General features: G+C 35.5%; 102 protein-coding genes and 2 tRNA genes (1 of these 104 running past the window's edge). 40 read left to right on the top strand and 64 right to left on the bottom strand.

The genetic code is table 11. From position 1 onward, the window contains the following. The 6 genes from ES676_RS08300 to ES676_RS08275 form a co-directional block, all read right to left on the bottom strand. On the bottom strand, window positions 1-190 hold the start of the coding sequence (locus ES676_RS08300) for a class I SAM-dependent methyltransferase (RefSeq protein ID WP_246130331.1). The gene continues 674 nt to the left of window position 1, outside the view; 190 of the gene's 864 nt are visible here — the first part of the coding sequence; its start codon is at window positions 188-190; its stop codon lies beyond the left edge, outside the window. A gap of 68 nt (window positions 191-258) precedes the next feature. Beyond that, window positions 259-2,130, bottom strand: a complete 1,872-nt coding sequence (gene mnmG / locus ES676_RS08295; protein WP_148369857.1) for a tRNA uridine-5-carboxymethylaminomethyl(34) synthesis enzyme MnmG — start codon at window positions 2,128-2,130, stop codon at window positions 259-261. Window positions 2,131-2,220: 90 nt separating this feature from the next. Beyond that, window positions 2,221-2,631: an rRNA maturation RNase YbeY gene (gene ybeY, locus ES676_RS08290; RefSeq protein WP_148369856.1), complete on the bottom strand. Its 411-nt coding sequence runs from the start codon at window positions 2,629-2,631 to the stop codon at window positions 2,221-2,223. Between the two features lie 113 nt (window positions 2,632-2,744). Further along, window positions 2,745-3,074: a hypothetical protein gene (locus tag ES676_RS08285; RefSeq protein WP_148369855.1), complete on the bottom strand. Its 330-nt coding sequence runs from the start codon at window positions 3,072-3,074 to the stop codon at window positions 2,745-2,747. Window positions 3,075-3,529: 455 nt separating this feature from the next. Next, the gene (locus ES676_RS08280; RefSeq protein WP_148369854.1) at window positions 3,530-4,036 is read right to left on the bottom strand and encodes a hypothetical protein; all 507 of its coding nucleotides are present in this window, start codon (window positions 4,034-4,036) and stop codon (window positions 3,530-3,532) included. A gap of 15 nt (window positions 4,037-4,051) precedes the next feature. Continuing rightward, window positions 4,052-7,513, bottom strand: a complete 3,462-nt coding sequence (locus tag ES676_RS08275) for a DUF4175 family protein (protein ID WP_148369853.1) — start codon at window positions 7,511-7,513, stop codon at window positions 4,052-4,054. A gap of 104 nt (window positions 7,514-7,617) precedes the next feature. Between ES676_RS08275 and gltX the strand changes: the two genes are divergently transcribed. Then, window positions 7,618-9,126, top strand: a complete 1,509-nt coding sequence (gltX, locus tag ES676_RS08270; RefSeq protein WP_148369852.1) for a glutamate--tRNA ligase — start codon at window positions 7,618-7,620, stop codon at window positions 9,124-9,126. 395 nt (window positions 9,127-9,521) lie between these two features. After that, entirely contained in the window at window positions 9,522-10,451 is a 930-nt protein-coding gene (locus ES676_RS08265; protein ID WP_148369851.1) for an SPFH domain-containing protein, read from the top strand. A gap of 86 nt (window positions 10,452-10,537) precedes the next feature. Here the strand turns inward: ES676_RS08265 and ES676_RS08260 are convergent, their stop codons facing one another. Continuing rightward, the gene (locus ES676_RS08260; RefSeq protein WP_148369850.1) at window positions 10,538-10,750 is read right to left on the bottom strand and encodes a hypothetical protein; all 213 of its coding nucleotides are present in this window, start codon (window positions 10,748-10,750) and stop codon (window positions 10,538-10,540) included. Window positions 10,751-11,012: 262 nt separating this feature from the next. Continuing rightward, complete coding sequence (locus ES676_RS08255) at window positions 11,013-12,995, bottom strand: glutamine--tRNA ligase/YqeY domain fusion protein (protein WP_148369849.1); 1,983 nt, start codon at window positions 12,993-12,995, stop codon at window positions 11,013-11,015. A gap of 268 nt (window positions 12,996-13,263) precedes the next feature. Between ES676_RS08255 and folB the strand changes: the two genes are divergently transcribed. After that, window positions 13,264-13,626 (top strand): dihydroneopterin aldolase, encoded by a 363-nt coding sequence (folB, locus tag ES676_RS08250; protein WP_148369848.1) that lies wholly within the window; start codon window positions 13,264-13,266, stop codon window positions 13,624-13,626. Between the two features lie 48 nt (window positions 13,627-13,674). Continuing rightward, window positions 13,675-13,745, top strand: a tRNA-Cys gene (locus ES676_RS08245). Between the two features lie 727 nt (window positions 13,746-14,472). Here the strand turns inward: ES676_RS08245 and ES676_RS08240 are convergent. The 4 genes from ES676_RS08240 to rnr form a co-directional block, all read right to left on the bottom strand. Continuing rightward, window positions 14,473-15,150: a LysE family translocator gene (locus ES676_RS08240; RefSeq protein ID WP_148369847.1), complete on the bottom strand. Its 678-nt coding sequence runs from the start codon at window positions 15,148-15,150 to the stop codon at window positions 14,473-14,475. Window positions 15,151-15,287: 137 nt separating this feature from the next. Next, the gene (locus ES676_RS08235; protein ID WP_148369846.1) at window positions 15,288-15,980 is read right to left on the bottom strand and encodes a head GIN domain-containing protein; all 693 of its coding nucleotides are present in this window, start codon (window positions 15,978-15,980) and stop codon (window positions 15,288-15,290) included. A gap of 67 nt (window positions 15,981-16,047) precedes the next feature. Further along, the gene (locus ES676_RS08230; RefSeq protein WP_148369845.1) at window positions 16,048-16,347 is read right to left on the bottom strand and encodes a YbjQ family protein; all 300 of its coding nucleotides are present in this window, start codon (window positions 16,345-16,347) and stop codon (window positions 16,048-16,050) included. Between the two features lie 122 nt (window positions 16,348-16,469). Next, entirely contained in the window at window positions 16,470-18,668 is a 2,199-nt protein-coding gene (gene rnr / locus ES676_RS08225) for a ribonuclease R (RefSeq protein ID WP_148369844.1), read from the bottom strand. A 756-nt stretch (window positions 18,669-19,424) separates the two neighbouring features. Between rnr and rpiB the strand changes: the two genes are divergently transcribed. From rpiB to ES676_RS08210, 3 genes are read left to right on the top strand one after another with little or no spacing between them, the layout of a single operon-like run. After that, window positions 19,425-19,862 (top strand): ribose 5-phosphate isomerase B, encoded by a 438-nt coding sequence (gene rpiB, locus ES676_RS08220; protein ID WP_148369843.1) that lies wholly within the window; start codon window positions 19,425-19,427, stop codon window positions 19,860-19,862. A 1-nt stretch (window position 19,863) separates the two neighbouring features. Continuing rightward, window positions 19,864-20,769, top strand: a complete 906-nt coding sequence (locus ES676_RS08215) for a cation diffusion facilitator family transporter (protein ID WP_148369842.1) — start codon at window positions 19,864-19,866, stop codon at window positions 20,767-20,769. 5 nt (window positions 20,770-20,774) lie between these two features. Further along, window positions 20,775-21,221 carry a GNAT family N-acetyltransferase gene (locus ES676_RS08210; RefSeq protein ID WP_148369841.1) on the top strand — a complete coding sequence of 149 codons (447 nt, stop codon included), beginning with the start codon at window positions 20,775-20,777 and terminating at the stop codon, window positions 21,219-21,221. Here ES676_RS08210 and ES676_RS08205 read toward each other — a convergent pair whose 3' ends face one another. The 7 genes from ES676_RS08205 to ES676_RS08175 all read right to left on the bottom strand — a co-directional run bounded on the left by ES676_RS08205 (window position 21,222) and on the right by ES676_RS08175 (window position 29,486). Continuing rightward, window positions 21,222-22,094 (bottom strand): OmpA family protein, encoded by an 873-nt coding sequence (locus ES676_RS08205; RefSeq protein ID WP_148369840.1) that lies wholly within the window; start codon window positions 22,092-22,094, stop codon window positions 21,222-21,224. A gap of 28 nt (window positions 22,095-22,122) precedes the next feature. Further along, a complete protein-coding gene (locus ES676_RS08200; RefSeq protein WP_148369839.1) occupies window positions 22,123-23,766 on the bottom strand; it encodes a S41 family peptidase in 1,644 nt (547 codons plus the stop codon). After that, window positions 23,763-24,590, bottom strand: a complete 828-nt coding sequence (locus tag ES676_RS08195; RefSeq protein ID WP_148369838.1) for a DUF4349 domain-containing protein — start codon at window positions 24,588-24,590, stop codon at window positions 23,763-23,765. The genes ES676_RS08200 and ES676_RS08195 overlap by 4 nt, the downstream gene beginning before the upstream one ends. Window positions 24,591-24,600: 10 nt before the next feature. After that, the gene (gene rnpA / locus ES676_RS08190) at window positions 24,601-24,963 is read right to left on the bottom strand and encodes a ribonuclease P protein component (RefSeq protein WP_148369837.1); all 363 of its coding nucleotides are present in this window, start codon (window positions 24,961-24,963) and stop codon (window positions 24,601-24,603) included. Between the two features lie 85 nt (window positions 24,964-25,048). Further along, entirely contained in the window at window positions 25,049-26,923 is a 1,875-nt protein-coding gene (locus ES676_RS08185) for a M1 family metallopeptidase (protein ID WP_148369836.1), read from the bottom strand. A 68-nt stretch (window positions 26,924-26,991) separates the two neighbouring features. Next, window positions 26,992-28,602, bottom strand: a complete 1,611-nt coding sequence (locus ES676_RS08180; RefSeq protein WP_148369835.1) for a S8 family peptidase — start codon at window positions 28,600-28,602, stop codon at window positions 26,992-26,994. 23 nt (window positions 28,603-28,625) lie between these two features. After that, a complete protein-coding gene (locus ES676_RS08175) occupies window positions 28,626-29,486 on the bottom strand; it encodes an MBL fold metallo-hydrolase (RefSeq protein ID WP_148369834.1) in 861 nt (286 codons plus the stop codon). Between the two features lie 263 nt (window positions 29,487-29,749). On the opposite strand from ES676_RS08175, the gene ES676_RS08170 reads away from it, so the two are divergent. Continuing rightward, a complete protein-coding gene (locus ES676_RS08170; protein ID WP_148369833.1) occupies window positions 29,750-31,597 on the top strand; it encodes a cation:proton antiporter in 1,848 nt (615 codons plus the stop codon). Between the two features lie 70 nt (window positions 31,598-31,667). On the opposite strand, the gene lepA is transcribed toward ES676_RS08170, so the two are convergent. Beyond that, window positions 31,668-33,464 carry a translation elongation factor 4 gene (gene lepA, locus ES676_RS08165; protein WP_148369832.1) on the bottom strand — a complete coding sequence of 599 codons (1,797 nt, stop codon included), beginning with the start codon at window positions 33,462-33,464 and terminating at the stop codon, window positions 31,668-31,670. 163 nt (window positions 33,465-33,627) lie between these two features. Between lepA and ES676_RS08160 the strand changes: the two genes are divergently transcribed. Both ES676_RS08160 and dusB read left to right on the top strand, forming a co-directional pair. Then, window positions 33,628-36,051: a TonB-dependent receptor domain-containing protein gene (locus ES676_RS08160; protein WP_148369831.1), complete on the top strand. Its 2,424-nt coding sequence runs from the start codon at window positions 33,628-33,630 to the stop codon at window positions 36,049-36,051. A 275-nt stretch (window positions 36,052-36,326) separates the two neighbouring features. Further along, window positions 36,327-37,322 (top strand): tRNA dihydrouridine synthase DusB, encoded by a 996-nt coding sequence (dusB, locus tag ES676_RS08155; RefSeq protein ID WP_148369830.1) that lies wholly within the window; start codon window positions 36,327-36,329, stop codon window positions 37,320-37,322. A gap of 234 nt (window positions 37,323-37,556) precedes the next feature. Here dusB and ES676_RS08150 read toward each other — a convergent pair whose 3' ends face one another. Together ES676_RS08150 and rbfA are read right to left on the bottom strand one after the other, a co-directional pair. Continuing rightward, entirely contained in the window at window positions 37,557-38,762 is a 1,206-nt protein-coding gene (locus tag ES676_RS08150) for an ABC transporter permease (RefSeq protein ID WP_148369829.1), read from the bottom strand. 55 nt (window positions 38,763-38,817) lie between these two features. After that, a complete protein-coding gene (rbfA, locus tag ES676_RS08145) occupies window positions 38,818-39,213 on the bottom strand; it encodes a 30S ribosome-binding factor RbfA (protein ID WP_148369828.1) in 396 nt (131 codons plus the stop codon). Window positions 39,214-39,454: 241 nt separating this feature from the next. On the opposite strand from rbfA, the gene mce reads away from it, so the two are divergent. Continuing rightward, window positions 39,455-39,859 carry a methylmalonyl-CoA epimerase gene (gene mce, locus ES676_RS08140; RefSeq protein WP_148369827.1) on the top strand — a complete coding sequence of 135 codons (405 nt, stop codon included), beginning with the start codon at window positions 39,455-39,457 and terminating at the stop codon, window positions 39,857-39,859. A gap of 61 nt (window positions 39,860-39,920) precedes the next feature. Continuing rightward, a tRNA-Ile gene (locus tag ES676_RS08135) sits at window positions 39,921-39,994 on the top strand. Between the two features lie 241 nt (window positions 39,995-40,235). Here ES676_RS08135 and ES676_RS08130 read toward each other — a convergent pair. Further along, complete coding sequence (locus ES676_RS08130; RefSeq protein WP_148369826.1) at window positions 40,236-40,550, bottom strand: DUF6150 family protein; 315 nt, start codon at window positions 40,548-40,550, stop codon at window positions 40,236-40,238. Between the two features lie 425 nt (window positions 40,551-40,975). Between ES676_RS08130 and ES676_RS08125 the strand changes: the two genes are divergently transcribed. Both ES676_RS08125 and ES676_RS08120 read left to right on the top strand, forming a co-directional pair. Next, complete coding sequence (locus tag ES676_RS08125) at window positions 40,976-41,221, top strand: hypothetical protein (RefSeq protein WP_148369825.1); 246 nt, start codon at window positions 40,976-40,978, stop codon at window positions 41,219-41,221. A 290-nt stretch (window positions 41,222-41,511) separates the two neighbouring features. Continuing rightward, window positions 41,512-41,727 (top strand): PID-CTERM protein-sorting domain-containing protein, encoded by a 216-nt coding sequence (locus ES676_RS08120; protein WP_148369824.1) that lies wholly within the window; start codon window positions 41,512-41,514, stop codon window positions 41,725-41,727. Here the strand turns inward: ES676_RS08120 and ES676_RS08115 are convergent. Beyond that, on the bottom strand, window positions 41,724-42,314 hold the full coding sequence (locus ES676_RS08115) for a riboflavin synthase (protein ID WP_148369823.1): 591 nt from the start codon (window positions 42,312-42,314) through the stop codon (window positions 41,724-41,726). The two genes, ES676_RS08120 and ES676_RS08115, sit on opposite strands and share 4 nt — an antisense overlap. Window positions 42,315-42,380: 66 nt before the next feature. Between ES676_RS08115 and pdxA the strand changes: the two genes are divergently transcribed. The 6 genes from pdxA to accC all read left to right on the top strand — a co-directional run bounded on the left by pdxA (window position 42,381) and on the right by accC (window position 47,473). Beyond that, window positions 42,381-43,442 (top strand): 4-hydroxythreonine-4-phosphate dehydrogenase PdxA, encoded by a 1,062-nt coding sequence (pdxA, locus tag ES676_RS08110; RefSeq protein ID WP_148369822.1) that lies wholly within the window; start codon window positions 42,381-42,383, stop codon window positions 43,440-43,442. A 123-nt stretch (window positions 43,443-43,565) separates the two neighbouring features. Further along, complete coding sequence (locus ES676_RS08105; protein WP_148369821.1) at window positions 43,566-44,105, top strand: YceD family protein; 540 nt, start codon at window positions 43,566-43,568, stop codon at window positions 44,103-44,105. Between the two features lie 8 nt (window positions 44,106-44,113). Further along, window positions 44,114-44,317, top strand: a complete 204-nt coding sequence (gene rpmF / locus ES676_RS08100; RefSeq protein ID WP_092131952.1) for a 50S ribosomal protein L32 — start codon at window positions 44,114-44,116, stop codon at window positions 44,315-44,317. Between the two features lie 180 nt (window positions 44,318-44,497). Beyond that, on the top strand, window positions 44,498-45,493 hold the full coding sequence (locus ES676_RS08095; protein ID WP_148369820.1) for a beta-ketoacyl-ACP synthase III: 996 nt from the start codon (window positions 44,498-44,500) through the stop codon (window positions 45,491-45,493). 36 nt (window positions 45,494-45,529) lie between these two features. Then, window positions 45,530-46,009 (top strand): acetyl-CoA carboxylase biotin carboxyl carrier protein, encoded by a 480-nt coding sequence (gene accB / locus ES676_RS08090; protein WP_148369819.1) that lies wholly within the window; start codon window positions 45,530-45,532, stop codon window positions 46,007-46,009. Window positions 46,010-46,114: 105 nt separating this feature from the next. Next, complete coding sequence (gene accC / locus ES676_RS08085) at window positions 46,115-47,473, top strand: acetyl-CoA carboxylase biotin carboxylase subunit (RefSeq protein WP_148369818.1); 1,359 nt, start codon at window positions 46,115-46,117, stop codon at window positions 47,471-47,473. 59 nt (window positions 47,474-47,532) lie between these two features. Here the strand turns inward: accC and ES676_RS08080 are convergent, their stop codons facing one another. After that, window positions 47,533-47,844, bottom strand: a complete 312-nt coding sequence (locus ES676_RS08080) for a hypothetical protein (RefSeq protein WP_148369817.1) — start codon at window positions 47,842-47,844, stop codon at window positions 47,533-47,535. Between the two features lie 263 nt (window positions 47,845-48,107). Here ES676_RS08080 and ES676_RS08075 point away from each other — a divergent pair, with 263 nt between their 5' ends. The 4 genes from ES676_RS08075 to ES676_RS08060 all read left to right on the top strand — a co-directional run bounded on the left by ES676_RS08075 (window position 48,108) and on the right by ES676_RS08060 (window position 53,133). Beyond that, window positions 48,108-50,777 carry a zinc-dependent metalloprotease gene (locus ES676_RS08075; protein ID WP_148369816.1) on the top strand — a complete coding sequence of 890 codons (2,670 nt, stop codon included), beginning with the start codon at window positions 48,108-48,110 and terminating at the stop codon, window positions 50,775-50,777. 94 nt (window positions 50,778-50,871) lie between these two features. After that, a complete protein-coding gene (locus tag ES676_RS08070; RefSeq protein ID WP_148369815.1) occupies window positions 50,872-51,990 on the top strand; it encodes an NAD(P)/FAD-dependent oxidoreductase in 1,119 nt (372 codons plus the stop codon). Continuing rightward, window positions 51,990-52,685 carry a monofunctional biosynthetic peptidoglycan transglycosylase gene (mtgA, locus tag ES676_RS08065; protein ID WP_148369814.1) on the top strand — a complete coding sequence of 232 codons (696 nt, stop codon included), beginning with the start codon at window positions 51,990-51,992 and terminating at the stop codon, window positions 52,683-52,685. Before ES676_RS08070 ends, mtgA begins: the two co-directional genes overlap by 1 nt. Beyond that, window positions 52,672-53,133: a 3-oxoacyl-ACP synthase gene (locus ES676_RS08060; RefSeq protein WP_148369813.1), complete on the top strand. Its 462-nt coding sequence runs from the start codon at window positions 52,672-52,674 to the stop codon at window positions 53,131-53,133. The genes mtgA and ES676_RS08060 overlap by 14 nt, the downstream gene beginning before the upstream one ends. Here ES676_RS08060 and ES676_RS08055 read toward each other — a convergent pair. From ES676_RS08055 to ES676_RS08030, 6 genes are all read right to left on the bottom strand, one after another. After that, entirely contained in the window at window positions 53,117-54,034 is a 918-nt protein-coding gene (locus ES676_RS08055; RefSeq protein WP_148369812.1) for an ABC transporter ATP-binding protein, read from the bottom strand. The genes ES676_RS08060 and ES676_RS08055 overlap by 17 nt on opposite strands. A gap of 79 nt (window positions 54,035-54,113) precedes the next feature. Beyond that, entirely contained in the window at window positions 54,114-56,270 is a 2,157-nt protein-coding gene (locus tag ES676_RS08050) for a prolyl oligopeptidase family serine peptidase (RefSeq protein WP_148369811.1), read from the bottom strand. A gap of 141 nt (window positions 56,271-56,411) precedes the next feature. Beyond that, window positions 56,412-57,401: an aspartate-semialdehyde dehydrogenase gene (locus ES676_RS08045; protein WP_148369810.1), complete on the bottom strand. Its 990-nt coding sequence runs from the start codon at window positions 57,399-57,401 to the stop codon at window positions 56,412-56,414. Window positions 57,402-57,532: 131 nt separating this feature from the next. Then, window positions 57,533-57,934, bottom strand: coding sequence for a large conductance mechanosensitive channel protein MscL (gene mscL, locus ES676_RS08040; RefSeq protein ID WP_148369809.1), 402 nt, complete (start codon window positions 57,932-57,934; stop codon window positions 57,533-57,535). 92 nt (window positions 57,935-58,026) lie between these two features. Further along, the gene (gene alr, locus ES676_RS08035; RefSeq protein WP_148369808.1) at window positions 58,027-59,133 is read right to left on the bottom strand and encodes an alanine racemase; all 1,107 of its coding nucleotides are present in this window, start codon (window positions 59,131-59,133) and stop codon (window positions 58,027-58,029) included. Next, a complete protein-coding gene (locus ES676_RS08030) occupies window positions 59,126-59,767 on the bottom strand; it encodes a thymidine kinase (RefSeq protein ID WP_148369807.1) in 642 nt (213 codons plus the stop codon). The genes alr and ES676_RS08030 overlap by 8 nt, the downstream gene beginning before the upstream one ends. 117 nt (window positions 59,768-59,884) lie before the next feature. On the opposite strand from ES676_RS08030, the gene ES676_RS08025 reads away from it, so the two are divergent. After that, a complete protein-coding gene (locus ES676_RS08025; RefSeq protein WP_148369806.1) occupies window positions 59,885-60,622 on the top strand; it encodes a hypothetical protein in 738 nt (245 codons plus the stop codon). A 19-nt stretch (window positions 60,623-60,641) separates the two neighbouring features. Here ES676_RS08025 and ES676_RS08020 read toward each other — a convergent pair whose 3' ends face one another. Continuing rightward, complete coding sequence (locus ES676_RS08020; RefSeq protein ID WP_148369805.1) at window positions 60,642-64,040, bottom strand: DUF7933 domain-containing protein; 3,399 nt, start codon at window positions 64,038-64,040, stop codon at window positions 60,642-60,644. Between the two features lie 105 nt (window positions 64,041-64,145). Between ES676_RS08020 and rsmI the strand changes: the two genes are divergently transcribed. The 6 genes from rsmI to ES676_RS07990 all read left to right on the top strand — a co-directional run bounded on the left by rsmI (window position 64,146) and on the right by ES676_RS07990 (window position 69,842). Beyond that, window positions 64,146-64,820, top strand: coding sequence for a 16S rRNA (cytidine(1402)-2'-O)-methyltransferase (gene rsmI, locus ES676_RS08015; RefSeq protein WP_148369804.1), 675 nt, complete (start codon window positions 64,146-64,148; stop codon window positions 64,818-64,820). An 8-nt stretch (window positions 64,821-64,828) separates the two neighbouring features. Further along, a complete protein-coding gene (locus tag ES676_RS08010; RefSeq protein WP_148369803.1) occupies window positions 64,829-65,404 on the top strand; it encodes a uracil-DNA glycosylase family protein in 576 nt (191 codons plus the stop codon). Between the two features lie 300 nt (window positions 65,405-65,704). After that, a complete protein-coding gene (locus ES676_RS08005) occupies window positions 65,705-67,060 on the top strand; it encodes a dihydrolipoyl dehydrogenase family protein (protein ID WP_148369802.1) in 1,356 nt (451 codons plus the stop codon). A 174-nt stretch (window positions 67,061-67,234) separates the two neighbouring features. Continuing rightward, window positions 67,235-67,663, top strand: a complete 429-nt coding sequence (locus ES676_RS08000; RefSeq protein WP_148369801.1) for an OsmC family protein — start codon at window positions 67,235-67,237, stop codon at window positions 67,661-67,663. A gap of 61 nt (window positions 67,664-67,724) precedes the next feature. Beyond that, window positions 67,725-69,416, top strand: coding sequence for a single-stranded-DNA-specific exonuclease RecJ (gene recJ / locus ES676_RS07995; RefSeq protein WP_148369800.1), 1,692 nt, complete (start codon window positions 67,725-67,727; stop codon window positions 69,414-69,416). Between the two features lie 72 nt (window positions 69,417-69,488). After that, a complete protein-coding gene (locus ES676_RS07990; RefSeq protein WP_148369799.1) occupies window positions 69,489-69,842 on the top strand; it encodes a DUF1622 domain-containing protein in 354 nt (117 codons plus the stop codon). 55 nt (window positions 69,843-69,897) lie between these two features. Here the strand turns inward: ES676_RS07990 and ES676_RS07985 are convergent, their stop codons facing one another. The 3 genes from ES676_RS07985 to ES676_RS07975 form a co-directional block, all read right to left on the bottom strand. Beyond that, window positions 69,898-70,650, bottom strand: coding sequence for a UDP-2,3-diacylglucosamine diphosphatase (locus ES676_RS07985; RefSeq protein ID WP_148369798.1), 753 nt, complete (start codon window positions 70,648-70,650; stop codon window positions 69,898-69,900). Window positions 70,651-70,763: 113 nt separating this feature from the next. Continuing rightward, window positions 70,764-71,213 carry a 6-pyruvoyl trahydropterin synthase family protein gene (locus tag ES676_RS07980; protein ID WP_148369797.1) on the bottom strand — a complete coding sequence of 150 codons (450 nt, stop codon included), beginning with the start codon at window positions 71,211-71,213 and terminating at the stop codon, window positions 70,764-70,766. Window positions 71,214-71,442: 229 nt separating this feature from the next. Then, window positions 71,443-72,765 (bottom strand): MATE family efflux transporter, encoded by a 1,323-nt coding sequence (locus tag ES676_RS07975; protein ID WP_148369796.1) that lies wholly within the window; start codon window positions 72,763-72,765, stop codon window positions 71,443-71,445. An 89-nt stretch (window positions 72,766-72,854) separates the two neighbouring features. Between ES676_RS07975 and ES676_RS07970 the strand changes: the two genes are divergently transcribed. Next, complete coding sequence (locus ES676_RS07970) at window positions 72,855-73,652, top strand: universal stress protein (protein ID WP_148369795.1); 798 nt, start codon at window positions 72,855-72,857, stop codon at window positions 73,650-73,652. 2 nt (window positions 73,653-73,654) lie between these two features. Here ES676_RS07970 and ES676_RS07965 read toward each other — a convergent pair whose 3' ends face one another. The 19 genes from ES676_RS07965 to ES676_RS07875 are packed head-to-tail and all read right to left on the bottom strand — an operon-like array spanning window position 73,655 to window position 92,310. Beyond that, on the bottom strand, window positions 73,655-74,944 hold the full coding sequence (locus ES676_RS07965; RefSeq protein WP_148369794.1) for a phenylacetate--CoA ligase family protein: 1,290 nt from the start codon (window positions 74,942-74,944) through the stop codon (window positions 73,655-73,657). Then, window positions 74,941-76,623: a C45 family autoproteolytic acyltransferase/hydolase gene (locus ES676_RS07960; RefSeq protein ID WP_148369793.1), complete on the bottom strand. Its 1,683-nt coding sequence runs from the start codon at window positions 76,621-76,623 to the stop codon at window positions 74,941-74,943. The genes ES676_RS07965 and ES676_RS07960 overlap by 4 nt, the downstream gene beginning before the upstream one ends. Continuing rightward, window positions 76,616-77,500: a cupin-like domain-containing protein gene (locus ES676_RS07955; RefSeq protein ID WP_148369792.1), complete on the bottom strand. Its 885-nt coding sequence runs from the start codon at window positions 77,498-77,500 to the stop codon at window positions 76,616-76,618. Before ES676_RS07955 ends, ES676_RS07960 begins: the two co-directional genes overlap by 8 nt. A gap of 5 nt (window positions 77,501-77,505) precedes the next feature. Continuing rightward, entirely contained in the window at window positions 77,506-79,944 is a 2,439-nt protein-coding gene (locus tag ES676_RS07950; protein WP_170234439.1) for an MMPL family transporter, read from the bottom strand. Continuing rightward, window positions 79,937-81,136, bottom strand: a complete 1,200-nt coding sequence (locus tag ES676_RS07945) for a DUF2062 domain-containing protein (protein WP_148369790.1) — start codon at window positions 81,134-81,136, stop codon at window positions 79,937-79,939. The genes ES676_RS07950 and ES676_RS07945 overlap by 8 nt, the downstream gene beginning before the upstream one ends. A gap of 35 nt (window positions 81,137-81,171) precedes the next feature. Then, a complete protein-coding gene (locus ES676_RS07940; protein ID WP_148369789.1) occupies window positions 81,172-81,543 on the bottom strand; it encodes a hotdog family protein in 372 nt (123 codons plus the stop codon). Window positions 81,544-81,551: 8 nt separating this feature from the next. Further along, the gene (locus ES676_RS07935) at window positions 81,552-82,181 is read right to left on the bottom strand and encodes a LolA family protein (RefSeq protein ID WP_148369788.1); all 630 of its coding nucleotides are present in this window, start codon (window positions 82,179-82,181) and stop codon (window positions 81,552-81,554) included. Further along, complete coding sequence (locus tag ES676_RS07930) at window positions 82,171-82,935, bottom strand: polysaccharide deacetylase family protein (RefSeq protein ID WP_148369787.1); 765 nt, start codon at window positions 82,933-82,935, stop codon at window positions 82,171-82,173. The genes ES676_RS07935 and ES676_RS07930 overlap by 11 nt, the downstream gene beginning before the upstream one ends. Next, window positions 82,932-83,951 carry a beta-ketoacyl synthase chain length factor gene (locus ES676_RS07925; protein ID WP_148369786.1) on the bottom strand — a complete coding sequence of 340 codons (1,020 nt, stop codon included), beginning with the start codon at window positions 83,949-83,951 and terminating at the stop codon, window positions 82,932-82,934. Before ES676_RS07925 ends, ES676_RS07930 begins: the two co-directional genes overlap by 4 nt. Then, a complete protein-coding gene (locus ES676_RS07920) occupies window positions 83,951-85,144 on the bottom strand; it encodes a beta-ketoacyl-[acyl-carrier-protein] synthase family protein (protein WP_148369933.1) in 1,194 nt (397 codons plus the stop codon). The genes ES676_RS07925 and ES676_RS07920 overlap by 1 nt, the downstream gene beginning before the upstream one ends. Window positions 85,145-85,148: 4 nt before the next feature. After that, window positions 85,149-85,406 (bottom strand): phosphopantetheine-binding protein, encoded by a 258-nt coding sequence (locus tag ES676_RS07915; RefSeq protein ID WP_148369785.1) that lies wholly within the window; start codon window positions 85,404-85,406, stop codon window positions 85,149-85,151. After that, window positions 85,403-86,023 (bottom strand): 3-oxoacyl-ACP synthase, encoded by a 621-nt coding sequence (locus ES676_RS07910; protein WP_148369784.1) that lies wholly within the window; start codon window positions 86,021-86,023, stop codon window positions 85,403-85,405. Before ES676_RS07910 ends, ES676_RS07915 begins: the two co-directional genes overlap by 4 nt. Before the next feature lie 3 nt (window positions 86,024-86,026). After that, window positions 86,027-87,088 carry a methyltransferase gene (locus ES676_RS07905; protein WP_148369783.1) on the bottom strand — a complete coding sequence of 354 codons (1,062 nt, stop codon included), beginning with the start codon at window positions 87,086-87,088 and terminating at the stop codon, window positions 86,027-86,029. Beyond that, window positions 87,081-88,244, bottom strand: a complete 1,164-nt coding sequence (locus tag ES676_RS07900) for a beta-ketoacyl-[acyl-carrier-protein] synthase family protein (RefSeq protein WP_148369782.1) — start codon at window positions 88,242-88,244, stop codon at window positions 87,081-87,083. The genes ES676_RS07905 and ES676_RS07900 overlap by 8 nt, the downstream gene beginning before the upstream one ends. Further along, the gene (locus ES676_RS07895) at window positions 88,237-88,683 is read right to left on the bottom strand and encodes an acyl-CoA thioesterase (RefSeq protein WP_148369781.1); all 447 of its coding nucleotides are present in this window, start codon (window positions 88,681-88,683) and stop codon (window positions 88,237-88,239) included. Before ES676_RS07895 ends, ES676_RS07900 begins: the two co-directional genes overlap by 8 nt. Window positions 88,684-88,691: 8 nt before the next feature. After that, window positions 88,692-89,135 (bottom strand): hypothetical protein, encoded by a 444-nt coding sequence (locus ES676_RS07890; RefSeq protein ID WP_148369780.1) that lies wholly within the window; start codon window positions 89,133-89,135, stop codon window positions 88,692-88,694. Between the two features lies 1 nt (window position 89,136). Further along, window positions 89,137-90,018 carry an LpxL/LpxP family acyltransferase gene (locus tag ES676_RS07885; protein WP_148369779.1) on the bottom strand — a complete coding sequence of 294 codons (882 nt, stop codon included), beginning with the start codon at window positions 90,016-90,018 and terminating at the stop codon, window positions 89,137-89,139. Between the two features lie 24 nt (window positions 90,019-90,042). After that, the gene (gene fabG / locus ES676_RS07880) at window positions 90,043-90,771 is read right to left on the bottom strand and encodes a 3-oxoacyl-ACP reductase FabG (protein ID WP_148369778.1); all 729 of its coding nucleotides are present in this window, start codon (window positions 90,769-90,771) and stop codon (window positions 90,043-90,045) included. A gap of 15 nt (window positions 90,772-90,786) precedes the next feature. After that, a complete protein-coding gene (locus tag ES676_RS07875; RefSeq protein WP_148369777.1) occupies window positions 90,787-92,310 on the bottom strand; it encodes an HAL/PAL/TAL family ammonia-lyase in 1,524 nt (507 codons plus the stop codon). 101 nt (window positions 92,311-92,411) lie between these two features. On the opposite strand from ES676_RS07875, the gene ES676_RS07870 reads away from it, so the two are divergent. Beyond that, complete coding sequence (locus ES676_RS07870) at window positions 92,412-93,665, top strand: NAD(P)/FAD-dependent oxidoreductase (RefSeq protein WP_148369776.1); 1,254 nt, start codon at window positions 92,412-92,414, stop codon at window positions 93,663-93,665. A gap of 3 nt (window positions 93,666-93,668) precedes the next feature. Here the strand turns inward: ES676_RS07870 and ES676_RS07865 are convergent, their stop codons facing one another. The 5 genes from ES676_RS07865 to ES676_RS07845 form a co-directional block, all read right to left on the bottom strand. Continuing rightward, window positions 93,669-94,511: an alpha/beta hydrolase family protein gene (locus ES676_RS07865; protein ID WP_148369775.1), complete on the bottom strand. Its 843-nt coding sequence runs from the start codon at window positions 94,509-94,511 to the stop codon at window positions 93,669-93,671. A gap of 2 nt (window positions 94,512-94,513) precedes the next feature. Further along, a complete protein-coding gene (locus ES676_RS07860; RefSeq protein ID WP_148369774.1) occupies window positions 94,514-97,264 on the bottom strand; it encodes a PD-(D/E)XK nuclease family protein in 2,751 nt (916 codons plus the stop codon). 72 nt (window positions 97,265-97,336) lie between these two features. After that, window positions 97,337-98,770, bottom strand: coding sequence for an OmpA family protein (locus ES676_RS07855; RefSeq protein WP_148369773.1), 1,434 nt, complete (start codon window positions 98,768-98,770; stop codon window positions 97,337-97,339). A 126-nt stretch (window positions 98,771-98,896) separates the two neighbouring features. After that, window positions 98,897-100,090 (bottom strand): glycine C-acetyltransferase, encoded by a 1,194-nt coding sequence (kbl, locus tag ES676_RS07850; RefSeq protein WP_148369772.1) that lies wholly within the window; start codon window positions 100,088-100,090, stop codon window positions 98,897-98,899. Window positions 100,091-100,261: 171 nt separating this feature from the next. Then, window positions 100,262-103,414, bottom strand: coding sequence for a UvrD-helicase domain-containing protein (locus ES676_RS07845; RefSeq protein ID WP_148369771.1), 3,153 nt, complete (start codon window positions 103,412-103,414; stop codon window positions 100,262-100,264). Between the two features lie 200 nt (window positions 103,415-103,614). Here ES676_RS07845 and ES676_RS07840 point away from each other — a divergent pair, with 200 nt between their 5' ends. Then, window positions 103,615-104,223, top strand: coding sequence for a superoxide dismutase (locus ES676_RS07840; RefSeq protein WP_148369770.1), 609 nt, complete (start codon window positions 103,615-103,617; stop codon window positions 104,221-104,223). A 281-nt stretch (window positions 104,224-104,504) separates the two neighbouring features. Here ES676_RS07840 and ES676_RS07835 read toward each other — a convergent pair whose 3' ends face one another. The 4 genes from ES676_RS07835 to purN form a co-directional block, all read right to left on the bottom strand. Then, the gene (locus tag ES676_RS07835) at window positions 104,505-106,403 is read right to left on the bottom strand and encodes an amidophosphoribosyltransferase (RefSeq protein WP_148369769.1); all 1,899 of its coding nucleotides are present in this window, start codon (window positions 106,401-106,403) and stop codon (window positions 104,505-104,507) included. Between the two features lie 89 nt (window positions 106,404-106,492). Further along, window positions 106,493-107,419, bottom strand: coding sequence for a PfkB family carbohydrate kinase (locus tag ES676_RS07830; RefSeq protein ID WP_148369768.1), 927 nt, complete (start codon window positions 107,417-107,419; stop codon window positions 106,493-106,495). An 84-nt stretch (window positions 107,420-107,503) separates the two neighbouring features. Then, on the bottom strand, window positions 107,504-108,145 hold the full coding sequence (locus tag ES676_RS07825) for a ribonuclease H1 domain-containing protein (protein WP_148369767.1): 642 nt from the start codon (window positions 108,143-108,145) through the stop codon (window positions 107,504-107,506). Between the two features lie 119 nt (window positions 108,146-108,264). Then, window positions 108,265-108,837, bottom strand: a complete 573-nt coding sequence (gene purN / locus ES676_RS07820; protein ID WP_148369766.1) for a phosphoribosylglycinamide formyltransferase — start codon at window positions 108,835-108,837, stop codon at window positions 108,265-108,267. A gap of 182 nt (window positions 108,838-109,019) precedes the next feature. Here purN and ES676_RS07815 point away from each other — a divergent pair, with 182 nt between their 5' ends. The 5 genes from ES676_RS07815 (at window position 109,020) to pyk (ending at window position 113,322) form a co-directional block, all read left to right on the top strand. Continuing rightward, window positions 109,020-109,253, top strand: coding sequence for an acyl carrier protein (locus ES676_RS07815; protein ID WP_013869581.1), 234 nt, complete (start codon window positions 109,020-109,022; stop codon window positions 109,251-109,253). Between the two features lie 13 nt (window positions 109,254-109,266). Next, window positions 109,267-110,517 (top strand): beta-ketoacyl-ACP synthase II, encoded by a 1,251-nt coding sequence (fabF, locus tag ES676_RS07810; RefSeq protein WP_148369765.1) that lies wholly within the window; start codon window positions 109,267-109,269, stop codon window positions 110,515-110,517. Window positions 110,518-110,524: 7 nt separating this feature from the next. Further along, window positions 110,525-111,271 carry a ribonuclease III gene (gene rnc / locus ES676_RS07805; RefSeq protein ID WP_148369764.1) on the top strand — a complete coding sequence of 249 codons (747 nt, stop codon included), beginning with the start codon at window positions 110,525-110,527 and terminating at the stop codon, window positions 111,269-111,271. Window positions 111,272-111,409: 138 nt separating this feature from the next. Continuing rightward, a complete protein-coding gene (locus tag ES676_RS07800) occupies window positions 111,410-111,895 on the top strand; it encodes an IPExxxVDY family protein (RefSeq protein WP_148369763.1) in 486 nt (161 codons plus the stop codon). Beyond that, entirely contained in the window at window positions 111,895-113,322 is a 1,428-nt protein-coding gene (gene pyk / locus ES676_RS07795) for a pyruvate kinase (protein ID WP_148369762.1), read from the top strand. The genes ES676_RS07800 and pyk overlap by 1 nt, the downstream gene beginning before the upstream one ends. 107 nt (window positions 113,323-113,429) lie before the next feature. Here pyk and dinB read toward each other — a convergent pair whose 3' ends face one another. Continuing rightward, entirely contained in the window at window positions 113,430-114,530 is a 1,101-nt protein-coding gene (dinB, locus tag ES676_RS07790; protein ID WP_148369761.1) for a DNA polymerase IV, read from the bottom strand. 106 nt (window positions 114,531-114,636) lie between these two features. On the opposite strand from dinB, the gene ES676_RS07785 reads away from it, so the two are divergent. After that, window positions 114,637-115,104, top strand: coding sequence for a CYTH domain-containing protein (locus tag ES676_RS07785; RefSeq protein WP_148369760.1), 468 nt, complete (start codon window positions 114,637-114,639; stop codon window positions 115,102-115,104). Window positions 115,105-115,343: the final 239 nt, after the last annotated feature.

Genomic DNA, 115,343 nt, shown 5'->3' with positions numbered 1-115,343 from the left:
GATTTCTTTGCGTATTGGTATGTGAAATATAATCTTCACTTTTATAGTAATCGGGTAATTTGCTTGCCGAAGGTTGCGGATTAGTTTGCAAATAATCCCATTGAGAATTATGAAGTAATTGAAACGTTTCGCCCGAAACTGTAAAATCTTTTACCGTTTCATATAAAGAAGTTGCTGTACTCTTTTCCACCAAAAATAATTTATAATTAAAACAAAGGATATGTTCCACGTGAAACATATCCTATATTTTCTATTCTTTTAACGTCCCATAAAAACTAAAAGCACCGAAATATCACTCGGAGACACCCCACTAATTCGTGACGCTTGAGAGACAGTTACCGGTTGAATTTTATTTAATTTCTCCCGTGCTTCCAAACTCATTGATTGTAATTTCGAGTAATCAAAGTCAGCCGGAATTTTTAAATTTTCTAATCTGTTTAACTTATCTGCATTATTCTTTTCTTTATCAATATAGCCAGAATATTTTACCTGAATTTCTGCCTGTTCAATAACTTCATTATCTAAATTATTGGACGTAATGTATTCTTCGACCGCCTCAAATTGTCGCACATCGTCAATCGTAATATTTGGCCTAGCGAATATCTTAAACATTTTTCCCTGTTGCGTAACAGGCGCAGAATTTTTGGCTTCCAAAACAGGATTTGCTTCTGCTGCCGTTACACTTGTGTTTCTAAAAAACTGTACCAGTTTTTCAGACTCATCTTGTTTCTGCTCCATACGTCTTAAACGTTTTTCGCTAGCCAAACCTAAATCATACCCCTTTGGGGTTAATCTAAAATCAGCATTATCTTGACGTAATAACGTTCTGTATTCTGCACGCGACGTAAACATTCTATACGGTTCTTCAGTTCCCTTTGTAATTAAATCATCGACTAAAACACCAATATACGCCTCATTACGCTGCAGGATAAAAGGATCGCGTTCTTGTACTTTTAACGCTGCATTTATACCCGCCATTAATCCTTGAGACGCAGCTTCCTCATACCCCGTAGTTCCGTTAATTTGACCTGCAAAATACAGTCCGCTAACTAACTTTGTTTCTAACGTGTGCTTTAATTGTGTTGGTGGAAAATAATCGTATTCAATCGCATACCCCGGTCTAAAGAATTTTACGTTTTCGAAACCCACTATTGATCGCATTGCTTTAAACTGAATATCCTCTGGTAAGGACGTTGAAAATCCATTCACGTAATATTCTACCGTATTCCATCCTTCCGGTTCAACAAACAATTGATGACGATCTTTATCAGCAAAGCGATTAATTTTATCTTCTATCGACGGACAATAACGGGGTCCTAAACTTTTAATCCTACCGTTGAACATAGGCGAACGATCGAAACCTTCTCGCAACACATCGTGTACAATTTCACTTGTATGCGTCATATGGCAAGACCGCTGATGCGTTAATGGTTTTGTCGTGTCTAAATAAGAGAATTTCTCTGGAGACACATCTCCAGGCTGCTCAACCATTTTAGAAAAATCCAAAGAACGCCCATCCACTCTTGGCGGCGTTCCGGTTTTCATTCTACCGGATTCAAAACCTAATTGCACCAATTGCTCAGTAATCCCTGTCGCCGCTCTTTCTCCTGCTCTACCGCCACCGAAGTTTTTATTACCTATATGAATCAATCCATTTAAAAATGTTCCATTGGTTAAAACAACCGTTTTAGATTTAATTTTTAATCCTAAAGACGTTGTTACGCCACATACTTTTCCGCCTTCTACTAGCAACCCAGAAACCATTTCTTGATAGAAATCTAAGTTCTTCGTTTGCTCTAAAAGCAACCTCCAATCTTCTGCGAAACGCATACGGTCGCTTTGAACTCTTGGACTCCACATTGCAGGTCCTTTAGACTTATTCAACATTTTAAATTGAATAGCAGAGGTGTCACTAACAATACCACTATAACCCCCAAGGGCATCAATTTCTCTAACGATTTGCCCTTTTGCAATTCCTCCCATTGCTGGATTACAAGACATTTGCGCAATGTTTTGCAAATTCATTGTAATTAACAACGTTTTACTTCCCATATTGGCCGCGGAGGCAGCAGCTTCACTTCCTGCGTGTCCAGCACCAACAACTATTACATCATACTCTTCATTAAACATTATTTGGCAATTTTATTTTTAAATGTTCCACGTGAAACATTGTAATATACTTTTTAAACTTTTTGCAAAGATAGGGCGAATTAGCGACTTCTACGACAACCGAGTTAAGTGCTCATTTTCCTTAGTTGTCATTACCATTGCATCACTTTCGGTTTTGTCTTTGTAACCACAAAAATGAAGAATACCGTGAACGATTACGCGCTGCAATTCGGCTTCAAAAGGGAGCAATAAGTCCTTAGCATTATCGGCCACACGCTCTGTAGAAATGTAAATATCTCCCTGTAAGTTTTTTCCGATGGAGTAATCAAAACCGATAACATCCGTTAGCGTATCATGTTCTAAAAACTCTACATTTAATTTATGTAAATAGTCATCATCACAGAAGATATAGTTAATCTCTGTTATTTCACATTTTTCTATCGCCACCACCCGAGCAATCCAATCGGATAATTGTTGCTCGTTATCTAATGTAAAATCATTCTCGTAGTTAAAATTAATCATTTATTTCTTTATAAATTACTGTGTGTTTTTTTGATTTGTTATGGTACCCAAAGTATCTCAATTCATCATTAATAAACACCGCTGATGCGTATTTTACTTTGGTATTTTTCATCTCACTCTTTACTGTATTTATTTTTATCAATAGACGTATACATGGTCTCTGATTCTGGTGCGTCTATAACAACGTTAGTACTATTTAAAACAATCTCAAAATAGTGCTTTTCCGTCTTGAGAACATAAGGTACCGCCTCATATTGACGTGGTCCAAATCCACTATTATTTCTCATACTTTGTTCTACACTCATTTGTTGCATCATCATCATCTGCTGTTGCATTGCCCAATGGTGATGCCACCACCAATTGTAACGGTAACTGTATTCCTTTTTATCCACATAGTCTAACCATACTGTTATATTACCATCTTTAGTAGGGTTTACAGTCACCGTTGGTTCGTTTTTAAAACGTGTTGCTTGCTTTAAAATTCAGTGATGGATTCGAAACCTTTAGACTTTTTAAAAATTTTTAACGTGGTTAAATTCAAGTTCGTTTCAGAATCATTTTGCAAATTAAAAATAGATAAAGCACCGTTGCTTTTCGCTAAAGTCATTTGAAATAATTGCCCGTTGAGAACCTACGACGTCGCTTTTTTACCTTCCTCATTAATTTTACTTCTATAAACACTACTTTCTATAGGGAAGCTAGCCTCTCCATCCAGGGGTATCCTGACTACGGCAGTCTCTTTTTCTTTAGTATCCCCCTTCGTAATAAATCAAGTATTCCTTTCCAAGTATGCTCTGAACTCGGCTATAGCTCCGTTAGCAACATACGTATCGGTATTAACGGCCGACAAACTATTTTTATTTAAATCTTTTAATAAATCCTCTGTACTCTGAGTAGATTACCCTGTAACATTATTTCTGTTTTTTGAATCCTTTACATCAATCAGGTTAACACTACTTTTATTTGAAAACACTAATAAATTTGAATTCTTTTTTATGATTACCGCTTTAAAATATTTACCAGAAATAGAATCCGATTTATAACTTTCCCCTGTTGTTAAATCAATATCTACCACTGTAGAATCGTCCTCTTTATTTCCTTCCGTAGACACTATTAAAGTAAGAACTCCTTCATTATAATGATACGATGAGACACTCGGCATTTTATCAAAAGAAACGGATTTGAACTGACTTAATTCTCCATTTGTGTTAGTAATGGGTATAATTTCGCACTGTTTCGTTTTACTGTTTTTTGCTATAATTAAATAAAAACTTTCATCACTACTAGTGTCGCCAGAAAACGTGTTTTCGACTTTATAATTACGACTTAAAGTAATCGCTCCCTTTTTGGGTAACGTTGTAAAACTTGTGAGTATAAATATCACAGATAACAATAAATACTTCATTATATAGTGGTTTGGTTAGTTTGTTTTCTGCTTAAAATAATCTTGTACCTTTTCTCTAAACACCGGTTGCAAAGGTAGCGTTTGCTTGTTTAAAATTTCGATGCTATTAAAATATTGTTTCGCTTTAGGCATCTGATTTTTAGTGGTATTATTAAAGTTCTTTGTGTTTGTAACCGCTTTACGCTTAGTATCTTGCCCTTGTTGAAACGTTGCATTATCCAATTTTAATAATTGGTGCTGCAGATTCATCATTTTAGATAACGTTTGGTTTGTAAACCCCTCATTTATAAGGTCTAACTCTACCCCTTCCATATCTTTTAATAATTGTCTAGCCTCTCCATTACCACGTATTCCCTCTTTTTCTAACCGTAGTTCTAGCGCCTGACGTATCATCTGTTGCTCCTGATATATCCTATACAATTCACCATTTAAATCTTCATTAAATCCATCAAAACCTTGTGTTCCAGAACCGTTTCCTTCGCCATTACCGTTGCCCTCTCCATCTTTTCCTTCTTTACCATCCTTACCACTTTTACCATTTTCACCGGACTTCCCGTCCTCTCCTTCTTCGCCTTTTTCACCCGCTTTACCCTTCGGACCTTGCTCTCCTGGTTTTTGTCCGTCGCCCTCTTTAGGCGCTCCCTTTTCCCCTTTTTTCATACCCTGTTTCATTTGTTCATTCAATGCTTCCTGACTGATAATAATATCTGGTAATGGCATTCCTCCTTGACCTTGACCAGAAGACGGCATCATTTGCATTTGCAAAGCATCGGACATATCACTTAAAAGGTTAGCCAAATTATTCGCCGACGTCACTGCATATTGCTGTGCAGAAACACCTTGATATAAATTGTTTTCGGCTAATTGATCTAAGGCTTTATCCACATTAAAATAGACCTCATAAATTTCTTTATTTATCTGCTCGCTAATTTTAGGTTGGCGCAAAGACAACGCAAATAAACTATCGTCTACATGCTCGAAATGGGTACGTAGTTCTTTCTGTTTTTTTAGGTAGTTGGCGTATTCGTTATGATTAGTTTGTATGCTTTTAAACTGATTCATTACCGCTTCTTCATCAAAGGAGAACACCACTAGATTATCTAATATTTGACGAAGCATCGCCATATCTTCCTCTAAAGCTTCTTGGCCAGACTGTCCCATTTGCTGTTCCATTTGCTGACCCATTTCCTTCATTTTTTGGGACGCATTTTTTTGCTTCTTTTGGGCTTTTTTATGTTCTTCTTTTTGAGATTCAGAATTGTCTGCTGCTTTCTTTTTTTCTAAAGCTTCAGTAGCTTGTTGTTGTTCTCGGACAATAGCCTTCTCTTCCTTTTGTTGGCGCGGTAGTTTAAGCGGTTGTTTTAATTCAGAATTATCTTTTTGTAATTCGTCTAACTGCTCCTGTAATTTTATAAACTCATTATTTAAATTTTCCTGTTTTTCTTTGGTGTTTTTCTCTTGTTCCTCTTCGGATAACTCCTCTTGCTTTTCACCGAGTTGTTGCAATTCTTCCGCTATTTTTTCCATTTTTTTGGTCACGTAGTAGCGCTTTGTTAATTCTAGCATTTGCTCCAAACTCCGTTTTTGGTTTTTGTTTTGCTTCGCGAGTTTATCAATTTTATCAGACAGTTCTTCTTTAGAAATTTTATCTTTTATTTTTTCAAGTTCTTCCAAAAGTTTTTCATCGCGTTTTAATTGCGCTTCATTTTCTTGTAAACGCTCTTTTAAATCCTCCTTAAAAGGATCTTCTTTTTGGTCTTCTTTTTGAAAATCTTCTAAATTATCTTTCATTTTTTTATTAAACTCCTGCATCATATTTTCTTGCTGCTTTTGGCGTTTAATAAAATTTTCGAATTTCTTCTTATCATTAAAATTAAGCTCCGATTTTTCCTTTTGGGTTTTCGACAATTGCTCTAATTCCTTTTGTTGCTTGTCGAAATTATCTAAAACTTTATCTAAGGCTTTAATGGTTTCATTTTGCTCTTTTAACTGTTTTTCTTCTTCTTCAATTTGTGTCCGTTTTCTATACGTGAAAACGGTACTTTTTGTACTTTTAGACGCATTAGCGCCGTCATTATCGAACACTTCAAAATACAGTTCGTAAGCCACTCCGTCTTCAATGTCTAAATCGTTTGGAAAAGCGCTTATAAATTCGGCATAATTTGAGCGCGCCATCGGTATAACTTTTATTTCCTTTTTACTATTTTTTTCTGCTTTGTAATACACCAATCGCAATTTTGATAATCCGTAATCATCACTGGCTTGTCCATAGAAATAAAGCGTTTGCAGGTCTAAAGAATCGACTTTAGTTTCTAAATTTAATTCTGGATATTCGTCGTTTATAACAGCAATAGTAAAGGCAAGATTTTCGTAGTCTTTTAAGTTAGTATTGCTGGTCGTTATACTGTAATCCATTGCCGTAAAAAGCCGTTTACTCGCTTGAAAACCGTCCGTTTTAAACGGTTTAAAGGTCAACGTGTCGGCACTATACAAAGTAACAGTTTCGGTGGCTTTGGTCGTTAGTGTCCACGTAACTTTCGTGCCTTGAGGTACCACGGCATTTCCAGTGCTTTGTAAAACGTCATCTCGTTTATTCGTATATGCCGGATAATCTAAGACCATTTCAAAATTTAATAAAGTCGGTACTTCCACCACTTGCAACGTATAGGGTTTAGAATAAATACCATTGGCGGTTAAGCGAAAAGTTATATCCGTTTTCGGTTGCTCGAATACAAATTCGAAAGCCCCACTGCCCTGTTGTTTCAAATAATAAATCTCGTTATTAAATTCTATTTGAGCCGACTCAGGAATGACGTTACCACCGGTTTTTACGATAAGAGTAAACGATTGATTCTCTGTAGCTTTTAGGGGCGTATTCAACACATAAAACTGAAACGGTGCCGGCGCTTCGTACGCTGTTTTATAATTTACCACCCGATTGTAGCTATCACTAAACCAATTTAATTTTCCGAAAATGGTGACACAAAAAATAATAGCCAATGGAATAACGGCATATTTTAAATACTGAAGATTATGCTTAAAGTTAATCGCTAATTTGAAGGGAATAGGCGATAATTCTTTGGCCTTTTGGTCGATACTTGCTAAAAGGAGTTCAGATTGTGTTTTTTCAGAATGCAATTGAAGCACATTAAGTAATTTATCACTAACTTCTGGAAAATGATTTCCTATTAACTTAGAAGCATCAGTCGTATTAATGCCGTGTTGTAGTTTAAACAATTGTGCTAAAGGCATCGCGATAAATCGGTAAAATAAGGCACATTCTACGACTATAAAAACCCAAAACAAAATAGCACGCGCCGTCGTATTTAACCATAACACCGACTCAATAGATAAGGTGATTAGAAAATAAAGTAAGCCGATACTAAAAAATAAAATTACTCCTTTTATAAGTGCGTTAACATAATATTTTTTAATAAATTGCTCTAGTTTGTCCTGTATAATTTTAAAAGTACTCAAATAGCCGTTGTTTACTGGGTTTAACTTATAAAATTACAATTTTATTTTTTAGCAAATAAATAATTGCGTGTTAATTGTATCTTCGCAGTCTTAAACACAGAAAAATGTCTAAAAACGTTCGTGTGCGCTTTGCACCAAGTCCAACAGGACCTTTACATATTGGTGGTGTTCGTACTGCCTTATTTAACTATTTATTTGCGAAAAAATTCAACGGAACTTTCGTCTTGAGAATTGAGGATACCGACCAAAATCGCTTTGTTGCCGGAGCCGAAAATTACATTACCGATGCCTTGAACTGGTGCAATATTCCTTACGATGAGGGCCCGGGAAAAGAAGGGAAATGCGGACCCTACAAACAAAGTGAACGTAAACATTTGTACAAAAAATATGCAGATGATTTAATTATAAGCGGTCATGCCTACTATGCTTTCGATAGCGCCGATGCGTTAGATGTTCATAGAAAAGACCACGAAACTAACGGAAAAACATTTATTTATAACTGGCATAATAGAGAGAAACTGAGTAACTCTTTATCACTTTCTACCGAAGACGTTAACGCCAAATTAAACGCTGGCGAGGAGTATGTTATTCGTTTTAAATCGCCACAAGACCAAACCCTAAATTTAAAGGATATTATTCGTGGAAATATAAAAATCGATACTAATATTTTAGACGATAAAGTTTTATTTAAAAGCGACGGGATGCCAACGTATCACTTAGCTAATATTGTCGATGACCATTTAATGGACATTTCGCACGTAATTAGAGGAGAAGAATGGCTACCAAGTCTAGCCTTACACAGTCAATTATATACTGCTTTTGGTTGGGAAGCTCCAGAATTTGCACATTTACCGCTCATTTTAAAACCGACAGGTAAAGGAAAATTAAGTAAGCGTGATGGCGATAAATTAGGATTTCCAGTATTTCCTTTAGAATATACTTCGCCAGAGGGCGCTGTTTCTAAAGGGTATAAAGAAGAAGGCTATTTCGCAGAAGCGGTCATCAACTTTTTAGCATTATTAGGATGGAATCCAGGTACAGAACAAGAATTATTTAACTTAGATGGTTTAGTAGAAGCGTTCGAATTAGAGCGTGTTAACAAGGCCGGAGCCCGTTTTGATCCCGATAAAATTAAATGGTTTAACCACCAGTATATGCAACAACAGGATAACGATGCTATTGCTGAAGAGTTTCAAACACAACATACAGCATTAGCTTCTATAGACGTTAATTACATTGGTTTAGTGGTTGGTTTAGTAAAAGAACGCGCCACGTTTATTTCTGATTTATGGGCGTTGAGCAGCTATTTCTTTGTTGCACCAGAAAGTTATGATGAAAAAGCCTCTAAAAAAGCCTTTAAAGATGGCACTAAAGACTTAATGCTTCAGTTGGTAGACGTTATATCCAATACTTCAGAATTTGAAGTAGAGACCCTTCAAACGGAAATAAAAGGATGGATAACTAGTAACGACATTAGTTTTGGAAAAATTATGATGCCGTTGCGTTTAGCATTAGTTGGTGCTTTGCAAGGCCCAGATGTTTTCGACATTATGTATATGATAGGAAAAAAAGAAACTTTACAACGCATAGACAAAGTGATAGCTACTTTATAAATCTACGCTTATATAGAACAAGAAAAGCGAGCCGCATTAGAGCTCGCTTTTTTTATACATTACATTCTCGCACTTAAAATAGATGATAATATAGTCGAACCACTAGAAATCCCTAGCGCTTGCTATCCTTTAAATGTCCTGTTTTATTAAGCATCTTTAAAGTATTGTAAACCCATTAATGGCTAGTGATTTCATTGCATAATATTTAAAAACCGCCACGTTTTTATTAGACCATTGTATCTCAATTTGATTTTTCACTTGAGAATGTTGTAACGAAACCTTTAGTTCGTGCTACTAATACAATAGACTGAGTGTTTTTCAGTATAAATTACGGTATTAGTGCATAATATAACTTAATTTAGTAGTTGTAATTTTAACCATTTAAAAAATTATCTATGAATCTATTACTTCCCATTGTTATTGTATTAGGAATTATTATTTTAATCTCTTCCGTCTTTACAGTAAAACAACAAACCGCAGCTATTGTAGAGCGTTTTGGTAAATTTCAGAGCATCCGGCACTCTGGACTACATTTAAAAATTCCTATTATCGATCGTATTGCTGGCCGATTGAGTTTAAAAATTCAACAACTAGATGTTATTATAGAAACCAAAACGCTAGATGATGTCTTTGTAAAACTAAAAGTTTCGGTACAATATAAAGTCGTTACAGATAAAGTATATGATGCTTTTTATAAGCTCGATTATCCGCATGAACAAATTACAAGTTATGTATTTGATGTGGTTCGTGCTGAAGTGCCAAAAATGAAATTAGATGATGTCTTTGTTAAGAAAGATGATATTGCATTGGCCGTAAAAGCAGAATTAAATGATGCGATGATGGATTATGGTTTTGATATTATTAGGACTTTAGTTACTGATATAGACCCAGATGCGCAAGTAAAAATTGCGATGAACCGTATTAATGCTGCCGATAGAGAAAAAACTGCTGCACAATATGAGGGGGACGCGCAACGTATTTTAATTGTTGAAAAAGCAAAAGCCGAAGCAGAAAGTAAACGTTTACAAGGTCAGGGTATTGCCGACCAACGACGTGAAATTGCTCGTGGTTTGGAAGAATCTGTAGATGTATTAAACCGTGTTGGTATTAACTCTCAAGAAGCTTCTGCGCTAATTGTAGTTACACAACATTACGACACGTTACAAGCTATTGGAAGTGAAACGAACAGTAATTTAATTCTACTACCAAATTCACCGCAAGCCGGTAGCACAATGCTTAACGATATGGTCGCTAGTTTTACAGCTAGTAACCAAATTGGGGAAGCTATGAAAGCGAATAAAAACAAGAAAAAGTTAGAAGAATAATAAATTTAACTACAATTACTACCAAAAAAAGGGCTGTTACTCACATAACAGCCCTTTTATAATTTTAAACGAACACGTCTTTATCTCTAATGTTCTTTTTCATATTTCTTGATCATCTCTTCTAACCCATTGCGGTAATTTTCAAGTGAAGTAACGTCCATCTCAGCATTATGCAAATCGCCTTGTGGTAATGTCGCTCGTGTTTCGTCTAAATACTTTATAATTTCTGGGTATTTATTTTCTATTTCGTTTGTTAAACGTGTTATTTCAGTAAGTATATTTTTGGCTTTAGTATCCATATTTTTATTGTTATTTTAGTAATTACACTTCAAAAGTGCTGTTAACACCTCTAAAATTAATCATTTTTTAAGCACTCTTCACAATTATACTATTAATTGTTTGCTAAAATAATTTAGTAACCACAATACCAATTTACCATTATACGTTTTAAAAGAGATACGTCGCACCATAAATTAGTACATTTCAGTCTGTAAATTTATCATCTATTACTTTCTTCCATTATATAAAAAATCCACAAGTTTTAAGGCTTATGGATTGTATTTATAAAGCGCTAGCTTCTTCAACTAGCAGTTTGTTTTTATCTTCTAACGCTTTCGCGATAAACGCATTAATGGCTTCATTTTTTACTACCCCATTAGCGAGCAACACCCCCAAACTTATCATTGTAATAATACGTGTACCCGATTTTTTAACCGAGGTATTAAACAACGGTTCTAAATCGTCGTAAGCAATATGTTTGGCCAATTCTTGAATATCTTTCTTTGCTTCTTCGCGCTTATCGTCTGGTAAACGGTCGTACTTTTTACCGTATTGTTTTATAAGCTCGATTGGTAGACGCTTTTGCTGCGGCTTCTGTTGGTTGGTTTCCGTTTTTGGCTTTTGTTTGGCCCAAGAATCCTTTAAACCTACTGTTTTATTAAACACTAATACGCCAGATTTAGACGCTTTATCCACATTAAAATACCCTAAACGTTGAAACTGGAATTGCTGACCGATTTCGGCATCTGCTAAACTAGGCTCTACAAAAGCTTCAATAATTTTAAGAGATTCCGGGTTTATAAATTCCATAAAATCTTTGTCTTGATGGCTATCTGGCGCCTCATCATTAAACAAACGATCGTATTCTCTCACTTCGGCTGTAACCGAATGTTGTATAGACACCCAATGCAACGTTCCTTTTACTTTTTTAGTCGTGTCTTCTGTGTACGTACAGTGTACTTCAGTAATCTCACCATTGGCATCTTTAACTACAGATTCCGCTTTAATAATATAGGCATTTTTAAGGCGCACTTCACCACCTAGTTTTAATCTGAAGAAATTATCGGAAGCTTCCTCTTTAAAATCTTCTTTTTCAATATATATTTCGTTAGAAAATGGTACTTTTCTAAAACCCGCACTCTCATCTTCCTGATTATTTTCGGCCTCTAACCACTCCTCTTTATCGGCATCGTAATTGGTAATCACCAATTTTAACGGATTTAAAACAGCCATAACACGCGGTGCACTTTTGTTTAAATCTTCGCGAATACAGAATTCTAAAAGAGATACATCGATACTATTCTCACGCTTCGCTACACCTACCGTTTCTACAAACTTTTTAATAGAAGTTGGTGTGTACCCACGGCGACGCAAACCAGAAATAGTAGGCATACGCGGGTCGTCCCATCCAGAAACCACGCCTTCTTCTACTAATTTTAGAAGTTTACGCTTACTCATTATGGTATAACTCAAGTTTAAACGGGCAAATTCACGTTGTTTAGGGCGTAATTTATCGGTATCGACTACTTGGTCTAAAAACCAATCATATAACTCTCTATGAGGCTTAAATTCGAGCGAACATAAGGAGTGCGATATGTGTTCTATATAATCACTTTCACCATGCGTCCAGTCGTACATAGGGTAAATACACCAATCGTTTCCGGTGCGGTGGTGGTGTTTTTTAAGAATTCGATAAATTAACGGATCGCGCATTAACATATTAGGATGCTGCATGTCTATTTTTGCACGTAAAATATGCGCACCTTCGTTAAACTCACCATTTTTCATTCTTTCGAATAACTCTAAGTTTTCTTCAACGCTTCTACTGCGATGTGGTCCATTTACACCCGGTTGCGTAGGCGTCCCTTTTTGTTCTGCCATAGCTTCGCTAGATTGCGAATCGACATACGCTTTACCATCTTTAATAAGTACTATCGCCCAATCGTACAATTGCTGAAAATAGTCTGACGAATAGCGTTCTTCCGCCCATTTATAACCCAACCAAGAGATATCCTCTTTAATCGCATCAACATATTCCTGCTCTTCTTTTGCAGGATTTGTATCGTCAAAACGCAAATTTACTGGCGCCTTATATTTTTCTCCTAAACCAAAACTAATACCAATAGCTTTGGTATGCCCAATGTGTAAATAACCATTAGGTTCTGGCGGAAAACGGAACCTTAAATCGTTGGCATCTAATCCGTCTTTTAAATCTTCTTCAATAATATGCTCAATAAAATTAAGCGGTTTTTTTTCTTCAGACATATATCTCGTTTGAAAATGAAAGCTTTAGTAAGTACTTTAAAATCATTCTTAAAGTAGTACAAAATTAAGGAAATTCGTGTTATATCTATTCATTAACTTTTTAATATATGACAGCACATAAAAAATTAAAATTCTATCGTAAAAATGAAAAGCCGTTAACCAACGCAATAGGGTAATAATTATCTCATTTCGCTACGTATGAAGCCTTAGACTATAAAATATAGATTAAACTGCTTTGATTTCACTATTTTCGCAAAAAATATATATTTTGGGAATAATTAAAGTTGAAAATATTCGTGTGTATGCCAACCACGGATGCCTTAAAGAGGAAACAAAAATTGGTAGTGATTACCGTGTCGATTTAAAAGTAAAAGCCGATTTACAAAAAAGTGCGCAAAGCGATGCTTTAGTAGATACTGTAGATTACGTGCTTTTAAACAAAATTGTCGTTGAAGAAATGGCGATATCTAGTGCCCTTTTAGAAAGCGTTGCAAAGCGTATAATAGATCGTATTTTCGCTGAAAATAAATTAGTTACCGTAGCAACTGTTGCGCTTAGTAAAATGAATCCTCCAATTGGTGGTGATGTAGAAATGGTGACTATTGAAATTTCTGAAAAAAGAAAAGCGTAAAGTAAATAGTAAAGCATAGTATTTTTTTTTACATTTGCGGTCACAAAAGGTGTCGTGGCCGAGTGGCTAGGCAGTGGTCTGCAACACCATCTACAGCGGTTCGAATCCGCTCGACACCTCAAAAAGAGTTACTTATATTCTAAGTAGCTCTTTTTTTATGCGCTTGTTTTGCTACTTCACGTAATTAAATAAACGCCTCTTTTACTTTATACTAGAAACAGATTTAGTGTTTTTTTCACACAATTGAATATTTTTTAAGGTAATCACATTAACATTCTAAAATTTAACATTTTTTATTTTTTATATGCCTCACCAGCAATTAGCGAAAGATCTTGATACATAAAATTTAAATATTTAATGTTGTTTCCTTCCCTGTTTTGACTGTTCTTTATTTTCTATTTTGAATCGAAACGTTTTGCTTAATTATTATCTGTAATCAATTTTAGAATATGAGTTCTATAGCACTTTATTTTAGACGTAAACTCAATTCCTTTTCTATTGTATTCTCTCCCGTAAAAAAGTAATAATTTACGTATTCTTATTTCGAAAATTATTCGTCGTAACTGGTAGACTTCTTAAATTTATAGAATTGATTAGTAAAGTGTAAATTTTATTTAAAGACTTTAAATAGTCACTTGTTAAACCATCGTGTGCTATTATAGAGATACTATTTGTCAGTTTGTCGTTTGTGACATTTTAAATAATTTGACCTTTAAGCATTTCAATAGACTCAATACACTACAGATTTATTAATACGGATAGTGGTGCTGCACACAAGAACTTACAGTAATTAATAATAGTAGAATAATTATTTTGTTTGTAAATGTGTTACTACTTTACTGCCACCTACCTCCTATGCTCAATGCCTTCAATGATATCTTTAGGATCGAATTGATCTTTTGGTAGAAACCCCTTTGTTATTAAAATAATACCGCAAACCAATAAGATAAGTCCTAGAAGCTTCTTAATTTTCACGATTATTTTAGGCGTTAGTTTACTTTTCAATTGTTTCGCTAATAAAATTTTAAAGACATCAGTTACAAAATAAGCCCCGACCATTGTGCCAAAAAAGGTTAAAAACCGATTAACATCGTTATCCAAGTTCGGACTAACAACAATAATAACGCCCAGCCAAAACACGAGAACGCCAATATTTATGAAGTTTAAAAAGAAGCCTTTTAAAAATAATTTAAAATAATTGGTGCGTTTTATAACAATTTCTTTCTTAGTTTCTAGTTCTTTTTTTGACTTCTTAAAGAAAATAATAAGTCCGTAAACCCCTAAAATAGTACCACCAAAAACATATAAACCGGGTTGATTACTTAAGTTCTCAAGCAACTGAAAACTAGAAAAATACGCTAAAGCAATAAATAAAATATCGGCAATAATTACACCCAAATCGAAAGCAATGGCGGCTCTAAACCCTTTTATCACACTAGTTTCTAAGAGTACAAAAAAAACAGGACCAATCATAAAGCTTAAAAAAAAGCCTAATGGAATTGCTGCCTGGATATCTTCAATCATAGTGTTTAAACGGGTTTAATACAAAGTAAAGAAATTATTAATAGAAACTTTCTTATCACAAGAAAAAAGCTTCAGTTAAATTAAAACTGAAGCCTTTTACCGCTGTACTAAAATACGATAATAAATTAATAACCGCGTTAATCTGTGTTTACATCTCCTTTTCTAACGGTAATATCGCCACCAAAGGTTGTTTTTTTATTGACTTGTAAAGGATTTCCGTAGATATAAACATCACCACCAGCTGTTACCTTAGCGTCTACAGATTCTGAGGCATTAACATCGGCTTCTCCTCCAGCACGAACGGTTACCGTTGTATTTTTGGTAGGAAACCCTTCACCTTCGTAAATGCCACCCGTATTTAAAGATACCGTTTGCGTATCTGCTTTTCCATTAGTCTTAATTCTACCACCAGAAACGGCTCTAATTGATACTTCCTTTACATCTAGACCTATTTTTAATTTAGCGCCCTCTTGAGCTCTCAATTCAATCTTATCCTGAACAATAAGCGTGTTGCCAACAATATAAGCACCCTCATTACCATCTATGCTTTTTAATTGCGTGTAATGCACGGCAACAAATGTATTGCTACCATTAAAAATTTTATCGAAAGCCATTTTAATTTTTAAGGTACCGCCGGTATTAACAATGTTTACATCTTGAATATCGTCACCAGAAATTATGACTTTATTTTCTGTCGATTTTATTAAACTAATATGAATTAAATCGTAAACTTTTACGGTTGAAAATTCTCCAACATTCAATTCTTTTGGCTCTTGTGCAAACGTTATTGTGCACATAAAAATAAGTGCTAAAGACGTTATTAATTTCATAATATATAATTTTTTGTTCTTCTTAAAGAGTTGCTAAATACAAAACTGTTACAGTTTTAAATTTATTTTAAATAATAGTAACAGCAGTTCCAGTAACCGATAGTAAAATATATCCTGTATTGGTGTCTGTTTTCATGTCTATTGTTACGCCGACTATAGCATTCGCGTTAATAGCCTGTGTTTTAACTTGTAATTTTTCGAGGGCATCTTGTTTTGCTTCGTCTATGTTATCCTCCATAGACTCTAAGAATTTTTCTACACGATACATAAACGAAGTCACCTTAGAATGCACTGTACTAGCCGAAACTAATCCTTTATATTCTATAATTTTATAACCTTCAACTGAGGCGGTGGTTGTCACTATCATTCTTTATTCCTACTTTTTTTTATGTATAATTCTTGTTTATTCGAAAGCAGTCGAAATCTAAATTGAATAATCAACTCGTTCTCGACTGCTCTTTTAAAACTTTTAAATACTACTATATTTTTTTATTCTGAGACTTTGCCTATTAATTCAAAATCTAAGTGACGTTTTTCTAAATTGGCTTGTTTTACTTTTACCACTACTTCATCACCCAGTTGATACATTATTTTTGTTTCACGGCCTATTAATGCAAACTGCTCTTGATCGAATTCGTAATAGTCTCCTTTTATATCGCGGGTTCTTACCATTCCTTCACATTTATTAGAAACAATTTCTATATAAATTCCCCAGTCGGTTGCCCCTGAAATAACCCCCACAAATTCTTCATTTTCATGATCTTGCATAAACCGAATTTGCATATATTTAATGGAATCTCTTTCAGCTTTTGTTGCCAGATATTCCATATTACTTGCGTGTTTACATTTTTCCTCAACAATTTCGGCATTCGCTGTTTTTTCGCCATCTAAATAGCGTTGTAACAAACGGTGTGCAATAACATCTGGATAACGACGAATTGGCGATGTAAAGTGACTGTAATAATCGAATGCTAAACCGTAATGACCAATATTATCTGTAGTGTATTCGGCTTTACTCATAGTACGAATCGTTAATGTATCGACCAAATTTTGTTCTTTTTTACCTTTAACGTCAGACAATAAATTATTTAAAGAAGATGCTATACTTTTACGATCTTTAAAATTTAGTTTATGTCCAAATCTAGCAACAACACCTTGCAGCGCCATCAATTTACTTTCGTCTGGTTCGTCGTGAACACGGTAAATAAAGGTTTTTTCAGGTTTTTGTTTTCCTATAAATTCTGATACCTTACGATTCGCTAAAAGCATAAATTCTTCAATTAGCTTATTCGCATCTTTACTCGTTTTAAAGAATACTCCAATAGGATTTGCTTCTTCATCTAATTCGAATTTAACTTCTAATTTATCGAAAGACAACGCTCCAGAAGCCATACGTTTACTACGCATTATTTTGGCTATATCGTCCATTTTTAAAACGGCATCGGCAATCGTTTGATCGGTATTATAAGCTTCACCGGTTAACGAAACATCAGCAGGAATTAGCGTGGTTTTACTTTCTATAATCGCTTGCGCTTCTTCGTAAGAGAATCGTGCATCACTGTACGTTACTGTTCTACCAAACCATTCATCTTTAATTTCGCCTTTGTTATTTAATGTAAAAACGGCCGAAAAAGTTAATTTCTCTTCATTAGGACGTAATGAACACGCATTATTCGATAAAATTTCTGGTAACATTGGTACCACTCGGTCTACTAAATACACAGACGTTGCCCGCTCGTAGGCTTCATCATCTAAAATGGTGCCTTCTTGCACGTAATGCGACACATCGGCAATATGAATTCCTATTTCAAATAAATTATTATCTAACACTTTAAACGACAAGGCATCATCAAAATCTTTAGCATCTCTTGGGTCGATTGTAAACGTAAGGTCGTTACGCATATCGCGACGTTCGGCGATATCTTCTGGATTGATAGACGTGTCGATAGTGTTTGCGAATTCTTCAACATCATGAGGGAACTCGTATGGCAATCCATATTCGGCTAAAATGGAATGAATTTCTGTATTATGTTCTCCAGGTCGTCCTAAAACCTTAAGCACTCTTCCGTTTGGAGAATCGGCTTTTTGTGGCCATTCTTCTAATTCTACTACCACTTTATCACCATCTTCGGCTTTATTAATTTTGTTAATAGGCACGAAAATATCGGTATACATTTTATTAGAATCGGGTACTACAAAGGCAAAATTCTTTTTCTGGTGAATTTGAATTACGCCAACATACTCCGTTCTAGCACGCTTTATCACCTTAGTGATTTCTCCCTCTAACTTACCACGTTTTCTACGTTTATACACATACAACTCCACTTCATCACCGTGTAATGCTTTATTAACATTATTTGAAGCAATATAGATATCATTTTCAAAATCTTCGCAAATAACATAACCACTACCCTTTGCAGTCGCATCGAATTTACCAGTGTGATATTCGTTATTAATTACAATTTTAAATTTGCCACGTTCTACCTCTTCAATTTCTTCTTTGGCTTTAAGCTTGGCAAGTGTTTTTATAATTTGGTTACGACTACTAGCGTCGTTAAGTTCTAATTTAGAAGCTATTTGTTTATAATTAAATGATTTGGTTCTATCATCTTTTAAAATACTTATAATTGTGTTTGTAAGGTCGGAGATCTTGTTATGTGAAGGTTTCCTTTTTTTATTTTTTGTCATTTATTTAATTCGTTAATTCTTTTTAAAGGTATTGATTAATTGTATTCTAGCAAATACTAAATTCAGAAGAAGACCTTTTGTACCATTTGTAGAAAAGATGAATTTATTCTAGCATCACTCCTTTAAGATTACTGCAAAGCTACGTTTTAATAATTAAATCAATTTTAAGTTTAAGTTAATTAAAAAAATAGGTTGTAAACATTTATTATAGATATCAGTTATTTCTTTTAAAATTTTAAAAAAAAAATGATGGTTATTATAGTGTGTTAATAGCGGTATAACTTTTAGTTTAATTAGTTTGATTTGTTATTTAATAGACATTATTAACAAGTTATTATTGTGTTAAGTTCTTTATTTCTAAAGGTTTTAAATTCGTTGTTAACAACTGTTCATAACTACAATTCCCTTGTTTGTTTTAATAAGTATTAATTTTTTTGATGTTTGTATGTGTACTTTTTTAATGGATAATTATTCTAAAAAAAGTAGCTAACTTTTTTGGTACTCTCATGTCGATTTTGGTTTGTAAAATTTTTGGTAGAAACCTAATTAAAGTTATCACAAACCATCGCAAGATATTAACAAGTAATGAATACTAAAAGCAGGAGAAGTTAACAATGGTTTATTTTTGTTAATAACCCCACTGTTACACCGTAATTTGTAACCGTATTAAAAGTTAGCCCTTTTAAACAGCACTTTTAATAATCTATATAGTAACTTTATAGGCTTAAAAAACAATAACCCTTAACATTTAATATAATGACTATTTCAATTGGAAATGACCACGCCGGTACAGACTATAAATTTGCGGTTATTAAGCATTTAGAAGCGAAAGGTTACACAGTTACTAATTATGGTACAGATGCTAACGATAGTGTCGATTATCCAGATTTTGTACATCCCGTCGCTCTAGATGTTAATAATAAGACAGTAGATTACGGTATTTTAATTTGTGGTAGTGCCAATGGGGTTGCTATTACTGCCAACAAATACCAACACGTTCGCGCTGGCATTTGCTGGATTAACGAGATTACAGCATTAACGCGTCAGCATAACGATGCTAATGTTATGTGTATTCCTGCGCGTTATACTGCTATACAACAAGTATTAACGATGGTAGATACGTTCTTAGATACTAAATTTGAAGGGGGTAGACACCAAAACAGAGTAGATAAAATACCTGCTTCTTCTTGTTAATATGAATGATTTGCACAAACAGAAGCTTCAGCCCTTAAAAGGAAACAATCTTTTAATTTCTATAGTTTTAAATATCGTAATTACTGCCGCCCAGGTTGTTGGTGGTTTGGTGTCTGGAAGTTTAAGCTTATTAAGCGATGCTTTACATAATTTTAGCGATGTTTTATCGCTAATAATAAGTTATGTCGCAACAAAATTATCACGACAAAAAGCCTCGATAAATAAAACTTTTGGGTACAAAAGAGCCGAAATAGTCGCTGCGTTTATTAATGCGTTTACCTTAATAATAGTCGCTATCTTGTTAATAATAGAAGCCATAAAACGTTTTAAGGTTCCCGAGCTTATTGGTACAGATTTAGTGATTTGGTTATCTATTTTAGGCATTTTAGCTAACGGATTAAGTGTTTTGCTTTTAAAAAAAGATGCTAAACATAATATTAATATGCGTAGTGCCTATTTTCACTTATTAACAGATATGTTAGCAAGTGTAGCGGTTTTAATTGGCGGCCTTTTAATGAAGTATTTCCAGTTGTATTGGATAGATAGCGCGCTCACTTTTTTAATTGCTTTATATCTTATTTGGGTAGGTTTTGGTTTACTAAAAACCTCTACAAAAATGTTGATGTTATTTACGCCAGACGATATTAATATAAAGGACGTTGTTAACGCTGTTAATAGCTTACCAAAAGCAAAGAAACTTCACCACATTCATATTTGGCATTTAAGTGATAGTGAATTACATTTGGAAGCGCATTTAGATTTAGAAGAAGATATTTCAACGTCGGAATTTAATGATTTATTGAGTCTGATTGAAATACTTTTATTCGACCAATTTAATATCAATCACATTACGATTCAACCAGAATATAATAAGGAAGATCCTAAAGAAATTATTGTTCAAGATTAATTATTATGATTAAAATTCAAGTACAACCTTTTAGTGCATTAACAACTACCCAGCTCTACTCTATTTTACAATTGCGAAGTGAAGTTTTTGTTGTAGAGCAAGATTGCGTCTACCAAGATATTGATGGAAAAGATGATAAGGCGCTACATATTATTGGTTATAAAGACGATAAAATTGTAGCTTACACGCGTGTTTTTGCGCCGGGCGATTATTTCGAATTAGCCAGTATTGGTCGTGTTGTAGTTGTAAAATCGGAAAGAAAACATAGCTATGGTTACGATATTATGACGGCTTCTATTACCGCTTTACACAGTCATTTCAAAACGTCTCATATTCATATTTCGGCACAATGTTACCTCAAAAAATTCTATAATACTCTAGGATTTAAAGCAACGGGAAAAGAGTATTTAGAAGATGGTATCCCGCATATGGAAATGATTTATAAGCAATAATTAGCTTTTATTTTTAGCCACATAAGTGATTAGAATCTCTACACGACGGTCGAATTTTGGAGCGCCACCCAATGGAAATTTCCGTCGTAAGCCAACGTATTTCATACGTCTTTTATCCACTCCTTTTCTAGCTAAATAGTCGTAAATATAATGTGCTCTAGCGACTGATAAATTGCGTTTCTTCGTTTTTTTATCGATAGCATCTCTACTCATTTGTGTACAGCAGACGTGTCCTTGAATGGTAAAGTAAACGGTATCGTGCTTTACTAAAATTTCAGCTATATTCTCTAAGGTTTTACGAGATTCAGTGGTGATATAACTATAATTAGTTTTAAAATAAATTTTGTCCAAACGTATTTTATCGCCTTTTTTAAGCGTTCCATTCGTTAAATCTTCAATTGTTTTTTCAAGTGTTTTTCCCGGCTTTTCTTCCGCTTCAGTAGTTTTATTTTTGCGCTCTTTTTTTTCTGGTAGTTTAGGAGATACTATAATTTCTACTTTTCGGTTTAAACCTCTAATTTTGTTAATTTCATTCTCATTTAGCACCTTTAAAAGTATAATCCCCTTGCCATCAACATTTGTTATTAAATCGGGGTTTATGCCATAGCCAGCAAACATTTCTTTAATAGCATCGGCGCGATTCTGAGAGAGATCTAAATTGTAAGCGCGCGTACCTCTATCGTCTGTAAAACCGTAAATAGAAACTTTGCCAATGTCTACCGAATCTAATTCTGATATAAATAGTAAGAGTCTATTTTCTTCGGTTAAAGGCACATTGTATTTATCGGTATCGAAGTAGACATCGTGTGTAATTTCATTTTGAGAATACACGCTAATCGTTACTAAAAATAGTATAAATAAGACCTTATTCATAATTCGTTTTTACCGTTATACGTATTTTTTATTTTAAATAGTTATTGTATTTAGAAGTGTTATTTAAAATTTCAGTAGCTTTTTTAATTTGGTCATTATGCACTTTATAGTACTCGTATAAACCTTCTCTATATACATAACGCTTAACGATTTCGTCTGTTAATAAGTTTAATAATTGTGGTTTATTTTCGTCTAAAGCATCTTGTTTATATTGGTTTAAATTGGCAATAAGTGTGTTGTAATCTTTCTTAATATTATCTGTTAGATTTTCTGTTTTTGAAATCTCAAAGGCTTTTGCAAACGATTTTTCAGTTTCAGTTTCAAAAGAGAAATTAGTATCTTTTAGGTAGTTTTTAAAGTTTTTGAAGTCGGCATCCGTCAATTTAAAATCTGATATCTCTTTGACAGGATGGCTGTAGTAATATAAGGTCGCAAAATCGAAAATACTCTGTGTATTTAAAATAGCATTAGTAATAGCAGAATTTTTAGAATGTTCTAAAATTTCATCAGGAAATACACCACCACCATCGTACACTTTTCTACCATTTTTAGTTTTAAAAGCATTATAATCTTTTTGTTTAACACGTACAGCGTTACCATTATCGTCTTTATTCCAGTAATCTAAAGCCTGTATACAACGTCCGGACGGCGTGTAATAGCGAGAAATAGTAAGTTTAATCTGTGTGCCGTAAGTAAGTTTTTTTGGACGTTGTACTAAGCCTTTTCCAAAACTTCTAGACCCTACAATAACTGCGCGATCTAAATCTTGAAGCGTTCCTGCAACAATCTCACTCGCCGAGGCACTTTTACCGTTAATTAAAACAACTAAAGGGATTTCGGTGTCTATAGGTTCGCTTTTGGTATAGTACGTTCGGTTATATTTTTTAACTTTAGATTTTGTACTCACTACGAGCTGCTCTTTGGGCACAAACAAGTTAACGACCGAAACAGCTTCTCGCAGTAAACCACCAGGATTACTGCGTAAATCTAGAATAATAGTTTCCGCCCCTTGCGCTTTTAAATCCTTTAGTGCATAGCTGGTTTGTGAGGCCGCTTTAGTATTAAACTTTTTTAAGACGATATAGCCTGTTTTCTCATCGATCATAGAAAAATGCGGTACGGCATCAATCTCAATCTCAGAGCGTTTTATAGCCGTTGTTTTGCTTTTTCCTTGGCGTACATAGGTAATTTGTAAACTCGAATTAGGAGCGCCTTTAAGAAGGTTTGATGCGTCGTCGTCGTAATCTTTAACAGCAACCCCTTCTACAATAGTAATTTCGTCTCCAGCTTTTAAGCCTGCAAGATCTGCTGGGTAGCCTTTATACGGTTCAATGACCAATAATTTATCTTTAAATGTTTTTATACTCGCGCCAACACCCGTGTAATCGCCAGTTTGTTTTATCCGCGCCGCTTCAACATCTTGTTCGTTATAAAATATGGTATACGGATCGAGTTCTGTTAGCATACTTTTAATGGCATTATCCATTAAATCGGCCGGATTGGTTTTATCTACATAATTCATATTCAGTTCTTTAAAAAGCGTCGTAAATATTTCTATTTGTTTTGCGATTTCAAAGAAATCTCCTTGATACGTTTTAAAGGCAGTTGTTCCTAAAAATAAGCCAAGCGCAACGATTGGGATAATAATTTTTCGTTTTAAATGTGTTTTCATTTTTTACTTTTTTTATGTAACCATCGTTTAAAAAAGAAGCTAGAAATACCAATAACTATTATAAAAGGCCAGAGTTTTAATACACCTAACATAAATAAAGATAAGCTATTAAAACCAGATTTTATGGCCAGCCACATTTTAGAACCATACGATTCGGTCACCTTACTTTCTACGATGGTTTTGTAAAATACAATGCGAATTGTGCTTAAGGATACTTTGTGACTTAAATATTTTAAACGACCTTGAGTCGCTTCAATGTCTTCTCTAATGTTTGATAATTCTTTTTCAATTTCAAGCATTTCGATCACTGTATTTGCTTTTGAAAGCAATTCTAAATAACGAACTTCTAATGCTTTTTTAGCTTTTAAACGCGCTTCAATATCTATAAATTCTTCGGTGACATCTTTTGAAGACATACGTTTTGTATCGAAATAGTTTACCGATTGGCTTATAGAGTTTATTGTGGTCTGAAAATGTGTATTGGGCACTCTAATAATAAGGCTACGCGTAATTCTATTGTAATTCTTTGAAGCGGTATCATCTTGAATGTAGCCTTTATTTTCTGTTATAAAACGCGTGATTTGTGCGTAAGTTTGGTCTAAATCTTTAGTTTCGAATTCTAAATAAGATTCTTTAATTAATTTTTGATCTGTGTTATAATCAGTGTCTTTCGTCGTATTATTTTGGAATGTACGGAACTCAGATTCTTCAGCTATTTCTTGAATTTCATAACTCTCGTTGTAAGATTCTGTGTCGCTTATAGATTTATTTTGCGAACAGGCTAAGGGTAGAACAAGGACAAATAAATAAATAAGCATTTTCATAATACAGAAGTTATTGCGTTAAAAACTTAGTAAATAGTGCTTTCATTTTAGTCTCTAGAAACCTAAAATCGGGCATATCTTTACTAGTATATAAAATCATAAACGAATAGTTCTCGACGTTGTTGTTAAGCAGCATATTTTTATTGAGACGGTAGGCCTCTCGCAGTAAACGTTTTATTCGAATACGATCTACGGCGCGTTTAATATTTCGTTTACTAACAGAAACACCAGCTTTTAAGTTCGTATCTGTTTTTAAATACACCAATCGCAAAGGGTATGCCGAAACCGATTTACCTTCTGTAAATAATTGCTCTATAGCTTTTTGGCTCTTTAATTTTTCGGCCTTATTGTACGTGTATCTTTCTTTTTCCATGGGAGACCAAAGGTAATAATGCTGAGCTAATAAAAAAACCCCATCGTACAGATGAGGTTTTTTAATTTAAATAGGTTATTACGTCTTATTTTGTATTATTACTTCTGTTAACATCGGCCATTAATCCTTTAGGATCTATAACGACAGCTTTTACTGCTTTTTTAGTGGTAAACGTATAGTTTGGGTGTGCCCAAGACCAGTCGTTAATAATAGTTGCAGTCGTTGGTTTTTCACCTCTCATCATTTGTAAGGGGATATAAAAGGCTTCTGTGGTGCCATCAGTATACGTTACATTAAGGTCTAAAGGCATCGGCATTAACCCAATACGCTCTAAGCTTACGGTATTGTTGTTAATGGTTTTAACGCCATAGTCTATAGAATTTGTTGTTTTGGTCCAATCGGTTAAATACCATCCTAAATGTAAACCAGAAACTTTTTCGGCAACACGAATAAAATCGTTTGGAGTGGGGTGTTTAAAAGCCCAATCTATATAATACTGTTTTAACGTGGTTTTTAAGTGTTCTTCACCAATAACATATCCTAATTGCGATAAGAATACGGCCCCTTTATTATAAGCAGCTATACCGTAAGCAAGGTTGGTCTCAAAACGATCTGAATGTGTTGATTGTGGTTTTTCTTTCCCAGATTTTGCTAAGTAATTATACCCTTGGTATGCGCTTTCTATGGGGTTTTCGCGAGGTGTATTATTTATCGCGTCTACAGCAAATTCACTAATATAGCTTGTAAAACCTTCGTCCATCCACTCGTGTTTACTTTCGTTGGTTGCTAATAAAAACTGAAACCAAGTATGTGCCAATTCGTGTGCTGTTACGCCTACTAAGCTACCAAATTTGCGCTCTCCTGTAATTAAAGTCGACATAGCGTACTCCATACCACCATCGCCTCCTTGTATTACAGAATATTGCTTATAAGGATACTTACCTATAGTTTCGCTGTAATAAGTCATTAAACTAGCTGTTTTTGGCTGAAGTTTTTTCCAGTTCTCTTTAATCTCTGGGTTGTTTTTATATAAGAAGTGTAATAATGGACCGTTCTCTACTTGTAGGGTATCGTGACTATATTCAGGATCGGCAGCCCACGTGAAATCGTGTACATTTGGTGCCACAAAATGCCACGTTAATTTATCTGTATTTGGTCTGTTCACCGTACCATTTTCGTAACCATAACCAATTTGATTTGGATTTTGAAGGTATCCTGTTCCACCAACAATGTAGTTTCTATCGATTGTTAATTTAAGATCGAAATCTCCCCATACCCCGTGAAACTCTCTTCCAATGTAAGGATCTGCGTGCCACCCTTCAAAATCGTATTCTGCTAATTTAGGATACCATTGTGTCATAGATAGCGCGACACCTTCTGCACTATTACGGCCAGAACGGCGTATTTGTACCGGTACTTGCGCATTAAAAACCATATCTAATGTAGTGCTGTCTCCCGGTTGAATAGGTTGCGCTAAAGTAACCTCAAGGACAGTTCCAGCGACGTCATACTGTATTGCTTTTCCGTCTTGTTTTAGGTCGGTAACTTTAATAAAACCAATTTCGTTAGGTTTTAATTTACTAATTCTACTTTCGTAAATAGGGTTGTCTTTCGTTCCTAAGTTATTGGTCATTCTACCATCTGGATCGTCAATACTTTGTAAACGTGCATCCATATCACTACCCGGTTGAAAGGCGTTAAAAAACAAATGATAGTACACTTTTTTTAACACTTCTGGAGAATTGTTAGTGTACACTAAGTTTTGTTTTCCTTTGTATTGATAGTTGTTAACATCCATATCAATTTCCATTTTATAATCGACGTGTTGTTGCCAATACGTTGATGTTGCAGGTTGAGATGGTAGAGGTGAAACGTTTGCTGAAGCGCTAACCTCTTGTGACGATTTACAAGACATTAAAGCTAATGACAAAGCGATACCGAATAAAAAATAGTTTTTCATTGTGTAAAGTTTAGGTATAAAAAAGCCTCAATATAATGATATTGAGGCTCTTTATATAGAATTAATAATTATTTAGATAATTGTGATGCCATGATTAAAGCATTATAAGTATTTACCATTTTCTTAGATTTTGACACTTCAGAAAAAGGTCTGATATCTTTTGCATCTCCACCAACAATTACTTTTGAAGGCACAGCTAAACCAGAATCCATAATGATTTGTTTTACCTGAGCAGCAGTTAATTTTGGATATTGAGACCACACTAATGCAGCAACACCAGCAACAGCAGGAGCAGCCATAGACGTTCCTCCTTTAGTATCGTATTCATTTTCTGGAGTTGTAGAGTAAATTTTTGCGCCTGGAGCAAAAACATCTACATTTTGTTTACCGTAGTTAGAGAAACCAGCAAGAATGTTAGTTCCATATTCTGGAGCTAAAGCACCTACTCTAATGTATGTATTACTAATTTCTACGAAATCTACATTATCGTCTGGGAAGTTAGGTTCTGTATCTACATCTTTACCATCGTTACCAGCAGCGTGAACAAAAATCACGTCGTTATCGCTAGCATATTTAATAGCATCTCTTACCCATTGTGCATGCGGAGAGAAACTTTTACCAAAACTACCGTTAATAACTTTTGCACCGTTATCTACGGCGTAACGAATAGCTTTAGCAATATCTTTATCGTACTCATCTCCATTAGGAACCGCACGAACACTCATAAGTTCTACATTGTTAGCAACACCATTGGCTCCTAAACCGTTGTTGCGTTCTGCAGCAATAATACCTGCAACGTGCGTACCGTGGCTTTCAGATTTTTTAACTGGTATAACGTTTCCGTTTCCATAACCTGGCTTGTCGTTAAAATCGTTAGGATTATCTCCTGTTACTCTTCCGTTGAAGTCTTTATTAAGGTTAAAGTTTACTTGGTCTGTAAAGTATTCTACACCTCCTTTAATTTGTTTTTTACTCTCTGCTAAAGATGTCATTCCATTAGCATAGAAAAACTTTGCCGATTTTACTGCTTCAGCTAATTCGGTATTATCCGTTTCGATTGCATTTACTTGTTCCGGTGTGTACTCTTCAGAGTTAAAGTGTTTTGTTAATGCGTCATGTGCTTCAGACACTTTTTGGTAAATTTGGTCGTAACGCTCTTTTCCACTTAAAGCAGATTTATAATCTTCTTCATATTTAGCTAAAGCTTCTTGGTATCTTGGTGCGCTAGTGTTACCACTTCCCACTAAACGAATATATTCTAATTGCTCATCGTAACCATCACCTAAGAAGTTCCATCCGTGGATATCATCGACATAACCATTCTTATCATCATCGATTCCGTTTCCTGGAATTTCTTTTTTATTAGTCCATAGTACACCGTTTAAATCTTCGTGGTTAATATCGATACCAGAATCGATAACAGCAACGATTATAGTTTTTCCTTTTTTACCCTTAATTATTTCAGAATAGGCCTTATCAACACTCATTCCAGGAATAGTATCGGTAACTAAATCTAAGTGACCCCAATTTTGTTTTTCAGCAAGTGTAAGTTCTGTTTCTTTTATTGGTGTATTATCTATGTTTGCGATAGGTGTTGATAAAATCGCAGACCCACCACAACTTGATAATAATACTGCGGCAAATGCAGATAAAATAAGTGTTTTGTTAATCAATTTCATAAGAGTATTCGTTTTGTTTTAAGTTAATTTAATAGTGAATCGCAAGTAAAGGTTTCGTTTAACCGTACTCCTTTTTCGGTATGTTTTACTGTAATAATTTCGTTATGTGCATCGTGCTCCAAAAATAAGTAATAATTATTATCTGCTGCCAGATTCAAGAATTTTTCTTTTTCATCTAACGTAAGCAAAGGTCTTGTATCGTAACCCATTACAAAAGGGAGAGGTAGGTGGCCTACAGTAGGTAACAAATCGGCCATAAAACAGATTTTTTTCCCTTTGTAGTTTATAATAGGAATCATTTGCTTATCAGTGTGTCCATTGGCAAAAAAGATATCGAAACCTAAGTCTGATTGTTCTAAGAAATCCGTTTCTGGAAGTGCTGTAAATTTAAGTTGACCACTGTCTTGCATTGGTAAAATATTTTCCTTTAAAAAAGAAGCCACTTCTCGCCTATTGGGTTTTGTTGCCCAGTCCCAATGTTCATTATTACTCCAAAAGTGAGCATTTTTAAAAGCAGGTTCTAAAAGCGTTCTGTCGGCATTCCATTTTACACAGCCACCACAATGGTCGAAGTGTAAATGCGTCATAAAAACATCCGTAATATCATCGCGATGGAAACCATATTTGGCTAAAGATTTATCGATACTATCATCTCCCCAAAGGTTATAATGGCTAAAAAACTTATCGCTTTGCTTGTTACCCATTCCTGTATCAATGAGAATTAAGCGTTTGCCATCTTCAATTAATAAACAGCGTGCGGCAATATCTATCATATTATTAGCATCTGCCGGATTAGTTCTTGACCACAGTGATTTTGGTACAACGCCAAACATTGCGCCACCATCTAACTTAAATTTTCCTGCTTGTATTGGATATAATTTCATATAACATGCAAAATAACAAATATGTCTTACATGCTAACAGACGTTAAGATTTTATTAAGAAACTTGTTTAATTGCCCTGCGAAGGGATATACCGTTGTACAAAACGCCTGTATTTTTATTTATAATAACAGATAAAAATAAGTGTATAAAGCAACTATTTAAACGTTTAGACAGGGTTTATGGCTTCTGTATTGCATGTATTTACCAAAAAATTAATGCTACCTTAAAAATTAAATTATTAATTTCACCCCAAAATATTAAAGATGGTAGAATTAGGAGGGATAATTATTTTAGGAATATTGGCACAATGGGTGGCATGGAAATTTAAAATACCAGCAATTTTACCTTTAATCCTTATAGGATTATTAGTGGGGCCAATAGCTGCAGAATTTTTATCTTCTGATGGCACAAAGTGGATAGAACCTATTTGGACAGGTGACAAAGGGCTTTTCCCGGGAGAGAGTTTATTCTATTTTGTTTCGTTAGCCATTAGTATTATTCTTTTTGAAGGAGGATTAACCCTAAGAATGGGAGAAATTAAAAACGTAGGCCCCGTGATTACCAAACTTATTTCTATTGGATCGTTGGTTACCTTTTTTGGTGCTGCGGTTTCGGCTTTCTTCATCTTTAATTTATCGTGGGAGATTTCCTTTTTATTCGCCGGACTTATTATTGTAACGGGCCCAACGGTAATTACTCCTATTTTAAGGAATATACCTTTAAAGAAAGACGTTTCGGCGGTGTTAAAATGGGAAGGTATTTTAATTGACCCCATTGGAGCCTTAGTAGCCGTATTGGTATTTGAATTTATTTCAGTCGATGGTGGTGGTGAATTTACCAAAACCGCTTTCGTGGAGTTTGGTAAAATCGTTCTTTTTGGTTCTACTTTTGGTTACACCTTTGCTCATGCACTTAATTTTATTATAAATAGACAATGGGTGCCACATTATTTATTAAATGTGTTCGCTTTAGCTTCCGTTTTAGCTGTTTTTATTTTATCGGATGTTTTTGCACACGAATCGGGGCTGTTAGCCGTAGTTATTATGGGAATGGTGCTAGGTAATTCGAAATCTCCCTACTTAAAAGAACTGTTATACTTTAAAGAATCGCTAAGTGTTTTATTAATTTCAATCTTATTTATTCTATTGGCTGCCAATATAAATATGGAAGACTTATACCTTATTTACAGATGGGAAACCTTAGCATTATTTAGCATTATAGTTTTTGTTATTAGACCAGTAGGTGTGTTTTTAAGTACCTATGGCTCATCGTTAAAACTTAACGAAAAACTTTTTATAAGTTGGGTTGGGCCACGTGGTATTGTTGCGGCAGGAATTGCCTCTTTATTTGGTTTAAAATTAGCAAAAGATGGTGTGGCTTATGCCGAATATATTACGCCATTAGTCTTTGTAATTGTATTAGGAACCGTACTCTTAAACGCGACAACAGCGCGACTATTTGCTAAAATGGTTGGTGTGTTTTTAAATGATTCTCGTGGTATTTTAATTATAGGTGCTTCAAAAGTGTCGCGATTATTAGGGCATTATTTAGAAACTAACGGAAGGCACGTTGTGTTAATTGATAGTAATCCGTCAAATATTGCAAAAGCTAAGGAATTAGGTTTAGAAGCCATTACCACTAATATCTACTCTGATAATTTGGGTGACAATATTGAATTAAATGATATTGGTTATATAATGGCCTTAACAGGAAGTGCTGAAATTAATAAATATGCCATTAGTAAATTCTCTAGACAGTTTGGAGAAAACGGTGCGTTTAGATTATTAACCATCGATGAGCTGAAAGACGACGGCAATAACCCCAAAGAAGGTTTGTTTTCTCATTCGGACGATTATAACACCTTAACAAACGTAACCCGTAAATACCCAAGTATTCAAGAGATTGAATTGAAAGATCAGGCACATTACGAAAGCTTAATTGAGATTACCAATACAAATAAAGATATTATTCCTTTGTTTATAAAAGACGGCAAAGGCGAATTGCAGATTATCTGTTCAGACAATAAAAAGATGGCAATTGAAAGCCCAGATTGGTATTTAGTATACCTAGGGAAACCTTTTGATGTCGAAAATACAGAGACAGTGCAATAAAATGAAGTCATAAAAAAAGGCTCTATTTTTACAAATAGAGCCTTTTTTTTATAACTAAACCAGGTATTAATTAATCATTTAATTTTAGTACCGCCATAAATGCTTCCTGAGGGATTTCTACGTTACCCACTTGGCGCATACGTTTCTTTCCTTTTTTCTGCTTTTCTAATAACTTACGTTTACGAGAAATATCTCCACCATAACATTTTGCCGTTACATCTTTCCGTAGGGCTTTAATAGTTTCTCGAGAGATAATTTTAGCACCAATAGCAGCCTGAATAGGAATATCAAACTGTTGTCTCGGAATTAATTCTTTTAGCTTTTCACACATTTTCTTACCAATATGCTGTGCATTATCGGCGTGAATTAGTGCTGAAAGTGCATCTACAGATTGTGCGTTTAGTAAGATATCTACACGAACTAATTTAGAAATACGCATACCAATTGGAGAATAATCGAAAGAGGCATACCCTTTAGACACTGTTTTTAAACGGTCGTAAAAATCAAATACAATTTCGGCAAGTGGCATATCGAACGATAATTCGACACGCTCGGTAGTTAAATACGTTTGATGAGTAATAACACCACGTTTTTCAATACATAACGACATTACGTTACCAACAAAGTCGGCTTTAGTAATAATGGATGCTTTAATATACGGTTCTTCAACACGATCTAATCCAGAAGGATCTGGTAAATCTGTGGGGTTGTTTACTATAATTGCAATGTCTGGATCTTTTCTAGTAAAGGCGTTGTAACTTACGTTAGGTACGGTTGTAATTACCGTCATATTAAACTCACGCTCTAAACGTTCTTGGATAATTTCCATATGCAACATTCCTAAGAATCCACAACGGAAACCAAAGCCTAAGGCGGCAGAACTTTCAGGAGTAAATACTAACGAGGCATCGTTAAGTTGTAGTTTCTCCATCGAGTTTCTTAACTCTTCATAATCTTCAGTATCTACAGGGAAAATACCAGCAAATACCATCGGTTTAACGTCTTCAAATCCTGCAATAGGATTTGTCGTTGGTGTTTTTGCATCGGTAATTGTATCACCAACTTTAACCTCTTTAGCGTCTTTAATTCCAGTAATAACATACCCTACATCGCCTGCTTTAATTTCTTTTCGAGGAAATTGTTTTAATTTTAGCGTGCCTACTTCATCTGCAAAATAATTTTTACCAGTAGCAATAAACTTAATGTTTTGACCCTTTTTAATGGATCCGTTAATCACTCTAAAATACGTTTCTACCCCTCTAAAAGGATTATACACAGAGTCGAAAATTAATGCCTGTAAAGGTTCGTCTGGATTTCCTTTTGGTGCTGGAATACGCGCGATAACTGCTTTTAAGATCGCCGCGATACCTAAGCCTGTTTTGGCACTCGCAGGAATGACATCGGAAGGGTCGCAACCTAATAAATCCACGATATCGTCTGTAACCTCTTCTGGATTGGCACTAGGTAAATCTATTTTATTTAAAACGGGAATTATTTCTAAATCGTTTTCTAAAGCTAAGTATAAATTCGAAATCGTTTGTGCTTGTATACTTTGGGCCGCATCGACAATTAATAAAGCCCCTTCGCAGGCCGCAATAGATCGCGATACTTCGTAAGAGAAATCAACATGGCCAGGTGTGTCAATAAGGTTTAAAATGTAATCTTCACCTTCATACGTGTATTCCATTTGTATCGCGTGCGATTTAATAGTAATACCACGTTCTCGCTCTAGATCCATACTATCTAAAAGCTGATCTTGTTTTTCACGATCGGTAACCGTTCCAGTAAAATCAAGTAATCGATCGGCAAGGGTACTTTTACCGTGATCAATATGAGCTATAATACAAAAATTTCTAATGTTCTTCATAATCTAAAATGTTCACTTTAACAGCGATTGTTGCAAATATAAAGTATTTATTGTGCTTTTCTTTACTTTCTTTATTCTATTGCATACTACTAATAATTACCGCGTTTCGGGTTATATAAGTTCTAAAACATTGGTATATTGCGGTTCAATAAAACAATAATTTTTGAAGCAATTAATAAAAATCGCTATTTTGTTTGCCTCGGTAAATGTCTTAGCCCAAGCAGATTTTAGTATCTCAGGAAAAATCGTAGATGCGCTTAACCAGCCAATAGCTTACGCCAATGTTATAGTAATGACAGCGGACTCCACACTCATTGCGGGAGTCAGTTCGACCGATAAAGGGGCGTTTAAACTCGTTAAATTGAAACAAGATACGTACGTCTTAAAAGTTTCGTTTTTAGGATTTAAAACCTATAAACAAGTGGTGGTCGTGTCGCAATCGCAAATTTTAGATACCGTTGTTTTAGAAGTAGATTCTGAAGCGCTTTCGGAAGTCGTGATTAACAATCGGAAACCCACACTAAAGAAAGAAGTGGATCGGTTGGTTTTTAATATTGAAAACACGTCTTTAAGCGAGGGTACGGTGTTAAGTGCTTTAAAAAGCACACCGGGTGTTTTAATTTTAGACAATTCTATTTCAGTAAAAAATGGTACGCCATCGGTGTATATTAATAATAAAAAAGTCCACTTATCCTCTACCGAAGTGGTTCAATTGTTAGAAAGCTCCACAGCCAATACTATTCAGAAAATTGAAGTCATAACAAATCCACCTGCAAAATACGATGCAGAAAGTGGTGCCGTTATAAACATTATAATGACTAAAAATTTGGTAACAGGCTATCGTGGTAAGGTGTTTACTAACTATACTCAAGGCGTTTACCCGCGTTATAATACAGGAATAAGTCAGTTTTACAAAAAGGATAATTTGGGTTTTAATGTGAACTATAGTTATACCGATTCTAAAAAAGACCGCTATAATCATGAAACCATAAATTATTATGACGATGGCGCTATAGATCAGGTTTGGAATACCCAATTAGATAGAGATGAATGGTCTAAAACACATAATATTAACTTTAATATAGATTATGCGATAGATGATAATAATGAATTAAACGTATCTTCCATCGTCTTATTAAATCCGGTGTACGATAATAGAGTGTTTAGTAACGCTGTAATTACAGATACTAATAACGACCCTCTTTACAATTATAATTCAGGCATTATATCAGACGGGGAAAAGGAAAACATCTCTTTAGATTTAGATTTTTTACATAAGTTTGATAACACAGCAACACTTAAGTTTAATGCGCATTATACCGATTACGATTATAACAGATCTCAAAACGTTCGGAGCAATTATTTTGATACTAACAATGTTTTTGGCCCTGGTTTACCCTACAATTTTCAGACGGCTTTTAATACAGATAATAGCCAAAAGACCAATATTTTTATCTCAAAATTAGATTTTAATTTACCAGTTTCTGAAACATCGACGTTTTCTTCTGGGGTGAAAATATCGAGTACTAAAACAGAGAGTAACGTGCATCAAATAAGCCTTAATCCAGAGGATAATACAGCGTTGCCGTCAAGCGCTTATTCCGATTTTTATAATTATGACGAGTCTATCGGTTCTGGTTATATCAATTTTGAGACTAGTTGGGATAACTGGAGTTTTTCAGGAGGATTGCGTGCCGAGCATACTATAAGCGAAGGCCATTCTATAACGTCTAACGCTATGGTGACTCAAGAGTATTTTGAGCTTTTTCCAACAGCTAATTTAAGTGTTGAAGCTTCAGAAAATCTAAGTTTATATTCTAATTTTAAACGCAGTTTAGAGCGCCCAAGCTACGAAACCTTAAATCCGTTTAATTTCTTTTTAAATGATAACACAATTGTCACCGGAAACCCAACGTTGCAACCCGCATTTACCAATCACTTTGTTGTAGGAACAACTGTTTCCGGAATATATACCTTTGAAGCGTATTACAAAAAAACAAAAGATAGTTTCTACGAGCTCCCTATTCAAAATAACACCGATAATATTATTGTTTACACACCAGTTAACATTGAGAATACCACGGAATATGGTTTCGATTTTGTAACCTATTTTAATGCGACTGAGCGCTGGTTTCTATATTTTGTAGCGTCAGTGTATAATATAAAGAACGAATCGGCCATTCAAAATAATGAAGTAAAGTTGGATCATTGGTCTACTTATGGCGCGTTAAACAACGATATTACTTTTTTAAAAGATAGAAGTTTAAATGCCAATCTTTCCTTTATTTTTGTTGGACGTAACTTACAGGGTTTTAGAATTTCGGAGAACATTTTAACGTCCGATTTATCCATTAAAAAAACCATTCTTAATAAAAAAGGAACCGTGTCTTTAGCGGTATCTGATATTTTTAATTTAAACGATTATGATGCGACCTTCAGGTTTAACAATCAAAACAATAGAAGCATTATAGAAGTGGATAATAGGTCTATTAAATTAGGTTTTAGTTATACTTTTGGTAATACCACACTAAACACAAATACGCGTATAAGAGAGCATAAAGAAAATGAGAGGTTAGAAAAGCAATAACTAAAGAACAGCGGGGTAGAAGTATCGCCTATTAATATACCGTACCACACTTCAGTTAAAATAACTACGATAAGCAACCGTTAGAATACTTTTATTCTAGCGGTTTTTTGTACCCCGCATAACAGACGACTTTAAAATGAAAACGACTTAACGACTGTAAATACTTAAAGGAAAGCGATTAATAGAAGTGATTTATAGCTTTAAGAAGACAATAATTGTACTGTGAATGATGCGTTTACATAAAAAGATGTAATTTTGCATAAAAAACAAACGACTTGGTAAAAATAGGTAACATAGAACTTCCTAACTTTCCATTGCTTTTAGCGCCGATGGAAGACGTTAGCGATCCGCCATTTAGAGCATTATGTAAAGAACAAGGCGCCGATGTGGTGTATACCGAATTTATTTCGAGTGAAGGGTTAATTCGTGATGCCGCAAAAAGTGTAATGAAATTAGATATCTATGAAAAAGAACGCCCGGTAGGGATTCAAATTTTTGGAGCTAATTTAGAAAGTATGCTTAAAACCATAGATATTGTAGAAAAATCGCAACCCGATATTATCGACATTAACTTTGGGTGTCCCGTAAAAAAAGTCGTGTCTAAAGGGGCAGGAGCAGGTATCTTAAAAGATGTCTGTTTAATGGAGCAACTCACAGCCGAAATGGTAAAGCGTACCAATATACCGATCACCGTAAAAACACGTTTGGGCTGGGATAACGATTCCATTCGCATCCTTGAGGTGGCCGAGCGTTTGCAAGATGTTGGCTGTAAAGCTATTTCTATTCACGGTAGAACGCGAGCACAAATGTATAAAGGCGAGGCCAATTGGGCACCCATTGCTGAGGTTAAAAACAACCCTAGAATGCATATTCCTGTTTTTGGAAATGGAGATGTTACCACACCAGAACTCGCCATGAAAATGCGGGACGAATACGGTTTAGATGGTTGTATGATTGGACGTGCAAGTATTGGAAATCCTTGGTTTTTTAATCAGGTAAAGCACTATTTTAATACCGGTGAGCACTTAGCACCAATTACCATAGCCGAACGTGTAGAGGCGGCAAAACGTCACTTACAGATGGCAATAGATTGGAAAGGTGAAACGCTGGGCGTACTAGAAACTAGAAGACATTATACCAATTATTTTAAAGGTATTCCACATTTTAAAGAATACCGTACTAAAATGGTGACTAGCGACGGTGCTAAAGACGTTTTTAATGCTTTAGATGACGTTTTAAGGGATTTTTCAGAGTACCAGTTTACAGTATAACATTTTTATATGATAAATCAGCTAAAACGGATATGGGCGGTTATTGGACCTCTTTTATTTATAGGTTTGGGTCTCTATATATTAGACACATCCCAGACTCTTGCAGGTAAAATTATTGGCTGGACTAGTATTATTTTCTGGTCCGCTTTATTTTACTTTTTAGTGTATAAACTAATAAGTGCTTCTAGAAACACTACGGTTGATAACTAAAACCTGAAGAGTTGCAGTTAAAAATCAGCTGGTACGTACTAGTTTTTTAGAAATACGAACCGATGCTATTTTTGAAGCCATAATACCTAAAACAGTAATCGTTACAAAAACAATAACGACGTTTTCTAACCGAATATCCACAGGGTAGGGAAGAATAGGTGTTAGCATAACTAAAGAGAAGTTGCTTTGTAATACAATTACTAAAAGACCAATACCTAAGCCAATAATACCACCAACCAACGTCATGAGTGTGCCTTGTAAAAAGAATATACGACGGATATCGCGCACCGTAGCGCCTAAATTAAATAAGGTGTTTAAGGTGGCTTTTTTATCTAAAATCATCATAATTATAGAGCCAATAACATTAAACAGTGCGATAATTAGCACTAGCGTAAAAATTAAATACACCACCAGATTTTCTGTGTTTAGCATTTTGTAAAGGGCATCGTTAAGTTGCGCTCTATTTTTAACACTAATTTTATCTCCTAAAATGTTTTGAATTTCAGCCTTTACAGTCTCCTCATCGGCATCGGGTTGTAGTTTGAATTCGAGACTGGAAATCTGATTTTTAGAATACCCTAATAATTCCCGAGCCAAATCAATTGAAGAAAAAATATAGCTATCGTTTAGTTTTTCATTGATAAAGAAAATACCCACGTTAACCGTTTGCACTTGCTTAAAAGCGTCTTTAGTAGACGTTATTTGTCCTTTTCCAGGTTTAGGTACAAAGAGCGACACCCGTTTGCCGTAATCTAAAACACCTAACGATAAATTATTAGCAATACCACTTCCCACCACAATTTGACTCGTTTTCTGAGTCACCCAACTGCCTTGAATTATATTAGAATCCACGTTATTTACACGGTTAAATTGCTCATCGACGCCTTTTAAATACGCAGGATAAGGTTTGCCGTCAAACGATGAAAATACGCGCTCTTCAATAACTCTAGAGTACGAAGCAATGCCTGTAATGGCTTGCAATTTCGTTTCTATAGTTTCGTTAAATATAAAAGATTTACCAATGGTAGTTTCAGCCTTTAGATCGGGATCAATAAGGCTCGTATATTCTAATGTAAAATTCTTTAACCCCGCAAAGCCGGACAATACAATAAATAATGATGCGGCACCTAAAACAATACCAACTAATGCTAATAGGGTAATAAAATTGATTGCATTATTACTGCTTTTAGAGCGTAAATACCGTTTGGCTATGTATAAAGAAAAATTCATAAATTATACGCGCATATCAAGACATTGAAGAGTTAAAACCATACGTTAAAATCGTTTACGATTTTTTTCTAGATCCTAAAGAATCGGGGTCATTTATGGGGTTGTCGGTTCTTTTTAAAGATTGCTCAATTTTATCAATATGCTCTAAAGAATCGTCGATATAAAACTCTAAATGTGGCACACGGCGCAATTGGTTTTTGGTGCGTTTCGCTAATTCGTGTTTTATAAACGGTTGGTTCGAGCGGATGCCCGTTACCAATTCTTTAGCTTTATCATTCGGGAATATGCTTAAATATACCTTAGCCGATAATAAATCTGCCGTTACTTTAACTTTAGAAACCGATATAATAACCCCACGCATACCACCTTGGGTTGCAGCGCCCTGAAGGATCTCTACTAAATCTTTTTGGATCACAGATCCTATTTTTTTTTGTCTTTGACTTTCTTCCATAGTGCAAAAATAGTTGATATTTAAAGATTATCTTACTTTTGAAAGTAAAATTCGTAACCTAAGCCAATTTAACCACAAAATGTTGTATTCTTATATTTGAGTTATTTTTTTTTCAGATAAAATATAATAATAAAGCATAGCTTTAGTTACGGTTTATAGTATAGTGAAATTTGGGCGAAAAAGACTAAAATATAGGCGCAATTTTGTGTTTAAATAGGGAGTTATATAAATATTGTAAAGAATGAAGAAAATTGAACATATCGGTATTGCCGTTAAGAATCTTAAGGAGTCTAACGCTTTATTCGGAAAACTATTCGGAGAACCGCATTATAAAGTTGAAACTGTTGAAAGTGAAGGTGTTAACACGTCTTTTTTTCAAGTCGGTGATAATAAAATTGAATTATTGGAAGCGTCAAAAGACGATAGCCCAATAGCCAAATTTATAGCACGTAAAGGCGAGGGGATTCATCATATTGCATTTGATGTGGCCGATATTGAAGCTGAAATAATACGACTAAAAGATGAGGGTTTTATTGTGTTAAACGACAGGCCGAAACGCGGAGCAGATAATAAATGGGTTGCTTTTTTACACCCAAAATCGTCTAACGGAGTGTTGATTGAATTGTGCCAAGAGATAAAAGAATAAAATAAAGGCCTACTATTTCTTGCTAGAAAAGAAAAGAAGTAGTAATATTGCACCCGATTTCGGTCCCATAGCTCAGTTGGTTAGAGCACCTGACTCATAATCAGGTGGTCCTTGGTTCGAGCCCAAGTGGGACCACTTTCTAGAATAAAAAAGACTTTAGTATTGTACTAAGGTCTTTTTTTATACCTTAATTTTAAAGGGCGAGAAGTCCATATAGAGTGCAGTCAAGAGGTTCTGAAGTAGTGTCACAGTAGCTGCAAATCTTATAGAGAAATCTGTTTTTGTTGCTTTTTTTCCGACGGTTTTCCGATTATTATGTTTGGCTCGAGGTTAATAATTTTTAAACAGAGTTTTAGAACAGCTCTTCACTCTCGTTCTAATCCTCTTTCCATTCAAATATAATAGCCGTACTCCATTGGGTATAAAAAACAATTTTATCAGCTTTAAATTTATCTGCAGTAATACAAAGAACTAAATCGGCATCATTTTGCCAATCCGTAAAAAACCATTTCCCTTCCATTGCTTGATGTTTCCAATCTGTTTTTAGTATTACCCAATCGGCATCAGAAGTATCTTCAGTAATGTAAATTACGAAATCCGCTTGCGATGCTTCATCTGTAATAAATACCTCCTGACTGTATACGGTTGGAACTAGAATCAACAAAAGAATCAAAAACAAATAATGACGCATAAGTTTAGTTTTATTAAATGTAGTAAAAACCCCAATCTTTATTCACTATCCCCAAACACTTTATAAACAATGAACGATAATTGATAACTTACGAATACTAAAACCACAACGATTACACTGTAGTGTCCTTTTACATCTGGCGTATAAAATAATAATAACATTCAAATAATTGAACGGTATGAGTAGTCTAGCCGTACTTATTTTAATGGCTACAAACGAATTTTCTTAAATAAGTTAAATATATTTCGGCATCTAAAGCTATGAGATATGCATTAGCTGGTACTGTAACATTCCGCGATTTTACAGCAACGCAATGCCACAAGTGGTGTGTCACGGTAATTTAAAAGAACACACTAAAGGACAACTGAGTATTTCATTAGATACTAAAAGGGGGTTTTTATACGGTCAAATTAAAGGCAATGGTTTTGGAGGTTTTCGTTGCAACAGCAAAAAACAAAAAGGGTTATGTATTGAGTGCTATAGCGGTAATTAATGAACATATTGCACCTCTATCTAAAACGGGAGTAATTACTATTGAAGAATTAAGATACTTCGCTACTTTACTAAAACGGTACGCTGTCTTAAGCATTTATAATAGTCTTTTCATCCACTTACGATATATTGAAGCGTTTATAAAAATAGACCGCGGGTACGTAATGCTAAAAAATTAAGAGAAGATACTTGTGTGGGTTATAAAGCGTCTGGAAGTCTTAGATGTTTTAGACCATCTGTATCGTTAATGCTACAACTATTATTAATGACGTCTTAAATTCTTACGGAATTTCGAAAAAGTAATTAAAAATTAGTTAAGTTTGGGTTTCCTTGAGGGTGTATAAAATCTCATAGATTTATATAAACAACCTTATTTACTAATTAAATAAACGAATTGTATCGGTAAATTGTTAAATAAAAACGAAATATTTATTTAATAGGTAGTTTTTTGTACATTTACAAACTAAATATGATACACATAAAAACATCAATAGCCCTAGTGTTCTTTGTGTTTATAACTTTTACAAGTTTCGCGCAAAATCCACCTCCTCCTCCTCCTCCCGGTCCGCCACCGCCACCAGGTTTGCCTATAGATACCGGTTTGGTTATACTATTGGTCGTTGCTATTGTATATGGTGTTTATAAGGTTATACTGTTTAAAAAGATTAGAAATGCTAAAACTTAATGTTTTAAGCTATTTAAACGGGAAACATATTTGCCAATCACATCAAATTCTAAGTTTACCACAGAGCCTTCTTTAAAGGTGTTAAAATTAGTATGCTCGAAAGTATAAGGAATTATGGCGACGCTAAATTCATCTTTTTTAGAATTGACCACGGTTAAGCTCACACCATTAACAGTGATCGATCCTTTTTCTATAGTTATATTGTTTAGAGTGCTGTCGTACTTAAAAGTAAACAACCAACTTCCAGAAGTTTCTATCACGCCAATACAAGTGGCAATTTGGTCTACATGTCCTTGAACAAGATGTCCATCTAGACGATCTCCCAATTTCATAGCGCGTTCTAAATTAACAGCATCGGTTAACTTTAAAGTACCAAGCGTTGTTTTTTCTAATGTTTCTTTAATTGCTGTAACCGTATAATTAGTATCAGAAATACTTACTACGGTTAAGCAAACACCGTTATGTGCTACACTCTGGTCTATTTTTAATTCGGAAGCAATACTGCTGTCAACAGTAATATGTAAATTCTGTAATTCGGTTTTTAGATCTGTAATCGTACCGATGGTCTCAATAATTCCGGTGAACATAGTTTTGAAAGTATTATTTAGTTAAATTTGCGAGTGTAAAATTACAAACAAAACTTATCAAATCTAATGAGGGAAGAAGAAAATATTATAGTGGGTATATCTATAGGTGACCTAAATGGTATAGGTTCTGAGGTTGTTTTAAAGATGTTCGAAGATCCTAGAATGTTAGAATTTTGTACACCAGTAATTTTTGCATCCATTAAAACAATGAGTTTTGTAAAAAACCATTTTAAATTAGAAACGCAGCTTCATAGCATAAATGCACTCGATCAAATAGCTCCAAATAAGTTAAATGTCTTAAACTGTTGGAAGGAAAATGTCTCTATACAATTTGGTAAAGAGGATTTAAAAATAGGAGAATATGCTATTAAATCACTGTCTGAAGCGACAGCAGCATTAAAAGATAAAACTATCGATGTGTTAGTAACAGCACCCATAAATAAACATAATATACAGTCTGATACCTTTAAATTTCCTGGCCATACCGATTATTTAAACCAAGAATTAGAAGGTAATAGCTTAATGTTTATGGTGACCGATACTTTAAGAGTGGGTTTATTAACCGACCACGTGCCGGTTAAAGATGTGGCCTCTCATATTACTGAAGAATTAATCACTAGTAAAATAGAAACCGTTTACCAATCGTTAATACAAGATTTTAAAATCAGTAAGCCAAAAATAGCCGTATTAGGTATTAATCCGCATACAGGAGACAATGGTGTTATTGGTAGTGAAGACGACACGGTAATGAGGCCAGCACTTCAAAAAATTAAAGAAAGCGGCAAGTTGGTGTTTGGCCCGTATGCTGCCGATAGCTTTTTTGGATCAAATAATTATAAAAGTTTCGATGCGGTAATAGCATCTTATCACGACCAAGGGTTAATTCCCTTTAAAACATTATCTTTTGGACAAGGAGTAAACTATACAGCGGGATTAAATAGAGTGCGTACATCGCCAGATCACGGCACGGCCTATGAGATTGCTGGAAAAGGTGTCGCCGATTTAGGATCGTTTGAAGAGGCTGTTTTTACCGCGATTACTATCTTTAAAAACAGAACCGAATACAATACATTAACCAAAAACTCGTTAGCTGTTTCTAAACGTAAGCGATTTAACCCAAAAAACTAGTTTAGGGATTAGTTTTAAATTTGTTAACGAAATAAAAAATGAAAGATATAAACAAAAAAATGTTTATAAGTCTGCTAGATTAATAAATAATTGTATATTTGCAGGCTCAAAATAGATGTGAAAATGAAGACATTGAAAGAGTTTACAATTCCATTTGTAGGTTTAAAAGAAGGAAGACATCATTTTGATTATGAAATTAAAAAAGAGTTCTTTGATAATTTTGAGTATGAAGACTTTAATAGTAGTGATTTAAAGATAGATGTAGGTTTTCAAAAGAAATCGACACTTTTAGAATTGCACTTTGAAGTAGCAGGAACAGTAAATATTAATTGTGACGTTACCAACGAGCCTTACGACCAAGAAATAGAGAACAGTTTAGATTTGGTAGTTAATTTTGGTGAAGAGTTTAACGACGAGAATATAGATATACTTATTCTACCTCACGGAGAATATGAAATTAATATTCAGCAATATATTTATGAATTAATTGTTTTGTCTCTGCCTTTAAAACGAATTCACCCAGGGGTTGAAGACGGAACGCTAGACTCAGACATACTTAATAAATTAGAAGAATTAAGTCCTAAAATAAAGGACATAAAGAAAGACCAAGAGGAGTCAGACCCTCGCTGGAATACATTAAAGCAACTATTAACGGATAAATAAAATAGAAAATGGCACATCCTAAGAGAAAAATCTCGAAAACAAGAAGAGATAAAAGAAGAACACATTACAAAGCAACTGCGCCACAAGTTGCGACTTGCCCAACTACAGGAGAGGCTCACTTATATCATAGAGCACACTGGTTTGAAGGTAAATTATACCACAGAGGTCAAGTTTTAATTGATAACTCAGTTTCTGAAGAAAATATGGCATAATTTACTATGCATGCATATAGAAAAACGCTCACTTGTGAGCGTTTTTTTTGTTATTAGCTTTCTTTTGGCGTTAAAAACAACTTTATTTGTGTAACATTGGCCTGAATTGATTAATTTTATTAAGATAGCGCCACTTTTAGACGATCTTGAACGCATTTGGTCAAATTAACTTAAAAAAGTATGAGTAAAATATCAGCAGCAATTACAGCTGTAGGCGCCTATGTGCCAGACTATGTGTTAACCAATAAAATTCTTGAAACATTGGTGGATACAAACGATGAATGGATTACTACGAGAACTGGAATTAAAGAACGTAGAATTCTAAAAGGCGAAGGATTAGGTACGTCCTATCTTGCTATTAAAGCCGCTCAAAACCTAATAGATAAAAAAGGAATAAACCCGGAAGATATCGACTTAGTAATAGTAGCAACAGCCACTCCAGATATGAAAGCCGCTTCTACAGCCGCTTATACGGCCTCCGAAATTGGAGCAGTTAATGCCTTTTCATACGATTTAGAAGCCGCATGTTCAAGCTTCCTTTTTGGGATGTCTACAGCATCAGCCTACATAGAATCTGGAAAATACAAAAGCGTTTTATTAATAGGAGCAGATAAAATGTCTTCTATGATTAATTACGAAGATAGAGCGACTTGTATTATTTTTGGTGATGGCGCAGGAGCCGTTTTATTCGAACCTAATCAAGAAGGTTTAGGTCTTCAAGACGAGTACTTAAGAAGCGACGGCGCTGGTAGAGATTTCTTACAAGCTACTTTCGGAGGATCGTCTTACCCGACAACGCCCGAAGCGTTAGAAAAAGGGCAACAATTTGTATTTCAAGAAGGAAAAACAGTCTTTAGAAATGCCGTATTTAATATGGCAGACGCAGCAGAAAAAATTCTAGCTAAAACAAAGTTAGCCAAGGAAGATATAGACTGGTTAGTGGTACATCAAGCTAATAAGCGTATTATTGATGCTACTGCAAATAGAATTGAAATAAGTCCTGAAAAGGTTATGACCAACATACAAAAGTATGGTAACACCACATCTGCAACATTACCATTACTTCTAAACGATTACGAATTACAACTTAAAAAAGGCGATAATTTAGTTTTTGCTGCCTTTGGAGGAGGATTTACTTGGGGTTCTATTTACTTAAAATGGGCTTACAATTCTTAACATAAACAAACTCAAGAAATTTAATAGCTAAATATTATGGATTTAAAAGATATTCAAAACTTAATCAAATTTGTTGCTAAATCTGGTGCAAGTGAAGTTAAATTAGAATTAGACGATGTTAAAATCACTATAAAAACAGGGTCTGATTCAGAAACAACAATAGTACAACAAGTTCCTATGTCTGCGCAAATGCCTCATATGCAAATGCCAAATGCACCACAACAGCAAGCAGCTCCAGCAGAAGCAGCTCCTGTAACACCATCGGAAGATTCTAAATATATTACTATAAAATCTCCAATTATTGGGACATTTTATAGAAAACCGTCGCCAGACAAACCTTTATTTGTTGAGGTAGGTCAAAATATTGCAGAGGGCGATGTGCTTTGTATTATTGAAGCGATGAAATTATTTAACGAAATCGAATCTGAAGTATCAGGTAAAGTTGTTAAGATATTAGTAGACGATTCTTCTCCAGTAGAATTTGATCAACCGTTATTTTTAGTAGATCCGTCATAACCATTTAAAAATTCCAATACAATATCCATAAATCCAAATCATTTTTTGGTATGAGATCTTGTCGTTAAAAACGATTGGAATTTGAAATTTTTAATATAAAACGTTATGTTTAAAAAAATACTAATTGCAAATAGAGGGGAAATAGCACTTCGTGTTATTAGAACTTGTAAAGAAATGGGGATTAAAACTGTAGCTGTTTATTCTACTGCAGATGCCGAAAGTTTACACGTTAAATTTGCAGATGAAGCTGTATGTATTGGGCCACCACCAAGTGCAGACTCTTATTTAAAAATGTCTAACATTATAGCCGCTGCCGAAATAACTAATGCAGATGCTATTCATCCAGGGTACGGATTTTTATCTGAAAACGCTAAGTTTTCGAAAATCTGTGAAGAGAACAATATTAAATTTATTGGTGCTTCATCTGAAATGATCGAGCGAATGGGAGACAAAGCCTCGGCCAAAACAACAATGTTAGAGGCTGGAGTACCTTGTGTGCCAGGAAGTGAAGGCATTATTAAAGATTTTAAAGAGTGTATTAAAATTGCCAAACAAACAGGCTACCCAATAATGCTTAAAGCTACTGCCGGTGGTGGTGGTAAAGGTATGCGTGCCGTTTGGAAAGAAGAAGAATTAAAAAATGCTTGGGATTCTGCGCGATACGAATCTAAAGCGGCCTTCGGAAACGACGATATGTATATCGAGAAACTGATTGAAGAGCCAAGACATATTGAAATACAGATTGTAGGCGATTCTACTGGAACAGCCTGCCATTTATCAGAACGTGATTGTTCTATTCAACGTCGTCATCAAAAGTTAACAGAAGAAGTGCCTTCTCCTTTTATGACCGATAAGCTTAGAAAAAAAATGGGTGATGCTGCGGTTAAGGCAGCAGAATACATTAAGTATGAAGGTGCTGGTACTGTAGAGTTTCTTGTAGATAAACACAGAAACTTCTACTTTATGGAAATGAATACCCGTATTCAAGTAGAACACCCCATTACAGAACAAGTTATTGACTTCGATTTAATTAGAGAGCAAATACTTGTAGCGGCAGGAGTGCCAATTTCTGGTAAAAACTATTTACCGCAATTACACTCTATAGAATGTCGTATTAATGCTGAAGATCCTTTTAATGATTTTAGACCGTCGCCAGGAAGAATTACAACATTACACGCTCCAGGAGGACACGGCGTTCGTTTAGACACACACGTTTACGCTGGATATTCTATTCCGCCAAACTACGACTCTATGATAGCGAAGTTAATTACAACAGCGCAAACTCGTGAAGAGGCTATCAATAAAATGAAACGCGCTTTAGACGAGTTCGTTATCGAAGGTATAAAAACAACCATTCCGTTCCATAGACAATTAATGGATCATCCTGATTATTTAGCTGGAAATTATACCACTAAATTTATGGAAGATTTTGTAATGGAAAAACCTAAAGAAGAAGAAGAGTAAAAACTAAAAAGCGACTTAATTTTAAGTCGCTTTTTTTTTTGCTTTAAACGCAACGAATATTAATTGGCGATTGAAAATTTTCTAGTAATACTATTTATTATTTGAGACACTTCAGTTACCTTAAAGGAAAGTTCTAAGTGATAGGTTGACGCTTCAAGTTTACTAATCTGAAGTTTTCCGTTCTTCACTTTATAGGCGCCCATTTGCCCTTTACAATAACACAATTTCACAAAAGTAACTTTAACATCTTGTAAGTTACTGTTTTCAAGGGTAACGTTTTCTAAAGTATTCTGTAATTCTATATAGACAAACTCTTGGTAGTTATCGTCTTCAGTATTTTCTATGTGGTTGCGCTTGTACTCAAAAGCCAAGAGCCTGTTTTCTCCGCCAAAAATTTAAGTGCAAGCGCTATCAATCTCATCAGTTACGGCCATTATTTATTGTCGCTATAAAATAGGGGGTAATTTAGCACACATTCAGGGAATTACGTGTAATGCTGTTCGCTTTTATTGTTATAATGACACAAAAAAAAGTGCTATCTATTAATTATGTTAAGTAATTTAACTTTTTTGACTTTGTACTCGGTGAATTACAAAGTATATTTAGGGCTTATTAATATAATTTAAAGTAAATCATGAAAAAAAAATTACATTATGTTCTATCGATAACAATGCTCCTGTTTTGTTTTTCGGTATTTGGTCAGAATAATCACTTTAAAAAAGTGGCTGATTCCAAGCAACAAATTAGCATAGCGAAAGGAACTACGTATTCTTTTGATATTGATCAATTAATGGGAGATTTAACTAAGGCACAAAAAAGAGGGATTTCTAATGAACAATCTAATAATGTAGTTCTTGAATTACCAAATCTTAAAGGTGAATTAGAGAGTTATTTAATTCAGGAAGCTTCAGTTATGGCTCCAGAATTACAAGCGCAATATCCACAAATTAGATCTTACGTTGGATATGGAATTGATTCACCAAGTTCTTATTTAAGATTCAGTGTATCTCCTTACAAGGGTATGTCAGGTATTATTCTTTCAGGAAACGAAGGAAATACAATGGTTATAGAACCTGGTAAGACTAATGTATCAACAATCGCAATTAGCAAAAAAGATAATTTCAATAGTAAAAGTCAACAATTTGAATGTACAACTCCTGATGTATTATCAAAAAATATTGAAGATGTCGCTCAAAACGCAAACAGTTCAGCTGACGGTACATTACACACCTTCGATTTAGCGATGTCTGTAACTGGAGAATATTCTACATTTCATGGGGGTACTTTACCATTAGTAAATGCAGCCATTGTGAGCACAATGACTACGGTTAATGCAGTTTTCGAGAATGATTTTAATGTTACAATGGTATTGGTTGCAAATAATGATGCCGTAGTATACTTAGACCCTTCAGCACAACCTTATAGCAGCACTGCAGATGCAGGATATAATAGTACCTTACAATCTACTTTAGATACAAATATAGGTAACCTTAATTATGATATAGGACACTTAATGGCAGGTATTGGAAACAATGGTAATGCAGGGTGTATTGGTTGTATCTGTATTGCTGGTTCAAAAGGAAGTGCTTATACAACAAGTACAAATCCTTCGGGAGTAAGTTTTGATATTGATTATGTAGCGCATGAAATGGGTCATCAATTTGGTGGACGTCACACGTTTACTTTTCAGTCAGAGGGAAATGGAATTGCTCAAATGGAACCAGGTAGTGGATCTACAATAATGGGTTATGCTGGTATTACTGGTGCAACCGATGTTCAGTCTAACTCAGATCCTTATTTTCATGCTATATCAATTCAACAAGTAACATCGCATGTAGCAACTAGAACTTGCGATATTGAAACAGCTACAGGTAACAGTGTACCAACAGCTAATGCAGGTGCCGATTTATTGTTGCCTATAGGTACGCCTTTTAGATTAACGGGTACGGCTACAGATCCAGACACTGGGGATGCGCTTACTTATTGTTGGGAACAATACGATGAAAATAATGCGGCTACGGCTTATCCAGATCCAACAGCGACTAATAGTAATGAGCCTTTGTTTAGATCCTATTTACCAACAGACAATACAACAAGAACATTTCCGAAGTTGTCGGACTTGGTTTCATTAGGTTTTAATGGAGGTCAATGGGAAAAAGTTCCTACAGTAGCAAGAACAGCAGATTTTAGACTAACAGTTAGAGATAATAAGCCAGGTGGTGCTGCTAATGATTTTGATAATATGGTTGTAACGTGGAGTAATGCTGCGGGACCATTTATTGTAACGTCTCAAGACACAGCTGGAATTAGCTGGTCAACAGGAGATACAGAAACAATTACTTGGGATGTTGCTAATACAACAGGAGCAGGAATAAACGTCTCTAATGTAAATATTTTATTATCTATAGACGGAGGTCTTACTTTTGATACTGTTTTAGCATCTAACGTAGCCAATAATGGTTCTTACGATGTTACAGCACCAAGTGCAGTGGCTCCTTTTTGCCGTATTATGGTAGAAGCTGTGGGGAATGCGTTCTTTAACATAAACCAGAAAAACTTTTCTTTAAACAGTACGGTTACAGAAACGTGTAACCTATACGAATCAGGACCTTTAGGTACTGCTATTCCAGACGGTGTAGCAACAGGTAGCGGACAAGGTCAAGCAGTAGGTAATGTAATTAACGTACCTGAAGCTTCTATTATTGGTACTGATACTACAATTAAAGTTAACGTAGATATTACACACCCTGAATTAAGTGATATGGTGGTGCAACTTCAACACCCAGACGGTACATTTATAGCTCTTTGGGGATTTGAATGTGTAGGGAGCTCTAATTTTGATATTACTTTTGCAGTAGGTTCACCACCGGTTGTTTGTGGTGATAATATTACGGGTACTTTTTCTTCTTCTGGAGATTTATCAAACTTTGACGGACTTAGTGCTGCTGGGGATTGGACACTTATTATGGCCGATTTTGAAGTGGGTAATACAGGTACTTTTAACGACTGGTCTATAGAATTCTGTACTACAACTTTAGGTACAGACGACTACACATTAGAAAATAATTTTGCAATCTATCCAAACCCTAATAACGGTGAGTTTAATGTGAAGTTTAACGCAACGTCTAGTAACGTATCTTTAGAGTTATTCGATATTAGAGGGCGTTCAGTTTATACTCAAGGATTTAACAATTCTGGAGCATTCAACGAAACTATTAACGTAGGGAATGTACAGTCTGGAATGTATTTATTAAATGTAAATGACGGTTCTAGAACCTTTACTAAAAAGATTATTGTAGAGTAATTTCTATTTCTTTGTAATACAGTTAAAACTCCGAAAGCAATTTCGGAGTTTTTTTATGCCCTAATTTTAAAAAATAATACCTTAAATTAGTGCTATGAATCTATCCTATTGGGAACGACAAAGCTGGCTATCCAACATCGATTTTACAATTATTGGAAGCGGTATCGTGGGGTTAACCTGCGCGTTACATTTAAAAAGTAAGTATCCAAAAGCGACTATTTTAATTGTAGAACAAGGTGTAATGCCGCAAGGCGCTAGTACCAAAAATGCAGGCTTTGCTTGTTTTGGTAGTTTAAGCGAAATATTAGACGATTTAAAGCACCATAGTGAAGAGGAAGTTGTAGCACTCATTACACAGCGTGTTGAAGGTTTAAAACTATTAAAACACACGTTAGGAGAGCAAGCCATTGGGTACAAACATTACGGTGGCTACGAGCTGTTTACGCACAATGAAACTAATACTTACGAAACGTGTTTACAGAAAAAAGAAAGCATTAATTCTTTATTAAAACCCCTCTTTAATGCCCCCGTGTTTTCTGTAAAGAACAATAGCTTCGGATTTGAAAATATTAAAAATCACTATGTATTTAATGCTTTTGAAGGTCAGTTGAATACCGGGAAATTAATGACAACATTACTACATAAAGTACAGGCTTCTGGCATAAAAATTTTAAATAGTGTTACGGTTGAAGTAATAAGCGATTGCGGAAATAAGGTAAGCCTAAAAACCAATAGTTTCGAGTTTTCATCGCAAAAAGTATGTATTGCCACAAACGGATTTGCGTCAAAAATTCTTCAAACCGATGTCGTAAAACCAGCAAGAGCACAAGTGTTAATTACTAAACCCATAGCAAATTTGCCTTTTAAGGGCACGTTTCATATAGATAAAGGCTATTACTATTTTAGAACCATAAACGATCGCGTGTTGTTTGGCGGCGGCAGACATTTAGATTTTAAAACAGAAGAAACGACCCGATTCGGACAAACACCTTTAATCCAAAACACCTTAGATAGCCTATTAAAAAGAGTTATTTTACCCACAACAGCTTTTGAAATTGATATGCGTTGGAGTGGAATAATGGGCGTGGGAAATAAGAAAAAACCACTATTAAAACAAGTGAGTAATAACGTATATTGCGGCGTAAGATTAGGCGGAATGGGAATAGCTATTGGTAGTTTAATTGGTAAACAGTTAGCAGAATTAACAACATAATGAAACGCATATTTCGATTTTTTCTTAAGCTTATTTTTTGGTGTTTTGTAGTGTCCATCGCCAGTGTTGTTTTGTACAAATTTGTGCCTGTGCCTGCAACGCCTTTAATGGTTATTCGATATTTCGAAAACGAGGAGACTAACAGAACGTTGTGGAAACACGACTGGGTGCCTATGGAAGCCATATCCAAAAAGTTACAATTAGCGGTAATTTGTAGTGAAGACCAAAATTTTTTAAACCATAATGGTTTCGATATCAAAGCGATTGGAAAAGCCTTCGAGCGCAATCAAAAAGGAAAACAGAGTAGAGGCGCTAGTTCTATAAGTCAGCAAACGGCAAAAAACGTTTTTCTTTGGCCACAACGAACTTGGGTGCGTAAAGGTTTCGAAGTCTATTTCACCTTTTTAATAGAGATTATTTGGAGTAAAGAACGCATTCTAGAAGTGTATTTAAACAGTATAGAAATGGGGGATGGCATTTATGGTGCAGAAGCCGCCGCCAACTATTGGTTTAAAAAATCGGCTGCTAAATTAACGACGTATGAAGCTGCTGCTATAGCTTCCATTTTACCAAGTCCGTTACGCTATCGTGCACATCCGGCATCGACTTACATTCAAGGACGAAAAAATTGGATTGTTAAACAAATGGGCTATTTTGGACGGCTTGAATTTAAAACTGACAATGAATCAAAATAAAGAGTCTAAACAAGCGCTTTATAACTTATGTGCCGCGTTTATTGAAGCAAAACGACAAACCATTCAACATACCATCTTCGAAATTCAGCAGTCATTAACCTCGGAAACTAAAAGTAGTGCTGGCGATAAACACGAAACGGGCAGAGCGATGCTTCAAATAGAACGTGAAAAAGCAGGGCAGCAGTTGGCTGAAATTCAAAAACTACAAGAGCACCTTTCAAAAATGGATTCAAAAATCATAGGTGCTACGATTCGGTTAGGAAGTATGGTTATTACAACGAATGTTAATTACTACATCGCCATTAGTGCGGGACGTTTAGAATGGAATAACACGGTGTTTTACGCTATTTCTCCAAGTACGCCTATGGGACAATTATTAATGGGTAAAACAGTGGGAGATAGTATTGTGTTTAGGGATATAAAAAGTACTATTATTCAGGTTTTGTAATCTGTAAACACACAGACTCGCCAATGGTTATGGATGAAGGATGCTCGAAAAGCACACTGTTTCCGTTTATATCGGCGCGGTGTAAATAATAAGCACCTTTAAAATAGCTGTTAGTAATTATAGCTTTGAGAGGAGAATGGGCAACAACGTGCAATTGATGCGCGTAAATAAAGGTTTCGTTTATAACACTAAACTCACTAAAAAAGGAAGCTATTAAAGCGGTTTCTGGTGCTTTGTAAAGGTTTTCAGGGGTGTTATCGGCAATAATTTTAGCGTGGTCTAAAACCAAAATTCTATCGGCAAAACCTAAAACATCTTCTTTGTCGTGCGTCGCCACAATACAGGTGATATTTTGCTTCTTTAAGTATTCAAAAACATTGCGTCTTAGCGATTGTTTCTTAAAATTATCGATATGACTAAATGGCTCGTCTAATAGTATAATTTCGGGTGCTTTGGCTAACGCTCGCGCTAAAGCCACTCGCTGTTTTTGTCCGCCACTTAATAATTTTACTTTTGTTTTGGCAAACGCAGTTAATTCTACAACTTCTAAAAGCGCTGCGGTACGTTCTTTTTTTTCATCGGGAAAAAAATTAGACAAGAATTTCCCTATATTTTCTTCAACCGAAATAAAGGGCATTAGTTCGAATTCTTGAGCGACATATTTCATAAAATCAGTACCAACTACTAAATTGTATTTTGGTCCGAGGATCGCTTCATTGTTCCAAGATAAATTCCCACTATCTAAATCGTACTCTCCGTAAATGAGCTTTAAAAGGGTGCTTTTTCCAGAGCCACTTTCTCCAATAACAGCAATATAATCGCCTGCCTGCGCCGAAAAAGATATGTCTTTTAAGATGGGGTTTGTGGTATAGCCAAATGAAAGATGTTGTACTTGAAGCATTGTCTCAATTTAAGTGTAAAAATAAGAATAAAAAAACCGCTTGAAAACAAGCGGTTTGGTAATTTATAAAAAAGAAAACTTAACTTTTTGTATTTTCTTGATGTGTACTCGGTAACGTTTCGTAACCCATATTAAAAAGGGTAAAGCCGTAAATATCTGCCCATTCTTCGATTTGCATATCTACTGGTTTTCCTGCCCCATGACCTGCGTTAACATCAATTCTAATTAATCTCGGATTGCTTCCAAATTGTTTCGCTTGTAATTCGGCAGCGAATTTAAAACTATGTGCAGGTACCACACGATCATCGTGATCGCCTGTTAACACCATAGTGGCTGGGTATTCTACGTTTTCTTTAACGTTATGTACTGGAGAGTATGCCAATAAATATGCGAACATTTCTTTACTATCTTCAGCTGTTCCATAATCGTAAGCCCAACCGGCCCCTGAAGTAAACGTATGGTAGCGTAACATATCCAACACGCCAACACCTGGTAGCGCTACGGCCATTAAGTCTGGTCGTTGCGTCATTGTAGCGCCAACCAATAAACCACCATTAGAGCGGCCTGAGATCGCTAAGCGTTTAGAGGTTGTGTATTTTTTATCGATTAGGTATTCCGCGGCAGCGATAAAATCGTCAAATACATTTTGCTTTTGCATTTTCGTTCCCGATTTGTGCCATTCTTTACCATATTCACCACCACCACGTAAATTAGCAACGGCATACACGCCACCTTGCTCTAACCAAACGGCATTTGTAATGCTAAAACTAGGTTGTACGCTTATGTTGAAACCACCATAGCCGTATAGCATTGTTGGGTTGGTTCCGTCCAATTTAAGACCTTTTTTGTAGGTAATAATCATTGGAATTTTCGTGCCATCTTTAGAGGTGTAAAACACTTGTTTAGACTCGAAGTCTTCACTTTTAAAATCTATGGATGGTTTCCAGTAGTTTACAGATTCTCCAGTCTCCACGTTATATTTATAAATACTTCCTGGCGTATTGTAATTTGTAAAGGAATAGTACAATTCTGTCTCTTCTTTGTCTCCTCCAATAGATCCCACAGTACCAATGCCTGGTAAATCTACCTCACGAATTAACTTACCATCGTAATCGTATTGCGTTACTTTTGATACGGCATCTACCATATATTCGGCAAAGAAATTATGGCCTCCTTTAGAGATGGATAGTACGTTTTTAGTTTCAGGAATAAAATCTTTCCAGTTTTCTGCTGAAGGATTTGAAGCGTCCACAGTCACAATTTTTCCGTTTGAAGCGTTTAAATTAGTGTATAAGTACAGTGTGCTACCCACGTTTTCAACTAAGCGCGTATCAGAATCTGTGTTATTAATAATGGGCACTAAAGGCGCATCGAGCTTACTTAAATCTTTTATAAAAAGTTTGTTTCCGGAGGTGGAAACAGCAGCCGATAACACTACGTATTTCTGATCTTTAGTCACTGAGGCCGTAATATAACGGTGTTTTTCTTCAGGTGTTGCACCGTAAACAATAACATCCTCTTTTTGGGCTGTTCCTAATTTATGGTAATACACCTTGTGCTGATCTGTTTTAGCAGTCAACTCGCTTCCTTTTGGTTTGTCGTAACTAGAATAGTAAAAGCCGTCGTTTCCTTTCCACGACACACCACTAAATTTCACGTCTTGAAGAGTGTCTTCGATAACTTCTTTAGTTTCTGTTTTAATAACGATTACTTTGCGCCAATCGCTACCACCTTCAGAAATAGAATATGCGGCAAGGGTACCATCTTCAGTAAAACTTAATCCTGCTAAAGAGGTTGTGCCATCTTTAGAAAACGTGTTAGGGTCTAAAAACACGTCCTCTTTATCGCCGTCTTTTTTGTAGACTACATAATGGTTTTGTATACCATCATTTTTATAGAAATAAGTATTTTTGCCTTCTTTAAAAGGCGCGCCTACTTTTTCGTAATCCCAAAGTGTTTCTAAGCGGTTTTTTAAGTCTGCACGATACGGAATATTATCTAAATAGCCATAAGTTGTTTCGTTTTGTTGTGTTACCCATTCACCAGTTTCGGCACTTATGTCATCTTCCAACCAACGGTATGGATCTTTTATTTCAGTTCCAAAATAGTTAGATACCGTATCTACTTTTTTGGTTTCCGGGTAGTTAACCGTGATTTCTTTTTTTTCTTCTTGCTGTTCGTTTTTACAAGACATAAGCATTGAAAGGGTTAATAAGCAAAGCGCTAATTTTTTCATTATACGATGTGTTTATAGAGTGATCTCAAAAATAATGAAAAAAGGGCTTGTTTTAGATAAACAAACCCTTTTTTAATAGTATAGTTATATCGTTTTCACGAATTATAGTTTTAAAAGACAGCAATCTGTCCGAGATTGAAGTTACACCAGATTATTTTCAACTAAATACTCTGCGATTTGCACCGTATTGGTTGCCGCACCTTTGCGTAAATTGTCACTTACCACCCAAAGGTTTAATGTGTTAGGTTGCGAACCGTCGCGTCTTATTCTACCCACAAACACATCGTTTTTACCATTCGCGTAAATAGGCATTGGATACACATTTACATCGGGATTATCTTGTACAATAATCCCGGGAGTGGCGTGTAATAACTTTCTAACTTCAGAAATATCAAAGTCATTTTCGAACGCAACATTTACCGCTTCACTATGTCCTCCAGAAGTTGGAATGCGCACTGCTGTTGCGGTAACGGCAATTGTTTTATCGTCTAGAATTTTTTGTGTTTCACGAATCAGTTTCATTTCTTCTTTCGTGTAACCGTTATCTTCAAAATCATCGCAATGTGGAATAGCATTTTTGTGTATTGGATAAGGATACGCCATTTCTCCTTTAATACCTGCCAATTCGTTTTCTAATTGTTTAACCGCCTTAACACCTGTTCCAGAAATAGATTGGTACGTCGATACTACAATGCGTTTAATTTTATATTTTTTATGAAGCGGCGCCAATGCCATCACCATTTGAATAGTTGAGCAATTAGGATTCGCTATAATTTTATCGGTTTTCGTTAAGGTTGTGGCATTAATTTCGGGAACAATTAATTTTTTTGAAGCGTCCATTCTCCAAGCTGAAGAATTATCGATTACCGTTGTGCCGACGTCGGCAAATTTTGGAGCCCATTCTAAAGAGGTGTCTCCGCCTGCCGAAAATAAAGCAATATCTGGTTGCATAGCCACCGCATCTGCCAAACTAACAATAGTGTATGTTCTACCTTTAAAATCGACTGTTTTTCCAACGGACTTTTGTGAGGCCACAGGAATAAATTCTGTGATTTTAAATTGGCGCTCGTCTAGAACTTTACGCATAACTTCTCCAACCATTCCGGTTACTCCAACAACTGCTAATTTCATTTTTTTATAACATTTAATCTTACAAACTTATGCTATTTACAACTCTTGTTATTTATAAAAGTTCTAATTTTTTCATAAAAGGAAAGCCGCTCTAACAAATAAAGCGGCTTAGGGTAATAACTCTTTTTAAATTACTTTTTTAAAGCATCTCTAATTTCTTTCAAAATGTCTAATTCTGTAGGGCCTTTAGGCGCTGCAGGCGCTGGTGGTGTTTTTGTTTTATTGTAAGCTTTTACTATAAGGAACAATACAAAACCAACAATGATTAAATTAATAATGGTGTTAATCCATTGTCCGTACATAATAGCATTTTCTGCTTTTATAACCGTTCCATCGGCAGCAAATATGGCTTGGTCGAGAACGATTTTCATATCTGCAAAATCTAAACCACTAGCAAAGTGACCAATTATTGGCATCATAATATCAGAAACAAAACCTTTCACAACGAGCCCCATTGCGCCAGCTAATAAAACGGCAACCGCCAAATCAATGACATTTCCAGTCATTATAAATTTCTTAAATTCTTTAAACATAAGTGGTGTTTTAAGTTAGTTATTGAATAAACAACTAACAAAGTAGTTAATTTTTTGATGAAAAAACGAAAAGATTAACCTATAAACTGAATTTATCTATAAAACACGCGTTTTACACGTTGAGAGATGGCTGTTAATATTTCGTAAGAAATAGATGAGATGGTTTCCGAAAATTGTTCGGCCGTATGTTGGGCTCCAAAAACGATAACTTCGTCGCCTTCGTTACATTTAATAGTAGTTACATCTACCATTATCATATCCATACACACATTGCCTAAAATAGGTGCCTTTTGGTTATTTATAATAACGTAGCCTTTTCTATTGCCATAAGCTCTCGCAATGCCATCGGCATGACCAATAGGTAAAGTTGCCGTTCGCAACGTTTCGGTGGCTTTTAATGCCCGGTTATAACCTAAACTATCGCCACTTTTTAAGGTGTGTATTTGCGAAATGATCGTTTTTAATGTCGCAATGGGCTTTAAATAACTATTGAATTTTGGGTCGTTACCATAACCATACAAGCCTATACCACTTCTTACCATATCAAAATGGGCATTTGGGTAATTTAAGATTCCCGAAGTATTACACTGGTGCAACAACGGTGTATAGCCTAAGCCGTTAACCATTGTAGATGCGATGCTTATAAACTGCTCAATTTGTTGTAATGTGAATGCGCTTTCCTTTAAGTCTTCACTGGCTGCCAAATGAGAAAATAAGGAAGTGACGTTAATGGCTCTTTTGTCTTGTATTATTGAAAGTACATTGGGTATATCAGCTTCAGCAAAACCCAGCCTATTTAATCCCGTATTAAACTTTAAATGTATGGGATAATTAGATTGTTTTTTGTCTTCAGCAACAGCTATAAACGCTTGTAAAACACGCGTGGAATACAGGCTCGGTTCTAGGCAATGTTCTATAATCGTTTCGAAAGATTCTGGCAATGGGTGCAACACCAAAATAGGGGTAGTTATACCCGCTTCACGCAATACAACACCTTCGCTAACATAAGCAACAGCAAAGTAGTCAACGTGTAATTCTTCAAGATACTTAGCTATTTCAACACTATCGCTTCCATAAGCAAATGCTTTTACTACCGCAAGAAATTTAGTATTGGGTTGTAAGCGCGATTTCAAAAACGCAACATTATGTTTTAAAGCTTTTAAATCTATTTCTAAAACGGTTCCTTGTGCTTTAGACATCAAGTTTGTTTTGTTTTATTTCTTCGACAGCAGTTACTTTTAAGGCCTTTAATTTCTCACGTTCCATAGCTTTATAGTAAGCGGCACGACTTAAAGGCTCATACTCTTCGGTTTCTCCTATTAAAACTAAGGCTTCACTGCTTGCTTTACGATGGCTAAATTGTGCTAAATTCCCTGTTTTTGTACAAACAGCATGCACTTTAGTAACGTATTCGGCAGTCGCCATTAAGTTAGGCATTGGCCCAAAGGGGTTGCCTTTAAAATCCATATCTAAACCAGCCACAATAACACGAATGCCTTTATTGGCTAGATCGTTACAGACACGTACAATTTCGTCATCAAAAAACTGAGCCTCGTCAATACCAACCACATCACAGCCATCGGCTAGAATAGGAATGTTTGCGGCCGCAGGAACAGGTGTAGACCGTATTTGGTTAGCGTCGTGCGATACGACCAGATCTTCATCGTAGCGAACATCGACGGTAGGTTTAAAAATTTCCACACGTTGTTTTGCAAATTGGGCGCGTTTTAGTCTGCGGATAAGTTCTTCGGTTTTACCAGAAAACATAGATCCACAAATAACTTCTATCCAACCAAATTGTTCTTTTTGATTTACTGTATTTTCGAGAAACATTTTGTAATTTTAACTCAAGAACGAAATGAATTTTCGTTCTCTATAAAGGTGGCTCAAATTTATTAAAAATCAAAAGCCTAAATTGCATTAAATTCAAAAATTATAAAATTTTTAATTATGAAGAAGAAGTTGGAATCAGAATTAATAAGCATTGCGCACAGGATTCTAAAGTTAAAAGGAAAAGAAGACATAGATAGATTACATAAAGAAGTCGCAGAATTATACGAAAAACTAACGGTTTTAAAATTTGCACAACATAATTTTGAAGACACGCTGCCAACCATTGGTAACGATTCGTCGTTTTTTGATATGTTAGATGTGGCGTTTAATAATAAGGTAAGTGATAATATTGAAGTTGAAAACCGAACCTATATTAACTTAGATGAGAATGAAGATGATGGGATTATGGAGCCTGTAATGGAGAAAATTAAAGATATGGTAGCCCAAATGCCGGAAGAATCTCAAGAAGTTGATGATCTTGTGGACTCCGTAAACAAGCAAATGAAACAGCATGAAACCGATTTTGATGATATTACGGCCGACTTTAATACCATGCCTATTTTCGATAAAGTAACGGGAACATCTCTTAGTGATGAAAAAAAATCGCTAAATGATAAATTAAAAGACAAGGCCTTTTCTATAGGATTGAATGATAAACTCGCTTTTATCAAACACTTATTTGAGGGTGAAAGTGACGATTATCTTCGCGTCATTTCTCAATTAAACACCGTTGGATCTTACTCTGAAGCCTCAGCATTTATTATTGACGTGGTTAAACCAGATTATAATCATTGGACAGGAAAAGAAGAGTACGAAACGCGCTTTATGGAAATTGTTGAAGCGAAATTTAATTAAGTTAATTCCAGTTTAAAAATTAGTAATTAAGATAGACCCAACCAATTAAAGGCTTTTGTAAAGATTTAATGTGAAGTACGTAATAATAGGTGCCCACAGGTAAAAGACTATTTGATTTTGGGAATCCTTTATTAGGAATACCATTCCATTGATTTTTATAATTGACCGCCTCATAAACAAGTGTTCCATATCTGTTATATATTTTAAGTGTATTGTTGGTGTAATCTTCAATACACTTTATTGTAAAGGTATCGTTTCGCTGGTCAGCATTAGGAGAAAACCCTTGCGAAATACTTAAACAATCATCTACCAAAACAGCTGTCGAATCTTCATTATTGGCACTATCATTATCTGTTTCATTAAGATCTATTAAAATAGCTGTATTTAAAAGGTTAATAGAAGATACTACCGTGGCATATACTGTTAATGTTTCTGTGCTATTGGCATTTAAAGTCTCTATAAGCCAAAGGGAGTTTTCTATACTATAAGTACCATTAGTTGTCGTATGCGAATTATAACTATAGCCTTCAGGGAGTTCTTCTAGTACGGAAATAGAATGTGCTGCTGTAGTGCCTATATTAGTCACTGTAATTGTAAATTCTACGGTGTCGCCAATAGAAGCTTCAGCTGGGGTTACCGATTTTGAGATCTCAATATCGACATCTGTAGGGTCTTCAATAACAGTTAAAGTTGCACTAGCTTGCGAGGAATCAATGTTGTTTTGATTAGAGAAATTAGCAGTATTATTTAAATAAAGACCAGGCGTCTGTGAGGTCACCGGAATAGCAAACGTACAATGCGATACCCCTTCCGGAAACGTTAAGTTTGTTACGCTAAAGGCTGTTTCTTCTGGGTTTACAGAAAATGTTGCCGTACAACCATTATCTTCAATCCAATTTGCAGTGCCGTTAATTACAATGCCATTTGGTAGATTATCTGTGAATGAAATAGCACTTTGAGCAGGGTTACCAGAAATATTAGTGACAGTAAATTCTAAAACACTTTGTTCGCCAACAATAATACTATCTGGTATAAAAACTTTTGTTACTGTTGGTGCAATAACTTGAATATTGCTAATAGAAATGTTTGTTTCTGGTGTCAACTCTTCATTATCACTAGGGTTTGGGATGGCTTCTGCGATGTTTGTAAAGGCACCTCCAAAATTAGGGGCTTGGGTTGGTATTATAAGTTGTATGGTCGACCCCGTATCCATACTCGTTATGAGGCCGCTAACCGTCGTGCCATTTACAGTCATATTTTGGGTACAAGTGGCATTCCCGTTTGTAACGGTACACGTTGGTGTGCCGGTTATTGTGAATTCTGAACCCAGTACACTTGTAAAATCAATATTGATAGCATTAGAACTTGTGCTGCTAGTAGTAATATCTACAATCCAATTAAAGTTTTGGTTTACACCAACGGTAGTAAATTGCGGATAAGTTTGAACTATTAAATCCACACACGGCGCGAAATAGGTGGTTGCAATGGCGAGGTTATTAGACATATTATTGTCGGGTTCGGCATTTACATTAGCAATAGAAGCGGCATTTGTAACAGCAATGGCGTTATTTGAGCATTCAGGTTCCCAGTGAACGACCACGCTAAAAGTAACCGAGCTTTGAGCTGGTAATATATAATTGTCTTCTGCACCAATAGACCAAAACACATCTTCAATTCCCTCTTCTGGTTCGCCATCTAAAAGTACATTAATATTCGCATTAGTAACTGTAATACATGAGGCGTTTCCAGTGGTTGCAATACAGTCTACAGAAAGTAACGATGCTGAAGCTAAAGCGTTTGCGCCTTGCGGCATAAAATCTCTTATAGTTACAGGAGTATCTTCAGCACTGGTGTTAAAGGCTGTAATGGTATACGTTACAGGCCCCCAGCCTGTGGTGTTTAGCGCATCTTCTCCTTGAGGTAATGCTGGGCTTATTTGTGTTTTCGTAATGGCTAAATCAATAAAATCTTCTGGCTCGCAAGCATCAATTCCGGGAAGAATGACGTAGTCACTTTCATAATTATTATCTAAGTTACTGTCAGTTATTTCATTCGACACTATATTTATAGCACTTCTAATATGGCCTTCAGAATTATTTGGCGGTGATACAACACACGAATTAGGCTCTAAGAAACTCACAATAGTTGTAAAGGTTACTGTGCTATTTGCGGGCAAATTAAAAACACTGGTTTCCCAAAGCTGGCTTGAAAGGTTAATCGTGAAATCGGAACATAAAACTGATCCTGTGTTGCTATCGCAGGTGACAGAAGTAATAGACCAATTAATGTTTGACGATATATTCTGAAGAAATGCTTTTACAGGAGCTTCTAAAGGCCCGTTATTACACAGTGTAGTTTCTAAAGTGATTAGCTCCCCCCATTCTAGTGATGAGTTTGGGTCTGGATTTAATTGGATGGTTTCTATGCAAACATCGGCAACAGGACATAAAGTAGATTCTAATAATGGCGTTAAAACACTATTGGACGTATTTGGAGATTCGTTGGCATGATTTATAGCTATGGTCGAAGTGCTTTCTACCGCTAAGGGTTGCATATTCATACCGCAATTAGGATCTAAAAATTTGTAAATCACCTCAAAAGTTAACGATCCGCCTACGGTAAACTCTATCGGTGTAGTCATATTTATAAAAGTATGACTCCCCATTAAATTAATTATTGATGGGTCTAAACTTGGAATAATTGGGCAAAGTGTTCCGTTGGTAGCATCAATACAAATCAGCGATTGGAGTTGTACGTTTGGAAAGCCGTAAGATAATGGCGAGGCTAATTGCAGTGCGCTAGAAAAACTTTCTAACGGAAAAGCAATACTACTATTATTGGTAATTGTAAAGGTGTAGGTAACGGTGTCATTCCAAGCTGAAATTCCGGTGTTTTCAGGTGGCGCTATTTGAGATTGTGTAACTGAAAAGTCTATAGGTAAATCGGTGATGTCTATAGAAATTATAGAAGTGTTATTTGAGGTGTTACTATCTGTTGTACCATCGGGAGGAGAAACAACGGCATTCGAGGCTATCCCTCCGGGAGATGTTGGTGCTTTTACCGAAACTCTAATCTGAACACTAGAATTTGAAGGCAAAGAGGCGATTGTACCTGTAAGTGTTCCAAAGAAATAATTTAAATTACTTACTAGCGATGCTCCCCCGTTATTATTAAAACTTTCGGCATTTATATACGTTAAATTTCCATTTAATGTTTGCGAAAATGAGGCATTGTTAACAGTAGCACCAGAATTTATAATGGTAATTATATATTGAAAATCTTGATAAATAGAGGCTTGAGAAATAGGTGTTCCAGAAGTGTTTTGTGCTGCGATAACGATAGATAAGTCGGCAGATTGGGCATTGGTTTGTACGACGAATAACGACAAGAAAACAAAACAAAAAGTAAATTTAAACATAAAGAGTGTGGTTAGGCTGGTTCTTTAAAGATACTTAAAATCTAAAAGGGTGCGTCAAACTCAATTAAAAGATTGTAAATTTGATGTTCAATATAGCCTTTTTATATGAGTAAATTATATATCGTTCCTACACCCATTGGAAATTTAGAAGACATTACCCTGAGAGCATTAACTGTTTTAAAAGCTGCCGATTGTATTTTGGCTGAAGATACGCGTACCTCCGGAAAACTATTAAAGCATTTCCAGATTACAACACACATGCAAAGTCACCATATGCATAACGAGCATAAAACGACAGAGCGTATTGTAGAGCGTATTAAAGGAGGTGAAACGATAGCGTTAATTAGCGACGCAGGCACACCTGCTATTTCAGACCCTGGGTTTCTACTTACCAGAGCGTGTGTAGAAAACGGTATTGAAGTCGATTGTCTTCCGGGTGCCACCGCTTTTGTTCCTGCTTTAGTAAATAGCGGATTGCCAAATGATAAGTTTGTTTTTGAAGGTTTTTTGCCAGTTAAAAAAGGACGCCAAACTAGATTGCTAACTTTAGCCGAAGAAACGCGAACCATTATATTTTACGAATCACCACATAAACTTATTAAAACCTTAGGCCATTTTTGTGAGTATTTTGGTGAAGACAGACCGGTTTCAGTGTCTCGAGAACTTACAAAAATGTATGAAGAAACCATTCGCGGAACAGTAAAAGAGGTTTTAGAACATTACACGAACAAGCCACCAAAGGGTGAAATTGTAATTGTAGTGGGCGGAAAAAGTAAATAAGTCTATAAATGAAGACGCTCCTTCATCATATTAAAGATTGCACCATTTGCTCAGCGCATTTGCCACTTGGGCCGCGTCCAGTGGTGACGGCTCATAAAGCGTCTAAAATTATTATTATTGGGCAAGCACCGGGAATACGTGTGCACAGATCTGGAGTTCCTTGGGGCGATCCTAGCGGAAACCAATTGCGAAAATGGTTGGACGTTACTAAGGAAGCGTTTTACGACACCAAAAATTTTGCCATCGTTCCTATGGGGTTTTGTTATCCGGGAAAAGGAAAGTCTGGAGATTTGCCGCCTCGTCCCGAATGTGCACCACAATGGCACGATACTTTGTTAGAGCGCATGCCCAATGTAAAGTTGGTGTTACTAATAGGGTTGTATGCTCAAAAGTATTACTTAAAAAAAGACGCTAAAAGAACACTCACAGAAACGGTCGCTAATTTCAACGACTATCTACCACATTATTTACCATTACCGCATCCGTCGCCAAGAAACCGGTTTTGGCTATCTAAAAACCCGTGGTTTACAACCGATGTGTTACCTGTTTTAAAAGAAAGAGTGGCAGAAATTATCGGTAAATAATTGTATTTATGTTTATAACTTAGTAATGTTTTTTACTAATGTTATGCATCTTTTCAACATAAAAGTGTTCACTGGCTTTCCAGTAAAGAATTTTATCTAGGTCACGGTTTTTCTTGTTTTCAAATCTATAGGGGCGTTAGTTCGTTAGTATTAAGTTTTGCTTCTTACTTCTAGAAGTGAGACGGTCTTGTGTCATTTATCAGACAATAACGGTTATATGTGCTTTCAGATTAAACTTTAATGTTTCATTAATAGAAAGCTGTTTTTAGTTTATTAACTTAAGGTTTTAAACCGAAAACGATGAAATCTAAACACTATAATGTATTTGTAATTGGCTCTGGAATTGCCGGGCAAACTGCAGCAATAGCCTGTGCCGAAAAAGGCTTGTCTGTCGCCATCTCCGATAATAGAGAGTTTGGTGGTACGTGCGCAAATCGTGGTTGCGATCCAAAAAAAGTATTAATTCAGTTTTCAGATTTGCTAGAACAAACGCAGCGATTAAAAGGTTTAGGGGTTTCCAAATTGCCAGAAATAGACTGGAAGGCTGTTCAAAATTTTAAATCTCAATTCGTAGATGCTATTCCTAAAAACACAGAAACAAATTTGAAGGATTTAAACATCGATTTATACCATCAATCTCCAGAGTTTGTTAATGAAAACGAAATCTTAGTGGAAGGTAAAAGCATCACGGCCGATTATTTTGTAATCGCTACCGGAAACATTCCTCGCGAATTGCCAATACCGGGTAATGAGTATTTGGAAACTAGCGATGCTATTTTAGATTTGGAAGCTATTCCAAAATCCGCAAGTTTTATAGGGTCGGGATATATTGGGATGGAATTTGCAACTATGCTATCTATTTTGGGGTGTAAAATCACTGTTTTTGACTATAATAGTAGTGCATTAAGCCATTTCGATCCTTTTTTAGTCGCACAATTACAGCTTAAAATGGAAGAGCTGGGTGTTACATTCGTATTCAATGCTGAGGTAACGGCCATAGAGAAATTGAATAAAAATCTAAGACTCCATTACACGTTAAGTGGGAAAAAACACACTCATAAAAGTCGAAACGTATTTAATACAGCTGGTCGCGTGCCTTCAATAGGAATGCTAAATCTTGAGAGTGCTAATATAGATTATGACGACTCCGGAATTATAGTGAATGCACATCTTCAAAGTAAAACTAATGCGCGTGTTTATGCGTGCGGCGATGTGTCTAATGCTTCATTGCCATTAACACCATTATCCGGTTTGCAAGGCAGTATTGTAGGAAAGAATATTACCTATGGCAATGTCAAAGCATTTCAATTTCCTATTGTGCCTTCAACGGTTTTTACACAGCCTAATATAGCGTCGGTAGGTTTATCGGAAGATGACGCCAAAAAACGCTACAAAGATATTATTGTGTATAAAGGTAATTTATCGCACGGTTATAATGCGAAAAAGGAAAACGCGGCGGTATACGCGTATAAAATTTTGGTAAACAAAAGAACCGAAACTATTGTGGGTGCCCATTTGCTAAGTGCTGAAGCTAATGAAACCATTAATATTTTTGTAATGGCAATGGCTCAAGAAATGACAGTTTCAGAATTCAAAAGACTAATTTTTACGTATCCGTCTTATAGCATCGATTTAAAATATATGTTAAAAAACTGACGGCAAATGGTCTTAACATTCCGGTTTAATTTTGTTCAATTTACAAAGCGCTCTAAAAACAAGAAAAACACCCCTTTTTTAATGTAAAGTAACCATTAAAGCCTTGAGACGACTCTTTTTTTACAATTTTAAATGGTATTTTTACATTAATAAAAAATAAAAAACTCAAGAAAAATGACAAATAAAATTACAACGAATTGGATTGGTGGAATGCAGTTTGAATCGGATAACCCAAGCGGTAAAACAGTCGTAATGGACACAGATGTTGAAGGCAGCACAGAGCGTTTTGGCCTGTCTCCAAAAGCGATGATGTTATCGTCTCTAGCTGGTTGCTCTGGTTTGGACGTTGTTTCTGTTTTAGAAAAAATGAAGGTTGACGACTATACGTTTAAAATGGAGGTAGAAGGCGAGTTAACCAGCGAGCACCCGAAGTATTACCATAAGGTAACGGTCGATTACCATTTTTATGGCGCTAATCTAAGTGAGTCAAAAATTAATAAAGCTGTAAGTTTGTCTGTAGATAAATATTGCGGTGTAATGGAGATGTTTCGAAAGTTTGCAACCGTAAAAACAAACATCCACTTACACGCTGTTAATTCTTAAGAAGAGAGTCTGTTAAAATCTTCTTTTCATTTTTTTAAATTATTAAAACTTATATTGTGTAATGCGTTGGACATTAAAGCCTATCCCAAACAGTGAAACCGTAGCTACTTTGCAAAATGCTTTGCAGGTAGAGCCTGCTATCGCTTCACTTTTGGTGCAACGTGGAATTGAAACATTCGAGCAAGCTAAATACTTTTTCAGACCAATTTTAAGCGATTTGCACGATCCATATTTAATGAAAGATATGGAGAAGGCGGTGCAGCGCATAGAGCACGCGATTGTAAATAACGAAAATATTTTGGTCTATGGCGATTATGACGTGGACGGTACGACCGCCGTATCGTTAATGTCCTCTTATTTGCTTACCGATTACCCAAATGTTGCGACGTATATTCCGGACCGTTACGACGAAGGTTATGGCGTGTCTTTTAAAGGAATAGATTTTGCAAACGATAACGATTTCTCTCTAATTATTGCACTCGATTGTGGTATAAAAGCCATCGATAAAGTCGCGTATGCTAAAGAAAAGAACATTGATTTTATTATCTGCGATCACCACAGACCAGGCGCTCAAATTCCCGATGCTGTTGCTATTCTAGATCCCAAGCAAGACGATTGTAATTACCCTTTCGATGAGCTTTGTGGGTGTGGCGTTGGTTTTAAATTAATACAAGCGTTGGCTTCAAAAAAAGGACAAACCATTGACGATTTAATCCCGTATTTAGATTTGGTAGCGACGGCTATTGGAGCGGATATTGTTCCTATAATTGGCGAAAATCGGATTCTCGCTTATTTTGGATTGCAAGTTATAAATAGTGCACCCAGAGCGGGGTTTAAAGCCATAATAAATCAGATTAAGAAGGATACATTAACTATTACCGATGTTGTTTTTATTATCGCACCGCGTATAAATGCTGCGGGAAGAATGAAACACGGGCAATATGCGGTTAATTTATTAACTGAAAGCGATGTGGCCATAGCGAAGCAATATGCCGCAGAAATTGAAGCGTTTAACTTAGACAGACGAGAAACCGATAAACAGATAACGCAAGAAGCGTTACAGCAAATTGAAGATTTAAAAGATCAAGATCGAATAACGACGGTAGTTTACAGCGAAAGTTGGCACAAAGGCGTTATTGGTATTGTCGCGTCTCGATTAATAGAAACCTATTACCGCCCAACGTTGGTGTTTACCAAAAGCGGAAACAAATTAGCTGCTTCAGCTCGGTCTGTAAAAGGATTTGATGTGTATAATGCGCTCGAGGCATGCTCAGAATTTATCGAGCAGTTTGGAGGACATAAATATGCTGCGGGATTAACTTTAGAGGAGAAAAATTACGATGGGTTTAAACGAAAATTCGAGGAAGTTGTTTTAGCCACTATAGATAAGCGGTTACTAACACCAGAAATTATTGTAGATACCGAAATTAATTTAAACGATATCACGCCTAAATTTTACCGTATACTAAGTCAGTTTGCCCCTTTTGGACCGAGTAATATGGCTCCTGTTTTTATGTCTGATTATTTAAAAGACACGGGCTACGGGAAATGTGTGGGAGAAGATAAATCGCATTTACGCCTTACGGTTAAACAAGATGAAAGTCAGCAATTGGTTTGTATCGGTTTTGGTCTCGGTGATAAACTGGACGTGATTAAAAATAATACAACCTTTAAAGCCGCGTATTCTATAGATGAAAACCATTGGCAAGGAAACATATCGCTACAACTGAAATTACAAGATATTAAAGGATAATATGTTTAATTTTTTGGGTTTTAAACTGAAAAATACAATCTCACTCTTTCGCTTTTAAAATTATAAACAGGTATGGAGTACTTAAAAATTTATGTTGATTATATCGCGAATGCTGTTGAAATGATTGGAGTACTTACTATTTTAATTGGTATTGTGTATTCGCTTTTGAAGTATTTGTACTATTTAAAACAGCCAAAAATATTTACATATATCGATTTGAGGCAAGCTCTAGGTAAATCGATTTTATTAGGATTAGAAATTTTAATTGCTGCCGATATCATGGCGACTATAGTTACGGAACCCACCTTAAGATCGGTCTTAATTTTATGTGTAATTGTACTTATTAGAACCGTTTTAAGTCTGTCGTTACAAGTGGAATTAGAAGGTCGATTCCCATGGCAACGTGAGGTTGAAAAAGAAGAATAAGAGCTTGGTTTTTAATTCGGAAAAGACAGAGCGACCTCTTAAGCATTGTGAGGTGCTAATACGTTTTTAGTTCCAATGTTTTACCGTCAAAAACGGCGTACGTGTAATAAATAATCCAATCGCCTAAATTAACGTACTTAGAATTATCGTTGAGGTTTATTTCTAAAGGTAAATGGCGATGGCCAAACACAAAATAATCCCTGTGTTTTGTTTCTAATTTGCGCTTACAATATTGCGCGAGCCATTCGTTATCTTCTCCTAGAAAAATAGCATCGTCATCTCCTGAGATCAGTTTGTTTTTTACCGATAGATATTGTGCAACGCGCACACCAATATCTGGATGTAACCAGCGAAACAACCATTTTGAAACAGGGTTTGAAAACACCTTTTTCATTCGTTTGTAGCCTTTGTCGCCAGGTCCTAACCCGTCGCCGTGGCCAATAAAAAACGTTTTGTCGTTAAATACAAATTCTTTAGGTTTGTGGTAAACCGGAATGTTTAATTCGTCTTCGAAATAGCCGTTCATCCAAAGATCGTGATTTCCTACAAAGAAATAGACAGGAATTCCAGAATCGGTAATTTCGGCAAGTTTGCCCAATGTTCGCGTAAATCCTTTCGGGATTACCGTTTTGTATTCGGCCCAGAAATCGAATAAATCACCCAATAAAAAAATAGCGGCTGCATCTTCTTTAATTTCGTCTAACCACGCCACAAACTTCTTTTCTCGCACAAAAGAGGCTTCTTTGGTTGGAGCTCCCAAATGATTATCGGAAGCGAAGTATATTTTTTTTCCTTCGGGAATGTGCATATTTAAATGGAGTAATGGGTTTGCGTTAAGGATTGAAGCTTTGTTGGAGCTCTCCCGATGGGTATCGGGAAGCGACTGCTGAAAGCCTGACCTGCAGGGTAACGCCCAAATTATTAATTATCTGCGGCGTACCATTCGGCATAAGACGAATCGGTTTCTTGTAATTTTAACGCGTATAATTGTATGTTTTCTGGTAAGCGTTGTTTTATTTTTTGGGCAAAGTCAATCACCATCATTTCGCTTGTTGGTTGGTAATCTACCAATAAAACGTTGTGGTCTCTTTTTTGTAACTCTCTGGCGAGCTCGACGTGTGGCGTGTTTTTATTAAAAACGGTGGCGTGGTCGAAAACATCTACGATTTCTTCTTTTACTATTTTTTTTAAATCGCCAAAATCTATAACCATTCCAAACTTTACATTGCTGTTGTCTTTAATAGGTTTACCGATAACGGTTACCGATAGCTTATAACTGTGGCCGTGTACGTTTTTGCATTTTCCGTCGTAACCGTAAAGGGCGTGACCGGTTTCGAAAGAGAATAGCTTTGTAATTCGAATATTACTCATGAAGTCCTTATTTTTCGTTGCAAATATACCAATTTTACAAAAGCGATTAGCCTATAAATGCTATTAAGTGGGTTTGGTGTTGTAGTCGCGTTTTAGCGCTTGTTACGATTTCTGTTTACGATGTAAATAATAATTAATGCTAAGCCTAAGAGTAGAAAAATACCGTTACCTCCTAAAAATTTAAAAAAATCCATTGCGTTTATTTTATGGTGTTAATATTGAGTTTTGGTTAGCGGTTTAAAAATTCTTTTCTAAAGAGAACAATTAAGGGAACGCCGCGTGCAATAATCCAAAAGGTTAAGGCGATAAAAATACCTTGAAGTTTGAGATTATAATGGTCTAAAAGTAATAAAATTGGAATAAAAATAAGGCTTGTAGACATTAATAATAAATTTCTAAGTGATTTCATTTTTCCGAGGCCTTTAAACATACCGTCGAAAATGAAGGCCAAAGCGCATAGCGGTTGCATTGCTAAAACAATCCAGAAAACAGAATAAAACTGAGTTAAAACTTCGGGGGAATCGGTAAAAATATCACCAATTCTATAATAAAAAAGAGTTCCTAAAATGGCTAAAATAACTCCTAAAACAATACCGTATTTTATAAGTGTATTACTTAATGAAATTAATTTATTAAAGGCATTAGCGCCATAGAGTTTACCCGATAATATATTTCCGGCACTGGCATAACCATCGATAACAAAAGCCCCAAAAAACCATAAGTTTATGGCGATAGTGTAAGCTGCAATATATTCGGGGCCATAGCCAGTAGCAAAAGTCGTCGCGAAATACAGGGTAACGTTTAACGCAATTGTTCTAATGACTAAATTACCAATCATCGTTAAAAACTTACCGATTTCGTGATTAAAAGGCAAGGTAAATCGTAAGGGAATAGGTGTTTTTTTTAGTAACAATACAGCCGATAAAGCAGCCATTATTCCCTGTGCAATGACGCTGGCATAAGCTGCGCCCTCAATATGCATTGCCGGTATGCAACCCGGAATACCGTACACCAAAGCGAAGTCTAAAATAATATTTGTTGTCGCCCCAATAATGGCTATAATCATGGGGTAATAGGTGTTTTGTAAACCTCTAAAAGCACCAAAAACAGCAATAGTAAACAGTGTAAACGGGAAACCAAAGACCCTAATTTTATAATAGACTTCGGTATAATCTAAAATTAAGTCTGTCGCATTATAGAGTTTAAAAATAGACCGAGCAAAAGGAAAAGTTGCTAAAATAATTAACACGCTTAAAGAGGTAATAATAACGATGGCTTGTGCTGGTAAATTTTTTACTTGGTCTAATTTATTGGCGCCTAAATATTGTGAGACAATAGAAGAAATGGCACTTCGGGTTTGCCCAAAGACCCAGATAAGCATAGATAAAAACGTGGTTACGATACCAACGGCAGCTAGAGATTCGGTCGCGTTGAGGTCGACATTGCCAACAATTGCAGCATCGGTTAGCGATAATATAGGCTCGGCAACGCCCGCTATTAAAGCTGGAATCGCTAATCGGTTAATTGTTTTTATGCTAATATCTACAGACACTATTTTATATTTTAAGAGTAGGGCAAAGGTGTGAAATTTTTAGGATAATAATCTGTATTTTTGTTCTCGAAATCGTTATATTAATAGTTATGAAAAATATCTTAGTTCCAGTCGGATCCTCGAAAAATGCAATATCTCACTTACAATATGCTGTAGATTTTGCGAGAGCAACCGGAGCAAGACTTTACGTGGTTCAAATTTATAATATCTACTCGAAAGCGGGGGCTATGATTAAAATTGACGACATTTTAGAGCGTGAAAGTTTACTGTTTTTAAAAGAGCACATCTCTAAAGTAGACACCAAAGGGGTAGATATTGTCGCTAAAACATTTAAAGGGACTCTAATTGAAACCTTAGAATTGGTTAGTGCTTCTCTAGATATTGATTTAATAGTTTTAGAGCCTAGAATTAGTTCGACTAAAAATGAAGTGTTTTTAGGAAAAACCTCAGGAAAAATTATAAAACAGACTAAAATTCCTGCTTTAATAGTCCCTGAAGATTATAAGTTTAGGCCAATACAGACCATTTTATTGGCACTTAAATCGGCCATTATAAAAAAAGGAGATGCTTTAGATCCTTTGAAGATAATTAAAGACGATTTTAAAGCAAACGTAAGCTTACTACTAGTAAAAACACCGTTTTATAAGCCTGGCGATTTTGATATTACGACCGATTTAAAAGCGTTAGTGAATTCAGTGACCGAGTCTGAGAACGGAACCACATTTCAAGGTGTTTTAGAACATTATAAAGAAAACAATCCTGATATGTTATGTGTGGTACGACGTAAACGCGGTTTTTTTAATAAGCTTTGGGAAAAGAACGTTATTTTGAAGAGAGATTTTCATTCAACTAACTTGCCGGTTTTAGTACTTAAAGAATTAAAATAAAATCACGGCCTTTTATCAATAATTATAACGGGTTTCCGGCTAAGTTTCGGAAACTGAAGGGCACGGATATCTTCAATATCCAGATATTCAATACTTGGTAAGACTCTTAATTTGGCTCTAAAGTGATCTTTAATGTTTTGTAATAACGCTTCAGTTGGGGTGTTGGTTCCTATTTTTATAGAAATTTCGTCAGTACCAATACTATTGTGATACAATTCAATTACAAAATTCTCAACGGCGCTAAATTCATTTAAAACATTTTGTAGTGCTGGTGGATATAAAGTAGTGCCTTTGTATTTAATCATTTGTTTTTTACGGCCTACAACAGGACCTAAACGCATTGTGTTTCTGCCACAACTACACGGTTCTGTGTGAGCAATAACCATATCTCCTGTTTTAAAACGTAACAATGGCATTGCTTCAATACCGAGTGAGGTAATGGTTAATTCACCAACTTCTCCTTCTGTTACAGGGGTGTTATTATGATCTAAGATTTCAATGATAATAAGTTCTGGATGATGATGACCACCATTTTGCATTTCACATTCTGAAAACGCCGTGCTCATTTCGGTTGAAGCGTAGGTTGAAAATAGGTCAATAGCCCAACTTGCCTTAATTTTTTCTGATAAAACATTTTCTGAAAAGTCTTGGTTGCGCAGCGGTTCGCCAATGCAAATAGCACCTTTAACGCCGGATTTTTTTAAATCAATTCCGTTTACATTGGCATATTCAATCAGTTTTAATAAAAACGAGGGTACAGCTATTAAATAGGTCGGTTTAAATTTTATAATGGAGTCCCATTGCAATTCTAGGCTTCCGGCGCCTACACGAATAATTCCTGCTCCTAATTTACGAGCACCTAGAAAGTAAGCTAAACCTGCCATAAAACGGCGATCTATAGTGGTGGTAAGTTGTAAAACATCTTCTTTTTTTACACCTGCACATGCAAAAGAAATAGCTTCGTTATAGGCTAAACGCTCCAAATCGTTATCTGTTAATGCAAACGTTACAGGATCACCAAGTGTACCTGAAGTTGTGACATAATCGATAATAGCGTGTTTTGGAACACACAAAAAATCGTCGTTATGCTGTTGTAAATCTTCTTTTGTCGTTAACGGTAAAGTGGCTAAATCTTCCAGTGTCTGTATGCTATCTATCGCAATATTTTTCGCTCTAAATAGGTTTTGGTAATACGGAGATTTTTCGTTTAAATACACCATTAATTCTCTTAGTTTTTTTTCTTGAAGAGATTTGATTTCACTTAACGATGCTATTTCTAATTTGGGGATCATTTGTTCGATTTTCGAGTGGCTTTTTTTAAATATTTTGTAATATGTTCAGTATCTAAAAGCGTTGGTATTTCTTTAGTTAGAGCGCTTTCGTAAGCTTCTGCTGCAGCACTATACTCTTTGTGTTTGTAGTAATAATTGCCCGCCAAAGCGTATGCTTTCCAATAGTTTGGGTTTAATACGATGGCCTTATTTAATACAGCGTTGTCGAGAGATACATTGTTATTGATAGCGTGCTCGATTTGACGTTCTAGAATTCTATACGCTTCATAATTAGCATAGGCTTTGGTGTCTAAAAAAGGATCTTTAGCAATATTTAAAGATGTGTTTTGAAGTGATTGCGCCGAAGGATTTTGATCGCGGTTATTAAACACTGTATTTAAATCGTAAGCAACAAATTCTCCCAACTGATACGGGTTTGAAGAAATCCAAACCTTTAAATCTTCAGGCTGAAACACGATACCGTGATGCGCCAATAACTGATTCAAAGCTTTTTCATTGCCATACCCGATGGCATGGTCATTGTGTCCCTTTTTGTTTCTTAAAATCGAAACACCTCGAGTTGGATTAAGAGTCGTATTTTGATTTAAAAGGGTCTCCATTCTATTAAATCTGTAAGCAGAATGGCTTTCTTCTATAGCTTTTAAATTCCGTTTATCTGAAACATACGTATTGCTTTGAAAATGATTAGAGCATACCAATTGATTGTTATTTTGAACGTCGTAAACACCAAATTTTTTAGGTGAGACTTCAATTATGACTGCGCGTTTATCTTTGGCACTTCCCACCATTATAGACTCTGAAACGAAAACTTCTCGCGATTTTGCAATTGCAATCGCTTCGTCTATAGTCGAAGCATATTGCAAAATTTCTCGTGTAACTATAGAAATTGGTGTTTTGGCCACCAAAGGAATTTTAGATTTTCCAGCGTTAATAGTTACAGTTAAACCTTGTGTATTCATTCCGGAAACCACTCCTATCATTCCGCCCCAGGTTACCGATACAAATGGGTGACCAGCAGTTGGGTTTATAAAGGCAATTATTTTATTTTCAGCAAAATCATCACCAGCATAAAAATCGAAATTACGTCCAATAAGTAGCTTTTTGTCCTCTGTTTTTTCTCCCCAAGCTGCAAACGAGGTGCAACCAACCAGAGCTAAATCTTGTAAAGCGTGGCCTATATCGTGTGCGCCTTGTAAATAGAGTGTTCTTAAATAAGGCGGTGCGATCCCATTAAATTCGGGAGAGGCATAATTTGAAAGTCCATAAATCTCGGTTTTAAACTCTTCAAGAACATGTTTGTACATTTTACGATTGTACCACGATAAAAACTTACGTAAAAACTTCTGTTTACCTTCAGAAGGTACTAATTCTCTTATTTTATTAAAAAAAATGGCTTCTTGTTTATACATTAAGCTATCTGATAAAAGCCCTGTGATTAAGCCTATTTCCAACGGATTTCCTTCGATATATAATTCCCAAAGGCCTTGTTTGTTTTTTATTAAGAAATTATTTCCTGCAAAAAAAGTAGAATCATTTATGATTTGTTTTTCTGGTATTACGGTTTTATATTTAATAATTTCTGGTCGGTTATTAACCGATTTATTAATGCCACAAGAGCTTAAAACACATAGTGAAATAGAGATTAAACATAGACTATAAAACGATTGTAGCTTACCCATGATTATAGGTTTTGTTATACTTTTTATTAACACGTTTCACCATTTTTTCTTCTTTATAATCTACCCACGATTGCCCAACGGTTCTACGCATCACGTTTTCGAAAGTTCGCATAAAAACGATATTAATTACAAGTTCTGTAAACTGTTTAAATTGTCTTGGAAACGCGCGTAGTGTTATAGAGAATCCGCCATTGTCATAAGTAATGTAATGCCAATAGCCACTTGGCATATAAAGGGCATCACCATGTTTCATTGTAACCGAAATGCCTTCCGCTAATTGTAAAGCAGGATATTTTTCAAAATTTGGATTGTCCATATCTATCGTCTCCAAATTATGAACCGTAAACGGAACTTTGTATAAATTCTTGGCTTGATCGGGAGCAAAAAGCGTCACTTTTTTTGTGCCGTGAAAATGAAAATGAACCAAATCTGCCAAATCCATATCGTAATGTGCTAGAACTTTCGATCCCTTCCCACCAAAAAACATAACTGGTAATTTTTTAAAGAATTTTAATCCGATGTCGGGATAGCTGAAATCTTTAAGGAGTTCTGGCATTTTTTGAAGCACATTGTAAAAGAACATACGCAAATCGGTAGGCTGCGTTTTTAAAATATCGATATAATCGTACAGCTTCATTTTTTTAGCGGGCGCCACCGAGTTTTGTCTCCCTTTTGTAGGTTCGTTATTATACAATGGTACAATTTGGTCACCGGCCAAACTCTGGATGTAATCGAGGTTCCACTTAGTGTATGCCGGCCAATCTTTAGATAAGTCCTCAATTAAAACAGGACGTTGTTTTTTATAATACTCTGTTATAAATTCTTCTTTTGTCAAGGACTTAACTCTAGTAATAGGTTTGGTTTTTAGTGTTCCCATTGGTTTTAATTAAGACTTCGTTTCTTTAATATGAATACATTAAATAATATTGGTTGAATGGTAAATGCCACCACTAAAGCCGACGTTATTCCGATTATTGTAACAATTGAAATAGAGTATAATGCCGGATGTTTGGCGAAAACTAAAACCCCAACGCCAAAAATTGTAGTGATAACCGATAGAATTACTGACGTCTTATACATAGGTAACGTGTTTATTCCAGTTTTTTGCTCTTGGAGTAATCCATTCGTTATAAAAATACTATAATCTATGCCCAGACCAAAAATAAATGTTGAAATTATGATATTAAAAATATTGAATTCAATAGAAAACAGACCCATTATACCGATAGTAATACACCATGTTAGCATAATGGGTATACACGTTACTAAGGTCAGTTTTACGTTTCTGTAAAACAACAGTAGCAACACGACTACAACGGCGAAGGAATATATTATAAGTTGGTTAAAATCGTTTTTTAAATTGCCGAGTAGCGTTTCATTTATCGCTTGACGATCGATAACCAATGTGTTTGGTGTGTTTTTAAACGATGTTTTAAGTCGTGCTACTTGATTGTCTTCAAGAGTTACTAAAGAGGATACGGCATTAAAACCATTTTCACTCGCTATAAAGTCGTCGATAGAAATCGTGTTTAATGTCCTGTAATCGTTAAGTTCTAGTGGAGTGAAAGATTTTTCTAATAATTGGTAAAACGCATTAAATGTTTCGGGTTTAAAGCCAAATTGTGTGCCGCTAGTTATTAATTGCTGCTTAGTAAAACCTACGTGTTCCGGAGACCAGAACGCCTGCCATTGGTTAATTTTTTCTCGTTGTTTTTTTTCAGAATAGACTAAAGCCCCCACCGAATTAAAACTGCTAATTTGTTGTTGCTGTTCTAAAGTGGTTAATCTCTTTACAATGTTATCGTTAGCTTCTAAAGCCACTTGAAGCGTGTCGCTATAGGTTACAATATATAAGGATTTTGAAGCGGCATTAGTTAGTTTTTCAAGTCGGTTTTCGGCGTTTTTAATAGCTGGGGGCATATAATTCAATTTCGAAATGTCTTGATTGAATTGTACGTTGTTATAGGTGAATAGGCTTGTAATGCACAACAAAATAACGGCGCCAATAATAAATGTATTACGATGAAACGGATAGCTTGCAACTGCATCGATAAATGTTTTTCGATGTGCTGAAGCATTGTTTTTAACGGTGTATACTTGCGGAATAAATATTAAGGCAAATACTGAAGCGCCTAGTACGCTAATGGCGGCAAATATCCCCAAATCTTGTAGCGCTTGCGAGTCTATAAACAACAAACATAAAAAAGCTAGAGCTGTTGTTAAACTGCTCATTAAAATAGGTTTTGTAACGCTTTTATAGAGCGCCGTCGTGTCTTCTTTATTTCTAATGTGGGTTAAAATATGTAACGAATAATCGAGAGTTACCCCAAGTAAAATCGCTCCAATCCCTAAAGAAATGGCCGAAATAGTCTCGCGAATTAAAAAGAGAATAGCCACCGATAATAACCCTCCAAAAAGTGTCGGCGTAAATAAAATAAGCGGAATACTAAGTTTCTTATAAAAGACGATAAACAAAATCATTAAGACAGTAAGTGCAATACTAATGGTAAGCTGAATATCTTTTTTTATTTGTTGTGCATTGGCCACAGCAATAAGGGTTCCGCCAAAATATTCGCTAGAAACAGTGTCTGAAAAACTGATATTTAATTCGTCTTGAATGTTATAAAGTCCGTTGGCAAAGGCAACATTTTTATTGGTTTCACTCGATCCGTATTGGGGAGTGATAAATAGTAACAAGTGCGATTCGTTTTTGCTAACTATAAACCCGTTCTTAAGCTGGAAGTCTTTATGTATGCCAAGTTTTTGCAAATGCTTAACGGCTAGCAGTGAGATACCTAAGGGGTCCTTAACAATAGTTTGTTTAGCAATAAGCCCCGAAGGTGATATTAAGGTTTTATAATTCGCTTCGGTACGTTTTAAAATTGAGTCTTTTTGGCGACGGTTTTCTAGTATTTTATAATCGGAATCTGTTAAAAATAAAGGCGCATTCTCGTAAACAAAGTTTAAAGTTTCAAAAATAGTATCGTCGCCTACTTGTCCTTGAATAGCTTTTGTGTATTCAGATAAATTCAGATTTACACTGTCTATAAATGCTTCAGCATATTGTGTTAAATCATTAAGTGTGCCGTTGTCTTTTCGGTTTACGATTACCACAATTTTATCTGAAAAATGGGCAGTTTGTAATACTTTTTGAAGTTGTTTGTTCTCTGAGTTTTCTGGAATTAGTTTAGAAATGTCTTCTTCAAACGTAATTTGAGATGCCACTGCCATCAACACTAAACTGAAAACAGCAATAATAATCGCAAAGAGGACTTTCTTCTTATTAAAAAAATGACATAGAGAAATGAATATATTATCCATAAACATTTTCTTTTTTCTGATTAAAAAAAGACAAAACGATATAGCCTAAAAGTCCACAAGAAATCGCTGCTAAAAGCGATAATGTAATACTGCCAATAATATAGGTTTCTAAGTGATCTAAAAGATCCAATTGCGTTGTAAAATCTTGCAGAGAATAAGCTGTTCGCTTCCCTAAAATCCAATTTCCAGTTTGCAGACTAATTAAGAGTACAAAAGGAATTAAGGGTGGTAAACTAATGTTAGAAAAGGCAAAAGCAATCACTTTATTTAATTTAAAAACTACGGCTAAAAACAAAACGATGACGGTATGAAATCCCCAAAGCGGCGATAAGCCTATAAAAACGCCTAAAGCAATGGAGAACGCTTTCTTTTTTGGAGAATCGCCGTGTTGTAAAAAGTCCTCAATGAGAAATCGTTTCAGTCCTTTTTTTTTTAATTTCCTGAAAAAGTCTCTCGGAGTAATATAAAATAAACGGACTAACAAAAACCAAATAATAAGCACGACAATACGTGCAATATCCATAAAGGGTCTAAAGTGCGAGACGCGTTCATTTTCGTCGTAAAGTACGTGAATAGGTACGTGGCCAATGGAAATACCTGCCCAATGCGATTTCACAATAGCTTCGACTTCAAACTCAAATTTTTTGGTGCTTTTTAAATATCTAAATGCGGCCATCGCCTTAACAGGATACAATCTAAAACCAGATTGCGAGTCGCGTAAGTCCAAGCCGGTAACAGCACGAACCCAATAACTCGATATGCGATTTCCTTTTGCACTAGCCGCAAAAACATTGGCTTCATTCATATTCCTGTCACCAATTAAAAGCAGGTTTTTATTTTCTGCAGCGGCTAAGGCCTCGATAAAAACAGGAATATCTTTCGCGAAATGTTGGCCGTCACTATCTAAAGTAATCGCATAGTCGAAACCTTGGTCTACCGCGTGTTTAAAACCTGTTTTTAAGGCGGTGCCTTTTCCTGTGTTTTTAGGTTTTTTAATGTGGTCTATCTGTGGATATTTACTAAGAATATCCGACGTTTCTTGAGTCGATCCGTCGTTAACAACAATAATAGAATCTGTAAAATTTAAAACACTATCTAAAACGCGCTTTAGCGTGTTCTGGTTGTTATACGTGGGTATAATAACACAACAATTGTAACTTTTAAAATGAGATTTTACGGTATCTAAGTTCATTTATAATTTCTTGCTAGCGACGGGCACGGTGCCATTTAATATTTTACAAATGTAGCATTACATTTTAACACTAAGGTGTGGTCTGGAAAAGAACTACTACTTTTTATCTTAATGATATCATTTTCTTTTTTAATATCCATCTGAAAATGAAGGATATTATTTCTATTCGGGTCTACTACTTGAAGAAACTTAAGATTAGAAAGCGCTTGTAATTTAAGATTACACTGCAGCGCTTGTTCTAAACTGTTTTTAATAATTTGAAGCATTATCACACCAGGAGTAATTGGGTTTTCTGGAAAATGACCGCTAAAAATACTGTGATTTTTATTTAATTCTACACAGTTTCCAAACGAAAAAGCGCTGGTTTTATGTGCGTCTAAAATAGTATAGAAATCTGAAAATAACATAGGGGTTTTTATAAAAAGGCAGCGTTAAGAACCGGAACATTTATCTGTTTATTAATAAAGGAAATGGTCGTAAAATCGGCATTAGGCTCAATTAACTTTACGCTATTCACTTCCCCATTTTTAGAGAATTGAAGCTCGAAAGTATTGATGAATTTACTTAATCTTTTATTGTTAGGTTGAAACGTAACCATAAAACCGTTGGGATGTTTGAAATAAGTAATGGCAAACTCTTCATCATCAAACATATCACCTTTTACACTATTAACAATTAAGGCGTTTAAGCTTCTAAATAATCTATTCGAGTTTAGATTAATTTCAGCGGTCTTGCCTTCATTAGAAACAAATAGTTTATCTCCCTTAAAGATAGCGGTGTTTTCGTAAGGTTTCGTGTATTCCCAAAGTACTTTGTTTGGAGCTTTAAACTTTAAAATCCCTTCGGAAATAATCGTGTTCTCTAAAATACTCAAGTGTTTTTCTTGTATAAAACCGCTTACAATACTTGTCGTTTTTTTAGCAGTATGCTTCACTTGTTTTTTAAACGCAAGGGCTTCAGTAATTGATAGTTTTTCTTGCGCCGAAAGGGTGTTCAGCGTAAAATAGAATACGAGACATACTAAGACTAGAATTTTATTTTTCATGGAGTAAATCGTTAGTTGTGACCAGAGTGTAATGCTCAGACTGTAACACTTGCAATATGTGTTCCAAAACAGGAATACAGGTTACTTGGTTGTCGTGTAATAATATAATTCCACCGGGTTTAATCCGTTTTAAAACACGTTTCGAAATGGTTTTTGGAGATTTAAAAAAAGTGTCGAATGAGCGATTACTCCATCCTACACAAGTATGGTTCGTCGTTTTTAAAGCCGATGCTAAATGCGGTGTTGTAACTCCAAAGGGCGGTCTAAATAGTTTGGTTTGTCTCCCGGTAGTTTGTTTAATGAGTGCATCGGTACGTTCTATTTCTTTTAACCACGATTTTTTAGTGCTAAAACCAATCGTTTTACTATGTGAATACGAGTGATTCCCGATAGCGTGGCCATCGATTGTAATGGCTTTTAAAAGGTCTGGATGTTTTTCTATTTGCCGCCCAATACAGAAAAAAGTAGCTTTGGCGTTGTATTGTTTTAAAAGCGCTAATACTTGTGGTGTAAATTCCGGATTCGGACCATCATCGAAGGTGATAGCAATAACTTTTTTTGTGGTTTTAAGATGGATAAATGCTTTTGTAAACCAATCCCAACGCATTGTAAGAGAGGCGATGCCTAGTATTATAAAACCAAAAAATAGATATAAAACGAGCCACCAAATAGAAATAAGTTCTAAGGTTATAAAAACAATAATAAGGCAACAAAATAGTGAAAAAAAACTGACGTATAGTTTAAAATTTATCATAGTGAGAGCAAGATAAAACTATGATCTCGACCGTTAAATTGATTGTATAGCAAAATGGTTTTTATGGAATTTTTAGAATTATCTCCTATTATTAACGTATCGTAAATTTGTTGGTTTTTTAAGATGTAAACACCTAAATATAGCGCCATAGCCGATGCCGTAAAATATTCGCCGAAAAGATGTTTGTAATGTAACTGAGACGTTGTTATTGGAAAAATAGCACGAGCTTTAGAATAATAAGAATCATAAACAGAGCCATTATTACCACAAATTACAGCGTCAATGTCTTTGGGTTTGTAATTGTTTTCAGCTAAAAACTCATTTAAAACTGTGGGCACCTCTTGTTCTGTAATGTTGCTAAATGTTTTTATGTCATTAAGCTGAATGGCTTTTTCTTGCTTTTCTGAAGATAATACAAAAAAGGAGGCACCTTCACTAAACGGGACCTGTACGCCGTGCTTTTTATCTTCTACTAGTAGGGTGTAATCTATAAACTCCTTTCCTAATTCATCGATTCCTCCTACTAAAACAGACCGGGAGTCGTCATTTTTAATTAATAATTGACCGTCTAACAATGCCGATTCGAAGGATAAAGCGCCGTGTACATACGTGTTATTATAGGCGTTGCATTGTAAGGCCAAAGCAATTTGCGCACCCACCGTATTGTGAGTGGATTGTATAAAAGATGTTGGTGTTAAATACGCTTCGTCGTTTGCAATTAAGGCATTCAAGAAATTTTCTGTGTCTTCAATACAGCCCATTCCAGTACCCGTTAAAATGGCATCAGGATTTGTAATATTTGCTTTTTCTAATGCTTTTTTACCTGCGGTAACGCCCATTTTTACTCCTGTGGCCATACGGCGTAACGCTCCAGGTGCAATATATGTTTTGTATTGTGGGTGATTAGCGTTTGCTTTTTTTGAAGTTATAGGGTTGCTTTCTGAAAGATTTAAGTCCGTTTCAAACGTATTTTGAGCCGAAATAGAAACTGCGCTATGAATGTAACAGGCTTTCATTATTTTGAAAAAATTAAAGTTGAACAATTGCCACCAAATCCGAAAGAATTAGACAGCACGTTATGAATCTCTTTTCTTTTTACAGTCGTTACTGGATGTAAATGAGTCGTTGCAATTGGCGTTTTAAAATTTAGATTAGGAAATATAACGTTTTCCTGAAGGGCTAAAACGGCATAGACAGCCTCAATTGCTCCTGCTGCTGCCAGTGTATGACCCGTAAATGCTTTAGTAGAACTGAAGTCGGGAACAGTGTTTCCAAAAACACGTCTTATAGCAATGCTTTCCGTTATATCATTGTTTGCTGTTGCTGTGCCGTGTGCATTAATATAACTAATATCTGAAGGCACTAAATGTCCTTTTTTTAAAGCGTCTTGCATCGCTAAATAAGCCCCTTCGCCGTTTTGTGACGAAGCCGTTTGATGAAAAGCATCGTTAGCGTTGCCGTAACCTGCCAAATAGCCCAACACTTTTTTATTTTCTTTGTCTACAATTTCTTGAGATTCTAAGACCAAATAAGCGGCGGCTTCACCCAAATTTAAACCAGTGCGGTTGGCATCAAAAGGACGACAATTAGAATCGGAAAGAATCATTAAGGTTTTAAAGCCGTTAATAGTAAACTTCGAAAGTGGGTCTACACCACCAACAATAACACGATCTAAAGTGCCTGCTTTTATTAATCGTGCACCCAACATAATTGCATTTGCTGCCGATGAGCAAGCGGTGCTAATTGTAGTCACAAAACCGGTGATGCCAATAGCATCTGCCATTTTCTGAGTACTATCGCCGGCATGATGACTGTTAATATATTTTTGAGCTTCTTTATTAGAGCAGTACTCTTTAATATGCATTTCTGTTTTATCCATTCCGCCAACCGAAGTCGAAGAGATAAAACCTGTTTTATATGCGTTTACATCGGTGATATTTGCATTTAACAACGCCTGTTTAGCCGCGTGTAATCCTAATAAAGCGGTTCGTGTGAACGCATTGTTTTTAGGAAGGTTCAAAACGTCGCTAAGTTGGGTGTTCGTTAAGTTAACCTCGCCAACTTTTATAGAATTAGCGTGATGCGTTTGCAGTGATGAAAGGGACGAAATACCAGATTTTGAAGCTAATAAAGCCTCTAGATTTTCACATACAGAATTGCCAATTGCCGAAATTATTCCCATTCCGGTAATTGCGATTTTTGAGTTTATGGCGTTATTTTGCTCTGTTTTTTTCAATGTAATCAGCTAAAACCGCAATAGATTGAAAAATCTCTTTTCCTTCTTTTGGGTCTGTTAATTTAATACCGTAGTCTTTATCTAACATTACCATTAATTCTAAAGCATCAATAGAATCGAGTCCTAAGCCGTCTCCAAAAAGGGCATCGTCATCATTTATATCTTCAACAGAAAACTCTTCTAAATTTAGAAGCTCTATAATATTTTCTTTCAGTTCTTGTATTAAGTTGCTCATGGGGTATTGTATAGTCTTGTTATTTCTTCTGTATTGTGATTAATAGTACCATTTTTTCCTACTATGTACAAAAAGGCATCATAGTTGTTTCCGTCGAAATCTACCCAACCGCAAAGTGTTTTTTCTGCTTTGTTAGTGTTTAATAAGTAGCTTGAATTAAGGTGTAAATGGTCTGCGTTAAAGCGCTCAAAGATAAAAAAACTATTTTCAGAAAGTAACTTGTGCTTAATACTTATTTCTCCAAGGCAAATATTTGGGAGTGTATACACAAATAGCGACGGACTTGGGTAATAATTATCCGGATCTATAATGGTATTTTGATGCTTTCTATCGGTATCTAAACTCGACGCTTTATTAGATAAAAGCAACGCAATATTGTGTTCTTTGGTGGGTGATAAATTGGCGTTTTTTAATAGAATATCGGCAGTCAAAAAAGCCAGTTTACTCAAATTATCCATTTTAAAAAACTTAGGATAGTTCGTGTTTAATTGCTTTGCGGCTTGTTTTATAAATGCTGAAAACTCTGGTGTATCGTCAGAAAAAATAGGGGTACCGTTTAAAGACACCACTTTATTTTTTATGGTGCAATACGATTCTATGTAAATATTTTTAGTCACAGGTTAATCTCTTTTTTTACAAACGAGCAGTGTATGGTAATCGCCAAGCGGATGGTCTTCTGTTAGGGTTAAACCTGCTTTCTCAATTAATTTTTTAAACACATTGGCAGGATACATTTTACTGGTTCCGTTGGCCAAGGCTGTAAAGTAAAGAGATGTGGCTTCTAAAGCAAATTTAGCCTTTTCAAATTTTTGTCTGTCGGTAAATGTTTCAACAATTATAAGTTCTGTTTTGGCAGTCATTGCTTTTACACACGTCGATAAAATAGTAATGATCTCAGATTCTGAAAAGCAATCTAGAAATTGGCTCATCCAAATAACATCTGGAGAACCCTTAATTTCGGGGGTAGGAAGTAGCCAATTAATACTTTGTCCTGAAACGCGATTTTTAAAACCTGCAGCTTCAATTGTCTTTAATGCTTTATTTAATTGTCCTGGTAAATCGAATATTTTAATCGCGACTGAAGGATTAGTGCGTAAACAATGCAAAGCAAATTTTCCTGTATTACCTCCAATATCGAAAATAGTTTTCGGGTTATTTCTAAAAACGTAATCCAAGGCTTCTTCAAAAATACCATCAGAATAATGATGATCGAATTCAAACCACGATTTTTGTGTTTCGGGCTCTAATTCCGAAAGCCCCTCGTAAATAGTATCCCAGTCCCCAAAGACTTTTAAACCTTCAGGTTTTTCGTTTTTTATAGCCTCATTTAAATGGTATAAACCTTCGTAACACACATCGTTTGTAAAATTGAGGTTAACGGCAACTGTTTTATCAAAATTTAGAAAATATCCAGTTTTTGTGAGACTGTATTTCTCTTTTGTTTTTTCTACAAGGTTTGCGCTTTCTGCAATTTCTAATAAAACGCCAAGACCATACGTGCTAATAGATAATTGCTCAGAAATTTCTTCTATCGAGAGACCTCCTTTTTTTCGATGTTCGAAAATTAGTGTTAAAACGCCTAGCTTTTTTAATGACACCGAAGATTGAAATACGAAGGGTGCAAAAGCAATTTTATGAGCTTCCTCTAATGCATTGATTGCGCTAGTTGTTTTTTTAGTCATTTGTTAATTTTTCTGTCTGTGCTTTTTTAAATAAAACAGCGGTATTGGACCCTCCAAAACCTGATGCTGTTTTTAAAAATATGGTATTAGTGTTGGAGATGGTTTTTTCTATAATATTTAAAGATTTTGAAACACCCAGTGTATCGTATCCCAAAGATTTAAATAAGGTGTTTTGATGTAAACTATGCATCCCAACAAGTGTTTCTATTAGGCCTGAAGCCCCTAAAGTATGCCCAAAGTAACCTTTTAAACTGTGAATAGGAGTGGTACATAAACTTAATCGGTTAAAAGCGATAGCTTCCATTTCGTCATTAAAAAGAGTTGCGGTACCGTGAGCAGAAATAAAATCGATGTCTTGAGTTGCTATATTAGCTTCTGCAATGGCAGCGCTTACACATCTAAATAATCCTTCGCCTGTACGAGATGGTCCAGAAATGTGGTTGGCATCGTTACATGATCCATCACCTAAAATTTCTACAGCTTCAGGGCATAAATATTCTCGTTGCGAGGTCACCAAAACACTAGCAGCTGCTTCGCCTAAATTTACTCCTGTTCTATTTTTGTCGTAAGGTTTACATGGCGAATCGGCCATTGCTTGAAACGAATTGAATCCAGATAAGACAAAAGGGTTTACCGTGTCACCACCGACAATAAAAACGTGATTGTAAACACCTTCTTTAATGTAGCGTTTTGCAATGGCGGTTGCCAAAAGCCCAGAAACACAAGCGTTAGACAATACAATAGCCTCGTTTTTAAATCCGAAATAGTCTTTAATTTCAGTGCCTAAAGTACTTAAATAGGCGCGGTCTTCAGGAAATGAAGAGTTGTTTAACACGTCGATATTTCCTTTTGTTGAAGAAATAATAAGTCCGACATTTTTATCTAAAGAAACATTTGAAGCTTCAATTGTTCGCTGCAGCGAGAGCAACATCATTTTTTCAAGTTTCGTGTATTTTTTTGTTGTTTCTAAAGGTTTGAAAGCTGCTTCTAAATCGTTTGGAGGAATTACCGAACCATAAAACGGGATGTGTAAATACGCTGGATCATCTATTAAGAAAATTCCAGAAACTTTATTTTTTATATTTAGTACTACCCTTTCGGCAGTAAAACCTAAAGCAGAAACAATATTATGATGTGAGAGATATACTTTAGACATTTAAAAGGTTGTGTTTAGTTTTCCATTGTTTATAAAACTCAGGATGTAATAATGCCATTTCTCCGTTATCTAATTTGGTAAATACTTGGATGGTTTCTCCTGTGCAAATAATTTGGTTCGCTTCATTTTTAATACAATAAGAAAACTGCAGTTTTGCGGCAGCTGTATTAATATACGTCGTTTCAATATATGCGATATCTCCATAACGCAGCGGTAGTTTGTGCGACGTATTTGTGTTTACAATGGGCGTGGCGTAACCTTCTTTTTTGATCTCTAAATAGGATAAGCCAAATTGACGCCCAAATGCTTCTCTGCCATCTTCAAAATAGTTTATATAATGTCCGTGCCAAACAATTTGTAACGAATCAACCTCGCTAAAACGCACGCGAAGACTGTGTTTATGTGTTAAATGAGAGGGGACTTGTGTTTTGTACGTCATTATTATAATTAATCTTTTAAAACGGTATTCATTTGTGCCGAGGCAATAATGTCATCGTGTAAAGTAGTAGTTATAGAAACCATTGATAGCATTTCAGCCTCGTAAGTTATATAAACTTCACTTATTATGGTGTCATTTACTTGTGGTACATTTAAAATGGAAGCCGATTTAATAGCGGCAATCATTCCTTCTTTTACATTTTTATTTTTAGATTTAAACTTGTAACCGGTATGCAAAGCTGCTGTTTGCGCCATATGTTCTAGTAGGCCGGTTTCAGATAATCTATTGTTTTCAATAAAAATATTCTCTTTTAAAATAGTTAATGTTGCACGTGCCATTCGGCCTTCAAAATGCAGTAAACCATCCACCATTATCATAGGTTCACGATGCGGAATAAGTTGTTTTATTACGTCTATATTCGAAATGGGTAATATAAAATCGTGGTCTTTCATCTTATTTAACGTCATCCCAGAAATCGTAAAAGTTAAACCATTGCAACGGATATTTCTTAATAACCTTTTCTAAATTAGTCGTGTATTTTTTAAGTAAATCTTTAGCGTCTTGTGCTTTAACGTCGACATGGCTGGCATATAAATGGTAATGCTTTTTAGGTTCTCGTAAAACGTAAACAAATAAAACAGGCACTTTTAAACGACTCGCTAAATGAAAAGGGCCCATAGGGAATTTTGCTGTTTTACCAAGCAATTCCTCTTCCATATATTTGTTGTTTTGCAAATAACGATCGCCTGAAATACAAATAATTCTATTTTGAGCTAAAGCCGCATTAATTTCGAAAACATGCGACATATCTTCTTTTACAATAATGAATTTTATCTCATTTTTTTTCAGGAATTGATCGAGATAATCTTTTATTTCCTGATGGTCTTGATCGGTAATAACAATGCTTATGGATTGATCTGCTAAACGCTCTCTAAAAAAAAACTGCGCCAATTCGAAATTACCAATATGCGCACTAATAAGAATACCTCCTTTTTTTTGCGCTAAAACCTCTTCAATACGATGTTCGCCATCAAACTCGTAAGTATAATTTTCTCGTAGTCCCGCAGAAATAGCTACTTTATCTATTAAGGTTTGTCCGAAAACAAAATACGTTTTGTAAATACTTAGCGAGCTTTTAAGCCAAGAATACTGTAATCTTTTATTGAAGTAATACTGTAAACCGCGAACATTCTTTCTGGAAAATAAGCAAAAATAAGGTACCGGTAAATGCATTAATACATAAGCAGCATTAATACCAAAGTTTTTTATAAAAAAGATAAATACTTTAAAACCCAAAACGGTTCCTCTTGATTTACCATCCCATTTTGTTGCCATTATTTAAAAATTAAAAATCTTATTTTAGTAAATACCGCCGTTAATGCTTATGGTTTCGCCGGTAATATAGGATGCTTTTTCGGAAGCTAAAAATGAAACCAAATGTGCAACTTCCTCTGGAGCACCAAAACGATGCGCTGGAATACTTTTTTTAAGTTCTTTTTCGTCTAAAGCGCTCGTCATATCTGTTCTAATAAAACCCGGTGCGACTGCATTTACTGTTATTTTTTTCTTTGCAACCTCTTGCGCCAAAGCTTTGGTAGCAGCAATTATTGCCCCTTTCGCGGCTGAATAATTTGTTTGTCCCGGTGTGCCTTTTAAACCAGAAACGGAAACCATATTAATAATACGTCCAAATTTATTAAGAAGCATCTCTTGTATAAGATTGTGTGTAACGTTGTAGAAGCCGTTAACCGAGGTGTTTATGACTTGAGACCAATCGTTAGGCGATAACCACAAAAATAAATTGTCTTTTGTAATACCTGCGTTGTTGACTAACACCTCAATAACTGAGTTTTCGTTGACGATTTTCCATTCGTTTAATGCCGTTTTTACAGCAGCGTAGTTCGTAACATCAAATGGTAAAAGAGTCGCTTTTCCTCCTAAGGCTTCAATAGCATTTAAAGTCTCTAAAGCGGCCTCTTTATTTGTTTTGTAATTTATTAAAATATGGTACTCTGTATCTTTTGCCAACTGTAAGCAAATGGCTTTACCTATACCACGGGATCCTCCTGTTACTAAAGCGTATTTCATTTTTTTAAAGTAATCTTAGGGTTTCATTATAAATTTTTTGACCGCATTTACATAGGGATACATAATAGGGTCTTTTGTAAAGGCAGGTACTAATTTACGTATTTGACTATATATCGTTTTTGTTTTTGAAGACACATCGTTTTGTATATTTAAATAGTCTATGGCTTGTACAATGGTCATTAACTCTATTGCGACCACTTCGAAACCGTTTTCTATAACTTTTTTTGTCGTTAATGCGGCATTTGTTCCCATACTCACAATATCTTGATTGTCGTTATTGTTAGGAATACTGTGCACGTACATAGGGTTCGAAAGCATCTGATTTTCTGCAGTTGTTGAGGTTGCTGTAAATTGTACACCTTGCATTCCGAAATTTAAACCTAATTTTCCAAGGTTTACAAAGGCTGGAAGTTTATTGTTTAACTGCGGATTTAATAGGTAGTTTAATTGGCGTTCTGCGAGCATACTCATTTTTGTCACGACAATTTTAAGCTTATCCATTTCTAAAGCGACATAATCACCGTGGAAATTGCCGCCGTGATATACACTTCTACTTTTTACGTCTGTAATGGGGTTGTCGTTAGCCGAATTCACCTCTTGCGTTAATACCGATTCTACAGTATTCAGAGTGTCTAAAACAGGTCCCAAAATTTGCGGTACGCAGCGTAACGAATAATATTCTTGAACCTTATCGGTAAACACATCGTCTTCGGTGTGGTGTTCTTTATATAAATGATGTTCTCTTTTACGTGTTAATTTGCTGTCGGATAAATGAGAACGCATCATTTCTGCAATAGCGCGCTGTCCTTTATGTCTTTTAGATTGGTTTAATTCTAATGATAAATGATCATCGTAAGCTTCAACAATTTCATTTATTGCCGATGAGCAGACTACCATCCATTGTAAAAGTGTTTTAGTATTAATTGTATTTAGCATCCCGATGCCCGTCATTACCGAGGTGCCATTCATTAAAGCTAAACCTTCTCGCAATTCTATTTGCATTGGTTTTAGACCTTCAGCTTTAAAAACGGTTGCAGTGTCTTGTCGTATCCCTTTATAAAACACTTCTCCTTCCCCAATTAAAACTAATGCTAAATGTGCCAATTGCACTAAATCCCCACTAGCACCAACGCCGCCGTGTTCGAAAATAAGAGGCGTGATGTCTTTATTTATTAAACTAGACATTAATTCTATAGCCGATCTATGAACGCCAGAATACCCTAGCGATAACGTTTTTAAACGCGCTAGCATACTTGCTTTTACATAGGCTTCAGGAATGATATTTCCAGTTCCCGAAGCGTGACTTCGTATTAAATTATATTGAAGTTCAATGCGATCAGAATCGGCAATTTTATACTGAGCCATAGGCCCAAAACCCGTGTTTACGCCATAAATCACTTTGTTCTCTGAAAACTCTTTAAGAAAGTTGAAGCTTTGCTCTACGGTGGTATAAACCGATGCGTCTATTTCAATGTTTTTACAATCAAAAATAACGGCTTTAAAGTCTTCAATAGTTAAGTTTCCCTTTAATGTGAGCATTTCTTTTGTTAAGAATGTTAATTATAATGTCATAACCAATCGCAAAGTAGTTATTTTTGGACGTAAATTTATAATAATTAATTATTCTATACTAAATAGCGATGGACGATATTAATATCGATGTTTTAATAATAGGAGCTGGACCTTCGGGTAGCGTCGCGGCAGCTTACCTTTTTAACCAAGGGATATCTATAAAAGTCATTGAAAAAAGTAAGTTTCCAAGATTTGTAATTGGGGAAAGCTTAATTCCACGTTGTATGGATCATTTTGATGAAGTTGGCCTGCTAGACGTTATAAAACAAGGTGATTTTGAAGTGAAAACTGGTGCGCGGTTTATTAAAGGTGACGCTGTATGTGAGTTCGATTTCAAAGAGAAGTTTACAGAAGGTTGGAATTGGACATGGCAATTACCGAGAGCCGATTTCGATAAACTTTTAACCGATGAGTTGACGCGAAAAGGGGTGAATATAGCTTTCGAAAATGAAGTCATTGATGTCATTTTTAATACCGACGGAAGCTCTAAAACAACAGTAATAAGCAAAGATGGAGAAGAGTCTTCTATTTATGCAAAGTATATTATAGATTCTAGTGGTTATGGTCGTGTATTGCCACGATTATTAGATTTAGAGAAGCCATCAAGCTTAGCAAAACACGCCTCTATATTCACCCACGTTAACGATAGTAATAGGCCGGAAGGTAAGGAAGGCACTTTAATTACATTCGATATTATTAATACCGAGTCTTGGTTTTGGGTGATTCCTTTTTCTAATGGCGTAACGAGTATTGGATTTGTGGGCCCTATCGATTTTATAGAATCCTTTAAAGGAAGTACTACGGAGCGTATTCGTGAGATGCTTAAATTATCAAAACATTATTCTGAAAGATTTGAAGATGTGCCATTACTTTTCGAACCCAAAGAAATTAAAAATTATTCTAAAGCCGTAAAGCAATTATATGGTAAGGGTTATGCACTAACTGGTAATAGCGCGGAGTTTTTAGATCCTGTTTTTTCTTCGGGCGTGACTTTCGCTACAGAATCGGCGTTGTTGGCTTCAAAACTTATTGTAAAAGAATTAAATAATGAGTCGGTAAATTGGGAAACTGAATACTCGGATTATATTAAATATGGTGTTTCTGTATTTTCAACGTATGTGAAAGAATGGTATACTGGTAATTTGCAAACCTTATTTTTTCATCAGCCAGAAAATAAAGCGAATAAAGAGCAGATTTGTGCTGTTTTAGCTGGGTATGTTTGGGATAAAAGTAATCCTTTCGTAAGTAAACACGACCGTTTGGTAAAGTCTTTAGCCTATTTAATTGATATGGAGAAATCGAACGATTCTAAGTCGACATAGAGATTAGCTTTTTATAAATGCGATGCTTTTAGACACGACAGTTTGTAAAGCTTCAGGAAGTGCTTGTTGCTCCCAAGGGTGTTTTGCTCCAAATACGTGATCGCTATTGTGTAGGGGTACAAGTTCACTATTTGTATTCCATTTGTGTAATTGTCGGGCTTCTTTAAAGGCTACTGAGGGATCGTTTTCTGCATGGATAATAAGATGCGGGATACTAAGTGCTTTTTCGGCCGTTTCTATATTTAAACGTTCTTTATTGTCTAAAAAATCATTATAAAACTGAATATTATGGGGCATGTTCTGATGTGTTCTTCCGTTTAGAACATATTTCACACCGTCTTTTTTCCATTGTTCTAAATTGCCAATTGTAGAACTGCGCGTGCTAAAATCGCTAACACTCGCCCACGTAATAAGTTTGGTGATTTTAGTGTTTTCTGCGGCTTTTAGAATGGCTATTCCACCACCACGAGAATGACCGATAACAGTGATATTATTTAAGTCTATTTCTTTAGAATACGGAGTATCGGTTTGAGTGAAATACGATAAAATCGCTTCTAAATCGTCTAATTCCTTTGTGTAATTATTTTCTGCAAACGCGTTTAAATCGGGGAAGTCAATAGGGTTTTCTGTCGTGCCACCATTATGAGAAAAATTGAACTTAACAAAAAATAAATTAGCAGTCATAAATTGTTCCGCAACACGATTCCAAGCACCCCAATCTTTAAAGCCTTTGTAGCCGTGGCAGAAAATAACTAACGGTTTTTTCGTGTTTGGTGTTTTGTTAAACGTGTCGTAAACAATAGGTTTCTGATTGTTTCTATCTAATACCTGGTTTTTTTTAATCATAACTACACTTCTTTTTCAATAAATGGAATCTCTGGATTACAAATCTCAATAATAAGTTTCTTTAGTTCTTTTTCGAAATGGTTTAGCGTGTCTTGTGTAATTAAAGAGTCTTTTGTTTTGGCATAAGGAGACTCTTTTACTCCAAATTTCATAACGCCTGAACTCAAATTTTTAAATGAAATGATACCGGCTTCAACAGGAAAGTTTAAGGGTTTTTGCGCGTGTATCATATACGCATATGTCAATATTTGAAAACTTTTGCTGTATTTTTTATAATCGGTGGTAATGTCTTCCCAATCGAGAATACTCACTTCCCCAGGGGTTACTTTTCCTGTTTTATAATCGATTATTCTCGTTACGCCATTATATTCGTCCACACGATCTACAGTACCGCGAAGTGCTACTTTAAAGCCCAGTTCTGGAATATCGATTGGGATATCACTTTTCTGCTCTAAGGCGATAATTTTTATGGTATTGCCTTGTTTTAAATCTTTTATTTCGATGTTTAAGAAATTTAGCACATAACGTTTTGCAATTTCGAATATGATGAGGTTTTTACCTTTGGTTAAATCGCCATCTTTGTATTGCTTTTTAAAGAAATGTGTAATTAAATCTTCAATTTTAGACTTCATTTCTTTAATATTGTCCACCGTTAAAAGTACATTTATAAACGGTTCGTAGAGCGCCTCCAATGTATCGTGAACAACGGTTCCTAAGGTGTTCGCTGCCACTGTTTCTTCGACATCCTCAAGATCTTTAATACCTAATAGTTTTTGATAGTAGAAGGCTAAGGGATTTCTCATATAACTGGTTAGCGAAGATGGCGAAAACCCGTTTTTAGCGACCTCTTTAAGCTTTACAATGGCGCTATCTGTCTTTAACACCTCTTTTAGACTAATATCTAAAGTCGGCACTTGCGGTACCACTATATGATGTTTAATCTGGTGAATATTCTCTAGTTGCAGCTGGTTGATGAATCTGCTTTTTTCACCACCAGTCAAAGCATCAGGTTCTGTATTATAGAGTATATAAATATTTTTTGCTCGTTGTAATAATCTGTAAAAGTGATACGTGTAAACGGCATCCTTTTCTTTATAGGTTGGTAAGTTGTTCTCAATTTTTACGTCGAATGGAATAAACGAATTATTGCTTTTTCCCGAGGGTAGTATCCCTTCGTTTACCGACGTTAAAATTACGGTTTCAAAATCTAAAACACGAGATTCTAACATTCCCATAACTTGTAAACCTTGTAACGGTTCTCCTTTAAAATCTAGCGTTTCAGAACTTAGTAATTCATTATAAATGCTATATAACGCCGAAATATCTTTGATATGGTTATAGCTTTCATTTAAGCGGTACAATTCGTTAAACAAGGTGTTAAAGCGGAATAGGTGCTCTAAGGATAATAGATTATTACTTTTATTTTCTGAAAGATGTTCTTTTATTGTCGTAATAATATTAAAACAATTAGAAATGGCTTGTTGCGAATTGTTTTGCCAATTAGAAAATAGAAGTGTAGTTAGTGGGTTAGAACTGTATGTTTTTAAATCTTCGAGTGAGAGATAAACAAGATTATTGATTTTAATAGCTTCAATAATTTTTGAAGCCTCGTTATTGTCATCGTTTTCGAAAAGTGGTTTTATAAACTGATGCGATAATACGCTAATAACATCTTTATAATAAAAGGTTTGCTGCCCTTTTTTATGAATGGTAAAAAGCAGTTCGAATAGTGAGGCCAAAGGAATGGATTGTAACGGAAATCCCATCGTAATATTGAGAGCATCGATCTTTTTAGGTATGGAATTAAGAATTGGGATAAGTAAATTTTCATCTCCTAAAACCACGGCTGTACTTTTTAGTTCGGGATTTTCAATTATAATCGTATCTAAAATTGCCCCTACTGTTTTAGCCTGCCCTATGTTTTTAGGTACGCCATACAACGTTATGTTGTTCTCTTTTTTATAGTTTTCAGTGACCCAATTAAAAGGGTGGGATTTAAAGTACGGCCAATTCTTTTTGTGTTTCCTGGTGAATAAGGCAGCATCATGAATAGGGTTTTCTAAGAAGGAAGTATCGATATCCCAGAAAATTTCTGCCATTGTACTATCTAGTAGCTTTTGTATAATGGTTTCCTCGGCAGTGTTCAGCGCGTTAAATCCTAAAAATATATGTGATTTGTTTGGGTTAGCGGCACAGTACGCGTCAATATTATTGGCAGCTTCTCTGTATACCAAACCTTGGTATCCCGATTTCCTTGCCATTAAGGACGTATTGAAGTGGTTGTAATATACTTTTAGTTTATCCCAGAACTTAAGATAGTTACTTACAAACTCTGTTTTTTCTGGTTCTAGTGACCAATGGTCTAATTTCTTTATGGCGCTTAGATAATCGAATATCTCTTTTTGAGGAATAAGATAGCGATCAATTTCATTAAAATCTTGAAGTAGTATTTGCGCCCATTTAGAGAAGGACTCAAAGGCTTCTCTCTCTCTTCTCGGTGTGAGTTCTAAGTAGCTATTATAGAACTCGAATAAGAGCTCTGTATTGGTTATAGTTTTTAGTTCTGCAAGTTCTTCTACGAACTCTTCGATACTAATAATTTTAGGGGAAAATATAGTTTTTTCTACCAGTGTAGAAAGTTCTTGTCTTAAAAATACACCAGCTCTTTTGCTAGGTAATATAAAGGTGAGATTTGAGAAATCTGCATCTCTATTATTTAAGTCATTTAACACATCAAAAATAAAACTTTTCATTGTATAAAAATAAAAAACGCTTCGGATAACCGAAGCGTTTTTTTTAAAACTTATTGAGAATGTAAGATAAACTTATTTTACAAGTTTAATATCTGTACGTCTGTTGTTTGCTCTACCACTTCTTGTAGCGTTAGAATCTATAGGAGCAACTTCACCGAAACCTTTTGCTGTTAATCTTTTAGCAGCAATTCCGTTAGCGATTAAGTAATCTCTTACTGAGTTAGCTCTTCTTTCAGATAATATCTGGTTTGAAGATTTAGCGCCAACACTATCAGTGTGACCTTCTAAAGAGAAAGAAGCATCTGGATATTCTTTTAATATCGCTGTGATGTTTTGCAACACTTCGAAAGATTGTTTTTGGAAGTTAGATTTTCCTGTGTTAAATAAAATAGTTCTTGAGTAGCTATTTAATTTATCCATAACTTCTTGAGTAGGTAATACTACTTCAGGACAACCGTTATTAGCAACAGTACCAGCTTCGTTAGGACATTTGTCATCTTTATCAGCAACACCGTCACCGTCAGCATCTGGCCAAGGACATCCGTCGTTTGCAACAGCACCTGCTTCGTTAGGACATTTGTCATCTTTGTCAGCAACACCATCACCGTCAGCATCAGGACATCCGTTTAAAGATTTAAGACCTTTTACTTCTGGACAATCATCTTCACTGTCAATTACACCGTCGCCGTCAGTATCAGGACAACCGTTTAACTCAGCTAAACCAGCTTCGTTAGGACACGCATCTTTACTGTCTTCAATTCCATCACCATCAGTATCAGGACAACCGTTGAAAGCTTCTAATCCAAAAACTTCTGGACAAGCGTCGTCTTTGTCGTAGATTCCGTCACCATCACTATCTGTTCCACCAAACTTAACAGTAAAACCTGCAGAGTGTTGGAAATGTTTAGTTAAGTAATCTTCGAAAGAATGTTTGTATTTAGACTCTACAAAGAAACCTAAATTTTCAGTAAACCAATACGTTAAACCTAAAGACCCATTTAATGTTCCTGCACCGATAGCTTCTTTACCACCTGCGTTATTGTCATTGTATTTTCCTTCTTCGATCCAAGTGTAACCACCACCGATTCCGATAGCTGGCTCCAATCTTTTGCTGTTTAATAAATCAGCGAAGTTATATTTTACATTTCCGTCCACAGCGTAGTAAGATAAGTCATTTACATGAACATCAACATCACCTGCGTTAGTTTCAAATTGTCCCCAGTTAGTGATCTTGTTGATAGATCCACCAGCTTGAACTGTAAAGTTATTACCTACATAATTAGAAACAGAAACTGTTGATAAAGAAGGTAAAATACTCCAGTGGCCTGATGCATTGAAGAATTCGTCGAAGTAATCTCCTTGTGGAGCGTCTTCTCCAACTGGATAAACGTCTACAGCGTTTATACCAAAACTGATAGCCCAAGGATTGTTTTCGTCTTGTGCATTTACATTAGAAAAGCTTACTAAAAGCATCAGTGTAAATAATAATCTGCTAAGATTTTTCATATTCAAAAAATTTTAATTTTAAGTGTTAATTAAGAAGCGAAAATAAGTTGTTATATATTATTAACAAAGACAAATATATAAAAATATTGTTTAAAGCAACTATTTATTGATTTATAATGAATGGTTCTAAATAAGTTCTAATGTTTTTCCAACTTTAATAAAGGCAGTGAGTGCTTTATCTAAATGTTCTTTAGTATGCGCAGCCGATAGTTGTACTCTTATTCTTGCTTTATCTTTTGGTACAACGGGGAAGAAAAAGCCAATAACATAAATACCTTCTTCTAAAAGTTTGTTTGCCATTGTTTGAGCTAATTTAGCATCGTAAAGCATAACGGGTACAATTGCCGAGTCGCCATCGATAATATCGAAACCAGCGTCCTTTAATCCTTTCTTTAAATAAGTTGTATTCCATTTAAGTTGCTCTAATAAACTAGTATCGTTAGCTAGCATATCGAATACTTTTATAGAGGCGCCTACAATTGCCGGGGCCAAGGAGTTCGAAAATAAGTACGGTCTAGAACGTTGTCTTAATAATTCAATAACTTCTTTTTTAGCGGTTGTATAACCTCCCATAGCACCACCCATAGCTTTGCCAAGTGTTCCTGTAATAATGTCGATACGTCCTAAAACACCTTTTTCTTCAAGGGTTCCAATACCTGTATCGCCAATAAACCCTGTGGCGTGGCATTCGTCGATCATTACTAAAGCATCGTACTTATCTGCTAAATCGCAAATCTTATCTAATGGCGCTACAATACCGTCCATAGAAAATACACCATCGGTAACGATGATTTTAAACCGTGCTCCGTTTTCGTTGGCTGCAATAAGTTGCTTTTCTAAATCTTCCATATTGCTGTTTTCGTAGCGATATCGTGCTGCTTTACATAAACGAACACCGTCTATAATGGAAGCGTGATTTAAAGAATCTGAAATAATAGCATCTTCTTTTCCTAAAAGCGGTTCGAAAACACCTCCGTTAGCATCGAAAGCAGCGGCGTACAAAATAGTGTCTTCGGTACCGTAGAAATCGGCTATTTTTTGTTCTAATGTTTTATGAATGTCTTGAGTACCACAAATAAAACGCACTGAAGACATACCAAATCCGTGCGTATCCATAGTATCTTTGGCGGCTTGGATAACGTCGGGATGTGAGGACAAGCCCAAATAATTGTTAGCACAAAAATTTAATACGTTTTCTCCTGTATTTAAAGTGATTTCTGCACCTTGAGGAGATGTAATAATACGTTCCGTTTTAAAAAGACCATTATCTTTAATCTCTTTAATTTCGTTTTGCAAATGTTGTTGAATTTTACCGTACATGTCTTTTAGATATTTTTACAAATTTAATAATGTTTTTGCGTTAGTGGTAGTAACGACATCCTTTTTTTTAGCGCCTTTTGCGTTAAAAAAAGATATAGTGAATGACACGCCTATAAATTATTTTTTGGTAATTTATAGGAACGCCATAATTTTAACTGTAAACCTGATATTTTAATAGGTTTTAATTGAAATACTTTCGTTTATATAAACTAATATTTTCTTTGTTACTTTGAACTGCATCTCTTCTAAAACATCTTGGTAGTCTTGCAACTGGTGCTGATGTTTTGGATTAAACAACCCTGTTTTATAATCTATTATTACAACCTCGTTATTTGTATTAATAACCAAACGATCGGGACGCACGAGTTTACCCGTTTTGGTGATAATATCGCGTTCGTTATAAATGGTGTGCGTTGTGCTAAAGTAAGACTTTAATTCTGGATGGTTTATAATGCTGTCTATCGTGTTTTTTAATTCTTGCGATTGCAATGCGTTAATAGTGCCGGAGGTTAAAAATTGGTGCATTACGTTTTCTATATCGATTTCGGAGTCAATTTGAGCCATTATATCGTGCACTAAATTCCCTTTTTCTATCGCGTCTTGCTGTTTGGTGTCCCACATATACCCCGCGTTGGTAACAATGTTAATGTTGTGGTCTTCTTTGGCGGTAGATATAAACTCCGGTTGTTGTATTGTATTATTCTCTTTTAGCTTTGGTATATGTTCTCGCGTGGGGCTCCCAAAACTGTAGGAGAGCTGGTTGTCTTGCCATTCGCTAATGTTTAATAAATAGTTGATGAGTAATCCTGAATACGATTTCTCGTTAATTTCGCCCTTTTTACTAATATCTTTTTTAGCAATAATATACAGTTGTTCTACGGCACGGGTAAGTGTAACGTATAATAGATTGATGTTATCGAGTTCTAATTCGGCTTGGTGTTTTTCGTGAATTCGCAAACCTTCGTCCCCGTAAAACTCGAAATCTTTATTATAGTTTAATAAAGTGTATTCGAAATTATTGAAGTGCTCCGGCTCTAATTTAAACCACTCTTTAGGGTCGACTTCACCATAGACGTTTTGTTGCGCATAAGGAAAAATAACCACCGGAAACTCTAGTCCTTTAGATACGTGAATGGTCATAATCTGCACGGCATCTTGATTCTCTGGAGATACAATACTCAGTTTGTCTTTTTTGTTTTCGAAATAGTCTAAGAAGCCTGAGATATCCGAGATGTTTTTTTGCGTGTATTCTAAAACAATATCTAAATAAAACTGAATGTAAGCATTCGAAACAGCAGCTAATTTAAAGGTTCGCACAATAGATTCTGCAACATCAAAAAGCCCTAACTGGATTATTTGTTTGGGATCTGCAATAATACCGAAATATTCAAAGCTCTTAAAGAACTCGTTTATAGGTAATTTAATATGGTGTTTGTAGTATTCGTGCTTATCGTTAATATTATATTTATGAGCAATAAAATCGAGAATAGTAATACGCGCCTCGTCGTTATTGGGATTGGTAAGCAGCGTTAAAACACTATTAGCAACTTGGACTTCTGGCGAATTATTAATCAACATCGTTTGTGACGAGGTTATTTTTATACCGTTAGCACTTAAATATTGAGCAATAGCAACGCCTTCGTCTTTTTTTCTGACAATGATACAGATCTCTTTTAAGGTAAACCCGTTTTCTAAACAGCTGGTAATTGTATTTAAAACGTACTCTGGGTATAACTCGTTTTTATCATCGCCGTCTTCAAAATCTATAAAGTCAATATTAACGTAGCCTTTCTCTTTTTTGATGCTATCTTGGTGGGCAATTTCGTAGAGATTAGCGTAGTTTAAATGACTAAAAGCGTGCGCCGATAAGTATTTAAAAAAACCATTATTAAACGTAATAATATTTTGGTAACTGCGGTAATTTGCCGGTAGATTTTCTAGTTTTTGGGCCACTTGAAAAGGTTTACTCGTGGCATTAAACAAGTCTATAAACTGCTCGGCTTTTCCGCCGCGCCATCTGTAAATGGCTTGTTTCGCATCGCCAACCAACATTGCAGTGCCTTGCTCGCCTTTTAAATTTTGGCCAGATAACGTATTATCTATTAAGGGCACGAGATTGCTCCATTGCATTTCGGAAGTGTCTTGAAACTCGTCTATAAAATAATAGCGGAATTTTTCGCCCATGCGTTCGTAAATAAAGGGCGTGGGTTGATTTTTTAATTCGTCACTAATTATAGCATTGAATTCTGAAATCAACATTTTATTCTGCTCCGTTTTTATCGCGTTTAGTTCGTTATTAATGGCATTTAAAACCGATAGCGGTGTGCTGTTTTTATAAAAAGAGTTTAGGAATTTTAAATTATAGACTTCCTTTTTTATCTCGCCGTATAATTCTCCAATTCTTGGTAGTAAACTATCGATGCTATCTTTTTTATCGGCAGCTAACGTTTTAGTGTAAATTTTTACACCTTCAGCAATGTTGCTCTGTAATTGATTATCGTAAAGTCCGTTTAAGTTTAAAGCTTTCGCTTTTATAAAATGGTTGGGCAACGTGCCACGAGAAAAATCTTTAGTGTCTAAATTATTATGCGCAATGCTATCTAAAACAGAGCCGGCTTTGCTTTGTATGTTGTTTTCGGCGGTGGCGATGGCGTGTATTAAATCGGTTTTAAGTTTGCTGAAATCTGCTAAGGTTTTTCCTTCCAGTGTTTTTACGTATTTTAAATCGTTTTCGTTAATTAATAACTTCGCAATGGTATTAAAATCGCGAGCAACATCCCAGCTTTTATCGTCGTCTGCTTTTTCAAGAGCAAAATCAATGAGTACTTTGGTAAGGGCTTTATCGGTTCCGGCTTTAGAGATTAAGCGGTCTACGGCTTCGTTTAGTAAGGTTTCGGAGTCTAAATCGACTTCAAAATTTAAGGGTAATTTTAAATCGTGAGCAAACGTTCTAATCAAGCGATGATTAAATCCGTCAATCGTAGAAATATCAAACGCCGCATAATTATGCATTATGGTATTCAATATTTTTTTTGATTTAAGATGAAGTACCTCCGGTTCTATATTTAATTCTTCAGAAATAAGTGAAAAAATGGTTGAAGGTTCGCTGATAATTAAAGGATCAGAGAACTCTTTTAGAGTATCGACAATACGTTCTTTCATTTCGGCAACCGCTTTGTTAGTAAACGTAATGGCCAATATATGTTTAAACTGATCTTTAGTCGCAGACGCAAAAAGGATTTTAAGATATTCTTTTACGAGTGTAAAGGTTTTACCGCTTCCGGCCGAAGCATTATATACCGTAAAAGGCTGTAGAGTACTCATGCAGTTTTTTGTTACAAGATAAAAACAATAATCATTTTATAAGCTCAAGACCTTCTGTTTTTACCGTAAAATGAAAGGATTTTAATTTACGGGTGTTAAAGTATTATTAAAACAAAGGGATAGGGGTGTTTAAATTTTTTATTGAAGTGTTAAATTGTTAAATTTACTTTTAAGGATTATTAACCAAAAAACATACAATTATGGCTTTCGAATTACCGAAATTAAAATACGCATACGACGCTTTAGAACCAAACATAGACGCGCGTACAATGGAAATACACCACTCTAAACACCATGGAGGATATACTTCTAAATTAAATTCTGCAATTGTAGGCACAGATTTAGAAGGGAAAACAATAGAAAATATTCTATCTAATTTAGATATGGACAATAAAGCAGTACGAAATAATGGTGGAGGTTTTTATAACCACTCTTTATTTTGGGAGGTTATGAATCCAGAAGGTAGAGGACGTTTGTCTGGAGAATTAAAAGAAGCTATTGAAGCTGCTTTTGGATCTTTTGATGCGTTTAAAGATGAATTTAGTAAAGCTGCTGCTACTCAGTTTGGTTCTGGTTGGGCTTGGCTTTGTGTACATAAAGGCGGAAAAGTTGAAGTGTGCTCAACACCAAATCAAGACAATCCATTAATGCCAGACGTTAGCTGTGGCGGAACTCCTATTTTAGGATTGGATGTATGGGAACACGCTTACTATTTAAACTACCAAAATAGAAGACCAGATTATATTGAAGCATTTTTTAATGTAATTAACTGGAATGAAGTAGAGAAACGCTTCGCAAACGCTAAATAAGCAGTTTGAATTCTAGCCTGAATAGGCGACATAAAAAAAGCAGACTTTAAATTTAAAGTCTGCTTTTTTTATGTCGTTTTTTTAAATAAAAAAGGTGAACGAGAGTTCACCTTTTTTGCCCCAAATCTACCATGAACTTAACCTACTTATGTTATGGTAAGTTCAAATATAATAAATGTTTTATCTTTTTTATCTTTTTTTAGTTTAAGGGTTAATATATCCGATAAAATGCAAAGCGCTATAAATCAGTTATATCGTGTTGTAAAAATAGCGTAAGATATTTAATACGCTCTTTCCTTATTGCCTTCATAAAAATTAATAAACGCTCTGTTTACTACTCTGTTTCCTCCTGGTGTAGGGTAATCTCCTGTAAAGTACCAATCACCTAAATGATCTGGACAAGCAATATGAAGATTTTCTACGGGTTGAAAAATAATATCAATTTCAGCTTTAACAGTATCATCGCTTAAGAGCACGGATATTTTAGCTGAAATTTCTTCGGGTGTAAAAGAATCGTAAATATCCTTAACAAAGTTTTTAATCTCTGTATCTTTTAGCTCTACTTGTTGTAAACATTTTTCGTAAACGTCTTTAACAATATGCCATTTATTATTATCTTTTAAAAGTTCTAAAGCAGCGTTAAAGGCGACTAAACTCTCCAAGTTAGCCATATCTATACCGTAGCAATCTGGATAACGTATTTGTGGCGCAGACGACACAACAACTATCTTTTTAGGATGTAGTCTGTCCATCATTTTAATAATACTTTTTTTAAGCGTCGTTCCGCGTACAATACTATCGTCTATAATTACAAGATTGTCGGTGGGTTTAATAACGCCATAAGTAACATCGTAAACGTGTGCTACTAAATCATCGCGACTACTGTCTTCTGTAATAAACGTTCTTAGTTTAGCATCTTTTATGGCTATTTTTTCTATACGTGGTCTTTCTGATAAGATATCGGTTACCGCTTGCGCGCTTAAACCGCCATTTCCAGCTAAAATAGCTTTTGTTTTTTTCTTGTTTAAATGCTCTTCAACCGATTCTATCATTCCAAAAAATGAGGTTTCAGCCGTGTTTGGAATAAACGAAAATACTGTGTTTTTGGTATCATCATCAATAGCCTCTAAAACTTTCGGCATTAATAGTTTTCCTAATTTTTTTCGTTCTTGATATATTTCTGCATCACTACCTCTAGAGAAATAGATACGCTCGAAAGAACACGATTTGCGTTCTAAGGGTTCTAATATTTTTTTAATAGATACTTTACCAGATTTCTCGGTAATAATAGCGTGCCCAGGGGGTAATTCTTTAACATCGTCAAACTCTACATTAAATGCTGTTTGAATTACAGGACGCTCTGAAGCGGTTACAACAACCTCGTCGTCTTTATAATAATACACTGGTCGGATTCCTGCTGGATCTCTTAGTACAAAAGAGTCACCATGTCCTAATAATCCTGCAATAGCATAACCACCATCCCAGTTTTTAGCAGCTCGTTTTAATATTTTAGCCACATTTAAACGGTCCGCAATTAAAGGGGAACATTCTACTTTCTTGTAGCCTTCTTTTTTTAGTTTTTTATAAATTTTATCTACAGAATCGTCTAAGAAATGTCCGATTTTTTCCATAATAGTTATGGTATCGGTATACTCTTTAGGATGCTGACCTAAGTCGATAAGGTTTTGAAACAATTCTTTAACATTCGTCATATTAAAGTTTCCGGCAAGAATAAGGTTTCTGTGCATCCAGTTGTTTTGTCTTAAAAACGGATGTACACTTTCTACACTATTTTTACCAAAGGTACCGTAACGCACGTGCCCTAGAAACAACTCGCCAATGTATGGTATGTTTCTTTTTTGTAACGCAACATCGTCATTATATTCTGGATGTGTTGTAAGCTCTGTATTAATACGGTCGTTAATTTGAGCAAAAATATCCTGTATAGGTTGCTGCTCTATAGAGCGCACGCGACTTATATAGCGTTCTCCAGGTTTAGTATCTAATTTTATACTTGCAAAACCAGCACCATCTTGACCACGATTGTGTTGTTTTTCCATTAATAGATACATTTTATTTACGCCGTAAAATGCAGTCCCATATTTTTCTTTATAGAATTCTAATGGTTTTAAAAGTCTAACCATTGCAATACCGCATTCGTGTTTTAAAGCATCACTCATTGTGTAGTTGTTGTAGTAGTTGTTTATTAAGTTTTACTTCCTGTGTTACGGGAAATTAAAAAACGCGCTCCTTTTAAGAGCGCGTTAGTTTATGTTAATTTAATTTCAAATTGTGTTAAGTCTTTAAACTGTAGCAGTCTTTCGTGTATTTCTTTATCGGTTAGATTTTCCATACGTTCTGTACCAAATTTTTCGACGCAGAAGGAGGCTAACGTCGAGCCATAAATGACCGCATTTTTCATGTTTTCGAAAGAAATATCTTCGGTTTTTGCTAAATAGCCAGCAAAACCACCAGCGAAAGTGTCTCCAGCTCCCGTTGGGTCGAAAACAGCTTCTAAGGGTAGCGCAGGGGCGTAAAACACATCGTCTTTATGAAACAATAATGCGCCGTGTTCTCCTTTTTTAATAACCACGTATTGAGGGCCCATTTCGTGAATCTTTCTTGCGGCTACAACTAGAGAATATTCTCCTGTTAGTTGTCGTGCTTCTTCATCGTTAATAGTGATAACATCTACATTTTTAATGACAGACAATAAATCCTCTAAAGCAATATCCATCCAGAAATTCATAGTATCTAAAATGGCAAGCTTGGGCTTTTTATTCATTTGGTCTAAAACACCTTGTTGTACTAAAGGATGTAAGTTACCTAGCATCACTATTTCAGCATCTTTATACGCTTCGGGTACAACAGGTTTAAAGTGCTCTAAAACATTTAGCTCTGTAACTAAAGTGTCTCTAGAGTTCATATCGTTGTGGTATTTTCCACTCCAAAAGAATGTTTTACCATCTTTTACAGTTTCAATTCCAGAAAGATCAAGGTTTTTGCTCTCTAACAAATCTAAGTGCTCTTTAGGGAAATCGCCACCAATAACAGAAACTAAAGTGGCATCTATATTAAAATTGGAAGCCGATAAGCCAATGTAAGTGGCAGCACCACCAAGAATTTTGTCTGTTTTACCAAAAGGAGTTTCAATAGCATCAAAAGCGACTGTTCCTACTACAACTAATTTACTCATAAATTGTATTCTATATTTTTTGCAAAGTTACGTCTTTTTTTTTCTTACTGAAACAATGGATTTTAAAAGACTATTTTGCCAAAACTATTTTCTGCCAAAATCTGCAGGGATTTCACCCCAGGCCTTTGTTTCCCATTTTACTATGGTGGTATTATAGTCGTTATTTTTTAACCAAATTACAGCACGATCTACTAAATCGTAAACAGGCTTGTTTTTGCTGGTACGTTCTAGCTTACTATTGCAGGTTTTTTTACGTACCCAACTCATAGCCGTTTTCGAATCTGTATATAGAATGCGATCACTATTATGCTTTTTAAGAAAGCTTAAGCCGTGTACAAGTGCTAAAAACTCCCCTATATTATTGGTGCCTTGAGCAAAAGGCCCTTGTATAAATAATTGTTTTTTCGATTTGGTGTCGACGCCACGATATTCCATAATACCTGGGTTTCCACTCGATGCCGCATCCACAGCAATGGAGTTGTAATTGGGCAGGCCGATTTTTTTAAGATCAAGTCCGGACAACTCACTTTTAAACGATTTACTTTTTCCTATATAATCGAAATAATTACCTTCTAATGCTTTTTCTGCAGCAGCACGAGTCGGGAAGGATTTATATTGAGCGCCTTCAAAATTTTTAATGTGTTTTTTACACACATTCCAAGAGTCAAAAACACCTGTTTTGTGACCTTTCCAAATGGTGTAGTATTTTTTTTTCTTTGTACTCATTTGTAGTTTAGAGCCTCTCAGAAAAGAGAGAAAGCGTTAGTTGGTTTAAAAAAAAATAATTATAGTTTTTTGGAGCCAATAAAAGTAAATACAGGGCACTAAAATATTTAAAGGACGTGTTATTTTTCTGAAGTTAAAAGTTTTTCTACAACTAAAGGAAAGTGTTTCATTTCTAAATTGTGGATTTTTTCAGCAACATCATTCGCCGAATCTGTCGTTTTTACTTCGCATTTTGCCTGAAAAATGATCGCTCCATCGTCATAATTCTCGTTTACGTGATGAATTGTGATGCCAGTTTCAATTTCTTTGTTCTTTACAACCGCCTCATGAACGTGTTTTCCAAACATCCCTTTTCCGCCATATTTTGGGAGTAAAGCAGGGTGGATATTAATCACTTTATCGGGGAATTCTGCGATGATATTTTCTGGGAATTTCCATAAAAAACCAGCGAGTACAATTAGGTCTGGTTGCGATGCTTTTAAAATATTAAGGACGTCTTCGGTTTCAGTAAAAGCAATTTTATTAAAAGATAAAGCGCTAATTTTCAATTTTTTACAGCGTTCTAAAACTTTGGCACAAGGATTGTTCGTAAGCACTTGAATAACAGAAGCATTATCGCTGTTGTGAAAAAAAGTGATCAAATTTTCAGCATTAGTTCCGCCCCCGGAAGCAAAAATTACAATACGTTTCATTTACAGATATAATGTTTAAATTGTGACCACAAAAAAAAGAATAATTATTAACAATTATAGGGTAAATATCAAATAGTTAAAGTTTATTTATTAAATTACCACCACATTTTCGAAAGAAAGATGTGTTTTAAAATAAAGTTTTTTATTTTTGCCTCTTAATTAAAACTAAAAAAATTAAAATTATGTCAGACATTGCATCAAGAGTAAAAGCGATCATCGTAGACAAATTAGGTGTTGATGAAAACGAAGTTGTAACTGAAGCGAGCTTCACAAACGATTTAGGAGCAGATTCATTAGACACTGTAGAACTAATAATGGAATTCGAAAAAGAATTTGATATTCAAATTCCAGACGATCAAGCAGAAAACATTGCAACAGTTGGTCAAGCAGTATCGTATATTGAAGCTGCAAAATAAGCATTAGAAATTTATGGAATTAAAGCGAGTTGTAGTAACGGGGTTAGGAGCATTAACGCCGATAGGGAATACCAAAGATGAATTTTGGGACGCTTTATTAACTGGTAAAAGTGGTGCTGCACCAATAACCTATTTTGATACTGAAAAGTTCAAGACGAAATTCGCTTGTGAATTAAAAAACTTCAAAGCGACCGATTTTCTTGATAGAAAAGAGGCTCGTAAAATGGACAGGTTTACGCAGTACGCAATGGTCGCATCTGATGAGGCTATTGCGGACTCTAAACTAGATTTAGAAACCGTAAACAAACTGCGAGTTGGAGTGATTTGGGGAGCAGGAATTGGAGGCTTAGAAACGTTTCAGAACGAAATGTTGAACTTCTCTGAAGGCGATGGAACACCAAGATTTAATCCGTTCTTTATTCCTAAAATGATTGCAGACATTGCACCGGGTAACATATCTATTAAAAATGGATTTATGGGGCCTAATTACACAACAGTTTCGGCCTGTGCCTCTTCTGCAAATGCTATGATTGATGCCTTAAACTATATTCGTTTAGGACAGTGCGACGTTATAGTAACTGGAGGAAGTGAAGCCGCAGTAACTATTGCAGGAATGGGTGGGTTTAATGCAATGCATGCTTTATCAACTAGAAATGACAGTCCTGAAACGGCATCGAGACCTTTTGATGCGACACGAGATGGATTTGTTTTGGGAGAAGGAGCAGGAGCAATAATTCTTGAAGAGTACGAACATGCTAAAGCTAGAGGGGCTACTATTTATGCCGAAGTTTTAGGTGGTGGTATGTCTTCAGACGCTTATCACATGACCGCACCACACCCAGAAGGAATTGGTGTTATCGCTGTGATGAAAAATTGTCTAGAAAACGCAGGTTTAGAACCTGAAGCAGTAGACCACATTAACACGCACGGTACATCTACACCATTGGGAGATGTTGCAGAATTAAAAGCAATTACCGAAGTGTTTGGTGCGCACGCTAAAAACATAAATATTAACTCTACAAAGTCTATGACAGGGCACTTGTTAGGAGCCGCTGGAGCTATAGAAGCTATTGCCTCTATATTATCTATTAAGCACGGTATTGTGCCTCCTACAATTAACCACACGACGGTAGACGAGAATATAAACCCAGAATTAAACCTAACCTTAAACACACCTCAAAAAAGAGACGTTAAAGTCGCAATGAGCAATACCTTCGGGTTTGGTGGGCACAATGCTTGCGTACTGTTTAAAAAATTAGATTAAATTCTCAATGAAAAGTATTCGTAACATATTCAATTCCCGTTCTAAAGACAACGGGATTTTTTTTACGACAATTTCAAAAATAATAGGATTTAAACCTAAAACCCTAGAGTATTACCAAACCGCATTTACGCACCGCTCTATGAACCTTAAAAACAATAAGGGGCATACGGTAAATTACGAGCGTTTAGAGTTTTTAGGAGACGCTATGTTGGGGTCTGTAATTGCACATCATCTGTATACAGAGGTTCCAAGTGGAGACGAAGGTTATTTAACCAAGATGCGCTCTAAAATTGTAAGTCGGGAGCACTTAAACGAAATCGGAAAAGAATTAAAACTGATAAAGTTAGTCGAAAGTAAAATACCTAAAGGTCAATTCGGTGACAATATCCACGGTAACTTATTCGAGTCTATTGTAGGCGCTATTTTATTGGATCGTGGTTATTTGTATTGTGAAAAGTTTATTTACGATAAAGTGATTGATCCTTTTGTAGACATCGAAAAACTCGAAGGTAAAGTAATTAGTTACAAAAGTCTGCTTATAGAATGGTGTCAGAAAGAGAAGAAAACCTTTAATTACAATGTCTACGAAGATACTGGTAATGATGAGGTTAAACATTTTTCTGTAAAATTATCTATAGACGATAAAGTCATAGCAAAAGCACGCGCGACGTCGAAAAAGAAAGCCGAAGAAAAAGCTTCAAAACGAGCCTTTTTTGTTTTTCAGGAAGCCATTACAAATGCATTACACGAGTAATGTTGTAGTCTATTCCGGTGTATCTATTTATAAAAACATATTGTTTACTACCGTTTAAGTTTAACGATAAGATTACATATATTAATAGGGTCTAAAAGCTAATAACATTATATTTACGCTGCAAAATAGTGTAAACAAATGGCCAATAAAAAATTAGTTTTAGATGATTTTTTCGATGACGAAGAATTTACACTTATAGGTATTCATTCCAGTTTAGAAGACTTCCGGTTGGCTTATCTAATCAATAAACATCTTCAATCACACCTGTATAGAAAGCCGTACGATATAAAAAGTGATAATTTGGCGGCGCATTATTCCATTTTTGAATGGGAGGATCAAGAGCAACTTAGGGTGTGGAATTTAGTATCTAACACGTGTAAGGTTGAAATACAACAACAACCTGATACTAGAGACTCTCTATTTGGCACAAGTAAAACTACCAAAACGTATCATTTACTGCCCGAATTTAAGCGTGTTAATTATGTCTTAAAAATAGAAAGCGAACTGCCCGAACAAGCACAAAAGCTTATATTAAACACAATTCAAGATATCAAGCAAGTCGTGATGGCTCATTTTATTGATGCCGATCTACTTAAATCAAAAGAAAATTTAATATTTAACTAATGTTGAAAAGAAAAAAGACGAAAATTGTTGCCACTTTAGGTCCAGCGACAAGCAATAAAACGGTGCTAAAGGCAATGTTAGATGCCGGAGCAAATGTATTTAGAATAAACTTTTCGCATGCAGATTACGAAGACGTAAAAGAACGCGTTAAAATGATTCGGGAGTTAAACGATGAGTTTGGCTATAACGCTTCTATTTTGGGAGATCTACAAGGCCCAAAACTGCGTGTAGGTATTATGAAAGGTGAAGTATTTGTAAATCCGGGAGACGAAATAGTTTTTGCTACAGGAAAGAAATTTGTAGGCACTAAAAAACGTGTGTATATGACCTACGATAAGTTTCCCCAAGATGCAAACCCAGGAGAACGTGTTCTTTTAGACGACGGTAAACTCATTTTTGAGGTCGTGTCTACAAACGGCGTGGACGAAGTGCTAACCAAAGTAATTCAAGGAGGACCATTGCGTTCTCGTAAAGGTGTAAACTTGCCAAATACAAATATTTCTCAGCCCGCATTAACAGAAAAAGATATTGAAGACGCCATTTTTGCGTGCGAATTGGAAGTCGATTGGATGGCCTTATCTTTCGTGCGTCACGCCGAAGATTTAATGTTACTGCAAGAGTTAATCAAAAAGCACAGCGCTCATAAAATACCTATTATAGCTAAAATCGAAAAACCGGAAGCGGTAGAAAATATAGATAAAATTGTGGCCTATTGCGACGGGTTAATGGTTGCAAGAGGTGATTTAGGAGTTGAAATTCCAGCGGAAGAAGTCCCGTTAATTCAAAAGAAACTGGTGCGTAAGGCAAAAAGTGCTAGAATTCCAGTAATTATTGCCACACAAATGATGGAAACAATGATTACTAGCTTAACGCCAACCCGTGCTGAAGTTAACGATGTTGCCAACTCTGTAATGGATGGCGCCGATGCCGTAATGTTATCTGGCGAAACCAGCGTTGGTCAATACCCAGTGGAGGTTATTCAGCAAATGACCAATATAATCACCAGTGTCGAAGACTCAGATTTAATTAAAGTGCCGCAATCGCCACCACACATACGTACTAAGCGATTCATTACAAAATCCATCTGTTATCACGCGGCTTTAATGGCGAACGATATCAATGCAAAAGCGATTACAACCCTTACAAACAGTGGGTATACGGCGTTTCAAATTTCTGCATGGAGACCAAGTGCGCACATATTGGTGTTTACGTCCAACAAGCGTATTTTAACACAATTAAGCTTGCTTTGGGGTGTTAAAGCGTTCCATTACGAAAAATTTGTAAGCACCGACGAAACAATCGAAGACGTTAATAATTTTGCCTTAGACCAAGGCTTTGTTAGCAAAGGCGATATGTTGGTAAGTCTAGCGGCAATGCCAATTCAAGATAAGGGAATGGTAAATACGTTGCGTGTTTCCGAAATTTAGGAGTATTAGGGCGTTTCCATTTTAATACTTAAACTGGACCGCGCTATACACTATATCTTTTGCAGAAAAAGCAAAAGGATGCCGTTACTATCGCTAACGCAAATCAATTAAAACCCGAATTTAAGCTGTACACTTACCGTTTTAGATTCGGGTTCTTTTTTAGTTTTTTCTGTGTTTAAATTAGATAATGAAATACCTAATAAACGCACCGAATTATCTAATTTTTCTTGATATAAAAGTTCCTTCGCGGTTTCTAAAAGTAAGTGCTTATCGCTGATAAAATAAGGCAGTGTTTTACTGCGCGTATGTAGAGAGAAATCACTGTATTTAATCTTAAGCGTAATTGTTTTTCCAGCCACTTTATTCGCTTTTAAACGCTTAGAAACTTCCTCAGCAATATGTTCTAATTTTTCAAGCATAAATATTTCTGACGATAAATTAGTGCTAAAAGTGCGTTCTGCAGCTAAACTTTTTCGTGTTCTATTTGGCTTTACTTCGCTATTATGAATACCGCGAACTACATAGTAGTAATAGCGTCCCGATTTACCAAAATGAGAGTGTAAAAACTCTAGGCTTTTTGTTTTTAAATCCGTGCCAGTAAAAATGCCTTTTTGGTACATTTTTTCGGCAGTAACTTTTCCAATACCATAAAATTTACGGATATCTAAAGTTTCCAAAAAGTCTAAAACTTCCTCTGGATTAACCGTTTTTTGTCCGTTAGGTTTATTATAATCACTAGCCACTTTGGCAATAAATTTATTAATGGAAATCCCAGCCGATGCTGTTAAGCCCACGTCATTTAAAATGCGGGCTCTAATCTCTTCAGCAATAAGAGACGCGCTTGGATTTCCTTTTTTATTCTCGGTAACATCCAAATAGGCCTCATCTAAAGATAGTGGCTCTACTAAATCAGTATACTCATAAAAGATTTTGCGTACTTGAGAGGAGATCTCTTTATAGCGATCGAAGCGTGGTGGAACAAATATGAGATGGGGACAATTACGTTTAGCCATTACACCACTCATCGCACTGCGAACGCCATACTTTCTAGCTTCATAATTGGCTGCCGCAACTACACCTCGTGTACCGCTACCGCCAACCGCCAATGGTTTACCGCGTAGTTCAGGATTATCCATCTGCTCGACAGAGGCATAAAAGGCGTCCATATCGACATGAATAATTTTTCTGAGTGGTAAGGCTTCGGCCATAATTAAATATTAAAACTCAAAAATACTATATCTTTGGTTCAAATACGAAAAGTGCGCTTATTTAGAAGAGTATTTATCACCTTTTAAAGGCTAAAATGATATTATAATGATAGAAATAGAACGTAAATTTTTAGTTAATTCTTTAGCTTATAAGGCCGAAGCGTTTAAGGAAACACAAATTATTCAAGGGTTTCTAAACACCCATAAAGAGCGAACGGTGCGTGTTAGGTTAAAAGGCGATGTCGGCTTTATTACAGTTAAAGGAACGTCTTCAAGCAATGGATTATCGCGTTTTGAATGGGAGAAAGAAATTTCTAAACCGGATGCCGAGTCTCTTTTACAGTTATGTGAGGACGGCGTGATTAGTAAAGTAAGATACGAGGTAAACGTGGGTAACCATATCTACGAAATTGACGAGTTTTCTGGTGCTAATTCAGGATTGGTAATTGCCGAAGTTGAATTAAATTCAGAAACAGAATCCTTTACAAAACCGGAGTGGTTAGGAGCGGAAGTGACAGGAGATATAAAATATTACAATTCGCAATTAAGTAATCATCCGTTTTGTAATTGGTAGCGTTTTGATTTTTATAACTATATAGGTTTTGCAGTACTTAATAATAAAAAAGCCACATCAATTAAGATGTGGCTTTTTGGTTTTTTGATTTTATTGTTGGTTAAAGTAGTACTTAATTACTGTTAGGTCCACCACTTTTAATAGTGAATTGAGAACGTCTGTTTTGTTGATGTTGCGCTTCAGTACAGTTTGTACCGCACTGCACTGCAGGCTCACTTTCTCCTTTGCCTTCTCCTGTT

This window comes from Bizionia saleffrena, from assembly GCF_008086175.1.
Lineage (GTDB): Bacteria > Bacteroidota > Bacteroidia > Flavobacteriales > Flavobacteriaceae > Bizionia > Bizionia saleffrena.
The sequence above is the reverse complement of the archived record's forward strand: the minus strand, read 5'-3'. Positions and strand labels throughout refer to the sequence as shown.

Bases quoted from the DNA above. Each gene is read 5' to 3' on its own strand.
- ES676_RS08265 (WP_148369851.1), top strand. From the start codon at position 9,522: ATGAATCTATTACTTCCCATTGTTATTGTATTAGGAATTATTATTTTA.
- ES676_RS07855 (WP_148369773.1), bottom strand. From the start codon at position 98,770: ATGAAAAATCTTAGCAGATTATTATTTACACTGATGCTTTTAGTAAGC.
- ES676_RS08025 (WP_148369806.1), top strand. From the start codon at position 59,885: ATGAAGAAGAAGTTGGAATCAGAATTAATAAGCATTGCGCACAGGATT.
- rbfA (WP_148369828.1), bottom strand. From the start codon at position 39,213: ATGGAAGAAAGTCAAAGACAAAAAAAAATAGGATCTGTGATCCAAAAA.
- ES676_RS08050 (WP_148369811.1), bottom strand. From the start codon at position 56,270: ATGAAAAAATTAGCGCTTTGCTTATTAACCCTTTCAATGCTTATGTCT.
- ES676_RS08255 (WP_148369849.1), bottom strand. From the start codon at position 12,995: ATGTCTGAAGAAAAAAAACCGCTTAATTTTATTGAGCATATTATTGAA.
- ES676_RS07930 (WP_148369787.1), bottom strand. From the start codon at position 82,935: ATGATAAATTTTAAACTATACGTCAGTTTTTTTTCACTATTTTGTTGC.
- ES676_RS08115 (WP_148369823.1), bottom strand. From the start codon at position 42,314: ATGTTCACCGGAATTATTGAGACCATCGGTACGATTACAGATCTAAAA.
- fabF (WP_148369765.1), top strand. From the start codon at position 109,267: ATGGAATTAAAGCGAGTTGTAGTAACGGGGTTAGGAGCATTAACGCCG.
- ES676_RS08130 (WP_148369826.1), bottom strand. From the start codon at position 40,550: ATGCGTCATTATTTGTTTTTGATTCTTTTGTTGATTCTAGTTCCAACC.
- mtgA (WP_148369814.1), top strand. From the start codon at position 51,990: ATGAAACGCATATTTCGATTTTTTCTTAAGCTTATTTTTTGGTGTTTT.
- ES676_RS07785 (WP_148369760.1), top strand. From the start codon at position 114,637: ATGATAGAAATAGAACGTAAATTTTTAGTTAATTCTTTAGCTTATAAG.
- ES676_RS07965 (WP_148369794.1), bottom strand. From the start codon at position 74,944: ATGATCCCCAAATTAGAAATAGCATCGTTAAGTGAAATCAAATCTCTT.
- ES676_RS08105 (WP_148369821.1), top strand. From the start codon at position 43,566: ATGAAGACATTGAAAGAGTTTACAATTCCATTTGTAGGTTTAAAAGAA.
- ES676_RS08005 (WP_148369802.1), top strand. From the start codon at position 65,705: ATGAAATCTAAACACTATAATGTATTTGTAATTGGCTCTGGAATTGCC.
- ES676_RS07870 (WP_148369776.1), top strand. From the start codon at position 92,412: ATGGACGATATTAATATCGATGTTTTAATAATAGGAGCTGGACCTTCG.
- purN (WP_148369766.1), bottom strand. From the start codon at position 108,837: ATGAAACGTATTGTAATTTTTGCTTCCGGGGGCGGAACTAATGCTGAA.
- gltX (WP_148369852.1), top strand. From the start codon at position 7,618: ATGTCTAAAAACGTTCGTGTGCGCTTTGCACCAAGTCCAACAGGACCT.
- pyk (WP_148369762.1), top strand. From the start codon at position 111,895: ATGTTGAAAAGAAAAAAGACGAAAATTGTTGCCACTTTAGGTCCAGCG.
- ES676_RS07860 (WP_148369774.1), bottom strand. From the start codon at position 97,264: ATGAAAAGTTTTATTTTTGATGTGTTAAATGACTTAAATAATAGAGAT.
- ES676_RS07980 (WP_148369797.1), bottom strand. From the start codon at position 71,213: ATGAGTAATATTCGAATTACAAAGCTATTCTCTTTCGAAACCGGTCAC.
- ES676_RS08070 (WP_148369815.1), top strand. From the start codon at position 50,872: ATGAATCTATCCTATTGGGAACGACAAAGCTGGCTATCCAACATCGAT.
- recJ (WP_148369800.1), top strand. From the start codon at position 67,725: ATGCGTTGGACATTAAAGCCTATCCCAAACAGTGAAACCGTAGCTACT.
- ES676_RS08215 (WP_148369842.1), top strand. From the start codon at position 19,864: ATGAATGATTTGCACAAACAGAAGCTTCAGCCCTTAAAAGGAAACAAT.
- ES676_RS07890 (WP_148369780.1), bottom strand. From the start codon at position 89,135: ATGAAAGACCACGATTTTATATTACCCATTTCGAATATAGACGTAATA.
- ES676_RS07940 (WP_148369789.1), bottom strand. From the start codon at position 81,543: ATGTTATTTTCAGATTTCTATACTATTTTAGACGCACATAAAACCAGC.
- ES676_RS08150 (WP_148369829.1), bottom strand. From the start codon at position 38,762: ATGAATTTTTCTTTATACATAGCCAAACGGTATTTACGCTCTAAAAGC.
- ES676_RS07935 (WP_148369788.1), bottom strand. From the start codon at position 82,181: ATGAAAAATAAAATTCTAGTCTTAGTATGTCTCGTATTCTATTTTACG.
- ES676_RS08075 (WP_148369816.1), top strand. From the start codon at position 48,108: ATGAAAAAAAAATTACATTATGTTCTATCGATAACAATGCTCCTGTTT.
- ES676_RS08210 (WP_148369841.1), top strand. From the start codon at position 20,775: ATGATTAAAATTCAAGTACAACCTTTTAGTGCATTAACAACTACCCAG.
- mce (WP_148369827.1), top strand. From the start codon at position 39,455: ATGAAGAAAATTGAACATATCGGTATTGCCGTTAAGAATCTTAAGGAG.
- ES676_RS08200 (WP_148369839.1), bottom strand. From the start codon at position 23,766: ATGAAAACACATTTAAAACGAAAAATTATTATCCCAATCGTTGCGCTT.
- ES676_RS08000 (WP_148369801.1), top strand. From the start codon at position 67,235: ATGACAAATAAAATTACAACGAATTGGATTGGTGGAATGCAGTTTGAA.
- ES676_RS08060 (WP_148369813.1), top strand. From the start codon at position 52,672: ATGAATCAAAATAAAGAGTCTAAACAAGCGCTTTATAACTTATGTGCC.
- rnc (WP_148369764.1), top strand. From the start codon at position 110,525: ATGAAAAGTATTCGTAACATATTCAATTCCCGTTCTAAAGACAACGGG.
- ES676_RS08010 (WP_148369803.1), top strand. From the start codon at position 64,829: ATGAAGACGCTCCTTCATCATATTAAAGATTGCACCATTTGCTCAGCG.
- ES676_RS08045 (WP_148369810.1), bottom strand. From the start codon at position 57,401: ATGAAATTAGCAGTTGTTGGAGTAACCGGAATGGTTGGAGAAGTTATG.
- ES676_RS08120 (WP_148369824.1), top strand. From the start codon at position 41,512: ATGATACACATAAAAACATCAATAGCCCTAGTGTTCTTTGTGTTTATA.
- ES676_RS07895 (WP_148369781.1), bottom strand. From the start codon at position 88,683: ATGACGTACAAAACACAAGTCCCCTCTCATTTAACACATAAACACAGT.
- ES676_RS08030 (WP_148369807.1), bottom strand. From the start codon at position 59,767: ATGTTTCTCGAAAATACAGTAAATCAAAAAGAACAATTTGGTTGGATA.
- ES676_RS08170 (WP_148369833.1), top strand. From the start codon at position 29,750: ATGGTAGAATTAGGAGGGATAATTATTTTAGGAATATTGGCACAATGG.
- ES676_RS07800 (WP_148369763.1), top strand. From the start codon at position 111,410: ATGGCCAATAAAAAATTAGTTTTAGATGATTTTTTCGATGACGAAGAA.
- kbl (WP_148369772.1), bottom strand. From the start codon at position 100,090: ATGTACGGTAAAATTCAACAACATTTGCAAAACGAAATTAAAGAGATT.
- ES676_RS07990 (WP_148369799.1), top strand. From the start codon at position 69,489: ATGGAGTACTTAAAAATTTATGTTGATTATATCGCGAATGCTGTTGAA.
- ES676_RS08240 (WP_148369847.1), bottom strand. From the start codon at position 15,150: ATGATTGAAGATATCCAGGCAGCAATTCCATTAGGCTTTTTTTTAAGC.
- ES676_RS08175 (WP_148369834.1), bottom strand. From the start codon at position 29,486: ATGAAATTATATCCAATACAAGCAGGAAAATTTAAGTTAGATGGTGGC.
- ES676_RS08180 (WP_148369835.1), bottom strand. From the start codon at position 28,602: ATGAAATTGATTAACAAAACACTTATTTTATCTGCATTTGCCGCAGTA.
- ES676_RS08260 (WP_148369850.1), bottom strand. From the start codon at position 10,750: ATGGATACTAAAGCCAAAAATATACTTACTGAAATAACACGTTTAACA.
- rpiB (WP_148369843.1), top strand. From the start codon at position 19,425: ATGACTATTTCAATTGGAAATGACCACGCCGGTACAGACTATAAATTT.
- accC (WP_148369818.1), top strand. From the start codon at position 46,115: ATGTTTAAAAAAATACTAATTGCAAATAGAGGGGAAATAGCACTTCGT.
- ES676_RS08235 (WP_148369846.1), bottom strand. From the start codon at position 15,980: ATGAAATTAATAACGTCTTTAGCACTTATTTTTATGTGCACAATAACG.
- ES676_RS07915 (WP_148369785.1), bottom strand. From the start codon at position 85,406: ATGAGCAACTTAATACAAGAACTGAAAGAAAATATTATAGAGCTTCTA.
- ES676_RS07875 (WP_148369777.1), bottom strand. From the start codon at position 92,310: ATGCTCACATTAAAGGGAAACTTAACTATTGAAGACTTTAAAGCCGTT.
- rpmF (WP_092131952.1), top strand. From the start codon at position 44,114: ATGGCACATCCTAAGAGAAAAATCTCGAAAACAAGAAGAGATAAAAGA.
- mnmG (WP_148369857.1), bottom strand. From the start codon at position 2,130: ATGTTTAATGAAGAGTATGATGTAATAGTTGTTGGTGCTGGACACGCA.
- accB (WP_148369819.1), top strand. From the start codon at position 45,530: ATGGATTTAAAAGATATTCAAAACTTAATCAAATTTGTTGCTAAATCT.
- ES676_RS08280 (WP_148369854.1), bottom strand. From the start codon at position 4,036: ATGAAGTATTTATTGTTATCTGTGATATTTATACTCACAAGTTTTACA.
- fabG (WP_148369778.1), bottom strand. From the start codon at position 90,771: ATGAAATACGCTTTAGTAACAGGAGGATCCCGTGGTATAGGTAAAGCC.
- ES676_RS07845 (WP_148369771.1), bottom strand. From the start codon at position 103,414: ATGAGTACTCTACAGCCTTTTACGGTATATAATGCTTCGGCCGGAAGC.
- ES676_RS07885 (WP_148369779.1), bottom strand. From the start codon at position 90,018: ATGGCAACAAAATGGGATGGTAAATCAAGAGGAACCGTTTTGGGTTTT.
- ES676_RS08055 (WP_148369812.1), bottom strand. From the start codon at position 54,034: ATGCTTCAAGTACAACATCTTTCATTTGGCTATACCACAAACCCCATC.
- ES676_RS07950 (WP_170234439.1), bottom strand. From the start codon at position 79,944: ATGGATAATATATTCATTTCTCTATGTCATTTTTTTAATAAGAAGAAA.
- ES676_RS07925 (WP_148369786.1), bottom strand. From the start codon at position 83,951: ATGAAAGCCTGTTACATTCATAGCGCAGTTTCTATTTCGGCTCAAAAT.
- ES676_RS08185 (WP_148369836.1), bottom strand. From the start codon at position 26,923: ATGAAAAACTATTTTTTATTCGGTATCGCTTTGTCATTAGCTTTAATG.
- ES676_RS08020 (WP_148369805.1), bottom strand. From the start codon at position 64,040: ATGTTTAAATTTACTTTTTGTTTTGTTTTCTTGTCGTTATTCGTCGTA.
- ybeY (WP_148369856.1), bottom strand. From the start codon at position 2,631: ATGATTAATTTTAACTACGAGAATGATTTTACATTAGATAACGAGCAA.
- ES676_RS07945 (WP_148369790.1), bottom strand. From the start codon at position 81,136: ATGAACTTAGATACCGTAAAATCTCATTTTAAAAGTTACAATTGTTGT.
- dinB (WP_148369761.1), bottom strand. From the start codon at position 114,530: ATGGCCGAAGCCTTACCACTCAGAAAAATTATTCATGTCGATATGGAC.
- ES676_RS08230 (WP_148369845.1), bottom strand. From the start codon at position 16,347: ATGATAGTGACAACCACCGCCTCAGTTGAAGGTTATAAAATTATAGAA.
- alr (WP_148369808.1), bottom strand. From the start codon at position 59,133: ATGTCTAAAGCACAAGGAACCGTTTTAGAAATAGATTTAAAAGCTTTA.
- ES676_RS08095 (WP_148369820.1), top strand. From the start codon at position 44,498: ATGAGTAAAATATCAGCAGCAATTACAGCTGTAGGCGCCTATGTGCCA.
- ES676_RS07815 (WP_013869581.1), top strand. From the start codon at position 109,020: ATGTCAGACATTGCATCAAGAGTAAAAGCGATCATCGTAGACAAATTA.
- ES676_RS07985 (WP_148369798.1), bottom strand. From the start codon at position 70,650: ATGCACATTCCCGAAGGAAAAAAAATATACTTCGCTTCCGATAATCAT.
- ES676_RS07835 (WP_148369769.1), bottom strand. From the start codon at position 106,403: ATGAGTGATGCTTTAAAACACGAATGCGGTATTGCAATGGTTAGACTT.
- pdxA (WP_148369822.1), top strand. From the start codon at position 42,381: ATGAGGGAAGAAGAAAATATTATAGTGGGTATATCTATAGGTGACCTA.
- lepA (WP_148369832.1), bottom strand. From the start codon at position 33,464: ATGAAGAACATTAGAAATTTTTGTATTATAGCTCATATTGATCACGGT.
- ES676_RS08205 (WP_148369840.1), bottom strand. From the start codon at position 22,094: ATGAATAAGGTCTTATTTATACTATTTTTAGTAACGATTAGCGTGTAT.
- mscL (WP_148369809.1), bottom strand. From the start codon at position 57,934: ATGTTTAAAGAATTTAAGAAATTTATAATGACTGGAAATGTCATTGAT.
- rsmI (WP_148369804.1), top strand. From the start codon at position 64,146: ATGAGTAAATTATATATCGTTCCTACACCCATTGGAAATTTAGAAGAC.
- ES676_RS07865 (WP_148369775.1), bottom strand. From the start codon at position 94,511: ATGATTAAAAAAAACCAGGTATTAGATAGAAACAATCAGAAACCTATT.
- ES676_RS07900 (WP_148369782.1), bottom strand. From the start codon at position 88,244: ATGTCTAAAGTATATCTCTCACATCATAATATTGTTTCTGCTTTAGGT.
- ES676_RS07905 (WP_148369783.1), bottom strand. From the start codon at position 87,088: ATGACTAAAAAAACAACTAGCGCAATCAATGCATTAGAGGAAGCTCAT.
- ES676_RS07955 (WP_148369792.1), bottom strand. From the start codon at position 77,500: ATGGGAACACTAAAAACCAAACCTATTACTAGAGTTAAGTCCTTGACA.
- ES676_RS08195 (WP_148369838.1), bottom strand. From the start codon at position 24,590: ATGAAAATGCTTATTTATTTATTTGTCCTTGTTCTACCCTTAGCCTGT.
- ES676_RS07825 (WP_148369767.1), bottom strand. From the start codon at position 108,145: ATGAGTACAAAGAAAAAAAAATACTACACCATTTGGAAAGGTCACAAA.
- ES676_RS07830 (WP_148369768.1), bottom strand. From the start codon at position 107,419: ATGAGTAAATTAGTTGTAGTAGGAACAGTCGCTTTTGATGCTATTGAA.
- ES676_RS07960 (WP_148369793.1), bottom strand. From the start codon at position 76,623: ATGGGTAAGCTACAATCGTTTTATAGTCTATGTTTAATCTCTATTTCA.
- rnr (WP_148369844.1), bottom strand. From the start codon at position 18,668: ATGACAAAAAATAAAAAAAGGAAACCTTCACATAACAAGATCTCCGAC.
- ES676_RS07970 (WP_148369795.1), top strand. From the start codon at position 72,855: ATGAAAAATATCTTAGTTCCAGTCGGATCCTCGAAAAATGCAATATCT.
- rnpA (WP_148369837.1), bottom strand. From the start codon at position 24,963: ATGGAAAAAGAAAGATACACGTACAATAAGGCCGAAAAATTAAAGAGC.
- ES676_RS07840 (WP_148369770.1), top strand. From the start codon at position 103,615: ATGGCTTTCGAATTACCGAAATTAAAATACGCATACGACGCTTTAGAA.